81 protein-coding genes are annotated in these 80,863 nt (G+C 70.5%); 17 read left to right on the top strand and 64 right to left on the bottom strand.

What is annotated here, in order from left to right; all coding sequences use genetic code 11:
• Nucleotides 1–274 precede the first annotated feature (274 nt).
• Entirely contained in the window at nt 275–1,069 is a 795-nt protein-coding gene (locus ABZZ74_RS07550; protein ID WP_356762367.1) for a polysaccharide deacetylase family protein, read from the bottom strand.
• Nucleotides 1,066–1,995, bottom strand: coding sequence for a polysaccharide deacetylase family protein (locus tag ABZZ74_RS07545; RefSeq protein ID WP_356762366.1), 930 nt, complete (start codon nt 1,993–1,995; stop codon nt 1,066–1,068). Before ABZZ74_RS07545 ends, ABZZ74_RS07550 begins: the two co-directional genes overlap by 4 nt.
• 90 nt (nt 1,996–2,085) lie before the next feature.
• Here ABZZ74_RS07545 and ABZZ74_RS07540 point away from each other — a divergent pair, with 90 nt between their 5' ends.
• Nucleotides 2,086–3,249, top strand: a complete 1,164-nt coding sequence (locus tag ABZZ74_RS07540) for a methyltransferase domain-containing protein (protein WP_356762365.1) — start codon at nt 2,086–2,088, stop codon at nt 3,247–3,249.
• Here ABZZ74_RS07540 and ABZZ74_RS07535 read toward each other — a convergent pair whose 3' ends face one another.
• The 4 genes from ABZZ74_RS07535 to ABZZ74_RS07520 form a co-directional block, all read right to left on the bottom strand.
• Nucleotides 3,250–4,503, bottom strand: a complete 1,254-nt coding sequence (locus ABZZ74_RS07535; RefSeq protein ID WP_356762364.1) for an RNA polymerase sigma factor — start codon at nt 4,501–4,503, stop codon at nt 3,250–3,252. It lies immediately after the preceding gene.
• A 45-nt stretch (nt 4,504–4,548) separates the two neighbouring features.
• A complete protein-coding gene (locus tag ABZZ74_RS07530; protein WP_356762363.1) occupies nt 4,549–4,905 on the bottom strand; it encodes a YciI family protein in 357 nt (118 codons plus the stop codon).
• Nucleotides 4,906–5,035: 130 nt separating this feature from the next.
• Nucleotides 5,036–6,025, bottom strand: coding sequence for an LCP family protein (locus tag ABZZ74_RS07525; protein WP_356762501.1), 990 nt, complete (start codon nt 6,023–6,025; stop codon nt 5,036–5,038).
• A 332-nt stretch (nt 6,026–6,357) separates the two neighbouring features.
• Nucleotides 6,358–7,425: a LacI family DNA-binding transcriptional regulator gene (locus ABZZ74_RS07520; protein ID WP_356762362.1), complete on the bottom strand. Its 1,068-nt coding sequence runs from the start codon at nt 7,423–7,425 to the stop codon at nt 6,358–6,360.
• Nucleotides 7,426–7,555: 130 nt separating this feature from the next.
• Between ABZZ74_RS07520 and ABZZ74_RS07515 the strand changes: the two genes are divergently transcribed.
• The gene (locus ABZZ74_RS07515; protein ID WP_356762361.1) at nt 7,556–9,859 is read left to right on the top strand and encodes a glycoside hydrolase family 3 N-terminal domain-containing protein; all 2,304 of its coding nucleotides are present in this window, start codon (nt 7,556–7,558) and stop codon (nt 9,857–9,859) included.
• 28 nt (nt 9,860–9,887) lie between these two features.
• The gene (locus tag ABZZ74_RS07510; RefSeq protein WP_356762360.1) at nt 9,888–10,409 is read left to right on the top strand and encodes a hypothetical protein; all 522 of its coding nucleotides are present in this window, start codon (nt 9,888–9,890) and stop codon (nt 10,407–10,409) included.
• Here ABZZ74_RS07510 and ABZZ74_RS07505 read toward each other — a convergent pair.
• From ABZZ74_RS07505 to tsaB, 4 genes are read right to left on the bottom strand one after another with little or no spacing between them, the layout of a single operon-like run.
• Nucleotides 10,360–10,617, bottom strand: a complete 258-nt coding sequence (locus ABZZ74_RS07505) for a hypothetical protein (protein ID WP_356762359.1) — start codon at nt 10,615–10,617, stop codon at nt 10,360–10,362. The genes ABZZ74_RS07510 and ABZZ74_RS07505 overlap by 50 nt on opposite strands.
• Nucleotides 10,614–11,699: a tRNA (adenosine(37)-N6)-threonylcarbamoyltransferase complex transferase subunit TsaD gene (gene tsaD, locus ABZZ74_RS07500; protein ID WP_356762358.1), complete on the bottom strand. Its 1,086-nt coding sequence runs from the start codon at nt 11,697–11,699 to the stop codon at nt 10,614–10,616. The genes ABZZ74_RS07505 and tsaD overlap by 4 nt, the downstream gene beginning before the upstream one ends.
• A complete protein-coding gene (gene rimI / locus ABZZ74_RS07495; protein WP_356762357.1) occupies nt 11,692–12,198 on the bottom strand; it encodes a ribosomal protein S18-alanine N-acetyltransferase in 507 nt (168 codons plus the stop codon). The genes tsaD and rimI overlap by 8 nt, the downstream gene beginning before the upstream one ends.
• Nucleotides 12,195–12,851 carry a tRNA (adenosine(37)-N6)-threonylcarbamoyltransferase complex dimerization subunit type 1 TsaB gene (tsaB, locus tag ABZZ74_RS07490; protein ID WP_356762356.1) on the bottom strand — a complete coding sequence of 219 codons (657 nt, stop codon included), beginning with the start codon at nt 12,849–12,851 and terminating at the stop codon, nt 12,195–12,197. Before tsaB ends, rimI begins: the two co-directional genes overlap by 4 nt.
• A 113-nt stretch (nt 12,852–12,964) precedes the next feature.
• On the opposite strand from tsaB, the gene ABZZ74_RS07485 reads away from it, so the two are divergent.
• Nucleotides 12,965–13,519 carry a hypothetical protein gene (locus ABZZ74_RS07485; RefSeq protein WP_356762355.1) on the top strand — a complete coding sequence of 185 codons (555 nt, stop codon included), beginning with the start codon at nt 12,965–12,967 and terminating at the stop codon, nt 13,517–13,519.
• Between the two features lie 465 nt (nt 13,520–13,984).
• Here ABZZ74_RS07485 and ABZZ74_RS07480 read toward each other — a convergent pair whose 3' ends face one another.
• Entirely contained in the window at nt 13,985–14,839 is an 855-nt protein-coding gene (locus ABZZ74_RS07480; RefSeq protein ID WP_356762354.1) for an AAC(3) family N-acetyltransferase, read from the bottom strand.
• Nucleotides 14,836–15,921, bottom strand: coding sequence for a hypothetical protein (locus tag ABZZ74_RS07475; RefSeq protein ID WP_356762353.1), 1,086 nt, complete (start codon nt 15,919–15,921; stop codon nt 14,836–14,838). The genes ABZZ74_RS07480 and ABZZ74_RS07475 overlap by 4 nt, the downstream gene beginning before the upstream one ends.
• A gap of 127 nt (nt 15,922–16,048) precedes the next feature.
• Here ABZZ74_RS07475 and ABZZ74_RS07470 point away from each other — a divergent pair, with 127 nt between their 5' ends.
• The 5 genes from ABZZ74_RS07470 to ABZZ74_RS07450 all read left to right on the top strand — a co-directional run bounded on the left by ABZZ74_RS07470 (nt 16,049) and on the right by ABZZ74_RS07450 (nt 24,647).
• A complete protein-coding gene (locus ABZZ74_RS07470) occupies nt 16,049–18,376 on the top strand; it encodes a large ATP-binding protein (RefSeq protein ID WP_356762352.1) in 2,328 nt (775 codons plus the stop codon).
• A 215-nt stretch (nt 18,377–18,591) separates the two neighbouring features.
• Nucleotides 18,592–19,494 (top strand): MoxR family ATPase, encoded by a 903-nt coding sequence (locus ABZZ74_RS07465; RefSeq protein ID WP_356762351.1) that lies wholly within the window; start codon nt 18,592–18,594, stop codon nt 19,492–19,494.
• Nucleotides 19,491–20,696: a hypothetical protein gene (locus ABZZ74_RS07460; protein WP_356762350.1), complete on the top strand. Its 1,206-nt coding sequence runs from the start codon at nt 19,491–19,493 to the stop codon at nt 20,694–20,696. Before ABZZ74_RS07465 ends, ABZZ74_RS07460 begins: the two co-directional genes overlap by 4 nt.
• Nucleotides 20,693–23,401, top strand: a complete 2,709-nt coding sequence (locus tag ABZZ74_RS07455) for a hypothetical protein (protein ID WP_356762349.1) — start codon at nt 20,693–20,695, stop codon at nt 23,399–23,401. The genes ABZZ74_RS07460 and ABZZ74_RS07455 overlap by 4 nt, the downstream gene beginning before the upstream one ends.
• A gap of 28 nt (nt 23,402–23,429) precedes the next feature.
• On the top strand, nt 23,430–24,647 hold the full coding sequence (locus tag ABZZ74_RS07450; protein WP_356762348.1) for a toll/interleukin-1 receptor domain-containing protein: 1,218 nt from the start codon (nt 23,430–23,432) through the stop codon (nt 24,645–24,647).
• A 44-nt stretch (nt 24,648–24,691) separates the two neighbouring features.
• Here ABZZ74_RS07450 and fxsT read toward each other — a convergent pair whose 3' ends face one another.
• From fxsT to ABZZ74_RS07425, 5 genes are all read right to left on the bottom strand, one after another.
• A complete protein-coding gene (fxsT, locus tag ABZZ74_RS07445) occupies nt 24,692–28,684 on the bottom strand; it encodes an FxSxx-COOH system tetratricopeptide repeat protein (RefSeq protein WP_356762347.1) in 3,993 nt (1,330 codons plus the stop codon).
• Nucleotides 28,681–29,859 carry an FxsC protein gene (fsxC, locus tag ABZZ74_RS07440; RefSeq protein ID WP_356762346.1) on the bottom strand — a complete coding sequence of 393 codons (1,179 nt, stop codon included), beginning with the start codon at nt 29,857–29,859 and terminating at the stop codon, nt 28,681–28,683. Before fsxC ends, fxsT begins: the two co-directional genes overlap by 4 nt.
• A 183-nt stretch (nt 29,860–30,042) precedes the next feature.
• Nucleotides 30,043–31,479: an HEXXH motif-containing putative peptide modification protein gene (locus ABZZ74_RS07435; protein WP_356762345.1), complete on the bottom strand. Its 1,437-nt coding sequence runs from the start codon at nt 31,477–31,479 to the stop codon at nt 30,043–30,045.
• Nucleotides 31,476–32,624, bottom strand: coding sequence for an FxsB family cyclophane-forming radical SAM/SPASM peptide maturase (locus tag ABZZ74_RS07430; protein ID WP_356762344.1), 1,149 nt, complete (start codon nt 32,622–32,624; stop codon nt 31,476–31,478). The genes ABZZ74_RS07435 and ABZZ74_RS07430 overlap by 4 nt, the downstream gene beginning before the upstream one ends.
• Before the next feature lie 47 nt (nt 32,625–32,671).
• Complete coding sequence (locus ABZZ74_RS07425; protein ID WP_356762343.1) at nt 32,672–32,791, bottom strand: FXSXX-COOH protein; 120 nt, start codon at nt 32,789–32,791, stop codon at nt 32,672–32,674.
• A gap of 430 nt (nt 32,792–33,221) precedes the next feature.
• Here ABZZ74_RS07425 and ABZZ74_RS07420 point away from each other — a divergent pair, with 430 nt between their 5' ends.
• Nucleotides 33,222–34,115, top strand: coding sequence for a DUF4231 domain-containing protein (locus tag ABZZ74_RS07420; protein ID WP_356762500.1), 894 nt, complete (start codon nt 33,222–33,224; stop codon nt 34,113–34,115).
• Nucleotides 34,116–34,388: 273 nt separating this feature from the next.
• On the opposite strand, the gene ABZZ74_RS07415 is transcribed toward ABZZ74_RS07420, so the two are convergent.
• From ABZZ74_RS07415 to ABZZ74_RS07390, 6 genes are all read right to left on the bottom strand, one after another.
• Nucleotides 34,389–34,565: a hypothetical protein gene (locus ABZZ74_RS07415; protein WP_356762342.1), complete on the bottom strand. Its 177-nt coding sequence runs from the start codon at nt 34,563–34,565 to the stop codon at nt 34,389–34,391.
• A 140-nt stretch (nt 34,566–34,705) separates the two neighbouring features.
• Nucleotides 34,706–35,266, bottom strand: coding sequence for a tRNA (adenosine(37)-N6)-threonylcarbamoyltransferase complex ATPase subunit type 1 TsaE (gene tsaE, locus ABZZ74_RS07410; protein WP_356762341.1), 561 nt, complete (start codon nt 35,264–35,266; stop codon nt 34,706–34,708).
• On the bottom strand, nt 35,232–36,473 hold the full coding sequence (locus ABZZ74_RS07405; protein ID WP_356762340.1) for an alpha/beta hydrolase: 1,242 nt from the start codon (nt 36,471–36,473) through the stop codon (nt 35,232–35,234). The genes tsaE and ABZZ74_RS07405 overlap by 35 nt, the downstream gene beginning before the upstream one ends.
• A gap of 126 nt (nt 36,474–36,599) precedes the next feature.
• Nucleotides 36,600–37,769, bottom strand: coding sequence for an alanine racemase (gene alr, locus ABZZ74_RS07400; protein WP_356762339.1), 1,170 nt, complete (start codon nt 37,767–37,769; stop codon nt 36,600–36,602).
• 81 nt (nt 37,770–37,850) lie between these two features.
• Nucleotides 37,851–38,768, bottom strand: a complete 918-nt coding sequence (locus ABZZ74_RS07395; protein ID WP_356762338.1) for a L,D-transpeptidase family protein — start codon at nt 38,766–38,768, stop codon at nt 37,851–37,853.
• A gap of 338 nt (nt 38,769–39,106) precedes the next feature.
• The gene (locus tag ABZZ74_RS07390; RefSeq protein ID WP_356762337.1) at nt 39,107–40,654 is read right to left on the bottom strand and encodes an NAD(P)H-hydrate dehydratase; all 1,548 of its coding nucleotides are present in this window, start codon (nt 40,652–40,654) and stop codon (nt 39,107–39,109) included.
• A 94-nt stretch (nt 40,655–40,748) separates the two neighbouring features.
• Between ABZZ74_RS07390 and ABZZ74_RS07385 the strand changes: the two genes are divergently transcribed.
• The gene (locus tag ABZZ74_RS07385) at nt 40,749–41,198 is read left to right on the top strand and encodes a hypothetical protein (protein ID WP_356762336.1); all 450 of its coding nucleotides are present in this window, start codon (nt 40,749–40,751) and stop codon (nt 41,196–41,198) included.
• A gap of 120 nt (nt 41,199–41,318) precedes the next feature.
• Here the strand turns inward: ABZZ74_RS07385 and ABZZ74_RS07380 are convergent, their stop codons facing one another.
• The 3 genes from ABZZ74_RS07380 to ABZZ74_RS07370 all read right to left on the bottom strand — a co-directional run bounded on the left by ABZZ74_RS07380 (nt 41,319) and on the right by ABZZ74_RS07370 (nt 43,741).
• Entirely contained in the window at nt 41,319–42,281 is a 963-nt protein-coding gene (locus ABZZ74_RS07380) for a nitronate monooxygenase (protein ID WP_356762335.1), read from the bottom strand.
• A gap of 26 nt (nt 42,282–42,307) precedes the next feature.
• On the bottom strand, nt 42,308–42,679 hold the full coding sequence (locus ABZZ74_RS07375) for a holo-ACP synthase (RefSeq protein ID WP_356762334.1): 372 nt from the start codon (nt 42,677–42,679) through the stop codon (nt 42,308–42,310).
• A gap of 513 nt (nt 42,680–43,192) precedes the next feature.
• Nucleotides 43,193–43,741 (bottom strand): DUF1062 domain-containing protein, encoded by a 549-nt coding sequence (locus tag ABZZ74_RS07370; protein ID WP_356762333.1) that lies wholly within the window; start codon nt 43,739–43,741, stop codon nt 43,193–43,195.
• A 316-nt stretch (nt 43,742–44,057) separates the two neighbouring features.
• On the opposite strand from ABZZ74_RS07370, the gene ABZZ74_RS07365 reads away from it, so the two are divergent.
• Nucleotides 44,058–44,408 (top strand): hypothetical protein, encoded by a 351-nt coding sequence (locus ABZZ74_RS07365; protein ID WP_356762332.1) that lies wholly within the window; start codon nt 44,058–44,060, stop codon nt 44,406–44,408.
• A gap of 106 nt (nt 44,409–44,514) precedes the next feature.
• On the opposite strand, the gene glmS is transcribed toward ABZZ74_RS07365, so the two are convergent.
• The gene (gene glmS / locus ABZZ74_RS07360; protein WP_356762331.1) at nt 44,515–46,362 is read right to left on the bottom strand and encodes a glutamine--fructose-6-phosphate transaminase (isomerizing); all 1,848 of its coding nucleotides are present in this window, start codon (nt 46,360–46,362) and stop codon (nt 44,515–44,517) included.
• Nucleotides 46,363–46,505: 143 nt separating this feature from the next.
• Between glmS and coaA the strand changes: the two genes are divergently transcribed.
• Complete coding sequence (coaA, locus tag ABZZ74_RS07355; RefSeq protein WP_133043269.1) at nt 46,506–47,495, top strand: type I pantothenate kinase; 990 nt, start codon at nt 46,506–46,508, stop codon at nt 47,493–47,495.
• A 16-nt stretch (nt 47,496–47,511) separates the two neighbouring features.
• Nucleotides 47,512–48,450, top strand: a complete 939-nt coding sequence (locus ABZZ74_RS07350) for a DUF389 domain-containing protein (protein WP_356762330.1) — start codon at nt 47,512–47,514, stop codon at nt 48,448–48,450.
• 41 nt (nt 48,451–48,491) lie between these two features.
• Here the strand turns inward: ABZZ74_RS07350 and glmM are convergent, their stop codons facing one another.
• The 3 genes from glmM to rplM all read right to left on the bottom strand — a co-directional run bounded on the left by glmM (nt 48,492) and on the right by rplM (nt 51,026).
• A complete protein-coding gene (gene glmM / locus ABZZ74_RS07345; RefSeq protein WP_356762329.1) occupies nt 48,492–49,850 on the bottom strand; it encodes a phosphoglucosamine mutase in 1,359 nt (452 codons plus the stop codon).
• A gap of 177 nt (nt 49,851–50,027) precedes the next feature.
• Entirely contained in the window at nt 50,028–50,540 is a 513-nt protein-coding gene (rpsI, locus tag ABZZ74_RS07340) for a 30S ribosomal protein S9 (RefSeq protein WP_123974782.1), read from the bottom strand.
• A gap of 42 nt (nt 50,541–50,582) precedes the next feature.
• Nucleotides 50,583–51,026, bottom strand: a complete 444-nt coding sequence (gene rplM / locus ABZZ74_RS07335) for a 50S ribosomal protein L13 (protein WP_015658443.1) — start codon at nt 51,024–51,026, stop codon at nt 50,583–50,585.
• Nucleotides 51,027–51,292: 266 nt separating this feature from the next.
• On the opposite strand from rplM, the gene ABZZ74_RS07330 reads away from it, so the two are divergent.
• Complete coding sequence (locus tag ABZZ74_RS07330) at nt 51,293–52,174, top strand: hypothetical protein (protein WP_356762328.1); 882 nt, start codon at nt 51,293–51,295, stop codon at nt 52,172–52,174.
• A gap of 30 nt (nt 52,175–52,204) precedes the next feature.
• Here the strand turns inward: ABZZ74_RS07330 and ABZZ74_RS07325 are convergent, their stop codons facing one another.
• The 6 genes from ABZZ74_RS07325 to ABZZ74_RS07300 are packed head-to-tail and all read right to left on the bottom strand — an operon-like array spanning nt 52,205 to nt 59,094.
• On the bottom strand, nt 52,205–52,714 hold the full coding sequence (locus tag ABZZ74_RS07325; RefSeq protein ID WP_356762327.1) for a GtrA family protein: 510 nt from the start codon (nt 52,712–52,714) through the stop codon (nt 52,205–52,207).
• An 8-nt stretch (nt 52,715–52,722) separates the two neighbouring features.
• Nucleotides 52,723–53,481 carry a polyprenol monophosphomannose synthase gene (locus ABZZ74_RS07320; protein WP_356762326.1) on the bottom strand — a complete coding sequence of 253 codons (759 nt, stop codon included), beginning with the start codon at nt 53,479–53,481 and terminating at the stop codon, nt 52,723–52,725.
• An 18-nt stretch (nt 53,482–53,499) separates the two neighbouring features.
• The gene (locus tag ABZZ74_RS07315) at nt 53,500–54,819 is read right to left on the bottom strand and encodes a UDP-glucose/GDP-mannose dehydrogenase family protein (RefSeq protein ID WP_356762325.1); all 1,320 of its coding nucleotides are present in this window, start codon (nt 54,817–54,819) and stop codon (nt 53,500–53,502) included.
• 32 nt (nt 54,820–54,851) lie between these two features.
• Nucleotides 54,852–56,663, bottom strand: coding sequence for a glycosyltransferase family 39 protein (locus tag ABZZ74_RS07310; RefSeq protein ID WP_356762324.1), 1,812 nt, complete (start codon nt 56,661–56,663; stop codon nt 54,852–54,854).
• A complete protein-coding gene (locus ABZZ74_RS07305; RefSeq protein ID WP_356762323.1) occupies nt 56,663–57,679 on the bottom strand; it encodes a glycosyl hydrolase in 1,017 nt (338 codons plus the stop codon). Before ABZZ74_RS07305 ends, ABZZ74_RS07310 begins: the two co-directional genes overlap by 1 nt.
• Nucleotides 57,679–59,094, bottom strand: a complete 1,416-nt coding sequence (locus ABZZ74_RS07300) for a glycosyltransferase family 2 protein (protein WP_133043527.1) — start codon at nt 59,092–59,094, stop codon at nt 57,679–57,681. The genes ABZZ74_RS07305 and ABZZ74_RS07300 overlap by 1 nt, the downstream gene beginning before the upstream one ends.
• Before the next feature lie 488 nt (nt 59,095–59,582).
• Here ABZZ74_RS07300 and ABZZ74_RS07295 point away from each other — a divergent pair, with 488 nt between their 5' ends.
• Nucleotides 59,583–60,668 (top strand): glycosyl hydrolase family 28-related protein, encoded by a 1,086-nt coding sequence (locus ABZZ74_RS07295; RefSeq protein WP_356762322.1) that lies wholly within the window; start codon nt 59,583–59,585, stop codon nt 60,666–60,668.
• Between the two features lie 220 nt (nt 60,669–60,888).
• Nucleotides 60,889–65,223 carry a choice-of-anchor D domain-containing protein gene (locus tag ABZZ74_RS07290; RefSeq protein WP_356762321.1) on the top strand — a complete coding sequence of 1,445 codons (4,335 nt, stop codon included), beginning with the start codon at nt 60,889–60,891 and terminating at the stop codon, nt 65,221–65,223.
• 45 nt (nt 65,224–65,268) lie between these two features.
• On the opposite strand, the gene truA is transcribed toward ABZZ74_RS07290, so the two are convergent.
• From truA to rplW, 28 genes are all read right to left on the bottom strand, one after another.
• Entirely contained in the window at nt 65,269–66,126 is an 858-nt protein-coding gene (truA, locus tag ABZZ74_RS07285; RefSeq protein WP_356762320.1) for a tRNA pseudouridine(38-40) synthase TruA, read from the bottom strand.
• Nucleotides 66,127–66,269: 143 nt separating this feature from the next.
• The gene (rplQ, locus tag ABZZ74_RS07280; protein WP_356762319.1) at nt 66,270–66,779 is read right to left on the bottom strand and encodes a 50S ribosomal protein L17; all 510 of its coding nucleotides are present in this window, start codon (nt 66,777–66,779) and stop codon (nt 66,270–66,272) included.
• Between the two features lie 96 nt (nt 66,780–66,875).
• Nucleotides 66,876–67,898: a DNA-directed RNA polymerase subunit alpha gene (locus tag ABZZ74_RS07275; protein ID WP_003966937.1), complete on the bottom strand. Its 1,023-nt coding sequence runs from the start codon at nt 67,896–67,898 to the stop codon at nt 66,876–66,878.
• Between the two features lie 147 nt (nt 67,899–68,045).
• Entirely contained in the window at nt 68,046–68,450 is a 405-nt protein-coding gene (gene rpsK / locus ABZZ74_RS07270; RefSeq protein ID WP_003956432.1) for a 30S ribosomal protein S11, read from the bottom strand.
• Nucleotides 68,451–68,510: 60 nt separating this feature from the next.
• On the bottom strand, nt 68,511–68,891 hold the full coding sequence (gene rpsM / locus ABZZ74_RS07265; protein WP_020135802.1) for a 30S ribosomal protein S13: 381 nt from the start codon (nt 68,889–68,891) through the stop codon (nt 68,511–68,513).
• Nucleotides 68,892–69,083: 192 nt separating this feature from the next.
• Nucleotides 69,084–69,197, bottom strand: coding sequence for a 50S ribosomal protein L36 (gene rpmJ / locus ABZZ74_RS07260; protein ID WP_003998809.1), 114 nt, complete (start codon nt 69,195–69,197; stop codon nt 69,084–69,086).
• A 29-nt stretch (nt 69,198–69,226) separates the two neighbouring features.
• Nucleotides 69,227–69,448 carry a translation initiation factor IF-1 gene (infA, locus tag ABZZ74_RS07255; RefSeq protein WP_003948620.1) on the bottom strand — a complete coding sequence of 74 codons (222 nt, stop codon included), beginning with the start codon at nt 69,446–69,448 and terminating at the stop codon, nt 69,227–69,229.
• A 208-nt stretch (nt 69,449–69,656) separates the two neighbouring features.
• Entirely contained in the window at nt 69,657–70,493 is an 837-nt protein-coding gene (gene map / locus ABZZ74_RS07250) for a type I methionyl aminopeptidase (protein ID WP_356762318.1), read from the bottom strand.
• A gap of 115 nt (nt 70,494–70,608) precedes the next feature.
• Nucleotides 70,609–71,271 carry an adenylate kinase gene (locus ABZZ74_RS07245; protein WP_356762317.1) on the bottom strand — a complete coding sequence of 221 codons (663 nt, stop codon included), beginning with the start codon at nt 71,269–71,271 and terminating at the stop codon, nt 70,609–70,611.
• Nucleotides 71,271–72,584 carry a preprotein translocase subunit SecY gene (gene secY, locus ABZZ74_RS07240; RefSeq protein ID WP_356762316.1) on the bottom strand — a complete coding sequence of 438 codons (1,314 nt, stop codon included), beginning with the start codon at nt 72,582–72,584 and terminating at the stop codon, nt 71,271–71,273. The genes ABZZ74_RS07245 and secY overlap by 1 nt, the downstream gene beginning before the upstream one ends.
• Nucleotides 72,585–72,776: 192 nt before the next feature.
• Nucleotides 72,777–73,232, bottom strand: a complete 456-nt coding sequence (gene rplO / locus ABZZ74_RS07235; protein ID WP_133043286.1) for a 50S ribosomal protein L15 — start codon at nt 73,230–73,232, stop codon at nt 72,777–72,779.
• Nucleotides 73,233–73,234: 2 nt separating this feature from the next.
• Nucleotides 73,235–73,417, bottom strand: a complete 183-nt coding sequence (gene rpmD / locus ABZZ74_RS07230) for a 50S ribosomal protein L30 (RefSeq protein ID WP_003998814.1) — start codon at nt 73,415–73,417, stop codon at nt 73,235–73,237.
• A 2-nt stretch (nt 73,418–73,419) separates the two neighbouring features.
• On the bottom strand, nt 73,420–74,025 hold the full coding sequence (rpsE, locus tag ABZZ74_RS07225; RefSeq protein WP_324936594.1) for a 30S ribosomal protein S5: 606 nt from the start codon (nt 74,023–74,025) through the stop codon (nt 73,420–73,422).
• 36 nt (nt 74,026–74,061) lie between these two features.
• Nucleotides 74,062–74,445, bottom strand: a complete 384-nt coding sequence (rplR, locus tag ABZZ74_RS07220) for a 50S ribosomal protein L18 (protein ID WP_208777378.1) — start codon at nt 74,443–74,445, stop codon at nt 74,062–74,064.
• A gap of 3 nt (nt 74,446–74,448) precedes the next feature.
• Nucleotides 74,449–74,988: a 50S ribosomal protein L6 gene (rplF, locus tag ABZZ74_RS07215; RefSeq protein WP_208777379.1), complete on the bottom strand. Its 540-nt coding sequence runs from the start codon at nt 74,986–74,988 to the stop codon at nt 74,449–74,451.
• A gap of 24 nt (nt 74,989–75,012) precedes the next feature.
• Nucleotides 75,013–75,411, bottom strand: a complete 399-nt coding sequence (gene rpsH / locus ABZZ74_RS07210) for a 30S ribosomal protein S8 (RefSeq protein ID WP_007494756.1) — start codon at nt 75,409–75,411, stop codon at nt 75,013–75,015.
• A gap of 210 nt (nt 75,412–75,621) precedes the next feature.
• Nucleotides 75,622–75,807: a type Z 30S ribosomal protein S14 gene (locus ABZZ74_RS07205; protein ID WP_003948630.1), complete on the bottom strand. Its 186-nt coding sequence runs from the start codon at nt 75,805–75,807 to the stop codon at nt 75,622–75,624.
• Nucleotides 75,808–75,812: 5 nt separating this feature from the next.
• Entirely contained in the window at nt 75,813–76,370 is a 558-nt protein-coding gene (rplE, locus tag ABZZ74_RS07200; protein WP_020135807.1) for a 50S ribosomal protein L5, read from the bottom strand.
• Nucleotides 76,370–76,693 carry a 50S ribosomal protein L24 gene (rplX, locus tag ABZZ74_RS07195; protein WP_133043289.1) on the bottom strand — a complete coding sequence of 108 codons (324 nt, stop codon included), beginning with the start codon at nt 76,691–76,693 and terminating at the stop codon, nt 76,370–76,372. The genes rplE and rplX overlap by 1 nt, the downstream gene beginning before the upstream one ends.
• Nucleotides 76,694–76,695: 2 nt before the next feature.
• Complete coding sequence (gene rplN / locus ABZZ74_RS07190; RefSeq protein ID WP_003998823.1) at nt 76,696–77,064, bottom strand: 50S ribosomal protein L14; 369 nt, start codon at nt 77,062–77,064, stop codon at nt 76,696–76,698.
• Between the two features lie 206 nt (nt 77,065–77,270).
• Nucleotides 77,271–77,558 (bottom strand): 30S ribosomal protein S17, encoded by a 288-nt coding sequence (gene rpsQ, locus ABZZ74_RS07185; protein ID WP_007384073.1) that lies wholly within the window; start codon nt 77,556–77,558, stop codon nt 77,271–77,273.
• Nucleotides 77,558–77,782, bottom strand: coding sequence for a 50S ribosomal protein L29 (gene rpmC / locus ABZZ74_RS07180; protein ID WP_007494763.1), 225 nt, complete (start codon nt 77,780–77,782; stop codon nt 77,558–77,560). Before rpmC ends, rpsQ begins: the two co-directional genes overlap by 1 nt.
• Nucleotides 77,782–78,201: a 50S ribosomal protein L16 gene (rplP, locus tag ABZZ74_RS07175; protein ID WP_007494765.1), complete on the bottom strand. Its 420-nt coding sequence runs from the start codon at nt 78,199–78,201 to the stop codon at nt 77,782–77,784. Before rplP ends, rpmC begins: the two co-directional genes overlap by 1 nt.
• Nucleotides 78,202–78,206: 5 nt before the next feature.
• The gene (rpsC, locus tag ABZZ74_RS07170) at nt 78,207–79,031 is read right to left on the bottom strand and encodes a 30S ribosomal protein S3 (RefSeq protein ID WP_062023386.1); all 825 of its coding nucleotides are present in this window, start codon (nt 79,029–79,031) and stop codon (nt 78,207–78,209) included.
• A complete protein-coding gene (rplV, locus tag ABZZ74_RS07165; protein ID WP_003974262.1) occupies nt 79,031–79,378 on the bottom strand; it encodes a 50S ribosomal protein L22 in 348 nt (115 codons plus the stop codon). The genes rpsC and rplV overlap by 1 nt, the downstream gene beginning before the upstream one ends.
• Before the next feature lie 43 nt (nt 79,379–79,421).
• Nucleotides 79,422–79,703, bottom strand: a complete 282-nt coding sequence (rpsS, locus tag ABZZ74_RS07160) for a 30S ribosomal protein S19 (RefSeq protein WP_007384069.1) — start codon at nt 79,701–79,703, stop codon at nt 79,422–79,424.
• Between the two features lie 12 nt (nt 79,704–79,715).
• Nucleotides 79,716–80,552: a 50S ribosomal protein L2 gene (gene rplB, locus ABZZ74_RS07155; protein ID WP_058923763.1), complete on the bottom strand. Its 837-nt coding sequence runs from the start codon at nt 80,550–80,552 to the stop codon at nt 79,716–79,718.
• Nucleotides 80,553–80,590: 38 nt separating this feature from the next.
• A partial coding sequence (gene rplW / locus ABZZ74_RS07150; protein ID WP_356762315.1) for a 50S ribosomal protein L23 occupies nt 80,591–80,863 on the bottom strand: 273 nt, incomplete at its 5' end.

Below are 80,863 nucleotides of genomic sequence, written 5' to 3'. Positions count from 1 at the left end.
GCGTCGCGAGAGGGTCCCGTCCGCGGCAGTGCACGCGTACCGTCGCCCCATGCCCTCCCGGTCCCTGGCGCGCTCGCGGTCCTGCTTCCGGCCGAATGCGCCATCGGCCTGGTGTCCGCGGCCGCCCGGGCACGGGTGGGGCGCTGCGGTGTGGCTGGGCGGGCTGGCGACGGCGGCTCTGGCGTCCGCCCGTTTTCTTCTTCCGGGACGGGTTCGCCGTGACCGGTGGCGGGCAGATGCCGGCGGCCCTGCTCCTCCTCGTGACGGCGCTCGGCTACAGATAGTCCTCCAGACGCCCCACCGTCAGCCCCCGTTCCTCCAGCCGCGCGAGGAGGCGGGACGTGCGTCGGGTGAGGGGTGGGCCCGTTCCGTCGTCGGGGGCCACGGAGACGATGTCGCCGGGGGTCAGGTGGCGGGCGGTGCGGGTGTAGGTCAGCCGGCCGGTGGCATTCATCGACGCGCGCCACAGCACCAGCGCCGTGACCCCGCAGTCACCGGCCGCGCGCAGGGTGGTGCCGTCGTACGCGCCGTGGGGCGGCCGGAACAGACGGGGCCGGGGCCGGTCGGGCCGGCCGCAGATCTCGGCGCGCTGGCCGGCGTAGGACAGACCGCGCAGGGTGGTGCGGACGAGGCGTGGGCCGTGGGTGCCCGCGTCGGCCGGCCGTGGACGCGCGAGGTGGCCGTGGACCGGGGCGGCCGTGCCGTCGGCGGTGAACACGCTGACGGGCAGCCGGAGTTCGCGGACCATGTCGGCGAAGCGCGGGTCCCGCGCGGCGCCGTCGTCGTAGGTGAGGAAGACGACCCGGTCGTGAGTGGGGACGTGGGAGACGATCAGGGGGCGGGCCGGGCCCGCCGGGCGGAAGGCCGGGGCGCGGGCGGGTCGCGGGGCACGGGGCAGCGGGGCCTGGAGGCCCCAGCGGCGGTACGGCCGCACGGGCCGGGCGTGTCCGTGCGGCCGTACCTCCTGCGCCGCCTTCCTGCCGAGCCGTTCGATGGGGTCGACGGACTGGGCGCAGCCGGTGAGGAGGGCGAGCGCCAGAACTCCGGCGGCCAGGCCCCGGAGCCTCACAGGTAGTCCTCCAGGCGGGCCACCGCGTACCCCTCGGCCGTGACCTTGTTCAGGAAGCGCCGCATGTCGTCGACCATGGTGCCCTTCCACTCGTTGCGGCCCCGGAAGTGGGTGAGCACGATGTCGCCGGGGTGCAGGTCCTGGTCGTCCTCGCGGTACTCCCAGTGGTCGACGAAGACCTCCTCGTCCCAGATCGGCGCGTACCGGATGCCGCAGGACTTCGCGGCGCGCAGGGTGTCCTGGTTGTAGTTGCCGAAGGGCGGCCGGAAGACGGTCGGGGCCCGGCCGAACTGCTTCTTCATGACCGCCTGCATTCCGCAGATCTCGTGCCGCTGCCGCTCATAGGAGAGCCCCGGCAGATAGGGGTGGGTGAGGGTGTGGTTGTTGAGGGTGACGCCCCCGGACTGCATCCGGCGGAAGTACCCGTAGTCGTCCCTGACCAGGAAGTCGCTGAGGAAGGCGGAGTACGGGATCTTCAGCTCGCTCATCATCCGCAGGAACGCCGGGTCCTTCTCGGCGCCGTCGTCGATGGTGAGGAAGACGACCCTCTGCCGGGTGGGGACCGTGGTGAAGACGGGCGGGAGGTCCAGTTCCTCCTGGTCGTCCACCTCGAAGCCCCTGCGGGCGGTGATCCGTGGCTTGTGCACCGGTGGCGGCGGAGCGGTCAGGGGCACCTGCCGCAGCCCCCAGCGCCGCGCGGCGGCGGCCCGCGCGGTGAGGGCCGCGCGCAGCTTCAGGGCGTACGAGTCCAGGGCGCGGGCCTCGGGTGCCTTCAGGGGCTGCTGGCCGGAGGCCGGGCGCACCTCCTGGCCGTCGCCCGTCGCACAGCCGGAGGCGATGGCGGCGACGGCGAGCACGGCGATCCCGCCACGGACTCGCCGCTTCCGGGACGCCCCGTTTTTATCGTTTTGTACGACTGCTCGCATGGTGCCGGATCCTCGCAGGCCGGGCCCGCGAACCCGGCCCGACACCGCGTCCACGGGCACACCATCCACCGACTGGCCCACAATGAGCCGGTGAACGACCTCGCCCTCCTCCTCACCCCCGAAGGCCGCGCCCTCCTCGACGCGGTCCGCGACACGGCCCCGGCCGACGAACTCGCCGTGGCGACCCGGCTGCGCCGCGAGCACCCCGCCGACCTGGTGTCGGCGGCCCTCGGGCAGGCGCGGCTGCGGCAGCGGGCTGCGGCGAAATTCGGGGCGGCGGACGCCGGGCGGATGTTCTTCACGCCCAACGGGGTGGAGCAGTCGACGCGGGCGAGCGTGGCGGCGTACCGGGCGGAGTGCTTCCGCGCCATGGGGGTACGGTCTGTCGCCGACCTGTGCTGTGGGATCGGCGGGGACGCGATCGCGTTCGCCCGGGCGGGGATCCGGGTGCTGGCCGTGGACCGGGACCCGGTGACGGCCGACGTGGCGCGGGCGAACGCCGAGGCGCTCGGGCTGGCGGACCTGATCGAGGTGCGGGAGGCCGACGTCACGGAGGTCGACACGGCGGGGTACGACGCCGTGTTCGTCGACCCGGCCCGGCGCGGCGGACGTGGGCGGATCTTCGACCCCGAGGCCTACTCACCACCCCTGTCCTGGGCGGTCGGCGCGGCCCGCAAGGCGTCCCGGGCCGCCGCGCTGAAGGTCGCCCCGGGCGTCCCGCACGAGGCCGTGCCCGAGGACGCCGAGGCCGAGTGGATCTCGGACGGCGGGGACGTGAAGGAGGCGGTGCTGTGGTTCGGGACGACGCCCGGGGCGATCCGCGCCACGCTGCTCCCCAGCCCCCGCACCCTGCTCGGAAGAGGACTCCCCGATCCCCGGGTCCGCCCGGTGGGCCGCTACCTGTACGAGCCGGACGGCGCCGTCATCCGCGCCCACCTCGTCGCCGAGGTGGCCGAGGACCTGGACGCCGGCCTGATCGACCCCACCATCGCGTACGTCACCTCCGACGCCCTCCTCCCCACCCCGTACGCCACCGCCTACGAGATCACCGACCAACTGCCTTTCAACGTGAAGAAGTTGAAGGCCCTGCTGCGGGAGCGGGAGGTCGGGACGCTGACCGTGAAGAAGCGGGGGTCGGCGGTGGAGCCCGAGGAACTCAGGAAGAAGGTCAAGCCGGCCGGCCCCAACTCGGCGACCGTGTTCCTGACCCGGGTAACGGGGGCGCCGACCATGCTCGTCGGACACCCCGCCTGATCACCCCGCTCCGGCCGCCCGCCGCCGCAGCAGCTCCCGTTCCCGTTCGTTGCGCGCGAGTTCCGCCGCCCGGGCGAACTCGGCGCGTGCCTCGGCCGTACGCCCCAGGCGCTCCAGCAGGTCGCCGCGGACGCTGGGGAGCAGGTGGTAGTCGCGCAGGGCGGGTTCCGCGGCGAGGGTGTCCACGATCGCGAGCCCCGCTTCCGGTCCCTCCGCCATCGACACGGCGACGGCGCGGTTGAGTTGGACGACCGGGGAGGGGGCGCGGGCGGCGAGCAGGCCGTAGAGGGTGGCGATGCTCGCCCAGTCGGTCTCCTCGTAGGTGTACGCGTGCGCGTGGCAGGCGGCGATCGTGGCCTGGAGGGTGTACGGGCCCGGGGCGCCGGTGGCGGTGGCCTCGGCGCGGTGCAGGGCCGTGATGCCACGGGCGATGAGCATGCGGTTCCAGCGGCGGCGGTTCTGGTCCTTGAGCAGGACGGGTTCGCCGCCGGGGCCGGTGCGGGCCGCGGCGCGGGAGGCCTGGAACTCCAGGAGGGCGGCCAGGGCGTGCACCTCGGGTTCCTTCGGCATCAGCGACGACAGCACGCGGGCCAGCCGCAGCGCGTCCTCGCACAGCGCCGGGCGCAGCCAGTCGTCGCCGGCCGTGGCGGCGTACCCCTCGTTGAAGATCAGGTAGATGACGTCCAGGACGGAGCCGAGACGGGCCTCGCGGTCCGGGCCGTAGGGCACCTCGAAGGCGACGTTCTTCGTGGCGAGGGTGCGTTTGGCGCGGACGATGCGCTGGGCGACCGTCGGCTCGGGGACGAGGAAGGCGCGGGCGATCTCGGTGGTGGTCAGGCCGCCCAGCAGCCGGAGGGTGAGGGCGGTGCGGGCCTCGGCGGACAGGACGGGGTGACAGGTGGTGAAGACCAACCGGAGCAGGTCGTCGTCGATGTCCTCGGGGTCGGCGGGCTCCTCCGGCGGCGCGGTCGTCTCCAGGCTGCGGCCGATCTCCGCCAGCTTGCGGGCGTAGTTCTCCCGGCGCCGGACCAGGTCGACGGCGCGGTGCCGGGCGGTGGCCGTCAGCCAGGCGCCCGGGTTGTCCGGCACACCGTCCCGGGGCCACTGCTCCAGCGCGGCGACCAGGGCGTCCTGGGCGAGCTCCTCGGCGATGCCGACGTCACGGACGATCCGGGTGACGCCGGCGACGATGCGCGGGAACTCGAGGCGGAATACGGTGTCGACGGCACGGGTGGCGGTGGGCTGCTGTTCCACAGCCCACCATGCAACACCCCCGACGGGCCTCGGGCCAAGCGGCCCTCAGCCCTCCGCGATCTCCCTGACCTCGCAGGTCACTGTCCAGTGCTCCTCGTGCACCTTCAGGAACCGCTTGGTCCACTCCAGCGCCTCGGCCTTGTCCTTGCACTGCATGATCGCGTAACCGCCGACGACCTCCTTGGACTCGGTGAAGGGCCCGTCGGTCACGGAGATCTCACCGCCCTGCCAGTGAACCCGCGTGCCCTGCGCGGACGGCGTCAGCCCGGCGGTGTCCAGCATCACGCCGGCCTTGGTGATCTCCTCGATCAGCTCCCCCATTCGCTGCATCAGCTCGGGGCTGGGCCCCTCGGCGGGGGCGGTCTTCTCGTCGATCTGCACGAGAGAGAGGTAGCGGGGCATGGTGACTCCTCGGTCGGTCCGGGGCCGGTCGCTGTCCGGCCTTTCACCAGTGCGTCGATCGAGGAGCCCGGGGATCGACAGGCACGCCGGAATTCCCCGAAGTTTTTTCCGCCGCCCTTCTTTGCGCTGCTCAGCGCAGCGATTCCCACCGATCGCTCGCCGCCGGTTCCTTCGCCACCACGCGGTTGGGGTCGGACGGGGCCGTGACCACCGGCATCATCACCGTCTTGAGGTGTTGCGCGGTCAGGCCCTTCAGGCTGCGCCCGAACCCGACCAGCTCGCTGATGGAGTCCAGGCCCGTGTCGGTGGTGAGGCTGTCCGTCAGGGCGTCGGCGACGGAGTAGAGCCGGGCGGGGTCGGTGAGGAGGTTCGTCGAGGAGATCTGTTCCAGCAGGGCCTTCACCAGCTTCTGCTGGAGGCCTATGCGGCCCAGGTCGCTGCCGTCGCCTATGCCGTGCCGGGTGCGGGCGAGGGCGAGGGCCTGCTTGCCGTCGAGATGGTGGGTGCCGGCCGCGAGGTGCAGATGGCTGTCGTCGTCGTCGATGTCCTGGTCCGTGGTGACGGTGACCCCGCCCAGGGCGTTCACCAGCTTCGCGAAGCCCGAGAAGTCAATCTCGATGTAGTGGTCCATGCGGACGCCGGTGATGGACTCGACCGTCTTCACCGCGCACACCGGGCCGCCCACGGAGTAGGCGCTGTTGAACATGGCGTTGTAGGCCACGGCCGTGGAGCCGCCCGACTTCAGCGGACAGGACGGGCGGGTGACGAGCGTGTCGCGCGGGATGCTGACGATGGTCGCGTCCTTCCGGCCCGCGGCGATGTGCACCACCATCGCGGTGTCCGACCGGGCGCCGGAGCTGCTGCCCCCGCCGAGCGCCTTGTTCTCCTTGCCGCTGCGGGAGTCGGACCCGAGGACGAGGATGTTCAGGGAGCCGGTGGGCAGCGGGGACTCGGAGGCCCCGGGGGACGGTGTCGTCACCGCCTTCGCCGGACGGTCGTCGCCGAGCGCCTGGTTGATGTCGACGCTTTTGATGTTGCTGTCGAGGTGCCAGTACACCCATCCCGCCGCCCCCGCGCCCAGCACCAGCAGTCCCGCCACGGTGAGGCCGGCGATCCTCAGTACGGTCGACCGCCGGCCCCTGGATCTGCCCCCGCCGCCGCTCTCCGCCTGTCCCGCCTCAAGTCCCGTCACAGACAGGAACGTAAGTCCGAATTATTAGGAGGTTGTTAGCGGCGGCCTCGTGAAGCGGATTTCTACGGAAAATCTCACGCTTCTCAGATGGCCGTCACCCCAGCCCGACCGTCGGCACCGCTGCCCCGGGCCGAAGGTCGGTTCACCTCCGGGGACTTCGAAAGTTTCGGGCAGGTAACCGATTGGCTTCGGTGGAGCGTGGGCGTGGGCGCACCGCCCGTCAATACCGCCACTTCCGGCCAACCTGTACCAGTGCCCTGTCAGACACCGCTCGGCGGCGGTGCCGTGCTGCTGCGCACCACCAGGCTCGTGGCCAGCTCGACCCGGGTGGCCGCCGGCGCCTGGTCCTCCCGTCCCAGGTCCAGCACCAGCTTGGCCGCCGCCTCGGCCATCTCCGTCAGCGGCTGCCGTACGGTCGTCAGCGGCGGCCCCACCCAGCGGGCGACCGGCAGATCGTCGAAGCCGACCACGCTCAGGTCCTCCGGAACCCGCAGGCCCAGCTCCCGGGCGGCCTCGTACAGACCCAGCGCCTGCAGGTCGTTGAGGGCGAAGACCGCGGTCGGGCGGTCGGGGCGGCGCAGCAGCTCCAGGCCCTGGCGGTAGCCGGTCTCGTGGTGGAAGTCGCCGGACGCGACGAGCGAGGGGTCCACCGGGAGCCCGGCGGTCTCCAGGGCGGCCCGATAGCCGTCGACCCGGGCGCGGCTGCACATCATGCGGGAGGGGCCCGTGATGGCACCGATGCGGGTGTGGCCGAGTTCGACGAGGTGGCGGGTGGCGGCGAGACCGCCCTGCCAGTTGGTCGCGCCGATGGAGGGCACGTCCACGCCCGGGTCACCGGCCGGGTCCATCACCACGAAGGGGATGGAACGGCTGGTCAGCAGGGCCCGCTGGGACTCGTCGAGGCCCGAGAGCACCAGGATCACCCCGTGCGGTCTGCGGGCGGCGACCTGGTCCGCCCAGGTCCGCCCCGGTGTCAGCCGCCCCGCGCTCTCGCTCAGCACCACGCTCAGCCCGGTGTCCCGGGCCACGTTCTCCACGCCCCGGATGACCTCCATCGCCCACGCGCTCTCCAGCTCGTGGAAGACCAGGTCGATGAGCGGGGAGCGGCTCGCCTCGGCCCTGCGGCGCCGGTAGCCGTACGCGCGCAGCAGCTCCTCCACCCGGTTGCGGGTGGCCGGCGCCACGTCGGCGCGGCCGTTGAGGACCTTCGAAACTGTCGGCGCGGACACGCCGGCCTCGCGGGCGATCTCGGCGAGCGTCGCGGTCTGCTGGGACCGGCCTGTCGTCGGGGTTGTCGTCCGCGTTTCAACGGGCTCCGGAGGCGTCATGGCGGCGATCGTATCCCTGCACCCCCTCTTGACGAACCCTTGCGACCGGCCTAGGTTCCCGGAACATTCGAGATGAAAAGCGAAACATTCGTGAGAGGGCCCGTCCCGACTCGACCAGAGCAGGAGTTTCATGACCACCGCGCCTTGGCGTGACCCCGCCCTGCCCGCCGCCTCCCGCGTCGACGACCTCCTCTCCCGGATGACCGTGGAGGAGAAGACCGCCCAGCTCTACGGCGTGTGGGTGGGCGCCGACACCGACGGCGACGGAGTCGCCCCGCTGCAACGCGAGATGAGCGCCGACTACGACTGGGACGAACTGATCACCCACGGCCTCGGCCAGCTCACCCGTCCCTTCGGCACCGCCCCCGTGGACCCGGCGCTGGGCGCGCAGGCGCTGGCCCGCGCCCAGCGCCGTATCGCTGAGGCGGGCCGCTTCGGCATCCCCGCCCTCGCGCACGAGGAGTGCCTGGCCGGCTTCACCACCTGGCGGGCCACCGCCTACCCGGTGCCGCTCGCCTGGGGCGCGAGCTTCGACCCCGCCCTCGTCGAGGAGATGGCCGCCGCCATCGGCCGCGACCTGCGCTCGGTGGGCGTCCACCAGGGGCTCGCCCCGGTCCTGGACGTCGTACGGGATCCGCGCTGGGGCCGCGTCGAGGAGACCATCGGCGAGGATCCGTACCTGGTCGGCACCATCGGCACCGCGTACGTGCGGGGGCTGGAGTCGGCCGGGATCGTCTCCACGCTCAAGCACTTCGCCGGGTACGCCTCCTCGGCCGGCGCCCGCAACCTCGCGCCCGTGCGGGCGGGCGTGCGGGAGTTCGCGGACATCACGCTGCCGCCCTTCGAGATGGCGCTGCGGGAGGCCGGGGCGCGGTCGGTGATGGCCGCGTACAACGACACGGACGGCATCCCGGCCTCGGCGGACCCGGGTCTGCTGACCGAGCTGCTGCGCGAGCGGTGGGGCTTCACCGGCACGGTGGTCGCCGACTACTTCGGCGTCGGCTTCCTGCAGACCCAGCACCGGGTCGCGGGCTCCGAGGCGGAGGCGGCCCACGCGGCGCTCGCGGCGGGCCTTGACGTCGAGCTGCCCACCCTGAAGTGCTACGGCACACCGCTCGTCGAGGCGGTACGGGCGGGCGAGGTCCCCGAGTCCCTGATCGACCGGGCGGCCCGCCGGGTCCTGCTGCAGAAGTGCGAGCTGGGCCTGCTGGACGAGGACTGGAACCCGGAGCCGGCCGAACGCATCGACCTGGACTCGACGTCGAACCGGGCGCTCGCCCGCCGGCTGGCCGAGGAGTCGGTGGTCCTCCTGGACAACCCCGACGGGCTCCTCCCGCTGGCCCCCGACACCCGTATCGCGGTGGTCGGCCCGCGCGCCGCGGACGCCCTCGCCATGCTGGGCTGCTACTCCTTCCCCTCGCACGTCCTCACGCACCACCCCGAGGTGCCGATGGGCATCGAGATCCCCACGGTCCTCCAGGCGCTGCGCGCCGAACTCCCCGACGCCAAGGTCACGTTCGCCGAGGGCTGTGGCGTCGACGCCCCCGACACGGGCGGCTTCGAGGAGGCGGTGGCCCGGACGGCCGAGGCGGACGTGTGCGTGGCGGTCCTCGGCGACCGGGCGGGCCTGTTCGGGCGGGGCACCTCGGGTGAGGGCTGCGACGTGACCGACCTGCGACTGCCCGGGGTGCAGGGCGACTTGCTGGACGCCCTGGTGTCGACGGGCGTCCCCGTCGTCCTCGTCCTCCTGACCGGCCGCCCGTATGCGCTGGGCCGCTGGCACGGACGCCTGGGCGCGGTCGTCCAGGCGTTCTTCCCGGGGGAGGAGGGCGGCCCGGCGGTGGCGGGCGTGCTGTCGGGCCGCGTCAACCCCTCGGGCCGCCTTCCGGTGAGCGTCCCCCGGGTGCCCGGCGGCCAGCCCTGGACCTACCTCCAGCCCCCGCTGGGCCTGGCCGGCGAGGTCAGCAACCTCGACCCCACCCCGCTGTACCCCTTCGGCCACGGCCGCTCGTACACGACGTTCGCCTGGGAGCCGGACGCCACGGGCGCCGAGATCACGACGGACGGCTCCCACGACGTCTCGGTCACCGTCCGCAACACCGGCGACCGGGCCGGCGCGGAGGTCGTGCAGCTGTATCTGCACGACCCGGTGGCGAGCGTGACCCGCCCGGACGTACGGCTGATCGGTTACCGGCGGCTGGAGCTGGAGCCGGGCGAGGCGGCCCGGGTCACCTTCCGCTTCCACGCGGACCTGTCCGCCTTCACCGACCGTTCCGGCGCCAGGGTGGTCGAACCGGGCGCGCTGGAACTACGGTTGGCGGCATCGAGCACGGACCTGCGCCACACGGCACACCTGCACCTCACGGGCCCGGTGAGAACGCTCGACGTCGACCGGCGGCTGCGGTGCGAGACGGAGGTGGCGGGGGCGGGGTGACCCTGCGCCGCGGACACGGGGGGACGCGATGGTCAGGTACGTGCACCAGGAGTTGGGGACAGCGCTGGCGCTGCTGGCCGCCACGGCCGTCGGGGTGGTGGTGGCCGTCGCTGTGCACGGAAGTCCACCGGTGCGGGCGGACCGGGTGTGGCTGGTCGCCGTCCTCGCGCTCGGCTACCTGCTGCTGGTGACGCTGCTGCGGGGGTCGCGGCTCAGGTGGGTGGGCGAAGTGCGGCGCTTCGAGGCGGCGGTGCCGATGACGGGCCGGGAACTGGGCCGTCACCGCGGCCGGTTCCCGCTCCCGATCTTCGTGGCGTTCGTGGTGACGACCTCGGTCTTCGCCCTCGTCGGGGGTCCGCTGATCCCTCTGCTGCCGCTGCTGCCGACGCTGGACTGGCTGGCCAAGGCCGCCGTAGGCGCGCACTGGGAGCGCGGGCACGGCCGGCTGCTGTGGCGGGAGCGCGACCGGCACGGGCCACAGGGCCTCTCCTACACTCCGATCACCGCTCCGGCACCGACTCGAACTGCCACCGATGCACCGCTCGGCTGACCAACTCGCTGTCCGGCTCGGGGAGTTCGGGCAGCTCGGCGTCGTAGGGCGCGTCCCACCACGTGATGACGAGGACGCGGTCGCCGGGTGCACGGAAGGTCTCCCGACGCACGGGCCGGACGGGCAGCTCCTGCGCCCGCGCCCAGGCCAGGAGCTCCTCGCCGCGGCCCTCGGCCGCCCGGGCCTCCCACATCAGGGCGACGGTCACGAGTAGAGGTTCTCCTTGCTGACCTCGTGGACGTGGTCGTGCCCCGGGACGTGCGGGTCCGTGACCGGCAGGGAGGAGTCCGCCGACAGGTCCCAGCCGGAGGCCGCCCGCCCCCGCGCGACCAGCTCGGCGCCCAGCGCCGCCACCATCGCCCCGTTGTCCGTGCACAGCTTCGGTCGCGGCACCCGCAGCCGGATCCCGGCCGCCTCGCACCGCTCCTGCGCCAGCGCCCGCAGCCTCGAGTTCGCGGCCACGCCACCGCCGATCATCAGATGATCGACACCCTCGTCCTTGCAGGCCCGTACCGCCTTGCGGGTCAGCACGTCGACGACCGCCTCCTGGAAGGAGGCCGCCACGTCACGCACCGGCACCTCCTCCCCCGCCGCCCGCTTCGCCTCGATCCAACGGGCGACCGCCGTCTTCAGACCCGAGAAGGAGAAGTCGTACGCCGGGTCACGTGGCCCGGTCAGGCCGCGCGGGAACGCGATCGCCTCCGGGTCGCCCTCGCGTGCGTACCGGTCGATGACCGGACCGCCCGGGAACCCGAGGTCCAGCACCCGGGCGATCTTGTCGAAGGCCTCGCCGGCCGCGTCGTCGATGGTCGCGCCCAGCGGCCGTACGTCCGAGGTGATGTCGCTCGACAGCAACAGCGAGCTGTGGCCGCCGGACACCAGCAGCGCCATGGTCGGCTCGGGCAGCGCGCCGTGCTCCAGCTGGTCCACGCAGATGTGCGAGGCGAGGTGGTTGACGCCGTAGAGGGGCTTGCCGAGCGCGTAGGCGTACGCCTTCGCCGCCGAGACGCCGACCAGCAGGGCGCCCGCGAGGCCGGGACCGGCGGTGACCGCGATGCCGTCCAGGTCGCTCGCGCTCACCCCCGCGTCCTTCAGCGCGCGGTTGATCGTCGGCACCATCGCCTCGAGGTGCGCGCGCGAGGCGACCTCCGGGACGACACCGCCGAAGCGGGCGTGCTCGTCGACGCTGGAGGCGACCGCGTCGGCCAGCAGGGTGGTGCCGCGGACGATGCCGACGCCGGTCTCGTCGCAGGAGGTCTCGATACCGAGGACGAGGGGTTCGTCAGCCATGGATCTCGGTTCCTTGTACGGAGGTTGATGGGTCTGTGAGCCGCATGACCAGGGCGTCCACGTTGCCCGGCTGGTAGTAGCCGCGCCGGAAGCCGATGGCCTCGAAGCCGAAGCGCTCGTACAGCTTCTGGGCGCGGATGTTGTCGATCCGGCACTCCAGCATCACCTCACCGCACTCGAAGGCGGTGGCGGCGCGGAGCAGCTCGGCGAGCAGGCGGCCGCCGAGGCCCGTGCCCCAGTGGTCGCGGGCGACGGCGATGGTCTGGACGTCGGCAAGGTCCCCGGATGCGGCGAGGCCCGCGTAGCCGACGATCCGGTCACCGGTCTCGGCGACCACGTAGCGCCGCGTCGCCTCGGCGCCGCGGGCGTGGGCGAGCTCGGACCAGAACATGCCCCGGGACCAGGTGTCCTCGGGGAACAGCTCCTTCTCCAGCTCCAGCACGGGATCGATGTCCCACCAGCGCATCTCGCGCAGTCGAGGAGTCACAGCGTCGGTCACTTGGGGGTGACCACCTTGTAGTTCTTGGGCACCTGGGCGTCCGGCCGGCGCAGATACAGCGGCCGGGGCGCCGGCAGCTCCTCCCCCTTGGCCAGCCGCTCGGCGGCCAGCGCGGCCAGTGCCGCCGCCGACACGTGCTCCGGTGCGTGCACGTCGGGGAAGGTGTCCGGGTACAGCAGCGCGCCCGCGCCGACGGCCGGCAGCCCGGCCACCTGGTCGGCGATGTCGGCGGGCCGGTCCACGGCCGGGTCGGTCAGCCGGGTCCGGGAGTCCGCGTACCGCGCCCAGTAGACCTCCTTGCGGCGGGCGTCGGTCGCCACGACGAAGGGGCCGCTCTCGATGTCGGCCGCGTACGCCAGCCCGTCGAGCGTGCACACACCGTGCACCGTCACGCCGAGGGCGAGCCCGAAGGTGTCCGCGGTCATGAGGCCGACGCGCAGCCCGGTGTACGGGCCGGGTCCGGTCCCCACGACGACACCGGTCACGGCGTCGAGCCGGAGCCCGGCCTCGGCGAGCACCCGGTCGACGGAGGGCAGCAGCAGCTCCCCGTGCCGGCGCGCGTCGACCTGACTGGACGAGGCGATGACATCCGTCCCGTCGTGCAGCGCGACGGTCACGGCGGGAGTGGCGGTATCCAGAGCGAGCAAGAGCACGCAAACAGCGTACGGCGGTTTGGGGCTCGGCATCGCCGCCCGGGTGGAGCGGGCCGTGGCTGCTACGGTCGCCGCAAGTACGGCGGGCGAGACGATCGGACAGGTGGGTGACGGTGGCAAAGGGCAGCTCCGGATTCGTGTTCGGGCTCACCGCGGCGGCCCTGGCGACGGTCTCCTTCCTCGCCTACCAGGCCTCCGCGACCGTCCCGGCGAGCTTCAGCAAGCCGCAGGCCACGGCCTCGGCGACCGCGTCCGCCTCCCAGGCGCCCCGCGTCGACCCGAACCCGGCCGCCCTGCCCGCCGGGACCGGTACGGGTGAACGGGTGGTGTACTCGGTGGACGCCGGCCGGGTGTGGCTCGTCGGCGCGCGCGAGCGGGTGCTCCGTACGTTCACGGTGACCCCGGGCAGCCTCGCCCCGTTTCCCGGCACCTACCCGGTCACCTCCCGCTCCAACTCGATCACCGGCACCGACGGCACCCCCATCGAGCACGTCGTCCGCTTCACCGCCGTGGACGGCGTGGTCATCGGCTTCAGCGCGGCGGTCGGGGTGCCGAGATCGGGGGCCGACACGGACGTACGCACGGGGGGCATCCGCGAGTCCCGCACGGACGGCGACGCGATGTGGCAGTTCGCGACGATCGGCGTCCCGGTGGTCGTGATCCGCTGACCGCTTGGACTCCGGCGGGCGTGATCCGGTACCGCGTGGCCCCCTTGTAGGCGTGATCCGGTCACTGCGTGGACCCCGGTGGGCGTGATCCGGTGACCATGTCACCCCGGTGGGCGTGATCCGCTGGCGCGGTCACCCCAGGGCCCGGGATCCACTGAGCGTTCACCACCAGCATCCGTGCTCCGTGCCCGCGCCGACCCGGTGGGCATGATCCGGTGCCCGCCCCGACCCAGGTGATCGCAGTCCGCCAACGCCGTCACCCCAGGACCCGGGATCCACTGAGCGTTCACCGCCGGCGGCCGTGCTCCGCGCCCCCGCGCCGCCCCAATGGCCATGATCCGCTGCCCACGCCGACCCACTGGGCGCGACCCGGTGCCCGCATCGCCCCCAGTCATCGCGGTCGCCCGACAGGTGTCATCCCTGCGCCCATGGTGCACTGACCCACCCGCGAGGCACTGACCGCGTTCACCCCATCGGGTAGCTCTCGTCCGGTGTGCCCGCTCGTCGGGCGGTCAGCCACTTTGCCGCGTATGCCACCGCGGGGGCCAGGGTGAGCAGGCGGCAGTCGGCGCCGCCCACGCGGCCCCGGGTCACCGGCCGCTCCGGCAACGCCTCGTAGGAGTCGCCCAGGTCCGGGAAGACCGAGGCGTCGAAGTCCAGGTCCCGGTACTGGTGCCAGCGGCGGCCTCCCGGACCGTCGGCCACCGCGCAGCCGTAGTCGCGCGTGGTCTGGCCCGGCACGCGGTACTCCGCCAGGTGGAAGGCCGTGCAGACGGAGTAGTCCACCCCCACCAGCAGGATCCGCGCCTCCAGCTCCTCCAGCCGGGCCAGCGGGGAGTCCTCGCCGAGGTGGCAGTCCAGCGCGTGCCCGGCGGTGATCCGCGCGGCGGCGGGTCCGAGCGCGGCGAACGAACTCTGGGGATGGCCGCTGCGCAGCGCCCCGGGGCGGGTGCGCACCTCCTCGGGCAGGACGCCGACCCCGAAGCTCGGGGTCCGGGCCGGGTCGAAGGCGGGCAGGGAGGCACGCAGCCGCGGCCACTCACTGGCCGGCACGGCATAGCCGCGGGTGACGGGCCAGCGGGACGGGTCGGTGTTGTCGGGGGTCTGCGTGTAGACGACGAGGGTGCCGTCCGCCCCCAGCACGTCCAGCAGGGAGTCGGCGACGGCCCCCGCTCCCCCGCGCACCGGCCCGAGAGCGCGCAGGGAGGCGTGCACCAGCAGGGTGTCACCGGGGCGGATTCCCAACTCACGCCAGTGGACGACCATTTCCGCACGGCCGAGGGGAGAGGGCGAGGGAGAGGGAGAGGGAGAGTGCGTCATCGCAGGGCTTCCTGCCGGACGTCGACGACTCGGCGCAGGTCGCTCGGCAGCAACTCGTCCCACAGCAGGTCCAGATCGCGGCGGGCGGCCTCGGCCGGCGGTTCGCACGGCGAGCCGCCGTCCAGGAACTCCCGCAGTCCTACGTCCCCGCCCCGCGCCATGGTGTACGGCGGCACGGCGTGCCGGGACAGCACCAGCGCCCCGGGCTGCGCCGCCCCGGATGCGAACAGGCGTCGTACGTCGTGGAAGTGGCGCTCCTGGAGGCCGCCGACGTCGATCACCCTGGCGTCGGTCGGGACGGGAGTGCCCCGCTCCAGCACCAGCGGGACGGCGGCGCGGTCGTGCACCAGGACGTGGGCGGCCGCGTACAGCAGGGTCTGCTCCTCCTCCGTCGCGCCGCCCTTGCCGCCGAGCCGCTCCAGGACACGCGCCCGCTTCTCCGGAGTGAGGGTGCGCACCAGGTCGTCCAGCGCGGCCAGGACATCGGCCGGGGTCTGTGTGCCGTAGATCCCGTAGCGGTGCGGGATCAGCAGGGTCAGGAGCCGGTCGAGGCACCGGGCGAGCAGGCCGGTCTCCTCGGCCACCGCGGAGGCGGTGAGGCCGTTGATGGGGCAGCCGAGGGAAGCGGCGAGCACGACCTGGAGATGGAGGGCCCGGTGCCCGGCCGCGGCCAGCCGCGCCGCCATCCGGACGGCCGGCAGCACATAGCTCAGCGCCCGCAGCGGAACCTCGGTACTGGCGCCGTACACCACCCGCAGGACCAGCGGGGCGCGCACGGCCTCCCCGACGGTCCGCAGCAGCGGCTCCAGGCCGTGGCTGGGCAACCCTCTGAGATAGCACGCCTGCCGGGTCCGGGCCCCGATGACCGCGTCCAGCAGGCGGGGGCGCAGCCGGTTGAGCTCGCCCGTCTGCGACACGTCGGTGCCCGCGGGAAGGGTGTCCAGCGCGCCGCGGATGTCCCCGTCGGTCAGGGCGTGGAAGTCCTTGCCGCGTCCCAGGACAGGCACCCCCCGCATGATGGCAGTGAGCAGGTTCGCCTGCTTCTTTCCCAGGGACTGCTCCCCGACCGGCACGTTGGGCATGTTACCTGACAATTCGCCAATAAAGCCTGAATGGTTACGAGTTGATGGCGGGGATTCTGCCACGGCCGGTCCCCCGGGCTCGTGAGAAACTGGATTCAGGTACGCAAACCACATACCGGGGGATGAGATGGTGCCCGTGTACCGCTATGCCGTCAGCTACGTGCGCGGCAGGGACGAGGCCTGGGTCGCGAGATTCCTGGACGAGCTGAGACGGCGTCTGGACGCCACGGACGGACCGGTCTTCGACCGCCTCGTCCCACCGCCCGCCTCCCCGGCCGAGCAGAGCAGGACGTACGGCGTCGAGAGCGCGGACGTCGTGCTGGCGCTGTGCAGCCCGGCGTACTTCAACGAGGGCCCGGCCCATCACGACTGGGCGGTGCTGGCGCTGCGGCGCAATCTGGGACAGGCGAGGACGGGAACCGCGCCGCAGCCTGCGCTGCCCCTGGTCTGGGAGCCGGTCGAGCGCCGGCTGCCGGGGCCGGTCGCCACGGCCGACACCTTCTCCGCGGGCCAGCCGCCCGAGTACCGCTCGCTGGGGCTTGCCCTGATGACCATGCAGGCCCCGCGCTACCGCGCGGCGCTGGACCGCGTCCTGGACGGGATCGTGGCCCGTATGACGGCGATGGCCGCGAGCTCGGCCCCGGCGCCCGTGCTGGACGACCGCTCCGCCGGGAACGCGCCCGACGCCCTGGCGTCCGACGACGGGTCCTTCACCGAGCAGTTCCGCAAGGAGGTGGCACCGGCCCTGCCCGCGATGCCGGTGGCCCGCACCCTCGGCGTCCGCGCCGGCCGGGGCGCGCCGGAGCCGGACCGTGACGTCCCCGCGGAGCTGCTGCCGGAGCTGGGGCGGCGCATCCTGCTCGTCGGTCCCACGGGGGCCGGCCACAGCACCGAGCTGGCGCGGCTCGCCGCACAGGCGCTGGACGACCCGGGACGGGGACCGGCGGGTGCAGGCCGGGCGCCCTGGGGCTGCCGGACGCCGCTCGTGCTGTCGGCGCGCTCGGGGGCGCTGCCCCGGCTGGACGGCATGGTGCCCACGCTCGCCCCGCTGGCCGCCCCGCAGGAACCGGCGGGCTGGGTGGCCCGGCAACTGCGGTCCGGGCGGGCCTTCCTGGCCGTGGACGACCTGGACGCGGTGCCCGAGGGCAACCGCGCCGCCGTGTGGGACCACCTGCTGCGCCTGCTCGACGCCCACCCCCAGGCGCCGTGTGTCATCGCCACGAACGGCACCGGGGTGCCCTGGGCCCGCCTCGGGGACGCCTTCCGGGTCGTCGGGCTGCGGCCCCTGTCCCCCGACGGCGTCCACACCCTGCTCGCCTCCCTCACGACGGCGACTCCCGAGGACCGGCAGGCCCGGGCGCTCCTCACCGACCGGTTCGCCACCGATCCGCTGCTCGTCGGCGTCGCCCGCCGCCCGGCCGCCGTCCCGGCGCTGCTGCGGGCGGTGCGCCGGCCCGGGCGGCCGATGCCGGTCGCCCGGCACCGGCTGCTGCGGGCCGGTGTCTCGGCGGCCTGGCGGCGGGCCTCGGAGGAACCGGCCGGCTCGTCCGACCCGGCCGTGCCCGGCCTCGCCGCGCGCCAGGTGCCGGACAGTGTCCTGCGGGCGGCCTCCGGCAGACTGGCCGTCGCCACGCTCGGCGTGGACGCCTCGCGGGTGCCGCTGCGGACCGCGCTGAGCGCGCTGCGCGACCCCGGCGCCTCCGACGCGGCCTCGCCCGAGCGGCTGCTGGCCGCGCTCGCGGACCGGGCGGGCGTGGTGTTCCGCCCCGGCCCGGACACCGTGGCCTTCCCGGGCCCCGAGGTCAGGACCTTCCTGGCCGCCCACCACCTGGCCCACGCGCCGGGCACGAGTCGCGACGAACTGCTCGGTAGCCACCCCTCCCCCGAACTCCACGAACTCCTGGACGAGTTGCGGGCCGCCGAGTCGGACCAGGGCACCGCCCGCAGTGTGCTGGCGCAGCCGGGACGGCCGCCCCGGCGGCTCTCGGCCCTCGGCCCCCGTCCCCGGCCTGCGGAGCGGCGGGTGCGCGTCCGGTCGTCCGCTCAGGTGCGCGCGCTGCTGCGGGCCGGCACCCCCGTGCCCGAACTGTGCTGCTCGGGCCGGGTCGACGGACTGGCCGAGGTGCTGCCGCGGCTGCCCGGGCTGCGCTCACTGGTCCTCACCGACGACCCGGAGCTCGTCGCCCTGCCCGCACTGACCGGGTGCCGGTCGCTGCGGTCGGTTCGGATACTGCGCTGCCCGAACCTGCTGGATCTGACCGCGCTCGAGTCCTCGCCGGTCATGTTCCTCGACATCGATCCGTGGCCGGACCTGCCGTTGCCGGAGGGCCTGCACCGGGCGCCCTGGCTGAGCCGGGTGGACGTGACGACGGGGGTCCGGCGCGTGCTCGCGCCCGAGCCGACGGCGCCCACCGGCTTCCCGGAGGTGCGGATACGGCGCCGGTCAGTGAGCTGATGCTTCGTCACCCACCCGCGAGGCCGGACAGATTGGTCGTCTGAGTACTGGCCGCGCGTGCCATGGGGAAGAGAGCAACGGGGTAGGCCGGAGATCCGCGCCGACATGTGATCCGAGAAGTGCTCCGCCATGTGTCCGGCAGGTGATCCAACACGTGATTCGACGTCTGGGCGACATCTGGTCCGACGTCTGGTCCGACAAGGGGGACAGTAGGCTTGATCAAGCTTTTCGACCCGGCCGGGGAGTCGGAGCGGCCCGCGGAGGTCATCCGCGTACCACCGCGCGACACGGCCCGCCTCGACGACCAGGTGTACCTCTTCGACGACCGGACCGTCCTGGCCGTCAACGTCGCCCTGGCGTCCGGCCGTCCATTGCTGGTGCTCGGCCCGCCCGGCTCGGGCAAGTCGACCCTGGCGCCGAACGTGGCACGGCTGATGCGTCTGCGCTACTACGCCGAAGTGGTCACCGCTCGCACCGAACCGCACGACCTGCTCTGGCGCGAGGAGGCGTTTCGCCAGCTCAACGACGCCACGCTGGGCCGGCTCAAGGGCGCCGGTTCACGGTCCTACGTCCGGCCGGGCCCGCTGTGGAAGGCGCTCGACCCGGCCATGGACGAACACTGCCCGCCGACCTTGCGCGACCGGCCCGCGGTGGTCCTGATCGACGAGATCGACAAGGCCGACCCCGATGTCCCGGACGCCCTGCTCGATCCGCTCAACAACCTCCGGTTCATGGGCCCGGACCGGCGGATGGTGACGGCGGCCGAGAGCGCGGGGGCGCCACTGGTGGTGATCACGAGCAACGAGGAGCGGGAGCTGTCCGCCGCTTTCCTGCGCCGCTGCATCCTGCTGAAGCTGGAGTCGCCGGACCGCGAACACCTTTTGAAGGTCGCCCGGTTGCACATGGGGGACGACTACGACGAGGCGCTCACCCTGGAGTTGGCCGAGATGTTCGAGAGCGAGTCGGTGGCGGCGCGGCCGGCGGCGAGCACCGCCGAGTTCCTGGACACGCTGCGGGCCTGCCACCAGATGGCCCTGACGGCCGACTCCCCGGAGTGGCGGGCCGTCGCGGACCTCGCCATGGTGAAGGGCACGCCCGACACCTCCGCCCACGCATGAGCCCGGGCCCGGCCCATCTGGGGGATCTGCTGCGCGCGGCCCGCGTCCTGGGGGTGTCCGATCCGGCCGGCATGACCACGCTGGCCAGGGCCATGGGCCTCGCGCTGCCCTCCGCGAGCCGTGCCCCGTCCGCGCCCACGGGAGAAGCGCCCACGCGAGCCGCGCCCATGGCAGAGGCGCCCGCCGACCGGGGCCGAGCCGCGGCGCCACCACCACGGCCACCGCGCGGCGGCGACGGCACGACGGCCCGCAGCAGCGACCCGCCGGGCCGGACGGGCAAGCCCGATGCGACGGCAGGCACCGCGCCCTCGCGGCCCGGTCCCGGGCGGGGTTCCGCAGCCGACCCCCCGACGGCGCCGGGACGGCTGCCCGAACCGGACCCCCGCCCGCACACGGGCGGTTCGCTGCTCCTGGTGCGCGCCGCACGGCCGGCACCGGACGCGGAGGCGGGCCGAGAGCTGTGGCGCGAGGGCGTCGCACCCGACCCCGGGGACGACGACGCCGAGACGCTGCTCGGCCACACCGAGGCGTTCGACGTGCCCTGGGCCACGGCCCCACCGCTGCCCGCCTCGCCGTGGAACCCGCAGACCGAGCGGGCGATCTTCCTCGCGGTGGCCAGCACCTACCGGACGGGACGGGCCGTCGACCACGTCCGGCTCGTGGACCTCGTCGTACGGGGTCTCGCGGGCGGCCGGGTCGCCCGGCAGCGGGTGCCCTACCGGCGCCGGCCCACGACCCGGGGCGGGGCGCTGCTGCTGATCGACCGCGGTGAGTCGATGCGCCCCTTCCGGCACGACCAGGAATGGGCGGCCCGGCTCGCGGCCCGGATCCTGCCACCGGGCGGGCTGCGCGTGCTGGACCTGCGCATCACCCGGGGCGTCAGCCGTGACCGGGGCCGTACCTGGGACCCCCACCCGGTGCCGCCGCACGGGCAGCCGGTGATCCTGCTGTCCGACCTCGGGCATCTGCAGCCGCCGCTGCCCGGCCGGCACCACTCCTCGCCGGCCGGCTGGCTGCCGTATCTGCGGCGGCTGCGCGAGGCGGGCACCTCCGTCGTCTGTCTCACCCCCTACCCGGCGGAGGAGTACCCGGCCGCCGTGCGACGGACGGTCGCTCTGATCCCGCTGGACCGCCGGGTGTCCGTACGGTTCGCCCAGACGGCGGCCCGCCAGGATCCGCGCCGGGCGGGACGGCCCCGATGACGGCGGCGCCCGAACGCAGTGGCGCGTTCCGGCTGATCGCGGAGCAGCGCCGGCATCAGCCCGACGTGGTGCGGCTGGCCCGCTCGCTGTGCCTGGCCGCGCAGGCGGAGCCGTACTTCCTGCGCGGCGCCCGGCTCCGGTTCGCCCCGGACAGCGCTACCGGTCTGGAGGCCAGGCTCTCCTTCTCGCCGCTGGTGGAGGCCGCCGACAGCCGTGCCCTGGTGCTGTACCCGGAGGTGAGCACGGCGCTGCGGCAGGAGCTGTACGTCCACGACCCCCATCTGCTCGGCTCGGTCCGCGACTTCACCCTCTCGGCGCATCGCTGCGCACCACCCCTCGTACGCGGTTTCGAGGAACTGCTGTGGACGGCGACCATCGGCCCGCCGCCCGCCGAGGCCGAGGTCGAACGCACCCTCACCCCCCTCTTCCGGCAGGTGCTCGCTGAGGGCACCGCCGCCGCCGAGGCCAGTCGCTGGATCCTGCACTTCCTGCCCCGGCTGCCGGAGGCCGTACGGGAGTCGCTGCCGGCCTGGCGGCTGCGGGTGATGGCGGCGGAGCGGCTGGGCATGGAGCCGCCACCGGGCCTGGTGAGCCGGGCCGACGCCGAGGAGATACGGACGGTACGGACGCTGGTCCACACCGAGGTGGACATCGGCGTCCGGGCCGAGCCGGACGGCCTGACCCTGAGCCGCCCCCCGGAGCGCGACGCCCTGGTCCTCGGCGCGAGCGGGGCGGGCCGGGTGCGGCTGCGGCTGCGCGGCGCGCTGCCGGGGGCCGCCTGGCACGACCTGGACCTGTACGACGGCGAGCACACCACCCTCGGCGTGGGCGTGGCCGCCGAGGCCCGCGCGGACGGAACCGTGCTGGCCGCACAGGCGGAGCTGGGCGGCACGCTGCTGTGTGCCCGGGCCGGCCACCGGGCCGCCCTCGCGACGACCGCGGACGGCCGTACCGTGCTCCGTCTCGACGACGGCGAGTCCGTCCTCTCGGTCGATCTGCCCGCCGAGCCGCAGCTGCTCGCCGTCGCGGACGCGGGGCCTCCTGCCACGGCGGTGGTCGGCGACAAGGGGCTGCACGTGGTGACGACGGCGGTCGACGGGACCGCCGACGCCGTCCTGCATCCGCTGGCGGTGCGGCCGGCGGCGGTGGGCTGGTCCCGGACGGCCGATCGGGGCGTGCTGTGCCTGGCCAGGGGGAACGAGGTGCTCCTCGTCGACGACGGGGACCCCGGCCGGATCCTGGGCACGCTGTCGCATCCGGCGCCGGTGCTGCGGCTGTGGTGCTCGGTGTGGGCCGGCCTGGTCGCCGCGGCGGACGCCGAGGGCGGCGTGACGGTCCACCATCTGACCGCGCCCCCGGAGGCGAGGACCGTGCGGTGGCTGCCGGGCCCGGAGGTCACCGCGCTGGGCGGAGACCCCCGGTCCGGGGCGGTGGTGTGGGCCACGGCGGACGGGCGGGTGCACGGGACGGCGGAGGGCGGCCCGGCGGCTGCCGTCACCGTGCTGGGCAGGCTGCCGGCGCCCGCCGTCTCCCTGGCATTGCTCGCGGAGGCGGGGCTGGTCGTCGCCGCGGACGGCGGTGACCGGCTGCTGCGCCTGGACTGGCCCGGGGGCGGCCCGGTCACGGCGGTGCCCGTGCCCTTCCGGGTACGGGAGGTCCATCCGGCGACCGGCGAACTGCTCCTGCTGTCGGGGCACGGCGGCGAGGTGGAGATCCGCGCGGAGAACGGGCGGACCCATCTGCTCACCCCGGGACCGATGCCGCCGCCACCCGACCCGGCTGCCCCCGACTGGCTCCGGGACAGCCTCGGAGTGGTCCTGCCCGCGCGCACCCCAGCCATCCCGCCCGGGATCCGCCGCTGGGGCATCGGGCACGTCTGCCTGCCCGCCTCCCTCCCGCCCGGCTCGGAGGATTTCACCGCGCTGCTGACCCGGGCCCGGCAGGAGGGGCTGCGCGTGCTGGCCGAACTGGCGCCTGCGCACGGGGACTCCGCCCACGGCGAGCTGCTCAGGCGGGCCTACGACCTACTGGAGGAGCCGGTCGACGGACTCAGGCTCCGCGAAGCCGACCGCTGGCCGGCCTCCCTCCTCACCCGTTTCCGCCATCTCCTGGACGCCTACCCGGAGTCGGCGCTCGTCACGGACGGCACCCCCGACCCCGCACTGGGCACCGCGCACCTCACCCTCGGCCCGCCCCCGACCACGCCGCCCACCTCATACGGCACCTGGACCCTCCCGGACGCCCCGCCGAGCCCCCGGACCTGTCTCCTCCTGGCCCTCCCGGGCTGCCACGAGGTCCCGGCCTCGTCCCTGACCTCCCCCGGGTTACGTCCGCTCCTCGCGGCCCGCGCCGCCCAACTCGCCCTGCGCCACGGCACGGTCGAGTCCGTGCCCACCGGCGCCGAGGCGGTGACCGCCGTCCGCCGCGACCACGCCGGGCAGAGCGTCCTGTGCCTGACCAACACGGCCGACGAACCGGTCACCGCCCGGATCTCGCTGCCGGACACCACCGAACGGACCGAGCTGACCGAGATCGCCCGGGACGTCCCCGATCCCCCACCCGACGGACCGGCGGTCCTGCGGCCGTCCGCCGACGGCGCGTTCACCGTCGGCCTGGGCCCCGGCCGCACCCGCTGGTTCCGCGTCCGCAAGGACGCCCATCCACCCCCGGAGGACACGGACCCCTTCGCCCCGCCCGCCCGCTGACCCGACCCGGTCCCTTACGAGGAGTCCCATGCCCGCCCCTCACGTCTTCCTCAGCCGCAGCGAACCCCTGGACTGCACCTGCAGTTGCTGGCCGGCCCGTCGCGCCATGGAGGAACTGCTGTACCAGGAGGGCTGCGAACCCATCGTGGTGGACCGGGAGTCCCTGGTGCCGGGACAGGACTGGATGGAGGCCATATCCGACGGCATGGGCAGCGCGCACGGCATGCTGCTGATCGTCTCCAGCCACGCCCTGCGATCCGAGCACGTGCAGAACGAACTGGCCATGGCGGAACTGCGCAACCGGCACGACGGCTTCCCGGTGATCCTGTTGATGCTGCCGGAGGTGACCCTCGAAGCGCTGGAGAGGAGCGGCCTCGGATCCCTCAATCCGAACAGGCGCCAGCTGGTGGAGTGGCCGGGCGGCGACGACCTCGATTCCGTACGCCGTGTCATACGCCCCCAACTTGAGCTGATGCGGGCCGAGTTGAGCGGGGCCAAGGTGCACCACCGGGTCGTGCACCATCTGCGCGAGGTGGACGCGGAGAGCCTGAGCCGGGCCGGCGCGCTGTTGGGGGTCCCGGTCGAGATGCTGTCCCTGCTGATGCGTCACCGGCTCGCCTCGGGCCTGCTGACGGAACGGCCGAGCGAGCCGCAGGCCGACCCGCTGCGCGCCGCCCTCACCGAACTGCTGCCCCTGTCCGGTCCGGACGCCTCACGCGAACTGATCCAGCTGAGCGTGACCCACGCCCGGGTGCCGGCGATGGAGGCGGACCGCATCCGCGGAGTGGCCGGCGACGGCTCCCCGCGGGTCGCGGTATTGCCCGCGCGGTCCACGGAGACGGCACGCCGGTACGTCCACCGGGCCAGCGAACAGCCGCTGCCCTGGGACCACCTGGTCGTCACACTCAGCGCGGGCGCCGGGGTGCTGGGGGACCTGGTGGAGCACATCGGGGAGGAGCTGCTCAGGGAGTTCGACATCGAGGACGAGGAGATGCTCCGCGAGCACGAGCAGGACTTCGGCCCGCTGGTCGTGATCGTCCCGCACGCCCCGGACCCGGACCTGGTCAGAGCGCTCGACTCGGCGTACCCGGTGGGCCTGCTCTTCCTCTTCGTGGTGGACGGCGAACTCCTCGGCGCGACCGGTGCGCACACCCGGCTGGACGGCCTGCCCGCCTGGCGCGAGGAGGAGATGAACCGCACGGTGCGGCGGTTCGTCCGCAAGTACGGCACGTCCCTGAGCAACTGACCGCCCCGGCACGGGACCGGGGCGGCTGCCGCATCGGCGTCGGATCAGGTAGGAGGCATCTCCAGGTCGAAGTCGATGCGCTTGCGCGCGTTCATCATCCGCACCGTGGGGTGCTCCGGCCCGAACTCCCGCTCGGCGGCCTGGGTCGCCCTGCCGAGTTCCCCTGGGCCCTCGTCGTCGCCGATCAGGGTGCGGTCGAGGGCGACGTTGTAGTCCGCGCACAACACCCTGGGGTGGTGGTTGCGGTAGAGGGCGCGGTAGGCGTCGCGGGCCACCTCGTCCTCGCCCAGCGCCTCCACGTGCCGGCCCAGCGCGGACAGCACGCCGGCCCGGTTGGCCCGGCAGGCGACGGTGGCGGGGTGGGTGGCGCCGAGGCGCTCGACGAGGAGCGGAAGGGTCTTGTCGGCGAGTTCCCTCGCGCGTTCGGTGTCCTCCCTGCTCCTGAGGATGGCGATCAGGTTGGACGCGGCCGCCAGGGTGAAGGGGTGCTCCTGGCCGAGGCGCTCACGGTAACGCTCGAAGTTCTGCTTCCCGAGGTCGACGGCCTCCGAGCCGCGGACCGGGTCCAGATAGGACAGGGCGAGCAGGTCGCAGGCGAGGTTGGCCGTGCACGACATGGTGTCGGGGTGCCCCTCGCCGTACCGCTGCCGGTAGACGTTCAGGGTGGACCGCGTCAGGGCCTCGGCCTCGGCGTAGTTGCCCATGCGGCGCTGCGTCACCGCGAGGGAGGCGTCCGTGCGCAGCACGTCGTCCGCCTGCTCGTCCTTGAGGAGTTTGACGAGCCGCTTGCGGATCTCGAAGAGCAGGTCGAGGGAGCCCTGGTAGTCTCCGGTCTCCCTGCGGTCCAGTGCCACGTTGGTCGCGAACGGGGTCCAGGTGAGCTTGTGCGACAGCCCGAGCGCCTGCCGGGACCGCTGATAGGTCTCGGTCGCGCGCTCCAATGCCTGGGAGGGGTTGCCGGACAGAACGAGCGAGACACCGAGACCGTTCGCGGCGCGCAGCGTGTCCTCGTGGTCGGGGCCGAAGTGCGGACTGTTCAGGTAGAGCTCGTGCGTCCGGCTGTCCTCGTCGTACGCCTCCTGGTAGCGGCCGAGGCTGCGCAGGTCGGCGCCGTAATTGCGGGCCGTCATCAGCGTGTAGCCGTCGTCCTCGCCCAGTTGCTCGCGCTGGCGCCTCAGGGTGTCGGCGTCCAGTGCGTGGGCTTCCTCGTAGCGGCCCAGGTAGCGCAGGGGGTTCGCCACCTGGGCGGCCAGGCGCAGGGTGAGGTGATGGTCCGCGCCCAGGGACTCGTTCCAGATCTCGAGTGCCTTCTGCCCGAGCGCGGCGGCGGCCCGGTGGTCGCCGATCCGCCCCTGGTTGCGTACCTGACGGATGACCCACTCACACACACGCGCGTCGGTGTTGTGGAGCGCCCCGGAGGGTTCCAGGTGGGGCAGCAGCTCTGCGAACCTCTGCTGGACCGTCGGATGGTCCTCCGGGGAGGCCGCCGAGGGCAGTGCTCCTGCCAGCACGAGCTGCGCCTGGCGCCGTGTCTCCTTCTCCCGCTCGGGGTCCAGCCATTCGCGGACCGCGGCCTGGACCAGCCGGTGGACCTGGATGGAGCTGCTCGGCTGGTCGACCGTGGCCAGCGCCCACCGTCCGAGGGTCCGGATCACCTGCCCCATCACCATGGGGTCGAGCACCGATTCGTCACCGGTCTCCTCGGCGAGACGGTTGCGCATGGTGTCGCTGTAGAGCAGGGACTGGGCGATGGGCTCGGGGGAGAAGAAGGAGCACAGTTCGAGGAGCCGGACCGCTGCGGGCCGCTCGTTGCCGAGCCGGTCGACGGTCAGCCGCCAGACTGCGAGAAGGGACCCCTGCTGGCTGTCCCCGCTGCTCTCCGACCCACTGAGCGCCGCACTGACCTGCGTCCTGACCCGTTCGAGGTACGTGTCCAGGGGCATGGCCGTCTGGCTCAGCCAGGCCGCGGCGATCTCCATGGCCATCGGGAAGTCTCCGAGGGTCTCGGCGATCCGGTCGGCGTCCTCGACCGACAGCCCGTCCACCCTGCGTCGCAACAGGGCGATGCTCTCGGGCCTGCTGAAGGCGTCGACTTCCAGCGCGGGTTGATTCTCCTCATGGGGGGAGCGCCTGGCGGTGAGGATGACGTGTCCCGGCCCCTCGGCGGGAAGGTACCGTTCCACCGTCGCGTCTCCCTGGTTCCTGTGCTGACTCATGCCGTCCGTGTCCTGGCCGTCGGTCACGTTGTCGAAGACCAGTAGCCAGCGACCATGATCGCCGTTTTTCAGCGCCGCCATCGTCGCTCGGGCACGTTCGTCGACCGTGTCGCCCGGAATTTCCAGCTGGAGGCCGAGTTCCGCGAGGAGCTGCGGGATCCGGTTCGGCTGTTCGGCCGGGATCCAGTGCACGAGGTCGTACTGGGAACCGTACCGGTGCACATACTCCTGCGCGATCTGGGTCTTGCCGATGCCACCGAGGCCGTAGAGGAAGACCTTGCCGACCGGGGTGTCCCGACGCAACGACTCCGTGCTCAACTCGGACCGCAGACGGTCCAGTTGTACGTCACGGCCGGTGAAGCCGTTGTTCCGGTGCGGCACGTTGAAGATCCGCGGGGCCTGACCCGGATAGGTGATGCCCTCGCTCAGCGCGGAGCCGGGTGCCTCGAGTTCCAGCAGGGCGAACACCTTGGCGAGAACCTGCTCGGCCGACGTGTCCACCAGCGTGAATCCCGGGAGTCCCCGCAGCACCGGCTCGGGTTGGTGCTCGCGGGTCCGCAGCCCGATGATCTTCGGTCCTTCGGGGGCCGCCACCAGGGCGCGCACCTCGTCGGCGACCGGCGTGGTGGCGAAGTCGGGTGACAACAGGGCGATGACCACGTCGGCCCCGTCGGCGGAACCGCCGGCCGGGGGCATGGATGGGCTGCTTCCGCGCAGCGTCACGGCGATTCCGGCGGACTGCAGCTGAGCCGCGATCCACTCCGCCCAGGCGCCGTCGCGCAGCGCGAAGTCGACCCTCACCCGGGGCACGAGACGCCCGCCGGGTACCGGCACCCGCTGGAAGCGGGCCAGCATCTGCCGGCGCACCGACTCCCTCACCGGCTGCAGCGCTGCGATCTGCCCGTCTGTGATCACCGAGGTGAGGCGTTCGTAGGCACCGAGCAGGGAGGCGGGCTGGCGCGGCGTGTCCGCGACGGTGGCCAGGACCTCCTCGTAGGCGAAGAACGGCTTGTACGGGATCTCCACCGCTCCCCAGTAGGCATCGGGGTCGGCCGCCCGCGGCGTGTCCTTGAGGAACTCCTGGAAGCGCCGGCGCGCATGGCCCCGGCTCACCGCGAGCTTCTCCTGCTCGGCGTCCTCCACCCGCATGGGCACGGGGAGAATCCGCACGTGCGGGGCGGCCCGCCGGACGTCCGCGGCCACGCTGGCGCTGCCGTCCACCGACTGGGTGTTGAGCGTGAAGCAGTTGATGAGGACGTCCGGCATCAGCACCGTGGTGATGCCCGAGGTGTCGCTCCAGCCCGTGCGGCTGTCGATCAGGGCGTAGTCGTAGTTGCGCCGCATGTCCTCGCGCAGGGCGCGCAGGAAGGCCGCGCCGTCACGCTGCTCGTAGAAGCCCTTCCAGTCGTAGGTGTTGATCATCTCGGAGTACTCGGGGGTCTTGCGTCCCGGGGAGATGAAGTCGACGTAGCCACCGCTGTCGAAGCTCAGGGCCAGGGTCGAGGCGAACCGCTCCACCCGCGCCTGCTGGCTGTAGTCGCCGCCGGCCGGCCGGGGCCTGGCCATGTCGAAGCCGCGGATGAGGTCGATGACACCGGGGGTGGAGTCGAGCTCCGGGTCGCCGAGGAAAGGCGCGAAGTAGCGGTGCAGGCCCGGCGCCTCCAGGTCCCAGTCCATGGCGAGCACCCGCTTGCCGTTGCTGGCCAGGATCCACGCCACGTTCGCCAGTGCCATGGTGCGGCCCGTCCCACCCTTGAAGGAGTAGAACGTGACGATGGTGCCGGACTCGCGGGTGCCGGCGTCACCCGAGTCGAACGTCATGACGAGTACCTTCCGAGCAGGGGAAACGTAAGAGGACCGTCGGCCGACGTCGCCGGCGGCGGGACGGCTTCCACCGATGACTTGAGCGCCTCGTTCTGCAGGCGGACGAGCACCTTGCGCAGGGAGGAGGTGAAGCTCTCCGCGTCCGGCAGCCCCCAGCGCTCGTACTCGCTGTGCCGGCCGCGCATCAGGGGCAGCGTGCGGTCCAGCAGTTCGTCGAGGGTGACCGCCCGTTCGGCCGACTCGGTGTCGTCGCGGGCCCTTGGCTCGAGCGCCGTGGTCGCCTCGGGATTGCGTTCGTCGACGGCGGCGAGGAGCCGGTGCTTCTCCCCCAGCATGGCCACCCAGGCGTCCACCAGCAGCACCACGAGCTGTTCGGGGTCCCGCTCCCGGCTGATCCGGTCGACGGTCTCCTCGTCCAGCGGCAGCACGGTCGCGCTGAAGTCCAGCGCGGTGGCGGTGTTCTTCACCAGGGAGACCAGCGCCTCGTGTTCCCCCGGGGCGTAGGGGGACCACTGCAGGGCAGTCTTCCCGTAGTACTGACGTGAGTGCCGCTCATCGGGGGCGTCCTGCTCGCCCATGGCGGCCATGACGAAGCTGACGGTCTGACCGCCGGCCGGGGCGGACGCGCCGACGGGCGCGTGAGTGCCGGCCGCGTCGAACCCGTGCACCTCGGGAAGGAGTTCCGCGGCCGCGACGATCCGGTCGGCGACCGCCTTCAGCACCTCCTCGTACGCCGGCCCGTAACGCGCCTTCAGCCGCAGCAGATGCAGCAGTCCGTCGCGCTTGTAGGCCTCCGACCGGACGCGCAGGGGTGGGTAAGGGGCGATGGCGTCCAGCGGGTGCGCGGGGTCGGGCTCCCACATGACCGGGATGACCGCGTCGGCGCTGCGGCCGGTCCTGGACCGGTGCACGTTGAGGCGCCGCTGGAAGTAGGACCACTCGGCGAGGCAGTACGACTGGCTGAAGTAGCGGGGCGAGAGCAGCGCGACCAGAACCGTGGACCGGCCGAGCAGATCCACCGAGACATCGGGCGACTGCGGCTCCCCGCGGACACCCACGGCCTCCGCGGGGCGGCCGGTGCGCTCACCGACGACCAGGCACAGGTCGTGGAAGAACGACGCGACCCACTCCTCGTCGACGGTGCGGACGTGGCTCAGATAGAAATGGCTCACGATGGCTCCCGGGGCGCGTCACCAGGGGTGGCACCGTGTCGTTGTTTGTTTCGGACATGACGAAAATCTGCTGGTGGGCCCGGGCGGACGCGACAGAGGGCTCCGTGCCTTCCCGCCATCCGTCGTGCGTGCGCCGTACCCGGCCGCGCCGCCGCGTCCCCGCCGTGCCACCGCACCCTCATATCAGCCCGCCCCCGGTGTCGTGTCGTCGGACGTCTTCCCGCCGCGCCCGGCGGTGCGGCATGCCAGATCCGCGGCCGCCTGTGCAGCGGTGGGTGCCGCGTGCCTGCGGACACGGTGCTGTCCCGCCCGGGATGCCACTCGAACGTGTGACGTCGCAGTGGGACGAGTGGCGGGCAGCGGACGTACGGGGAAATCGCAGCGTGCCGCCTCTTCCGCCATGATCCCCACGAAACGCGCACCGATGGGCGTCAGTGCCGGATGGACCTGGAGGAGCTGCAGAGCGGCGGCCACGTGACGGCCGTAGTGGTCCAGCCGGGCACTCGCGCGGCGGGCCTGCTCGCCGGTCAGTTCCCGACGGCGGCGGCGCCAGAACTCCAGCAGCGAGAGATGGGCGTGTGTGCCCGTGAGGACGGAGGCGACCGGGCGGGCGTCCTCCCGCCAGCCGACCCTGTGCAGGGTGCGGTCGTCCGGGTCCGTGAGATCCGTAAGGTCGGCCAGAGCCCCGTAAGCGATGTGGGAGGTCTCGTGCACCACGGTCTCCGCCAGTCGCACCGGGTCGGCGGTGAAGGAGGCGGCGATCGCCCCGTACGCCTCTCGTGCCGAGGAACTCACGCCCAGACCGGCCCACGAGGGCCGCAGGGGCACCAGCGCCGTCCACAACTCCGCGCAGGCGGACGAGCGTTCGGGGACCAGACGGGTCACGACGTCCCAGGCCGACGCCACCGACTCCTGCCACGAGCGCAGTTGCCCGGTCGTCTGCCGGCCGTCCACCGGATGACCGTGCGCGTCCCGGTAGGGATCGCTGTCCTCCAGCACCACCGACAACGTCGGGGCGCCGCCGAGGGGCCGTGCCGTCAGACGCCGCGGTACGCACCACGCGTCGCCGTGGGCGGCTGCTTCCCCCCGCTCCGGCACGGCGACCGGGGACCCGCCGTCCCACTCGATGACATCGCCTCGCAGCCGCGCCTGTGTCCGTCCCGGTGAGAGCGGGACGTCCCCCAGGGTGGGCAGCCAGAGCAGCGCACCGGGTGCGGGGAGGGCAAGGTGCGGGCGCAGTCCGGCACGTAACGCGGCGGCCGCAGCCAGGCCCCCCATGCGGGCGAAGTCGGTGCCCGCGCCGAGGGCCGGGCGCGGACCGCTCAGAGCCCGCAGGCAGCGGCCCAGCCAGACGCCGACGTGAGGGTGGAGCAGTACGTCCTCGAAGGCCAGGACGTCCGCTCTGCGGGCGCGGGTGCACAGTTCCCAGGCGGCCGCCCCGTGGGAGGCCCAGAACTCCGGCGCACCGTCGCGGACCGCGTCGGCGACGCACTTCAGCAGCAACAGGCGTCTGGAGACCTGCCCGTCCCGCAGCACTCGCAGCGCCGCCGGAGAGGGCTGACAGGCGGCCAGGCTCGCGAAGTCCTCGGCCGACATCCGCAGCGCGGCCGGGGCCGTCATGACACGCTCCTGAGCAGGGCGACGTCGGCGAGGACGCGATCCCGGATCGTGGTGGTGAGCAGGCGCAGATCGGCGCAGTAGACGCTGGGGTTGGCGAAGCCGCTGTCCGGGTGGAAGCGGTGGGCGCGCAGTCCGCCGCCGCACAGACGGACGACATCACAGCCACGGCACTCCTCGGCGAGGGACGACAGGCCGCCGCGCCGGGCGTCGGCCACCACGGGATGCCGGGCGGCGGTGTCGAAGTCGTGGGCGAAGATGTCCAGCCCGGTCGCGGCGCCGCCGTCCCGCGTGGCCTTCAACGAGTCGGATAACTCGATGGACCCGTCGCTCTCGACGACAAGGAAGTCCGTATCGGCCAGTCCCACGCTCTCCGACCGGACGTCACCGCCGAGAGCGAGGTCCATGATGTTCTCGAAGAGGCGGATCCGGGTCTCCTGACGCGGTGCCGTGTACCACCGTTCGAACACGGCGAGGAGCCAGTTCGCATACGGCGTTCGATCCGGGTCGTGCCCCGGTGGCGGGTGCTCCCAAGTGGCATGTGGCAACAGGAAGTTGACCACGGGCGGCTCATGCGCGAGCAGCGCCTCGAAGACCTGCACCGGCGGACTTGCGATGTCGACCGTGCACAACAGGCCCGCGAACAGCGCCTCGTTCTCGGGCCTCCGCAAGAGTTCCAACCCCCTCCGGACAGCGTCGTAGCTGCTCCGTCCGTTCTTCGCACGCCTGTGACGATCGTTGGCCTCACGACCGCCATCAAGAGACACGCCTACCGACACCCCGTGTCGGCGGAACAGTTCCATCCAATGAGGGTTCAGAAGAGTCGCATTGCTCTGCACCGAAATATCACAGTCGGCCGTGCCGCGCAGCTCCTGTCTCAAAACTGACAGGAGGCGTTCTATTCGGGTGCGTCCGGCGAGCAACGGCTCGCCCCCGTGCAGAGTCACCCGGACCCGGCGCAAGGCGTGGTGCCGGGCATGTTCGGCTATGCGCCCGGCCAGTCGGTCGGCCGTCGTGGGGGCCATCACGGACGGTTTGTGCCGCCAGGTCGCATCGCGCAGCTCATACACGTAGCAGTGGTCGCACGCCAGGTTGCACGGCTGAGCCACTTTGACGACCCACTCGACGAAAGGGTCCGCGTCGCGCACGTGCCACCTCCCTGCCCCCGGTCCATCGCCGGCTGTCCACGCGCCCCTCAGAGCGACGAGTCGAACATGGGCACCTTCTGCGTGCGGCAGTCCAGGGTGTCCCGCAGCACTCTCGCCAACGCCTGCTCCACAGCCTTCTCAGGCAGTTTGTCCAGTTCTACGGCCATGCGACCGCTCAGGTTCAACACATCGGACTTCAGGTCACTCGACGACGTCTCCATGGACCCCCCGTGCTCGCTCGAACCGCGGAGGTCCGGGCGTGGCCCCGGACTCACGGATGTGGACCTGCGTCAGGACACAACTCAGCACTCCGTATGCCAAGTTGCGGACGGAGTGGTGCTGTTCGGTTCTCGTCCCAGGGAAGCACATAGATCAAAGCAGGGCCAGCATGCGTGGAACCCCTGGCGCCCGTGTGCGGTTCGATCTGGTCAGCACTGCCAAGCCCTCCTGCGCGACGCGGTGTTGGCACCCGTGCGGCCCCAAGTCACCATGAGTCTTCCCCTCTTCTTGGCGAGGTGACGCATGGCGGCCACAACCACTCCCGGACAGAACGTTCCGGGGCCGGGCGCGAGGATAGGAGACGACGATCTGCCACCGTTGTTCCGCTCCAACGACCGCTGGGCGCTGAACCGTCAGAGCGAATCGTTCCGCGCGACCAGGACCGAGCTGGCACTGCTGCTCGTGGCCACCGGCTGCGCCACCCTGGCCGACCGCTTCAACAGCCACGCCCTCACCGCCCTGTCCGCCCTGCTGTACGGCCTCACGGTGATCGCCGGCGTCGTCATCCGCCGGCGTCGCGCACGGGCCCACTGGCAGGCACACCGCGACGCCGCCGAGACCGTGAAGTCGCTGGCCTGGCAGTACATGGTCCACGGCGGACCGTTTCACTCCGCCGTCCCCGACCCCGAAGGACTGTTCCACCAGCAGCTGGAGGAGCGGCTGCGCCCCTTACGTCGTGTCGGCTGGCAGGAACCCTCCCACGATCCCGGCATCCCCTGGGTCCCGCCGAGCGGTCAGCAGCCGCACGATCCGCGCCATCCGCAGATCACCCGCGCCATGCGGGCGGTACGCGCCCAGCCGTTCGCGGCCCGCAAGGACATCTACCTGCGCGACCGCGTCCTCGACCAGCTCGGCTGGTACGGCGGCCGGGCGGGCCAGGCGCACCGCTCGGCCACCGCCTGGTCCACGCTCACCGCGTCACTGACCCTGCTGGCCCTCGCGGCCGCGGTGGCCAGAAGCACCGGCATAGCGGCGAACTGGGACCTGAGCGGACTGCTGGCCGCCGCCGCGGCGGCCGGCGTCGCCTGGCTGGAGACCCGTCGGCACCATCCGCTGTCGTACGCGCACGAACTGGTGCGCGAGGGGCTGGAGACACAGCGGGCCGCGCTGACCATGAGCGTGCCCGAGGACCAGTGGCCCCAGGCCGTGGCCGAGACCGAGCACCTGATGTCCCCCCAGCACACCGACTGGCTCGCCCGCTTCGGCGGATGAGCCGGCGCCGTGGGCAAAGGCGAGTGGACCCTTCACACGGGAGGCGAGACCATCCTCGGCACGACACGGCCGGGCCCTTGCGTGAGAAGGCGCCCCCTCGGCACGACACGGCCGGGCCCTTGCGTGAGAAGACCCGCCCCTCGGCGCGACGCGCTTCAGCCCTCGTGAGACCTACCAGCCCCAGCGAGACCACCAGCCTCCCCGGGCTTCTCGCCCGATCCGGTCGGCCAAGCAGACCCGCGCCGTTCGGTCGGGCGGCCCCGGGCCGTCGGCTCAGGCCGCCTCGGGGCGTTCCGTGAGTTCCGGGTCGGGCATGCGTGGGGGCGTGGAGATCACCGTCGCGGCCGCGCAGGACGCCAGCAGGTCCCGCATGGACACCCCGGACGCTCCGGGCACCGTGCGCGGCAGCGTCTCCGCCCGTTCCGACAGAGATCGTTCCGTGGCCGACATGGACGCCTCCTGAGGAGCGGGGGGCGGGCGTAGTTAGGTAGACCTAACCACGAACTGGATACCATGTGACCACGCACAAGACGCCGAATGCAATATCTTGCCGACGTCTTGTCGGAACGTTCACGCGAAACGACCGGTGTTCAGGCGGAGAGCACGCTCAGATCGACGGTCCCCCACCGCTCGCCGAGCCCGGCGACCGTGACATGCCGCACCTCGTCCGCCGTGTCGCCGACGGCGCGGTGGATGACGACGTTCAGCCGGTCGTCGGTGAGCTCCTCCACCTTGCCCTCGCCCCACTCCACGACGATCACGGAGTCGGACAGCGAGACGTCGAGGTCGAGGTCCTCCATCTCGTCGAGTCCGCCGCCCAGCCGGTAGGCGTCGACGTGCACGAGGGGCGGCCCGTCACCCAGGGACGGGTGCACACGGGCGATCACGAAGGTCGGGGAGGTCACGGCCCCGCGCACGCCCAGGCCCTCGCCCAGCCCGCGGGTGAGCGTCGTCTTGCCGGCGCCGAGTTCCCCGTTCAGCATCACGAGATCACCGGCGCGCAGCAGCTTGGCCAACCGGCGGCCGAGGTCCCGCATCTGTTCGGCGGACGTGACGGTGATCTCCACAGAGGACACGGACGGCACGGAGGACACGGACGGCACGGAGGACTCGGTCTCAGCCGGGTTGTGCGGTGCTGCTGGTGCTTCCATAGCCCCCCACGGTAGCCCCTGCGGGTACGGCCCCCGCGCGGGTGAAGAGGTCGGCGAGCCGGTCGGTGACCACTTCCGGGTGTTCCAGCATCACCAGGTGCCCGGCGTCCGGCACGAGCACCAGTTCGGCCTCCGGCAGCAGATCGGCGATCGCCTCGCTGTGCTCGCTGGGCGTGACCATGTCCTGCACCCCCGCCAGCACCAGCACCGGCATGTCCGTGAAGAGGGCCAGGGCCTCGGTCTTGTCGTGGTTGTCGAATGCCGGGTAGTACTCGGCGACCACGTCGATCGGCGTGCCTTCGATCATCCGTTCGGCGAACCGTACGACGGCCGGGTCGACGTCCTTCGAGGCGAACGAGTACCGCTTGATGATCCCGGCGAACAGATCTGCGGTCGCCCGCCGCCCCTTCTCCACCAGCGCCGCCTGCTGCCCGAGCGCCTTCAGCACTCCGGGGAGTATCCGGCGCACCGCGTTGACGCCGGCGACCGGCAGCCCGAAGTTGACCTCGCCGAGCCGCCCCGACGACGTACCGACGAAGGCGGCGGCGACGACCCGGTCCCGGATCAGCTCGGGGAACTGGTCGGCGAAGGCCATCACGGTCATCCCGCCCATGGAGTGCCCGACCAGCACGATCGGCCCCTCGGGCACGGTCGCGTCGATGACGGCCTTCAGGTCCCGCCCCAGCTGCTCGATGTCGACCGGCACCCCGTCCTGCACCTGCCGCACCCCGCGCCCGGACCGCCCGTGGCTGCGCTGGTCCCAGTGCACGGTCCGTACGACGCCCCTGAGGGCCGCGCGCTGGAAGTGCCAGGAGTCCTGGCTGAGGCAGTAGCCGTGGCAGAAGACGACGGTGACGGGCGCGGGCGCCTTGCGGCCGAACAGCCGCCGCCGGCGCGGGCCGAGCGCGGGCACGGCGGCGGGGTCGACGTCGTCGACCTCGTAGTACAGCTCGGTGCCGTCGTCGGCGTACGCCTTGCCGGGTGTGCCGCGCAGCGAGCCGTACGGACCGGTCGCGTCGAGGGCGAGCCGGGCCTTTCTGCGCATGCCGCGTCCGACGGTGAGCCGCTCTATGGCGACGCCCGCCGCGGCGCCCGCGGCGACCACGCCTATCGCGGCGCCCGCGATGCCGGTCGCCCTGCGCCAGTTGGCGGCCGCCCCCGCGGCGGAGGCTACGGCTGCGACGGCCTCCGCACTGCTCTCGCTCACGTACCGCTCCTCTTCGCCGGACTGATCTTCGCTGGGTCGGGTGGTGCTGGTGTTACGAAAGGGACTGCTGGTGTTACTGCACGGACTGCTGGTGTTGCTGACCTTGGCGGGGCGCCCCCAGTGCGGTTACCCCGGTTGTTCCTCATTCACATAGACGCGAGGAACACGGGTTCCGATGCGCGTGACGATCTCGTACGCGATGGTGCCCGCGGCCTGCGCCCAGTCCTCGGCGGTGGGCTCGCCGCGGTCGCCGGGTCCGAACAGCACCGCCTCCGTGCCGACCGGGGGTTCGTCGCCCCCGAGGTCGACGACGAACTGGTCCATCGCCACCCGCCCCGCGACCGTCCGCCACTTGCCGTCGACCAGGACGGGCCCGGTGCCGGATGCGTGCCGCGGGATGCCGTCGGCGTACCCGACCGGCACGAGTCCGAGGGTCGTGGCGCCCGGGGTGATGTAGTGATGCCCGTAACTGACGCCGTGACCCCCCGGAACGCGCTTCACGAGGGCGATGTTCGCCGCGAGCGTCATCACCGGCCGCAGTCCGAAGTCGGCGGGCGTGCCGACCTCGGGGCTCGGCGAGATGCCGTACAGGGCGATACCGGTCCGTACGAGGTCGAAGTGGGACTCGGGGAGTGTGAGGGTGGCCGGGGAGTTGGCGATGTGCCGCACCTCCGGGCGGACGCCCTGCTGCTCGGCGTACGCGAGCATCTCGCGGAAGAGGGTCAACTGGGCGGCGACGGAGGGATGTCCGGGTTCGTCGGCGCAGGCGAAGTGGGACCACAGCCCGGTGATCCGGACGAACCCGTCGGCCTCGGCGCGCAGCGCGCTCGCGACCAGTTCCGCCCAGTCCTCCCCCGGCTGGCAGCCGTTCCTGCCGAGCCCGGTGTCGGCCTTGAGCTGCACGCGCGCGGGGATGCCCGCCTCCCGTGCCGCCGCGGTGACCTCTTCCAGGGCCCACATGCCGCTCAGCGACACGTCGATGCCGGCCTCGATCGCCTCGCGCCAGGGCCCGCCCGGCGTCCACAGCCAGCACATGAGCCGGCCGTCGAGCCCCGCCTTCCGCAGCGCGAGGGCCTCCTCGGGTGTGGCGGTCCCCAGCCAGGCGGCTCCCGCCTCGACGGCCGCGCGGGCGCACGGCACCGCGCCATGGCCGTACGCGTCCGACTTGACCACGGCCATGAGCTGCGCTCCCCGCGCGCGGGCACGCAAGGCCCGCACATTGGCGCGCAGGGCGGCCAGATCGATCTCGGCGCGGGCCCGCAGGGGCGCGGTCGGGGCAGTGGCTGTCTCAGTCATGGCGCCCCCAGTGTCTCAGAGGGGTCGGACAACCCCTGCGGACGGCTGTGCCGGAAGGGATCCGAGGCCTCGGCCGGACGACTACGCGCCGAGCCGCCGTCCCCACACGTACACGCGGTCCCCGGTCTTCAGCACACCCCAGAGCTTCCGCGCGTCCGCGAGCTGCAGATTCACGCAGCCCCATGATCCGACGGTCGTGTAGATGCTCCCGTAGACGGCGTGGAAGGCCTGCCCGCCGCTGAAGAACTGGGCATAGGGCATGGGCGAGTTGTAGAGGGTGGACCAGTGGTTCTTGTGCTTCCAGTAGATCTTGAACGACCCGGTCCTCGTCCGGTGCCCGGCCCGCCCGCTCCGCATCGGCACGGGCCCGTAGACGACCTTCTTCCCCTTCTGCACCCAGGTGAACTGCCGGTCGAGATCGACACAGGCGACGCGGTAGCTGTGCACGGGACACTTCCCGGCGGCATTGGGGTTCTTCTGCGCCCCGATGAGCTGCATGGTGGCCCAGGTGACGGGCCCGGCGAACCCGATGGCCGGCTTGATCCCGTACGTGGTCTGGAACGCCCGGATGGCCCGGCAGTCGGCGGCCGACTGTTTCCCGTCCACCTTCAGCTTCAGCCACCGCTCGACGCCCCGCTGGTAGGGCCCGGTCCGCTTGCTGCAGGCGACCTTCTGGACGGCGTCCGCGAGCGGCACGTACTCGACGAGGTCGTACGTCCCCGGGGCGGCGTCCCGCGGCTCGACGGCGTCCTCCCCCGGGCTCGGCGTGTACACCCTGGGCGCGAGCACCTGGTCGGGCGTGTCGATCTGCCAGGGCTGGGCGGGGCCCGGCGCAACACCGGGGACGAGCTCGACCTCCGGCCCCGAAGCGTGGACCGGCGGCGCGGGGGCGGCGACGGCGGGGGCGACGAGGGCGGTGGTGCCGACGGGCAGGACGGTGACGGCGGCGAGCACGACGGCGAGGCCGCGGCACGCGATACGCCTTCTGATTCTGATCATCCCATCAGAAGAACGCGCGGAAACGGCGGGACCGGGGTGCCGCGCGGCGGGGTCACCCTTTCCGCCGAGCCCCGCCGCGGGTGACAACGAGCGGACCGAGAGTTTCCGTGCCGCGTCACCGCATCGGCCCGCACGCCGAGCGAGCACGTCATTCCCGCAAGCCGAACGAGGCCGTCAGTCCCACACGTCGAGCTTTACGCGCCGTTCGTCGCACAGGCCATGCCGGCCCGTCACTCCTGTAAGCCGGGCCAGGCCGGCCCGGCAGCCCCGCACGCCACCTCAGCCCGCCAGTCCCGCAGCCGAGCGGGGCCGTCAGTCCCATACCTCGCGCCGGGCCGTCAGTCCCGTACGTCGCGCCAGGCCGCCGGGATCGCCTCCGCCACGTCGTGGGCGCCGGCCGGTGCCCCGTGCGCGGCGAACCGTCCGGCCAGGCCGTGCAGGTAGGCCGCGACGCTCCCCGCGTCCAGTGCGCTGAGGCCGGACGCCAGCAGCGACCCCGCGAGCCCCGACAGCACGTCCCCGCTGCCGGCCGTCGCCAACCAGGCCGTCCCCGTCGCGTTGACCCGTACGGCCCCGCCACCGGAGTCGGCGACCAGCGTCGTCGAGCCCTTGAGCAGGACGGTGGCGCCGTAACGCGCGGCGAGTTCGCGCGCGGAGGCGAGCCGCGCCCCCTCGACCTCCTCCCGCGCCACGCCGAGCAGCGCGGCGGCCTCCCCGGCGTGCGGGGTCATCAACGTCGGCGCCGTACGCCCCCGTACGGCATCGCGCTCCGCCAGCCGCAACCCGTCCGCGTCGACGAGCACGGGTACGTCCGTCTCCAGCACCTCGGCGACGGTCGCCGCGTCGTCCCCGGCGCCCGGTCCCACGACCCACGCCTGCACGCGCCCCGCCTTGTGCGGCCCCTGGTCCGACACCAGCGTCTCGGGGAACCGGGCGAGGACGGCGTCCCCGGCCGGCCCGACGTACCGTACGGCCCCGGCGCCACCCCGCAGCGCCCCCGACACGGCGAGCACGGCCGCGCCCGGATACCGCACGGACCCGGCGGCGATCCCGACGACCCCGCGCCGGTACTTGTCACTCTCGGCGCCGGGAACGGGCAGCAGCGCGGCGACGTCGGCGTGCTGCAGGGCCTCGAGTTCGGGTTCGAGGGGCAGCACGTCCGACAGCCCGATGTCGACGAGCCTGACCGACCCGGCGTACTCGCGCGCGGGATCGATCAGCAGCCCCGGTTTGTGCGTGCCGAAGGTGACGGTGAGGTCGGCCCGCATCGCCTCTCCCCGCACCTCACCGCTGTCCGCGTCGACCCCGCTGGGCAGATCGACGGCGACGACGGGAACGCGGGCGTCCGCGGCAAGGGCGGCCAACTGCGCGGCCTCGGGCCGGAGTCCACCCTTGCCGCCGATACCGACGATGCCGTCGACGACGAGATCGGCACGGAGAACCGCCTCTTCGACCACGTCGAACCCGGCGGCGGCTGCGGAGTTGGCGGTGGGCCGGACGGCGTGGCCCCCGGACGCGGGCTCGGTCCCGGTCTCGGCCTCGGTCCCGGGCGTACGAGCGTGAGCATCCCCCGCGGCGACGATCCGCCCCCCGGCCCGCCGCAACGCCGCGAGCCCCCCGGCGTGCGCCCGTTCGGGGGTGAGCAGCAGCGCCGTGACTCCCGCGCCCCGCCGGGCGAGCCGCGCGCCGGCGTACAGGGCGTCGCCCCCGTTGTCGCCGCTCCCGACGAGCAGCACGACGCGGCTGCCGTAGACCCGCCCGAGCATCTCGGCGCAGGCGGCGGCGAGCCCGGCCGCGGCCCGCTGCATCAACGCCCCCTCGGGAAGCCGCGCCATGAGCTCCCGCTCGGCGTTCCTGACCGTCTCCACGCTGTAGGCAGTACGCATGCGACCGAGTCTCCCCCGCCGACACCCCGCCCCGCACCCCAGGCCGTCCACCGCACGGGGTCGACTGTCAGTGGCGGCTGCCATGATCGGCCGTATGGGAGTCATCTACGGCTATTACGCCGCTGCGGACGACGGGGACGCCGCCGGAGCGATCGTGCGCGAGGACGAGGAGCCCTTCGGGGCGGGGTACGACGAGGTGGAGGTGAAGGGCATCGACCCGATGGTCGACCTGCTGCCCGCCGAGACGCTCATCACCGGCCTGTCGGCGGAGACGGTCAAGTCCGACCCCCGTCGCGGGGAGCTGATCGCCGCCGTCGCGGACGGAGAAGCGATCAGCCTCTCGCTCACGGACACCTTCCGCGACGCCCTCGCGGCCTTCGACAAGCAGCTGCTGGACGCCGTAGCCCAAGGCTGGGCGGCCTCGGGCGACTTCTACACCCCACCGGACCCGTCCGACCTGTCCGACTTCCTCCGCGAACTGTCCGGCTTGGCGGAACGGGCGGTGGGGCGAGGACAGAGGTTGTACTGCTGGATATGCCCGTAGCCGCTGTCCGATCCTGCTGTACGGCCCCGGTGTCCAGCCGCTCATTGCGATCTCGCCGTTCACCTGCCGTGGGCGCCAGGCGCCGGGTTGCCCCAACGCGGCCGCGCTCCCCTCCCCTTGTCATTCCCTCCCCGCCCGATCCAGTGCCTTCTCCGCCTGTTCGGCCAGTATGGCGACGAGGGTGGCCGCAGGCGGTAGGTCGGTGATGAGGTCGACCGCCTCGCTCGCCCACACGGGCAGCGGCGGCACCTCGCCGCGTGCCACGTCGGCCTGGTAGGCGAGTTGGGCCGCCTGTGGATCGGCGGCGAGTTCGGCTTCCCGTCCCCGCCACTGGTCCAGGTAGGGATGACCGAGAGTGCGGGCCGTGTAGGTGGACGGCCAGTCGGAGCCCCGGGCGATGTCAAGGATCCGGTTGCGTTCCGTTTCCTCCCCGCGCCCGTCGAGGATCGTCCTGACGACGGCTGGATCGACGGTGGCCTCGGCAGTGGCCTGGAACCGCGTGCCGATGAGCGCCCCGGCCGCGCCCAGCGCCAGCGCAGCGGCGATTCCCCGCCCATCCGCGATACCCCCGGCGGCCAGCACCGGCACGCCGCCCGCCAGATCCACGACCACCGGCACGAAGGTCAGGGTGGACCGCCCCTTCCTGGCCCCATGGCCACCGCTCTCCGTCCCCTGAGCCACGATGACGTCGGCGCCGAGATCCACTGCCTGCCGAGCCTCGTGGAGATCGGTGACCTGAATGACCACGGCGGCCCCCGCCGAACGGATCCGCTCGACGAAGGGACGCGGATCGCCGAAGGACAACATCACCGCACGGGGCCGGTACTCCAACGCCAGCTCAACGGCCCGAACCCCAATGGCCCAACTGAGAAACCCGACACCCCAGGGCTGCCCGGCCCCCGCCACGACCGGCAACTCGCGCTCCAGCCAGGCCGGATCACCGTACGCTCCACCGAGCAGTCCAAGCCCGCCCCCACGGGAAACGGCAGCCGCCAGCGCCCCACCGGCGGACCCGCCCATCGGCGCCGACGCGATGGGATACCGCACTCCGAACAACCTCGTGAACGCGGTAGCCAAGGCCATTACGGCGCACCCACCCCTCCGACAAGTCAGCCCTCGGCGACGACCACGGCCGAAGCCACGCCGGCATCATGGCTGAGCGACACATGCCAGGACCGCACGCCCAGTTGTTCCGCCCGGGCCGCCACCGTCCCCTTCACCCGCAACCGCGGTTGCCCACTGTCCTCGACATAGACCTCGGCATCGGTCCAGTGCAGCCCCGCCGGCGCCCCGAGCGCCTTGGCGAGGGCCTCCTTGGCGGCGAACCGCGCGGCAAGCGAGGCAACCCCCCGCCGCTCACCGCTCGGCAACAACAACTCGCGCTCCACGAACAGCCGCTCCGCCATCCCGGGCGTCCGCTTCAGCGACGCCTCGAACCGCGCGATCTCAGCCACGTCGATCCCGACGCCGATGATGCTCATGCGGGCACTCTATTCGCGACAGTATCCAGTGCACTCGCAGCTCCGAGTCCACGGTCAGGCCTTCAGGACTGCCCGTCCTGGCTCGAGCGTTCCCGTACGGTCGAGCAGGCGATGTCCATGCGGTCGAGTCGGTGCACGTCATGATCCGCTCGCGCACAGCGTCCGGAACGGGAATTCCGCGCACCTCCAGCACGGACAGGATCCCCTTGGCCTCACCTTCGGCCCTGCCCTCCAGGTAGGCCGTCTCACGGACCGTCGCAACGGCTCGCCGAGTTCGACTCCCGCCATGGCGGGAAGGCTGCCGGCCGGAATGCCGAGTGCGGTCGCGAGCTTCTACGGCCCGGTCGCGGGACGTGAGTTGTGCCCTTCCAGGAACATCGGCGTTGCGGTGCCACCGGCGGAGTGCCCGACATCGTCGAGCGGCGTTCGGTCACCGGCACGCCGGACAATGCCGGGCCACCCAGGGCCTGCCCGGAAGATCCTGCCGGACAGGCCCCATTTCAGAGGGAGAGCTCAGCGCTTCAGTGTGAAGGTGAAGTCGCCGGAGAGCTTGCCGCTCAGGCGGATCGCCGAAACGACCTTCCCCTCCGTGATCAGACGCTCGACCTCGGCTCGCGAAAGCCCGCAGCCCTCCGCGATCAGCCGCACCGGCCGGACCGGAATCCGCGCCGCGAAGTGGACCGAGACGTCGATCACCTCGCGGTCCAGATGATCGGTTCCGCCCGTGTCGAGGCGCCAGGCGCCGTCCCAGTCGAGGGCGACGCGATTACGCCGCCGTACGACCGGATCCTGGAGCAACTCGGCTGCCAGGCCGACATCGTTGGCGTGCAGCCGGTCCAGCAGCTCAGGTCGTACGGAACGCACGCTCATCCGCTCGAAAACCGTGAGCTTCGCGGTTTCCCCGCACGCCGTGCAGAGCACGAGCAGCCAGGCGTCGATGAGCTTGTGGTTCGCGTTGACGCGGAATTTACCGCTTGCCCGGAAACGCTCCGACCCGCACGTATGGCAGCGGCGCAGGACGAGCGGCAGGCAGGTGGGCATGACCACCCAGTTGGTGAGCACAGAAGTACACCGGTTTCAGTGAGAAGTCCGCAGCAAGAAGGAGCGCGGCGCACATGCGCGACGCGCGACGATTCAGCGCTCGGGAGGTCTCACACGGTGTACAACGGCACGTCCTTGCTCAGACAACTCGGTCGGCAGCACGGTAAGGGCCTAGGTCGACGCCCTTCCACTCGTTTTCCACGCCGCCGCCAACTCGCCGATCCGCGGAACCCAGCCGACCAGGGCCTCCAAGCTCTCGGCACCCCCAAGATCATCGGCGGCCCCTCCTCCCCGTAGCCTTTGCGGTGACCATCGCAAGTAACGGGAGGAAACAACCTTGAAGTTGAAGTCTCTGGGCACCGCGCTCGCCACCGCCGCCCTCATCGGTACGGCCCTCACCGGCACCGTCGCCACCGCCGAGACCGCCGCCGCGGCGACCCTGCCGACGGACTGCAGCAAGGCGCTCGTCAACGTCAAGCCCAAGGAGACCGTCAACGTCCGCACCTCGCCGAAGACCAGTGCCACGGCCGTCGGCATCTGGGCCAAGGGCGCGAAGGGCGCCGTCTGCAACGACGGGAAGTCCTACAAGGGCGGCTCGTACACGGCCTGCGGCAAGACGAGCAACCAGTGGCTCTACGGCGGCGACACCAAGAACGGCTGGGTGCCGAAGACCTGCTTCGCCATCTGACCGGCGTCTGACCGGGGTCTGATCGGGCCCGGATGACAGAGGGGCGTACGGCATGCCTTGCGGCCGTACGCCCCTTTCCGCGCCCGGAAGTTCTACCGCCGCCCGCTCACTCCACCGTCACCGACTTCGCCAGGTTCCGCGGCTGGTCCACCTCGTTGCCGCGGGCCGTCGCCAGTTCGCAGGCGAACACCTGCAACGGGACCGTGGCGACCAGGGGCTGGAGGAGGGTCGGGGTCGCCGGGATGCGGATCAGGTGGTCGGCGTACGGCACCACCGCCTCGTCCCCCTCCTCCGCGATCACGATGGTCCGCGCACCCCGCGCCCTGATCTCCTGGATGTTGGACACGATCTTGTCGTGGAGGACGGACCGGCCCCGGGGCGAGGGCACCACTACCACGACCGGCAGGTCCTCCTCGATCAGCGCGATCGGCCCGTGCTTGAGCTCGCCCGCCGCGAAGCCCTCGGCGTGCATGTAGGCGAGTTCCTTCAGCTTCAGCGCGCCTTCCAGGGCCACCGGGTAGCCGACATGCCGCCCGAGGAAGAGCACCGTGTTCTTGTCGGCGAGGGACCGCGCAAGCGCCCGTACCGGCTCCATCGTCTCCAGGACGCGGTCGACCTCGACCGAGATCCGTGCGAGGTCGCGGATCACGGCGCCGATCTCGTCGCCCCACTTGGTGCCGCGCACCTGGCCCAGGTAGAGGGCGACCAGGTAGCAGGCGACCAGCTGCGTCAGGAAGGCCTTCGTCGACGCGACCGCCACTTCCGGACCGGCGTGCGTGTAGAGCACCGCGTCCGACTCCCGGGGGATGGTCGAGCCGTTGGTGTTGCAGATGGCCAGGACCTTGGAGCCCTGCTCGCGGGCGTGCCGGAGGGCCATCAGCGTGTCCATCGTCTCGCCGGACTGGGAGATGGCGATCACGAGCGACCGCGCGCCCAGGATCGGGTCCCGGTAGCGGAACTCGCTCGCCAGCTCCACCTCGCACGGGATGCGCGTCCAGTGCTCGATGGCGTACTTGGCGATCAGCCCTGCGTGGAAGGCCGTACCGCAGGCGACGATGACGACCTTGTCGACCTCGCGCAGCTCCGAGGCGCTGATCCGCACCTCGTCCAGCGTCAGCGAGCCGCCGGCGTCGATACGGCCGAGCAGCGTGTCGGCGACCGCCTTGGGCTGCTCGGCGATCTCCTTGAGCATGAAGTAGTCATAGCCCCCCTTTTCCGCGGCGGAGGCGTCCCAGTCCACGTGATAGGACCGGACCTCCGCGGGCGCACCGTCGAAGCCCGTCACCGTCACGCCGTCGCGGCGCACCTCGACGACCTGGTCCTGGCCCAGCTCGATCGCCGACCGCGTGTGGGCGATGAACGCGGCGACGTCGGAGGCCAGGAACGCCTCACCCTCACCAACGCCCACCACCAGCGGGGAGTTCCGCCGCGCGCCCACGACCACATCGGGTTCGTCCGCGTGCACCGCCACGAGGGTGAACGCGCCTTCCAGCCGCCGGCACACCAGCCGCATGGCCTCGCCGAGATCGGCGCAGGACGAGAACTCCTCGGCGAGCAGGTGCGCGACGACCTCGGTGTCGGTCTCGGAGGCGAGATCGTGGCCCCGCTCCGTCAACTCCGCCCGCAGCACGGCGAAGTTCTCGATGATCCCGTTGTGGACGACCGCGACCCGCCCCGCGTTGTCGAGATGCGGATGCGCGTTCGCGTCGGTCGGTCCGCCGTGCGTGGCCCACCGCGTGTGCCCGATGCCGGTCGAACCCGTCGGCAACGGCCGGTCGACCAGCTCCTTCTCCAGGTTCACCAGCTTCCCGGCCTTCTTGGCCGCCGCCAGCCCTCCGTCCGCCAGCACGGCGACACCCGCCGAGTCGTACCCCCGGTACTCCAGCCGCTTCAGCCCGGCCATCACGACATCAAGCGCCGACTGCGCCCCCACGTATCCCACGATTCCGCACATGGCCCGCAGCCTACGGCCGAATCACCGTCGGAAAGGCAGCGATCGTGCCCGAAATCGGAAATTCCTGCGGCCATTTGAACCCGCGCGGACGAGCGTGACGCACCCCACCCCCCACCCCGTTCAAACTCCGTTAACAATGGACTGTGATCTCTCCGGTCTCCTCGATGCCCCGGAGCGCCCACCGGCAGAGGCCGGAGGCGACTCCCTACGTCGACCTCACCCGAACCGAGTGGAGCGCGCTGCGGGACAAGACGCCGTTGCCGCTGACCGCCGAGGAGGTCGAGAAGCTGCGCGGTCTCGGTGACGTCATCGACCTCGACGAGGTGCGGGACATCTACCTCCCGCTCTCCCGGCTCCTCAACCTCTACGTCGGCGCCACGGACGGGCTGAGAGGGGCCCTGAACACGTTCCTGGGCGAGCAGGGCTCCCAGTCCGGCACCCCCTTCGTCATCGGCGTCGCCGGTTCGGTGGCCGTCGGGAAGTCGACCGTCGCCCGTCTTCTCCAGGCGCTCCTGTCCCGCTGGCCGGAGCACCCCCGCGTCGAGCTCGTGACCACCGACGGCTTCCTGCTGCCCACCCGGGAGCTCCAGGCCCGCGGCCTGATGTCGCGCAAGGGCTTCCCGGAGTCGTACGACCGCCGTGCCCTCACCCGTTTCGTCGCCGACATCAAGGCCGGCAAGGACGAGGTCACCGCCCCCGTCTACTCCCACCTGATCTACGACATCGTGCCGGACCAGCGGCTCACGGTCCGCCGCCCGGACATCCTCATCGTCGAGGGCCTCAACGTCCTCCAGCCCGCCCTCCCCGGCAAGGACGGCCGCACCCGCGTCGGTCTCGCCGACTACTTCGACTTCAGTGTGTACGTCGACGCGAGCGGCGAGGACATCGAGCGCTGGTACCTCAGCCGGTTCAAGAAGCTGCGCCAGACCGCCTTCCAGAACCCGGACTCGTACTTCAGGAAGTACACCCAGGTCTCCGAGGAGGAGGCCCTCGACTACGCCCGCACCCTGTGGCGCACGATCAACAAGCCGAACCTGGTCGAGAACATCGCCCCCACCCGCGGCCGCGCCACCCTCATCGTCCGCAAGGGCCCCGACCACAAGGTCCAGCGCCTGAGCCTGCGCAAGTTGTGACCGTTAGTCTGCGCCCATGCTGCACCTGCGCCTGATCACCCCGGCCGGCAGGACCGACGACGTGGTCCGCCTGATCGAGAAGACGGTCGGGACGACTCATCTCGTCGTCCTGCCCGGCGCCGCCCGCAACCCCGCCGGGGACGTGGTGATGTGCGATGTCGCCCGTGAGGCCGGCGACGAACTGATCGGCGCGCTGCGGGACCTGGGACTGGACCGGACCGGTTCCATCGCCGTCGAGAACATCGACCTGTCGCTGTCCAAGCGGGCCGACAAGGCGGAGGAGGAGGCGCCGGGCGAGGGCGCCGACGCGGTGCTCTGGGAGCAGCTGACCGACGCGACCCACGAGGAGTCGACGCTCTCGGTCACCTACGTCGCCTTCATCACCCTCGCCACCATGATCGCGGCCTGCGGTGTCGTCCTCGACAACGCCATCCTGATCGTGGGCGCGATGGCGGTGGGCCCGGAGTTCGGCCCGCTCGCCGGCATCTGCACCTCGGTGGTCCAGCGCCATCCGCGCCTGGCCCTGCGCTCGCTGATCGCGCTGCTCGTCGGCTTCGCGGTGGCCATGCTGATCACCGTCGGCTTCACCTACGTCATGGACAGCATCAACCTGTTCACCAAGGTGCGGCTGGCGGCCGAGCGGCCCAACACCAACTTCATCTACCGCCCCGACGCCTTCTCGTTCGTCGTGGCGGTCCTGGCCGGCATCGCCGGCACCCTCTCGCTGACCTCGGCGAAGTCGGGCCTCCTGGTGGGCGTGGCCATCTCGGTCACCACGGTCCCGGCCGCCGCCAACGCGGCCGTCGCCTTCGCCTACACCGAGTACCGACAGGCCTGGGGATCGACGGAACAACTGCTCCTGAACCTCATGGGCATCGTCCTGGCCGGCACAGCGACACTCCTGACCCAGAAATGGCTGTGGACATTGCAACGCCGGAAGATCAGCGCCCCGTAAGGGGCGCCAGAGATCCCCCCATCCCGGACCCGGCTCAGCCCTTACCCCAACGCCGACTTCACCGCGTCGGCCAGCCGCCCCGCCACCGACCGAGCCTGATCGATGTCGGCCGCCTCGACCATGACCCGAACCAACGGCTCCGTCCCGGAAGGCCTCAGCAACACCCGCCCGGTGGACCCGAGTTCCCGCTCGGCCTCGGAAACGGCCGCCGTCAGCTCCGCGGACGTCCTCACCCGGGACTTGTCGACGTCCGGCACATTGATCAGCACCTGCGGCAGCCGCTCCATCACACCCGCGAGGTCCCGCAGCGACCGGCCCGTCTCCGCGACCCGCGCCGCCAGCATGAGTCCGGTCAGCGTGCCGTCTCCGGTCGTCGCGTGGTCCAGGATGATCACGTGCCCGGACTGCTCGCCGCCGAGCGCGTAGCCGTGCTGCTTCATCTCCTCCAGCACATACCGGTCCCCGACCGCGGTCTGGACGAGCGTCAGCCCCTCCCGCTCCAGCGCCAGCTTGAACCCGAGGTTGGACATCACGGTCGCGACCACGGTGTCGGCCCGCAGCACGGACCGCTCCCGCATGGCCAGCGCGAGTACGGCGAGGATCTGGTCGCCGTCGACCTCAGCGCCGGTGTGGTCCACGGCCAGGCACCGGTCCGCGTCACCGTCGTGCGCGATACCGAGCGCCGCCCCGTGCTCGACGACCGCGGCCTTCAGCTTGTCGAGGTGGGTCGAGCCGCAGCCGTCGTTGATGTTGAGCCCGTCCGGTGAGGCGCCGATGGTGACGACCTCGGCCCCGGCCCGGGAGAACGCCTCCGGCGACACCCACGCCGCCGCGCCGTGCGCCTCGTCGAGGACGATCTTCAGCCCGTCCAGCCGGTTCGGGAGTACGGCGATCAGATGGGCGACGTACTTGTCGAAGCCCTCCTCGTAGTCCCGCACCCGTCCGACGCCCGCCCCGGTGGGCCGCTCCCAGGGCTCACCGTGCCGGTGGGAGTCGTACACCGCCTCGATCCGGTCCTCCAGCTCGTCGGCCAGCTTGTGGCCGCCGCGGGCGAAGAACTTGACGCCGTTGTCGGGCATGGCGTTGTGGCTGGCGGAGAGCATGACGCCCAGGTCGGCGCCGAGCGCGCCGGTGAGGTACGCCACCGCGGGCGTCGGCAGCACACCGACGCGCAGCACGTCCACGCCGGCGCTCGCGAGGCCGGCGACGACCGCGGCCTCCAGGAACTCCCCGGACGCACGGGGGTCCCGTCCGACGACCGCCGTTGGCCGGTGGCCCTCGAACGTTCCCGCCTCGGCCAGCACGTGCGCCGCCGCGACCGACAGACCGAGCGCCATCTCGGCCGTCAGGTCCGCGTTGGCGACGCCCCGTACGCCGTCCGTGCCGAAGAGTCGTCCCACTTGTCCTCCTGAGGAAACGTCAGTTACGGGCGGCGTACACCCATCGGATAGCGGCATCCGATCACACAAGCCGTTGAGCGTCTTGTGCCGTTATACGCCCCCGACGGTGATAAACGAACGCCCCGACAGCACTGTGGCGTGCCGCCGGGGCGTTCGCGGAAGAGCAGGCAGCGAAGCTTAGCGCTTGCTGTACTGCGGGGCCTTGCGGGCCTTCTTCAGACCGGCCTTCTTGCGCTCGACCGCACGGTCGTCGCGGCGGAGGAAGCCGGCCTTCTTGAGCGGGCCGCGGTTGTTGTCGACGTCGGCCTCGTTCAGCGCGCGGGCGACACCGAGACGGAGCGCACCGGCCTGACCGGAGACACCGCCACCGGCGATGCGGGCGATGACGTCGTAGCGGCCCTCGAGCTCGAGCACCTTGAAGGGCTCGTTGACTTCCTGCTGGTGCACCTTGTTCGGGAAGTAGTCCTCGAGAGTGCGACCGTTGATCTTCCACTTGCCGGTGCCCGGGACGATCCGGACGCGGGCGATGGCGTTCTTGCGGCGGCCCAGGCCGGCGGCCGGCTGGGGGTCGCCGAAGCGGGACGCGAGGGACTCGGAGGTGTACTCGCCCTCGACGGGGACGTCCGACTCCGTGGTGTAGCTGTCGATGTCAAGCTCTTCGAGCGGCTGCTCGGCAGTGGTCTCGGCCACGATGCTCCTCAGATTCTCTTCAGTCTTAGGGGGTGGCCGGACTTACTGCGCGACCTGGGTGATCTCGAACGGCACCGGCTGCTGGGCAGCGTGCGGGTGCTGGTCGCCCGAGTAGACCTTCAGCTTGGTGAGCATCTGACGGCCCAGGGTGTTCTTGGGGAGCATGCCCTTGACGGCCTTCTCGATGGCCTTCTCGGGGTTCTTCGCCAGCAGCTCGTCGTAGCGGACGGAGCGCAGACCACCCGGGTAGCCGGAGTGGCGGTACGCCATCTTCTGGGTCCGCTTGTTGCCGGACAGGTGCACCTTGTCGGCGTTGATGATGATGACGAAGTCACCGGTGTCGACGTGAGGGGCGTAGATCGGCTTGTGCTTGCCCCGGAGAAGGGACGCGGCGGTCGTGGCGAGACGGCCCAGGACAACGTCCTGAGCGTCGATGACGTGCCACTGGCGCGTCACATCGCCGGGCTTGGGGCTGTACGTACGCACGGTTCGTAGCCTTCGCTTCGAGTGAATGGTCCTGAACAGGTCACCGAAACGATCACGACAGCCTGGACCACTGCGGCGACGCATACCGCGTACGTGGGGTTGCTGGTCATCGGCCCGGTGGACCGGTGTAAGGGCCCGTCCCGTGAGAATGAGCAAGCCAATACACAACGAACAAGCAGAATACCGGGGTCATCCGGGTGGGTCAAAACGAGCCCGTTGTCCACAGGCCCACCGGCACCACGAGCACCCCCACTAAGATGCGCCCCATGAGCTTTGGGCAGCAGGGGGGACCTCAGTCCCAGTGGGATCCCTGGAAACCGCAATCCCAGCAGCCGTGGAACAGCGGCGGCGACAGCCGGACGCCGGACTGGGCGGCGCTCGCCGAGGCGTCCGAGACCCGCAACAGAAGGCGCCGGCTGCTGTTCATAGGCGGCGCCGCGGTGGCCACCATCGCGATAGGCACCGCCGTCGCCATGGCCGTCGTGTCGGCCAACGGCGACAACAACGCCTCCGGGAGCCCGTCCAACCTGCCCGCGAGCGCCTCGATCCCCAGCAGCAGCGCCTCGGCCCCGTCCTTCGCGCCGACCAGTGCGCCGCCCCCGCTGGACCCGAAGGAGTTCATCTCCAGCAAGGCCAAGGACACGGCCCCGCTCAGCGTGGAGACCCTCTTCCCGGGCTCCCAGCTGACCATGGGCTCGGCGGTCTACAAGAAGGGCGCCACAGCCGACACGAAGAACTGCGCGTCGGCCGCCAAGGGCACCCTCCCGGCCATCCTCACCGGCAACGACTGCACCCGTCTGCTGCGCGTCACCTACAGCAAGGACGGCGTCGCGGTGACGGTCGGCGTGGCCGTCTTCGACACCCAGGCCCAGGCGGCCAAGGCCAGGACCCAGTCGGACAAGAAGGGCTTCGTCACGTCCCTGCCCGGCAAGGGCGTGAAGGACTTCTGCAACGCCGCCACCTGCCTCACCACGGCCAACTCCTACGGCCGCTACGCCTACTTCACGACCGTCGGCTTCACCAACGGCAAGGACGTGACGAAGAACTCCACCAACGTCTTCGCCGCCGGCAACGACCTGCAACTGTTCACGTTCCGCCAGATCAACCGGCGGGGCGAGGCACAGGCCTCGGCCGCCGCGAACGGCTGACCGGCCCGCCGTCGAGGCGCGCCGGTCCGGTCAGCTCCGCTCCCAGGCCCCGCTGAGCACGGGCTCCGGGTAGGACGGCACCGGGTCGTCGGCCGGCGGGGCGGCCGTCCGGAAGACCCACGTCCGGTAGGACCAGAAGCGGAACAGGGTCGCGATGCCGATGCCGACGAACTTGCTGGCGTTGTTGGCGATCGTGCCGTCGAAGCCCAGCCCGTAGGTGGCCGCGTAGAGGACCCCGTTCTCGATGACCAGGCCGACCGCGCTGAAGAAGAGGAAGAGAGACATCTCCCTCCGCTTGCTGCCGCGGTCCTCCTGGGTCCGCTCGCGGTACGTGAAGTACCGCAGGCCGAGATAGTTGGTCAGGATCGCGACGGCGGTCGCCACGACGCTCGCCCGGACCGTCTGCCACTGCGTGAAGGTCCTGATGGCGTTGAAGACCGCGAGGTTCACCACGAACCCCGAGGCTCCCACCAGGCCGAACTTCGCGATCTCGCCGTACAGCTTCCCCGTCCGCGACGGAAGCGCATGCCGTCCGCTCACGGTGGCGCTCAGCCCCGCCGGTTGCGCAGCCGCAGCCGCACCGGCATCACGGCCGACTCGATCTGCGTCGACAGGTTCATCTTGGACACGCCCTCGGTGCGCTCCTCGAAGCGGATCGGGATCTCCACGGCGCTGTGCCCGGCCCGGACGGCCTTGAACTTCAGCTCGACCTGGAAGCTGTAGCCGGCGCTGTCCAGGGTCGCGAGGTCGATGTCCCGCAGCGTCGCGGCCGACCAGAGGTTGAAGCCGGCGGTGATGTCCCGGATCTTGGTGCCGAGCACGGTCCGGGCGTAGCGGTTGGCGAACCGGGACAGCAGGACGCGGTGCTTGCCCCACTCCTCGTCCAGCGAGCCGCCCTCGACGTACCGGCTGCCGACGACCAGGCCCACGCCGGACGCGATGGCCGTACCGAGCATCCGTGGGACCGCTTCCACGGGGTGGCTGCCGTCGGCGTCCATCTGCACGACGTACTCGGCGCCCTCGTCGAGCGCGGCGCTCATGCCCGCCACGTAGGCCCGCCCGAGCCCGTCCTTCTCGGTCCGGTGCAGCACGCTCATGCGGTAGCCGTCCCAGTTGTACTTCTCCGCAAGCTCCTCGGCGATCCGGCCGGTGCCGTCGGGGCTGTTGTCGTCGACGATCTTCAGATGCAGCCCGTCGATCCGCAGCCCGAGCACCAGCTCGGCCATCCGCGGCAGGTTCGCGGCCTCGTTGTAGGTGGGCATCACCACGGTGACGCGGACGCCCGGGTGTCTGTCGAGGCTCGTCATGTCCGTTCTCTTCCCTCCCTAGAGGCCCCGAAGGGACCTCTCCCCAGCGGGCGCGGGTCTGCCCAGCGCCCGGAAGTACCAGCCCGCCGCGGTCCAGCGGTCCGCGTCGAGCACCCCCCGGCCGTCAACGATCAGCGGACGGGACACGAGCCCGGCGGCATGCTCCGGGTCGATCTCCCGGAACTGCGGCCACTCGGTCAGATGCAGCACGAGGTCGGCTCCCCGCAGGGCCTCCTCGGCCGACAGCGCGTAACCGAGGAGCGGGAACGCCTTGCGGGCGTTGTCCAGCGCCTCGGGGTCGTAGACGGTGACGTCGCCGCCGTCGAGACGCAGCCGGGCGGCCACGTTCAGGGCGGGCGAGTCGCGGATGTCGTCGGAGTCGGGCTTGAAGGCCGCTCCGAGCACGGCGATCCGGGCCCCCAGGACCGAACCCCCGCACAGCTCGCGCGCCACGTCGACGACCTTGTCGCGGCGGCGCATGTTGATCGCGTCGACCTCCCGCAGGAAGTCCAGCGAGACCCCCAGTTCCCCGGCGCGGTGCGCGAAGGCCCGGATGTCCTTGGGCAGACAGCCGCCGCCGAAGCCGATGCCGGCGCGCAGGAACTTCCGGCCGATCCGGTCGTCGTGGCCGATCGCCTCGGCCAGGACGCCGACGTCGCCGCCCGCGGCCTCGCAGACCTCGGCCATCGCGTTGATGAAGGAGATCTTCGTGGCGAGGAAGGCGTTGGCGGCCGTCTTGACCAGCTCGGCGGTCGGGAAGTCGGCCGTGACCAGCGGTGTGCCCGCGTCGAGGACGGGGGCGTACACCGCGCGGAGGATCGCTTCCGCGCGCGAAGACCGTACCCCGAACACCAGCCGGTCCGGCCGCAGCGTGTCCTCGACGGCGAAGCCCTCGCGCAGGAACTCCGGGTTCCACGCGACCTCGGCGCCCTCGTGCAGCGCCGCCAGCCGCTCCGCCGTCCCCACCGGCACGGTCGACTTGCCGACCAGCAGGGCCCCGTCGGCCGCGTGCTCGGCGATGGCCGCGAAGGCCGCGTCGACGTAGGTCAGGTCGGCGCCCTCGGAACCCGAGCGCTGGGGAGTGCCGACGCACACGAAGTGCACCTCGCCGAAGGCCCCGGCCGCCGCGTAGTCGGTGGTGAACCGCAGCCGTCCGCTCGCGGTGTGCTTCGCGATCAGCTCCGGCAGCCCGGGCTCGTGGAATGGCACCCGCCCCGCCTGCAGTGCGGCGACCTTGTCGGGGTCCACGTCGACCCCGAGCACCTCGTGTCCCAGCTCCGCCATGCAGGCGGCGTGGGTGGCACCGAGATAGCCGGTGCCGATGACTGTGAGCCGCATGGGCACGGTGTTTCCTGCGATGGAGAGGGTGTTCATGAGGTCTTGAGCCAGATGCGGTATTCGCTGGTCCCGTTCGCGTTGCGGAACGGGATCTCGGCCAGCAGTCGGTAGTGCGCGTTGCCCTTCACGGCGGCGGCGACGATGTGGTCCACCCTCGGGTTGGTGAGCCCGTCGAGCACGATCAGGTCGAAGTCGCCGTCCTTGACGGCCTCCTTGTAGGCCTGATCGCCGCTGTAGTACTTGCCCTTCTTGTCCTTGTACTCCATGCCGAAGAGGCTGTTCCACTGCCGGTGCGTGGACTTCTCGCGCAGGTAGTAGACGGGTACCTCCGGCGTCGAGGCCAGGTAGGTGCCCTTGGAGTTCACATGGGACTGGATGGCACTGATCATCTTGCTGGAATTCGGCCAGATGTCGAAGCGCCAGTCCGCCTGCTGGATGCCCAGGCACAGCATCGCGGTCCAGAGCATGATGCCGAGCTGCGGGTAGCGGAAGTGCGCCCCCACCAGGCGGGTCACGCCGACACCGGCCATCGGCGCGGCGAACAGAAGGCCGAAGCCGACGTGCTTGAACAGCGAGACCACGGTCCCGAGGTGGACCTGGTACGCCGGTGCCAGCAGCGCCGTTCCGCACAGCACGATGCCGAGCAGGGCCCGCCACCGCCAGCCGGGTGCGCCGAGCCTGAGCGCCTGCGGAGACTCGTTCATGCGGCTGCGCCGGACATAGGAGACGGCGCCGCCGACGGCCGCGAGGAACATCAGCCCGCCCCACTTGGCGGACTGCGTCAGCAGGAACTCGGTGGTGTCGGTGCCGTGCACACGGTTGGTCGTGGTCTGCCGCACACCGTCCATCAAGTTGGTGGTGTACATGCCCGCCACCAGCAGACCGCCGATACCGGCGGCGAGCAGGACCATCCGCAGGAACGCCTTACGCCCCTTGTAGGGCCACCCGGTGAGCAGCGCCAGCACGACGATGGTCGGCAGGTACAGCGCGGACGCATACTTCACGCCGACCGCCAGGACGGCGACGGGTGCGGCCAGCAGCACCGTGATCACCGGGGCACGGGCCGTGCGCACGACGATCCAGGTGGTCAGGGCCAGCAGGAACACCGCGCACGCGTCGTAGGTGGCGAAGTAGCCCATCACCACGGTCGACTGGATCACCGCGAAGAGCGCCGCGCCCGCCAGCGCGGCCCGTTCGTTGAACAGCCGCCGGGAGAAGGAGTACAGCAGTCCGGTGGTGCAGAGCATGAAGAACAGGCTCAGCGTCCGCGCCCCCGCGAGCCCGAACTTCGAGTCCACGATCGCGGCGAGCACCGGGTAGAGCTGCGGCGAGCCGGAGAAGTACGCGGCGTAGTCGCGGGGCAGCGGGGTGCCGTGGAGCAGGTTGGCAAGCTCGGAGTGACCGGCCGCCAGATACAGCGCCTCATCCTGGAACGCGGTGTTGGAAAGCCGCAGCGACAGCGCCGCCTGGACGACCAGGATGCACAACAGCACCGCCCGGCTGACCCAGGCCCGTCGCCGACTCGCCTCCATCTCCCAGCCGGCCTCCGGCGTCTCGGGGATGTGGTACGCGGGCTCGTCGTCCGGGACCTGCTGGTACTGGACCGTGCGCAGGGCGTACGTCGGCTGGTCGTCATAACCGGCCTGCGGCTGCTCCGGGATGCCGGCGGCGTAGGGCTGGTACGGCTGGTACGGCTGCTGGTCCACGGACTGCCGGGTTTCGTACTCCTGCTGCTGGTACTGCCTCGGGGGCACACCGTTGGAGTTGAACCAGCCGCCGGCGTCGTCCTCGGCGTACGGATCGTAGGGCGGCTGGGGCGAGTAGTGATCGTTTTTGGAGGTCATCACGGCTTCCGTACGTCGAAGCCGAAACGGTCGTCAGCGGCGAGGCGCTTGAACTCCTTGAGTGCCAGCGGGCTCGCCTCCAACCGCCAGTCGGCACGCTTCTTTTGGTTGAACCAGATGAAGCCGAGCATGTTGTCGTCGGCCTCCACACCCGCGAACAGGTTGCGGATGTCGGCCCGTCGCCGCTCCCCCGCCATCGCCGCGGTCTCCAGGAGGAGCATCGGCTTCTTGGTGAAGGTACGGACCTCGTCGATGGTGGGTCCGAAGACACTGCTGAAGGCGTTGTCCTGGTCGATCGTCCAGTAGCCGACGAAGCCGACCCAGTCCACATAGGCGTCGCCCGGGTAGTACGGCTTGAGCTGTACGTTCTTGACCGGGTTGATGATGTTGGGCGCCCAGGCCCAGATCACGTTCGAGGCTCCGACGTCGGCGAACGTGTCGTGGATGTGCCGCCAGGCCGCCACGAACTGCTGGGGGGTGACGTACTTCGTACCCCACTTCTCCCAGTGCCCGTTGAACTCGTCGGCGAAGTCGATCACCACGGGCAGGTTCAGCTTGCGGACCGCGGTCGCGTACTTCTTGAGGTACGCGTCCGACTTGCCGGCCGCGATGTCGGCGAGGGTGGTGTCGAAGGGCTCCCAGGACATCAGCGTCAGGGCGCCTTCCTTCCAGGCCGCGCGCACTCCGCTGGCATCGAAGCCGTCACCCCAGGCCGCGTAGTACTCGAGGAGGTTCGGCTGCTTGCCGGTCATCCCGGTGTACGCCTCGACGGGCTTGAGGGAGTTCGGCGCTCCCGGGAGAGCCGCACCGTAGTACTTCTTCGCCGGCTTCAGCAGCGGTGTGACGTCGTAGGGGACGTCGTTGTTCCCGCTCCCCGACGGATCGGCTTCGGTCTTGGCGTGCCCGGCCGACGACGGCTTGCCCCCGTCGTCCCCGAGCAGCGAGCATCCGCTGAGGGTCAGCGCGGCCAGCACGACGGCCGTCAGGGCGGTACGGGTACGAGTGAGGAGGCGCATCAGGCTGCCGCCCTTTCCCGCGGCTGGACCAGCACGCGGCCCACGACGAGGGCGTAGAAGACTCCGGAGGACAGCACCAGGGCAAAGTTCGGGGCGTCCATCGTGAACGTCCGGTAGACCGCCGCCACGACCCAGATCAGCGCGGTGCCGCCGCTCCAGACCCACATGCCGATCCAGAAGCGGCGGGTCTTGTTCTTCTTGGCGCCGGAGGAGCCGGTGGGCTGCCAGCCCATCCGGTTCTTGCGCAGGATGTCCCAGATGGCGAAGACGTGCGCCCAGCCGTACATCATGCGGGCGGCCCATGCCTCCAGGCGGTAGGGCGCCTTGTGCCACATGGGGAAGACGATCGTGGTGTAGACGATGCTGGGCACCACCAGGAGCAGATGCTCGACCTTGAGCTTGTCCGGCATCATCACCAGCAGCACGATCGGGATGACCGGTGCGGCGAAGGTGAACAGCGCCGTGTGGATGTAGTAGAAGAACCCGGACATGTAGCACAGGCGGCTGGAGAGCTTGATCTTGCGCTCCCAGAACTTCCTGCTGCCGAGCAGACTCATCGAGCCGGAGCACCAGCGGTACTGCTGGTTGAAGAAGGCGCCGGCGGTGTCCGGGCACACTCCCGTGGAGACGGCGACGGGCACATAGCGCAGGTCCCAGCCGAGGCCGCGCAGGTCGAACCCGGTGTGCACGTCCTCCGAGTGCTCGATCAGGGTGGTGCCGCCGTTGGTCTCCAGCGCGGCCCGCCGGTACACGGCACAGGAGCCGACGCAGATCGCTCCGTCGCTGCCCTGCCGGGAGACCTGCACCGACCGGTAGAACAGCTCCTGCACGGCGCCCGCGCCGCGCTCGATCCAGTTCTGCGAGTCGAGCACGCGGAAGTACTGCGGGGACTGGACGATGCCGATGGACGGGTCGGACTCCATGTACGGCAGCAGCTCTTCGAGCAGGTCGGCGCGCGGGGTGAAGTCGGCGTCCAGGATCAGGATGTACTGACCGTCGGACTGCCCGAACCCGAAGTGCAGGTTGCCGGCCTTCTTGAACCAGCCGCGGTTCTCCCGGGTGCCGTACCGGAACCCGAAGTCGCGGGCCATCGCCTTCAGTTGCGGGTCAGCGCCGTCGTCCAGGACGAACGGGACACAGACACCGGGGTAGTGGTCGGCCATCTGCCGGACGTGCCGCCAGGTGTTGTGCAGGACCTCGATGGGCTCTCCGCACACCGGAAGGAACACGTCCACCGTGGGGTAGACCTCGGGTCGCCAGTTGTGCACGAGCTGCTTGTGGTGGGCGATGTCGAAGTCCCTGGTGAAACCGTTCACCCGCAGGGACACCAGGTAGTAGACCACCGTGAAGACCAGCAGCGGCGTGTAGATCCACAGGACCGGCGTGGACTGGGCCAGCTTGAACTGGCTCACCACCAGGCAGCAGAAGCTGATCAACGAGCAGATCGTCAGGATCCACAGGTTCCTTCGGGCGTAGGAGTACTTCTCCTTGTCCGTGGGCGGCAACGGCAGCAGCCCCAATGGAGCTTCGACACCTCGCCCGGCTTTCCTTCGCCCACTGCTCTGACGCGCGGCACGACGCCCCCCGGCCCGTACCGGGCCAACTGAACTCATGAAAAAACCACCCATGGGCCCCTACCGGCCCGTCGACCCCCACCGTTTTCGGCCACCCCTGTCGAACCTACGGCCGAGTTGCGAAAGATTATCCGAGTTATGTGAAAGGCGTAAGAGTTGGTTGGACACGTACGGGAAGTAGGTACCCCTATGTCCGTTATCTTCTGCGAAATGAGGGATAGCTAACAGGTTTCACATCCAGTGCCCCGGGCACACCGTTCTGCCCTCTGATGGGAGGTGCTGATCGACGATCTCCGACCACCCAGGGGGCACCACATGACGAGTGATGGGTGAACGTCAAGGACCACGGCGCCAAGGGCGACGGCACCACCGACGACACCGCGGCGATCCAGGCGGCACTGGACGCCTGCCGGCCGGGCAATGTCACCGTGCTCCCCGCAGGGGTGTACCGCACGAGCGCTCCGCTGCGCATCGGCCCGTATGTGACCCTCCAGGGTTCGCACGCCGGCGGTGAGTCCCAGCCGGGCGCCCAGAACCCGGTGGCCGGCCTGCGCCCCCTGCCCTCGTTCACGGGGCACGCCGTCGTCGAGATCCTGGACCAGCAGCTGGGGGGCTACTCGATGCAGGCCAACGCGCAGCGCGTCTTCTCGCTGTCCATCGACGGCTCCGACCTGCCGCGCGGTGGAGCGGAGATCGACGGCATCCGTGCCACGGGGCAGATCCAGCACCTGCAACTGCGCGACGTCCACGTCCGTGCGGTCACCGGCATCGGGATCAACACCTGGTACAACTTCGACGTCACTGGGGGCCCCCAGGCGCCGTTCTGCCTGCACTACGACCGCGTCTCCGTCCTGTGGACCGGCTCGCACGGCATCGTGCTGAACAACTCCACCGACTCCGTCTTCCACGACGTGTACGTCCTGGGGGTCGGCGGCTGCGGCTGGTGGATGTCGGGCGCGGGCAACTCCTCCTTCACCAGCTGCCGCGCGGAGTGGTCCTCGAAGCACGGGTTCGATATCGAGTCCGTGCCCGGAGTGATCAAGATGGTCGCCTGTTCCACCGACCGGAACGGCTGGCACGGCATGTACGTCCACGCGACGGACACCACCGGCGTCCTCCTGCTGTCCGCCGTGCAACTCACCCGGGACGGCAAGAACGCCGGGTCCGGTGGCGGCGGGTACGCGGGGCTGGGGGTGGCGAGTTCCCTGTGCAAGGTCATCGCCGACGGCCTGGTCGTCCTCACGGGCAAGGACGACGACGGAGCGGGAGCCGTGAGCCCCCAGTACGGCGTGCGCGCCGACAACTCGGCCTATGTCGTGGTGAACTCGGGCCACCTTCAGGGCGTCACGTCCCCGTGGCAGAGCGGCTCCGCCAACACGAAGTTCGTGAAGGGCACGCTCGTCGGCACGGGCTGAGAACACGCCATTCCCGCTGACGATGCCGAAGCGAAACGCGCCCCATAGTGCCCAAAAACCTCAACTGATGATAGGAACAACCACTTAGTCTTCACGTTTGTGCCGTGCCCGTGACCGTTCCGGGTGCGAACCCGAGGGGGGTCCCGATTTGCCCGGGTTTTCCATGCCCGCACGCGGTGGCCGTCATCGCAACCGGCGGCGTACGTGGTCGTTGTCCGTCGTGGCCGCGGCCATCGCCGCGCTGATCGGCACGATGATCAGCCTGGTGGCTTCGTCGGCCCAGGCCGACCAGAGCACGCAGGGTGTCGACAACCTGCGCACCAACTGGGACCGGGACGAATCCTCGCTCTCCCCGGCGGTCGTCCAGTCCTCCGCCTTCGGTCGGCTCTTCGCCACCCAGCTCGACGGTCAGATCTACGCCCAGCCGCTGGTCCTGGGCGACCAGGTGATCGCGGTCACCGAGAGCAACACCCTGTACGGCCTCGACCGCACCACCGGTGCGATCAAGTGGAGCAAGAACTACGGACCGTCCTGGCCTGCCTCGGCGATCGGCTGCGGTGACCTGGTGCCCAACATCGGGGCGACCGCGACCCCCGTCTACGACCCGTCCACCAACGCCCTCTACTTCACCACCAAGGTCGACGACGGCACATCCACGCACCGCCACCCGACCTGGCTGATGCACGCGGTGGACCCGGCCTCCGGCGCCGAGCGCCCGGGGTGGCCCGTCACCATCGCCGGAAGCCCCGTCAACGACCCGAGCACCCCCTTCGACGCCTACTACCAGCAGCAGCGCCCCGGCCTGCTGCTGATGGACGGCGTCGTCTACGCGGGCTTCGGCGCCCACTGCGACGCCTGGCCCTACCGCGGCTACGTCGTCGGGGTGAGTACCACCAAGCACAGCATCACCTCGATGTGGGCCACCACGACCGGGGCCGGCACCGGCGGCGCCGGCATCTGGCAGGCGGGCGGCGGACTGGTCTCGGACGGCTCCGGCCGGATCTTCTTCAGCACCGGCAACGGCATCAGCCCGGCGCCCGGCCCGGGCAAGACCGTCCAGGGAACCCTGGCCGAGTCCGTCGTACGCCTCCAGGTCGGCGCGGACAACAGCCTCAGCACGGCCGACTTCTTCAGCCCCAGCAACGCCGCCACCCTGGACCTCAACGACCAGGACATCTCCTCGGGCGCCCCGATGGCGCTGCCGGACGGCTTCGGCACCAGCGAGCACCCGCACCTGCTGGTCCAGCAGGGCAAGGACGGGCGGGTGTTCCTGCTCGACCGCGACAACCTCGGCGGCATGGGCCAGGGACCCCAGGGCGGCGACGCCGCGGTGAGCGTCTCCGGCCCCTACCAGGGCATGTGGGGACACCCGGCGTTCTGGGGCGGCGACGGCGGCTACGTCTACGTCGTCGGCAACCAGGGGCCGCTGCGCGCCCTCAAGTACGGCGTGCGCAACGGCGGTACGCCCACGCTCACCCTCACCGGCCAGAGCCAGGACACCTTCGGCTACACCAGCGGCTCTCCCCTGGTCACGTCCAACGGCACCGACGAGTCCAGCGCGCTGGTGTGGATGACGTCCGCGAGCAACGCCTCCGGCGCCAACGGCACCCTGCGCGCCTACAGTCCCACCCCCGACGGCAACGGACTGCTCCAGCTGCTGTGGTCCGCGCCGATCGGCACCGCGACGAAGTTCAGCACGCCGACCGCCGAGGGCGGCAAGGTCTACGTCGGCACCCGGGACGGTGTGCTCTACGGCTTCGGCAGCCCGGCCAGGACCGCGCTGACCGCGACCTCGCTGGACTTCGGTCAGGTCGGTGTGGGCGCCACCGGTTCGGGCCGGATGACGCTGACGGCCACGCAGGACGTCAGCGTCACCGGCCTCACCGCCTCCAGCGGGTTCTCGGTGGACCCGTCCGTCGTCCCGACCCCCGCGCAGCCCACGGCACTGGCGGCCAACGCCACCCTGGACGTGCCGATCAGCTTCGCCCCCACCACCACCGGCGGCATCAACGGCACGCTGACCGCGAACCTCTCGGACGGCCAGAAGCTGGTCTTCGCGCTCCACGGCGTCGGCACCAGGCCCGGCCTGGGAGCGGCACCCGCCGCCCTGGACTTCGGGGACGTGCCCACCGGCAGCACCTCGACGCTGAACCTCCAGGTGACCAACACCGGCACCGAACCGGAGACCATCAACGCGGTCGACTCCCCCGGCGGCGCCTTCTCCACCTCCGGACTGCCGAGCGCGGGGACGGTCGTACCGGCCGGTGGGTCCTTCGTGCTCTCCGTCACCTATACGCCAGTCGGTGAGCAGAACGACAGCGACGCGCTCGTGGTCAGCAGCAGCAGCGGCGGCGCCCCGCACACGCTGAGCGTGCCGGTCAGCGGGACGGCCATCACGGGACAGGGACACCTCGAGTTCTCCACGAGCTCGCTGGACTTCGGCAAGGTCCCGATCGGCAGCTCGAAGTCGCTGTCGTTCACCATCACCAACACCGGCAACATCCCGGTGACGGTGACCAAGGCCAAGGCGCCGACGGGCGACTTCAACAGCCCGGTACAGCTCTCGGAGGGCCTGGTCATCGGTCCTGAGCAGACCGCGGTGCAGAGCGTGACGTTCACTCCGCGGTCGGCCGCGGATCTGAGCGCCTCCTACGAGGTCACCGGCACCGGGACCGACGCCAACGGCAACAGCCAGGGCGCCATGTACGTGCAGATCAAGGGCACCGGTACCGGCACGGCGACGACCACCTCGACCGCCGACGGGCAGTGGCAGACCAACGGCTCGGCGGTGCAGGCCGACGGCGGCGGTGTCCAGCTGACCCCGGCGACGAGCAACCTGGCGGGCACGGCGGTGTACACCAAGCCGTTGCGCACCGACGGTCTGCGGGCCACCTTCACCACGAAGTTCGGCCCCGGCACCGGCGGGAAGGGCATGACGCTCGCTCTGCTGGACCCGGCCCAGAACTCCGCCTCGGCGCTCGGCGGCGCCGGCGACAGCCTCGGCGTCGCTGGACGACCGGGTACGGTGGTCGCGCTCGCCACCGCCTGGAACGACACGCTCAAGGCCCAGAACTTCGTCGGCGTCGGCCGCAGTTCGGCCGGCTCCTCGACGATCGACTACCAGTCGCTGGTCCGCCTCAGCACCTCACTGCGCCAGGGCACGCACCAGGTCGACGTCCAGGTGGCCGCCGGTCATCTGTACGTCTGGGTCGACGGGACACAGGTGTCGGACACGACGCCGACGCTGACGTCCACCGCGCTCCTCGCCTTCTCGGGCGCCACGGCCGCCAGTGCCGACGTGCAGACGGTGAGCGGTCCGGTCATCGCCCAGGGGCCGGCAGCGGCCACCTCGCTCCACCTCACCACCCCGAGCACGGCCGTCCCCGGCCGACCGCTGACCGTCACCGGCACCCTGGCCTCGACCGCGGCGCTCCCCGCAGGTCAGCCGGTGCACATCACCCGGAACGGGACAGCGCTCCCCGACGTGACGACGAAGGCGGACGGCTCCCTCAGCTTCACCGACACCCCGCCGGCCGAGGGAACCTACACCTACGCCGCGAGCTACGCCGGGGACGCGACCCACGACCCGGCGAGCACGACGAGCCTCGTCCAGGCGTCGAAGCTGGCCACCACGGTCACCATGACGGCCCCGGCCACGTCCACCCGCGCGCAGAAGCTGACCGTGTCCGGCACGGTCTCCGGCGCGCCCTTCGCCGCCGGCGGGGTCGTCAAGGTCACGAAGACCGACCTCGGCCACACCTCCGGCACCGCACTCGCCGACGCCAAGGTCGCCGCGGACGGTTCGTTCACCTTCTCGGACACCCCGCAGATCGGCGGCGCCAACACCTACAAGGTGACCTACGGCGGCGACGTCTCGCACCAGGCAGGCAGCACCAGCGCCACCGTCCAGGTCTCCCGGACCGCGGCGTCCCTGACCATCGCGACCGACCACGCGACGTACGCGTACGGCCAGACCGCGAAGATCACCGCTCACCTCGGTACGACGTACAACAAGCGGACGGTGGCGATCTACGCCCAGCCGTTCGGCGGCACGTCGGTCCTGGTGAAGTCGGGGACGGTGGACAGCAACGGCAACCTGGCCGGGTCCTACAAGCTCACTCGCAACACCACGTTCAGCGCGGTGTTCGCCGGCGACTACCGGTACGCCCCGAAGACCGTCGCCCGAACCGCGCAGACCCAGGTACGGGTCTCGGAGACGCTCTCCGGCTACTACACGAGCACGCACTACGGCAGCACCCTCTACCGGGTGTACCACCACACCGCCAAGGAGCAGCTGGACGTCACCGTCACACCCAACAAGGCCGGCCAGTGCATCCTCTTCCGTGTGCAGCGCTACTACAGCGGCGCCTGGCACACGCAGACCACCACTCCGTGCGCGGCCCTGAGTTCCACCAGCACCGGCCGTCACCAGATGTCCCTGACGAACTCCGTGGGAAGCAAATTCCGCATCGCAGCGGAGTACGTCCACAGCAGCACGGACACCACCAACCCCAGCACGTGGGGCGCCTGGCAGTACTTCACCGTCAAGCAGTGAGCACGAGCTCCGCCCCCGGCCACCGGCCGGGGGCGGAGCTCCCTCTCAGCACCCGCCGCACCCCGGCAACGACCGCTTGTTGCGCGCCTCCTTGCTGCGCGCGGCCAGCAACTCGTCCGCCGGATACCCGACTTCCTCCAGCGTCAGCCCGTGCGGCCGTACGACGTGCACGGCCGAGTCCCGTACGCCGGCCGCCAGCACCTTGGCCGGCCAGTCCGGCCCGCGGTGCCCGTCCCCGACGAACAGCAGCGCCCCGATCAGCGAGCGCACCATGTTGTGGCAGAAGGCGTCGGCCCGCACGGTGGCCGTGATGATCCCGTCCGCCCCCCGCTCCAGGCTCAGCTCCTGCAGCGTACGGATGGTGGTGGCCCCCTCCCGCCGCTTGCAGTAGGCGGCGAAGTCGTGCTCACCCAGCAGCCCTCGGGCCGCCTCGTTCATGGCGTCGACGTCGAGCGCCCAGTCGTGCCACAGCACATGGTTGCGCAGCAGCGGGTCCACTCCCCCGGGGTTGTCCGTCACCCGGTACGCATAGCGCCGCCAGACGGCCGAGAAACGGGCGTTGAAGCCCTGGGGCGCCTCCCTGAGCGCCCACACCCGGACATCCCGCGGCAGCCGCCCGGCGAGCCGCTTCAGCAGCTTCTCGTGATGCTCACGCCAGACCGCCTCCGGCAGATCCACATGCGCCACCTGCCCCCGCGCATGCACCCCGGCGTCCGTCCGCCCGGCCACGGTCAGCTCGTACGACACGTCCCCCGACCGCGTGACGGTCCGCAGAGCATCCTCGATCTCCCCCTGTACGGTCCGCCGCCCCCCGGCCTGCTTGGCCCACCCGGAGAACTCGCTCCCGTCATACGACAGGTCAAGACGAACGCGGACATGACCGGGCTCTACCTCATCACTCACCCAGAGATCCTCTCAAAACACAAAAGCGGGCCCGCCCCTGGAAAGGAACGGACCCGCTGACGCGCCCCCTCAGGGGCGCGGGGAACTGCGCGATCAGCCACCACGAACCCGCAGCCGCCAACCGAACAGCACCCCGCAGACGCTTACGCGTCCTTGGTCTCCTCGGCGGAGCCCTCGGCGTCCTTGGTCACATCGACCTTGGTCTCCTCGGCAACCGGAGCGGCAGCGGACTCGGCGTCCTTCGCGGCACGCTTCGTCGCGGCCTCCGCCTCACCCGTGGCCTGCTGCGCAACCGTCAGCGCCTCGACCAGCTCGATGACAGCCATGGGCGCGTTGTCGCCACGGCGGTTACCGATCTTGGTGATGCGGGTGTAGCCACCCGGACGGTTCTCGTAGCGCGGGCCGATCTCGGTGAAGAGCGTGTGGACGACGCTCTTGTCCGTGATGACCTGCAGCACCTGGCGGCGGTTGTGAAGGTCGCCCTTCTTCGCCTTGGTGACCAGACGCTCGGCGTACGGGCGCAGGCGGCGGGCCTTCGCCTCGGTGGTGGTGATACGGCCGTGCTCGAACAGCGACTTCGCGAGGTTCGCGAGGAGCAGCTTCTCGTGCGCGGCGCTGCCGCCCAGACGGGCACCCTTGGTGGGCTTCGGCATTGTTCTTCTCCTGTGTGTCTGCCCCGGCCGTATCAGGTACCGGGGTCAGGAACCCGATGAGCGGACGCTCACCGGCATCAACCGATCAGGTACTGCTCAGTACTGCTCGGTCTCCACGAAACCCGCGTCCGCGTCGTCGTCGGCGCCGAAGGCGTCGGCAGCGGCCGTGGGGTCGAATCCGGGCGGGCTGTCCTTCAGGGCCAGGCCCATGCCGGCCAGCTTCGCCTTGACCTCGTCGATGGACTTCGCACCGAAGTTGCGGATGTCCAGGAGGTCGGCCTCGGAACGCGCAACGAGCTCACCCACGGAGTGGATGCCCTCGCGCTTGAGGCAGTTGTAGGAGCGGACGGTCAGCTCGAGCTCCTCGATCGGAAGCGCGAGGTCGGCCGCCAGCGCCGCGTCCGTCGGGGACGGGCCCATGTCGATGCCCTCGGCGTCGATGTTCAGCTCGCGGGCGAGACCGAACAGCTCGACCAGGGTCTTACCGGCGGAGGCCATGGCGTCACGGGGACGCATCGCCTGCTTGGTCTCGACGTCGACGATCAGCTTGTCGAAGTCGGTGCGCTGCTCGACACGCGTGGCCTCGACCTTGTACGTGACCTTCAGAACCGGCGAGTAGATGGAGTCGACCGGGATACGGCCGATCTCCTGGCCCACCTGCTTGTTCTGCACGGCGGAGACGTAACCGCGGCCACGCTCGACCGTGAGCTCCATCTCCAGCTTGCCCTTGCCGTTGAGCGTGGCGAGGACCAGGTCGGGGTTGTGCACCTCGACACCGGCCGGGGGCGCGATGTCGGCGGCGGTGACCAGACCCGGGCCCTGCTTGCGCAGGTACATCACGACCGGCTCGTCGTGCTCCGAGGAGACGACCAGCTGCTTGATGTTGAGGATCAGGTCGGTGACGTCCTCCTTGACGCCCGGCACGGTGGTGAACTCGTGCAGGACGCCGTCGATGCGGATGCTGGTGACAGCGGCACCGGGGATCGACGACAGGAGGGTGCGGCGGAGGGAGTTGCCGAGGGTGTAGCCGAAGCCCGGCTCCAGCGGCTCGATCACGAACCGGGAGCGGAACTCGTCGACGACCTCTTCGGTCAACGAGGGACGCTGAGCGATCAGCATGTGTGGATCAGATCCTTCTTTCGTGGACGCCCGCTATTTGACGCCCGACGGAAACCGCGCCCATGAAAGACGCGGGTACTGCAAGGGTACGGGCGGTACGGCCTCGTACGAGAGCCATACCGCCCGAAAGCCCGAAAAGCGACCGCGTCAGACGCGACGACGCTTAGGCGGACGGCAGCCGTTGTGCGGGGTCGGGGTGACGTCCTGGATGGAGCCGACCTCGAGGCCCGTGGCCTGCAGGGAGCGGATGGCGGTCTCACGACCGGAACCCGGGCCCTTGACGAACACGTCGACCTTGCGCATGCCGTGCTCCTGGGCGCGGCGGGCAGCCGACTCGGCGGCCATCTGCGCGGCGAACGGCGTGGACTTCCGGGAGCCCTTGAAACCGACGTGGCCGGCGGAGGCCCAGGAGATCACGTTGCCGGACGGGTCCGTGATGGAGACGATCGTGTTGTTGAACGTGCTCTTGATGTGCGCGTGGCCGTGAGCGACGTTCTTCTTTTCCTTGCGGCGCACCTTCTTGGCAGCGCCCTGACGACCCTTGGGGGGCATGTAGAAATCTCCTACGGGAGGTGGTCGGTCCTACGGCAGCTGGTGGGACCGCTGCGAGGACTACTTCTTGCCCGGCTTCTTCTTGCCGGCGATGGCGCGACGCGGGCCCTTGCGGGTGCGGGCGTTGGTGCTGGTGCGCTGACCGCGGACGGGCAGACCACGACGGTGACGGAGACCCTGGTAGCAGCCGATCTCGACCTTGCGGCGGATGTCGGCCTGGATCTCGCGACGGAGGTCACCCTCGGTCTTGATGTTGTTGTCCACGTACTCGCGGATCGCGACGAGCTGCTCTTCGCTCAGGTCACGAACACGGGTGTTCGGGTCGATGCCCGTCTCTGCCAGCGTCTGCTGAGAGAGCGTCCGGCCGATGCCGAACACGTAGGTGAGGGCGACCTCCACGCGCTTTTCGCGCGGGATGTCAACACCGGAAACGCGTGCCATTCAATGGCTCCTGGTGGTCTTCGGAGGTCTTCCACAGAATCGGTTCCCGGCCGCCGTATCAGGTACGAACCGGGTCCCCGGCCTCCGAACCGGGGGTGTCAGCCGGGCTGCCGCCCGTCTGGATCCTGCGTATGAACATATTCAGCTCGCGTCGCGCGAAGCCCTGCGAAACCGCAGAGGGAGGTCGTTACGTCAGCCCTGGCGCTGCTTGTGGCGCGGGTTCTCGCAGATGACCATGACCCGGCCGTGACGGCGGATCACCCTGCACTTGTCGCAGATCTTCTTGACGCTCGGCTTGACCTTCATGGGATCGAGGTTCTCCGAGTCAGAGGGATCTACTTGTAGCGGTAGACGATCCGGCCACGCGTCAGGTCGTACGGAGACAGCTCCACCACGACCCGGTCGTCAGGGAGGATGCGGATGTAGTGCATACGCATCTTGCCGCTGATGTGTGCCAGGACCTGGTGGCCGTTCTGGAGCTCGACCTTGAACATGGCGTTCGGAAGAGACTCGACGACAGTGCCCTCGATCTCGATGGCACCTTGCTTCTTGGCCACGCTTCGCCCTTCGAATCGACTACCTTGATCGACTCTCCCGCTGTGCCCCTGCGGGCGCATGCGGACATGCGGATGCACGAGAGCCGACGAGTCAGTCTACGTCAGCGCATCCCGAAAGACGAATTCACTGTGGGTCCACGGCCTTCTCATGACGATGCCCCACCCGTCGGCATGGTATGCACGGCGGGCGGGGCGGGCTCGGGCCGGCTCAGCCCAGCGGGTCCGGCGCAGCCGTGACCCCGTGTTCCGCCAGCTTGGCCCTGCCGCCGTCCGGGGACGTGAGGACCAGGGGGCCCTGCTCGGTCAGGGCGACCGAGTGTTCCCAGTGCGAGGACCAGGTGCCGTCCGTGGTGATGACCGTCCAGTCGTCGGAGAGGACCTCGGTCTTCGGGGTGCCCAGGGAGACCATCGGCTCGATGGCGAGGCAGAAGCCCGGGACCAGCTTGGGACCCTTGCCGCGGCGGCGGTCGACGTAGTTCAGCAGGTGCGGGTCCATGTGCATCTCGGTCCCGATGCCGTGGCCGCCGTAGTCCTCGATGATCCCGTACTTGCCGCCACCCGGCTTCGGCTGGCGGCGGATGTACGTCTCGATCGCCCGGGAGACGTCGACCAGCCGGTTGCCCAGCTTCATGGCCGCGATGCCGGCCCACATCGACTCCTCGGTCACCCGGGAGAGCTCGATCAGTTCGGGAGCGTGGCCCGAGCCCACGAAGGCGGTGTAGGCCGCGTCCCCGTGCCAGCCGTCCACGATCGCGCCGCAGTCGATGGAGATGATGTCGCCGTCCTTGAGGACCACGTCCTCGGACGGGATGCCGTGGACGACGACCTCGTTGACGGAGGTGCAGATCGTCGCCGGGAAGCCGCCGTACCCGAGGAAGTTGGGCTTGGCGTTGTGCTCGGCGAGCACCTTGCGCGCGACCTCGTCCAGATCCTTGGTGCTGGCTCCGGGCACCGCCGCCTCACGGGTGGCCGCGTGGATGGCGGCGACGACCAGCCCCGCCTCCCGCATCTTGGCGATCTGCTCGGGGCTCTTGATCTGCACCATGGGGGCCTGCGCTCTCCGTCTACTTCCGCTACTGCTCAACTGCGTCAACCGGTTACCAACACAACAGTACGGCCGTGACGCCCTCTCGGGTGCCACGGCCGTGACTGGCTGACGGCTACTTGCCGTCGTCCTCGCGCTTGAGGGCCTCCAGGGCCCGCTTCGTGACCTCGTCCACCGGGCCGAGGGACGAGATCGTGACGACCAGGCCCTGCGACTTGTAGTAGTCGATGATCGGCTCGGTCTGCGTGTGGTAGACCTCGAGCCGGGTGCGGACCGTCTCCTCGGAGTCGTCGTCCCGCTGGTACAGCTCACCGCCGCAGACGTCGCAGACGCCTTCCTTCTTCGGCGGGCTGTACGTCACGTGGAAGACGTGCGAGGAGTCGTTGCGGCAGATACGGCGGCCGGCGATCCGCTTGACGACCTCTTCCTCGGGGACTTCGAGGTCGAGTACCGCGTCCAGCTTGATGGCCTCGGTCTTCAGCAGCTCGTCCAGCGCCTCGGCCTGCGAGACATTGCGCGGGAAACCGTCGAGCAGGAAGCCGCCCTCGGCGTCCGGCTGCTCCATGCGGTCCTTCGCCATCGCGATGGTGACCTCGTCGGGGACGAGATTGCCGGCGTCCATGTAGGACTTCGCGAGTTTCCCGAGCTCCGTCTGCTGGCTGATGTTGGCCCGGAACAGGTCGCCCGTGGAGATGTGCGGGACGCGCAGTTTCTCGGCAAGGCGAACGGCTTGCGTTCCCTTGCCGGCTCCCGGCGGCCCGACGAGGACGATTCGCATCAGCGGAGGAACCCTTCGTAATTGCGCTGCTGGAGCTGGCTCTCGATCTGCTTCACCGTCTCGAGACCCACACCCACGATGATCAGGATGCTCGTCCCGCCGAAGGGGAAGTTACCGGATGCCCCGAACCCGACCAACGCCATCGTTGGAACGAGAGCGATCAGACCCAGATACAGCGAACCCGGCCAGGTGATCCGGTTGAGCACGTAACTCAGGTACTCAGCGGTCGGTCGGCCAGCCCGGATGCCCGGGATGAAGCCACCATACTTCTTCATGTTGTCGGCGACTTCCTCGGGGTTGAAGGAGATCGCCACATAGAAGAACGCGAAGAAAACGATCAGCAAGAAGTAGCTGACCAGGTAGATCGGGTGGTCACCCTTGGTCAGGTTGTCGTTGATCCAGACCTTCCAGCTGGAGTTCCCGCCGGAGAACTGCGCGACCAGCGCCGGGATGTAGAGCAGCGACGACGCGAAGATGACGGGGATCACACCCGCCTGGTTGACCTTCAGCGGAATGTAGGTCGACGTACCACCGTAGGAACGGCGGCCGATCATGCGCTTCGCGTACTGCACCGGGATCCGGCGCTGGGCCTGCTCGACGAAGACGACCAGCCCGACCATGACCAAGCCCACGAGGATGACGGTGCTGAACTCGATCCAGCCGCCGGCCAGCGTGCCCTGCTTCTTGATGGCCCACAGCGCGGACGGGAAGGTCGCCGCGATCGAGATGAACATCAGGATCGACATGCCGTTGCCGATGCCGCGGTCGGTGATGAGCTCACCGAGCCACATGACGACGGCGGTGCCGGCCGTCATGCAGATGACCATCGTGATGGTGGTGAAGATCGAGCGGTCCGGCACGATCTGGCTGCCGACCGAGCACTGGCCGAAGAGCGCGCCGCTGCGGGCGGTGGCCACCAGGCCGGTGCCCTGCAGGATGGCGAGGGCCACCGTCAGGTAACGGGTGTACTGCGTGATCTTCGCGGTACCCGCCTGGCCCTCCTTCTTCAGGGCTTCCAGGCGTGGGATCACCACGGTCAGCAGCTGCAGGATGATGCTCGCCGTGATGTACGGCATGATGCCGAGCGCGAAGATCGTGATCTGCAGCAGCGCGCCACCGCTGAACATGTTGATCATGCCGAAGAGCCCCTGGTTGCCAGAGGCCTCCTTTACGCACTGCTGAACAGACGTGTAGTCGACGCCAGGGATCGGGATGTGGGTACCGACCCGGTAGACCACGATGATGCCCAGCGTGAAGAGCAGCTTCTTGCGCAGGTCGGGCGTTTTGAACGCCCGGGCGAACGCGGTGAGCACGGTGCCTCCTGCGACCCCCGCGCAACTGCGTCAAGGGTGACGGTCTTGAGGTTCGACGGATACGAATAACGAACGGTGCAGGCTACCTTACCGGCGGCACAGCTCCCCGTGGAACGACCAACCGGGGATACCCCTTTGTGGGATATCCCCGGTCGGGATCGTTCATGTCATCGAGCGATCGCCTGAGTGGTGTCAGACGAGCTCGGTGACGGTGCCGCCGGCGGCGGTGATCTTCTCCTTGGCGGAGCCGGAGACGGCGTCGACCGTCACTTGCAGCGCCACGGAGATCTCGCCCTGGCCGAGGACCTTGACGAGCGCGTTCTTGCGAACGGCGCCCTTGGCCACCAGACCCTCGACGGTGACCTCGCCACCCTCGGGGTAGAGCGAGGCCAGCTTGTCGAGGTTCACGACCTGGTACTCGGTCTTGAACGGGTTCTTGAAGCCCTTCAGCTTCGGAAGACGCATGTGGAGGGGCATCTGCCCACCCTCGAAGCGCTCCGGAACCTGGTAGCGGGCCTTGGTGCCCTTGGTACCACGACCGGCCGTCTTACCCTTCGACGCCTCACCACGACCGACACGGGTCTTGGCGGTCTTGGCGCCCGGGGCGGGACGGAGGTTGTGGATCTTGAGCGGGTTGTTCTCCGCCATGATCAGTCGACCTCCTCGACCGTCACGAGGTGGCGGACGGTGTGCACCATGCCGCGGAACTCGGGGCGGTCCTCCTTGACGACCACGGTGTTGATCCCCTTGAGACCAAGCGACCGCAGGGTGTCACGGTGGTTCTGCTTGCTGCCGATGTAGGACTTGACCTGCGTAATCTTGAGCTGCGCCATGATTACGCACCCGCCCCGGCACGCGCACGGAGAAGAGCCGCGGGGGCGACGTCCTCGAGCGGCAGACCACGGCGGGCCGCGATCTCCTCGGGACGCTGCAGACCCTTCAGGGCCGCCACGGTCGCGTGCACGATGTTGATCGCGTTGTCGGAGCCGAGCGACTTCGACAGCACGTCGTGGATACCGGCGCACTCGAGCACGGCACGCACCGGACCACCGGCGATAACACCGGTACCGGGGGACGCGGGCTTGAGCAGCACGACGCCGGCAGCCTTCTCACCCTGGATGGGGTGCGGGATGGTGCCCTGGATACGGGGGACCTTGAAGAAGTGCTTCTTGGCCTCCTCAACGCCCTTGGCGATGGCGGCCGGCACCTCCTTGGCCTTGCCGTAACCGACACCCACGGTGCCGTCACCGTCGCCCACCACGACCAGCGCGGTGAAGCTGAAGCGACGACCACCCTTCACAACCTTGGCGACGCGGTTGATCGCGACGACGCGCTCAACGTACGCGGTCTTCTCGGCGGCAGCAGCGCCGCCGTCACGGCCCTTCCGGTCCCGCCGCTCGCCGCCACCGGCACCGCTTCCGCGGCGCTGGGGTCCAGCCATTGGATTACCTCTCTCTTTCCGCTAGCTACAAGCGGCTCAGAACTTGAGCCCGGCCTCGCGGGCGGCGTCCGCCAGGGCGGCGATGCGCCCGGCGTACTGGTTGCCACCACGGTCGAACACGACGGCCTCGACACCGGCGGCCTTGGCACGCTCGGCGACCAGGGCGCCGACCTGCTTGGCCTGCGCGGACTTGTCGCCCTCGCCACCGCGGATCGACGTGTCCAGTGTGGACGCCGAAGCCAGGGTGTGGCCCTTGAGGTCGTCGATCACCTGCGCCACGATGTGGCGGTTCGAGCGGGTCACGACCAGACGGGGACGCTCCGCCGTACCGGACACCTTCTTGCGGATCCGGATGTGGCGGCGCTTGATCGCGGCGCGCTTGTAGGCGTCGCCCTTGAGGATCTTCTGCCCGTATGCCATGGCTTACTTACCCGCCTTTCCGACCTTGCGGCGGATGACTTCGCCCTCGTACTTGACGCCCTTGGCCTTGTACGGGTCGGGCTTGCGCAGCTTGCGGATGTTGGCCGCAACCTCGCCGACCTTCTGCTTGTCGATGCCCTCGACCGAGAAGCGGGTCGGGGTCTCCACCTTGAAGGTGATGCCCTCGGGCGCCTCGACGGTGATCGGGTGGCTGTAGCCGAGCGCGAACTCGAGGTTCGAACCCTTGGCCGTAACGCGGTAACCGACACCGCTGATCTCGAGCTTCTTCACGTAACCCTGGGTCACGCCGGTGATCATGTTCGCCACCAGCGTGCGGGACAGGCCGTGCAGGGCCTTGTTCTGACGCTCGTCGTTGGGGCGGGTGACGTTGAGCACGCCGTCCTCACCCTTGGCGATGTCGATCGGCGATGCGACGGTGTGGGTCAGCGAGCCCTTGGGGCCCTTGACCGAGACCGTACGGCCGTCGATGGTGACGTCCACGCCGGCGGGAACCGCGATGGGGAGCTTGCCGATGCGCGACATAGCTGTTTCCTCCGTTCCCTTCCGCTACCAGACGTAGGCGAGGACTTCCCCACCCACGCCCTTCTTGCCGGCCTGCTTGTCGGTCAGGAGACCGTGCGACGTGGAGATGATCGCCACGCCGAGGCCACCGAGGACCTTGGGCAGGTTGGTGGACTTCGCGTACACCCGGAGACCGGGCTTGGAGATCCGCTTGATGCCCGCGATGGAGCGCTCACGGTTCGGGCCGAACTTCAGCTCGAGGACGAGGTTCTTGCCGACCTCGGCGTCCTCGATCTTCCAGCCCGTGATGAAGCCCTCCTGCTGGAGGATCTCCGCGATGTGAGACTTGATCTTGGACGCCGGCATCGTCACGGAGTCGTGGTACGCCGAGTTCGCGTTCCGCAGACGCGTCAGCATGTCTGCGATCGGATCAGTCATGGTCATGAATTGGCCTTCGGCCTCTCTCGCCGGGGTTTCCAGGTGCCCATCCCTCTCCTCGATCCGAGACGAGGCGGGTGCGGTGCGGTGGACCTACGGCGTAGTAAGTCGTACGGGCGTCAAGGCGCCCAACCCTCCCAGCCTAAGCCATGGAGGGATGGGCCCCTGACCAAACCCTTTGCTTACCGAGAGCTTCAGGTATCCCCAAGTAGGGGATTACCAGGAGCTCTTGGTCACGCCCGGCAGCTCGCCACGGTGAGCCATCTCACGAAGGCACACGCGGCACAGGCCGAACTTGCGGTACACGGAGTGCGGACGGCCGCAGCGCTGGCAGCGGGTGTAGCCACGCACACCGAACTTGGGCTTGCGAGCAGCCTTGGCAATCAGAGCCTTCTTCGCCATCTCGCTCACGCCTCCTTGAACGGGAAGCCGAGGTGACGAAGGAGCGCGCGGCCCTCAGCGTCGTTGGTCGCCGTGGTGACCACGGTGATGTCCATGCCCCGGGTACGGTCGATCTTGTCCTGGTCGATCTCGTGGAACATGACCTGCTCCGTGAGACCGAAGGTGTAGTTGCCACGGCCGTCGAACTGCTTGGGGGACAGACCGCGGAAGTCGCGGATGCGCGGGAGCGCGAGCGACAGGGTGCGGTCCAGGAACTCCCACATGCGGTCGCCACGGAGCGTGACGTGGGCACCGATCGGCTGACCCTCGCGCAGCTTGAACTGCGCGATGGACTTGCGGGCCTTGGTGACGGCCGGCTTCTGACCGGTGATGGTGGTCAGGTCGCGGATCGCGCCCTCGATCAGCTTCGAGTCACGGGCGGCGTCGCCGACACCCATGTTGACCACGATCTTCACGAGGCCGGGGATCTGCATGACGTTCTCGTACTTGAACTCGTCACGCAGCTTGCCCGCGATCTCCTCGCGGTACTTCGTCTTGAGACGCGGAGTGGTGGTGGTAGCCATCAGATGTCCTCACCCGTCCGCTTGGCAACGCGGATCTTGTTGCCCTCGTCGTCGAAGCGGTAACCGACACGCGTGACGACCTTCTGACCGTCCTTCTCAACGACCAGCTGGACGTTGGAGACGTGGATCGGCGCCTCGGTCGTGACGATGCCGCCGGCCTGCGAACCGCTGGCGGTCGGACCGGCCTTGGTGTGCTTCTTGACCCGGTTGACACCCTCGACCAGGACGCGCTCGTCGCGCGGGTAAGCGGCAATGACCTTGCCCTGCTTGCCCTTGTCCTTGCCGGTGATGACCTGGACCAGGTCGCCCTTCTTGATCTTCATGCTTACAGCACCTCCGGAGCCAGCGAGATGATCTTCATGAACTTCTTCTCGCGCAGCTCACGCCCGACCGGGCCGAAGATGCGGGTGCCGCGAGGGTCGCCGTCGTTCTTCAGAATGACGGCGGCGTTCTCGTCGAAGCGGATGTACGAGCCGTCCGGACGGCGGCGCTCCTTGACGGTGCGAACGATGACCGCCTTGACGACGTCACCCTTCTTCACGTTGCCACCGGGGATCGCGTCCTTGACGGTGGCGACGATGACGTCACCGATGCCCGCGTAGCGGCGACCGGAGCCACCGAGCACACGGATGCAAAGGATCTCCTTCGCACCAGTGTTGTCGGCGACACGCAGTCGCGACTCCTGCTGGATCACGTCTATCTCCTGTTTGTCTGCCGGTTCCCGCAGCGGCCTTTCGGGCCGAACCTGCGAGCCTGGCGGAACCGTCCTGCGAAGGTTGCCCCGCAGGAATTACTTACGCCTCTGAAAGGGAAGAACCCGTCCGCCGGGGACCTCGGCCCCCGGCGGGGTGCCCGGGCCGGAGCCCTGGCGGGGGTCAGCGGGGGCGAACCCCCGCTTGATTACTTCGCCTTCTCGAGGATCTCGACGACGCGCCAGCGCTTCGTCGCGGACAGCGGCCGGGTCTCCGCGAGGAGGACACGGTCGCCGACACCCGCGGCGTTCTGCTCGTCGTGTGCCTTGAGCTTGTTCGTACGGCGGATGACCTTGCCGTACAGCGCGTGCTTCACGCGGTCCTCGACGGCGACGACGACGGTCTTGTCCATCTTGTCGCTGACGACCAGACCCTCACGGGTCTTGCGGAAGCCGCGGGCCTCTGCAGTCTGCTCAGTCACGTTGCTCTCACTCATCAGGCGTTCTCCACCGTTTCGATGCCCAGCTCACGCTCGCGCATCAGGGTGTAGATCCGCGCGATGTCCTTGCGGACCGCCTTCAGACGGCCATGGTTCTCGAGCTGACCGGTCGCCGCCTGGAAGCGGAGGTTGAACAGCTCTTCCTTGGCCTCGCGGAGCTTCGCCAGAAGCTCCTCGTTGCCCAGCTCGCGCAGCTCGGACGCCTTGGTACCGGCCGACATCACGCTTCACCTGCCTCGCGCTTGACGATCCGGCACTTCATCGGCAGCTTGTGGGCCGCACGGGTCAGCGCCTCACGGGCGATCTTCTCGTTGGGGTACGACAGCTCGAACATCACGCGTCCGGGCTTGACGTTGGCGATCCACCACTCAGGAGAACCCTTACCGGAACCCATGCGGGTCTCGGCGGGCTTCTTGGTGAGCGGACGGTCCGGGTAGATGTTGATCCAGACCTTGCCACCACGCTTGATGTGACGCGTCATGGCGATACGAGCGGCCTCGATCTGACGGTTCGTCACATACGCCGGGGTGAGCGCCTGGATGCCGTACTCGCCGAACGCAACCGTGGTGCCACCCTTGGCAGCGCCGCTGCGTCCCGGGTGGTGCTGCTTGCGGTGCTTGACCCTACGGGGGATCAGCATGACGGTCAGGCCTCCGTTCCGGTGCTCTCAGCCGGAGCGGCGGCGGGGGCCTCGGCCTTGGGGGCCTCGGCGCCGGCAGCCTGCTGCGGCTTGCGACCGCGCCGCTCGCCACCACGGCCACCACGGGCCGGGCGGTCGGCACCGCCACCGCGAGCCGGGCGGTTACCCGCACGGGCGGCAGCGTTCTCGGCGCGGACCTCGGCGATGTTCTTGACGTCGCCCTTGTAGATCCAGACCTTCACACCGATGCGGCCGAAGGTCGTCTTGGCCTCGAAGAAGCCGTAGTCCACGTTCGCGCGGAGCGTGTGCAGGGGCACGCGGCCCTCGCGGTAGAACTCCGAGCGGGACATCTCGGCGCCGCCGAGGCGGCCGCCGCACTGGATCTTGATGCCCTTGGCGCCGGCCTTCATGGCGGACTGCATGCTCTTGCGCATGGCCCGACGGAAGGAGACGCGGGAGGAGAGCTGCTCGGCGACGGCCTGCGCGACCAGCTGAGCGTCCGTCTCGGGGTTCTTGACCTCGAGGATGTTCAGCTGGACCTGCTTGCCCGTGAGCTTCTCGAGGTCACCGCGGATGCGGTCGGCCTCGGCGCCACGGCGGCCGATGACGATGCCCGGACGAGCGGTGTGGATGTCCACACGCACGCGGTCACGGGTGCGCTCGATCTCCACCTTGGAGATGCCGGCGCGCTCCATGCCGGACGTCATCATCCGACGGATGGCGACGTCTTCCTTGACGTAGTCCTTGTAGAGCTTGTCGGCGTACCAACGCGACTTGAAGTCGGTGGTGACACCGAGCCGGAACCCATGCGGGTTAACCTTCTGGCCCATTACCGGGTTCCTTCCTTGCTGCTGACGACCACGGTGATGTGGCTGGTCCGCTTGCGGATCCGGTAGGCACGGCCCTGGGCACGCGGACGGAACCGCTTCAGGGTCGGGCCCTCGTCGACGTACGCCTCGGAGATGAAGAGGCTGTCGGCGTCGGTGTGGTCGTAGTTGTGCGCGGCGTTGGCGATGGCGCTGTCGAGCACCTTGCCGACGGGCACGGAGGCTGCCTGCGGAGCGAATCGCAGAACAGCCTGAGCCTCCGTGGCGTCCATGCCACGGATAAGGTCCACCACGCGGCGGGCCTTCATGGGCGTAACGCGGATGTACCGCGCCTGGGCCCTGGCTTCCATGGTTGTCCCTCTCAGTTACTTACGTGTCTGAATGCGATCCGCTTTAGCGGCGCTTCGACTTCCGGTCGTCCTTGACGTGACCCCGGAAGGTGCGCGTCGGCGAGAACTCGCCGAGCTTGTGGCCGACCATCGACTCGGTGACGAACACCGGGATGTGGGTCTTGCCGTTGTGCACCGCGATCGTGTGGCCGAGCATGGCCGGGACGATCATCGAGCGACGGGACCAGGTCTTGATGACGTTCTTAGAGCCCGCTTCGTTCTGGGCGTCCACCTTCTTGATCAGGTGGTCGTCGACGAAGGGCCCCTTCTTGAGACTGCGCGGCATCTAAACCCGCTCCTAGCGCTTCTTGTTCGTCTTGCGGCGGCGGACGATGTACTTGTTCGAAGCCTTCTTCGGCGAACGAGTACGACCCTCCTTCTGACCCCAGGGGCTGACCGGGTGGCGACCACCGGAGGTCTTGCCCTCACCACCACCGTGGGGGTGGTCAACCGGGTTCATCGCCACACCGCGAACGGTCGGGCGGACGCCCAGCCAGCGCTTGCGGCCGGCCTTGCCCCAGTTGATGTTGCTCTGCTCGGCGTTGCCGACCTCGCCGACCGTGGCGCGGCAGCGCTGGTCGACCAGGCGGATCTCACCGGACGGCATACGAAGGTGGGCCATCGTGCCCTCCTTCGCGAGCAGCTGCACGGAGGCACCGGCGGAGCGGGCGAACTTGGCGCCGCCGCCCGGACGAAGCTCCACGGAGTGGATCGTCGTACCGACCGGGATGTTGCGCAGCGCCAGGTTGTTGCCGGGCTTGATGTCGGCGCCGGGACCGTTCTCGATCCGGTCGCCCTGCGTCAGGCCCTTCGGCGCCAGGATGTAGCGCTTCTCGCCGTCCGCGTAGTGGAGCAGCGCGATGCGCGCGGTGCGGTTGGGGTCGTACTCGATGTGCGCGACCTTCGCCGGCACGCCGTCCTTGTCGTGACGACGGAAGTCGATCACTCGGTAGGCGCGCTTGTGTCCGCCACCCTGGTGGCGAACGGTCACACGACCGGCGTTGTTACGGCCGCCCTTGCTGTGCAGCGGGCGGACCAGCGACTTCTCCGGCGTGGACCGCGTGACCTCGACGAAGTCGGCGACGCTGGAGCCACGACGGCCCGGCGTAGTCGGCTTGTACTTGCGGATTCCCATTTCTCAGTCCTCGTCCGATATCGGACGATCCGACCCGCTTACGCGGTCGGACCGCCGAAGATGTCGATACGGTCGCCCTCGGCGAGGGTCACGATCGCGCGCTTGGTCGCCGCACGCTGGCCGAAGCCGGTGCGGGTCCGCTTGCGCTTGCCGATGCGGTTGATCGTGTTGACCCCGGTGACCTTGACCGAGAAGACCGCCTGGACGGCCTGCTTGATCTGGGTCTTGTTGGCGTTCGGGTCGACGATGAACGTGTACTTGTTCTCGTCCAGGAGCGCGTAGCTCTTCTCCGACACGACCGGCTTGAGCAG

It is taken from the genome of Streptomyces sp. NPDC006476 (genome assembly GCF_040612015.1).
Taxonomy (GTDB): domain Bacteria; phylum Actinomycetota; class Actinomycetes; order Streptomycetales; family Streptomycetaceae; genus Streptomyces; species Streptomyces griseorubiginosus_B.
The sequence above is the reverse complement of the archived record's forward strand: the minus strand, read 5'-3'. Positions and strand labels throughout refer to the sequence as shown.

Excerpts from the sequence above, each read along its gene's own strand:
- rpmD (WP_003998814.1), bottom strand. The coding sequence starts at position 73,417 with ATGGCGCAGCTCAAGATTACGCAGGTCAAGTCCTACATCGGCAGCAAG.
- rpsM (WP_020135802.1), bottom strand. The coding sequence starts at position 68,891 with ATGGCACGCGTTTCCGGTGTTGACATCCCGCGCGAAAAGCGCGTGGAG.
- ABZZ74_RS07350 (WP_356762330.1), top strand. The coding sequence starts at position 47,512 with ATGCTGCACCTGCGCCTGATCACCCCGGCCGGCAGGACCGACGACGTG.
- ABZZ74_RS07245 (WP_356762317.1), bottom strand. The coding sequence starts at position 71,271 with ATGCGAATCGTCCTCGTCGGGCCGCCGGGAGCCGGCAAGGGAACGCAA.
- ABZZ74_RS07455 (WP_356762349.1), top strand. The coding sequence starts at position 20,693 with ATGACGGCGGCGCCCGAACGCAGTGGCGCGTTCCGGCTGATCGCGGAG.
- ABZZ74_RS07275 (WP_003966937.1), bottom strand. The coding sequence starts at position 67,898 with ATGCTGATCGCTCAGCGTCCCTCGTTGACCGAAGAGGTCGTCGACGAG.
- ABZZ74_RS07515 (WP_356762361.1), top strand. The coding sequence starts at position 7,556 with ATGACCACCGCGCCTTGGCGTGACCCCGCCCTGCCCGCCGCCTCCCGC.
- ABZZ74_RS07480 (WP_356762354.1), bottom strand. The coding sequence starts at position 14,839 with ATGACGCACTCTCCCTCTCCCTCTCCCTCGCCCTCTCCCCTCGGCCGT.
- ABZZ74_RS07375 (WP_356762334.1), bottom strand. The coding sequence starts at position 42,679 with ATGAGCATCATCGGCGTCGGGATCGACGTGGCTGAGATCGCGCGGTTC.
- rplF (WP_208777379.1), bottom strand. The coding sequence starts at position 74,988 with ATGTCGCGCATCGGCAAGCTCCCCATCGCGGTTCCCGCCGGCGTGGAC.
- ABZZ74_RS07510 (WP_356762360.1), top strand. The coding sequence starts at position 9,888 with ATGGTCAGGTACGTGCACCAGGAGTTGGGGACAGCGCTGGCGCTGCTG.
- rplQ (WP_356762319.1), bottom strand. The coding sequence starts at position 66,779 with ATGCCGAAGCCCACCAAGGGTGCCCGTCTGGGCGGCAGCGCCGCGCAC.
- rpmJ (WP_003998809.1), bottom strand. The coding sequence starts at position 69,197 with ATGAAGGTCAAGCCGAGCGTCAAGAAGATCTGCGACAAGTGCAGGGTG.
- rpsC (WP_062023386.1), bottom strand. The coding sequence starts at position 79,031 with ATGGGCCAGAAGGTTAACCCGCATGGGTTCCGGCTCGGTGTCACCACC.
- rplB (WP_058923763.1), bottom strand. The coding sequence starts at position 80,552 with ATGGGAATCCGCAAGTACAAGCCGACTACGCCGGGCCGTCGTGGCTCC.
- ABZZ74_RS07530 (WP_356762363.1), bottom strand. The coding sequence starts at position 4,905 with ATGCCCCGCTACCTCTCTCTCGTGCAGATCGACGAGAAGACCGCCCCC.
- ABZZ74_RS07475 (WP_356762353.1), bottom strand. The coding sequence starts at position 15,921 with ATGCCCAACGTGCCGGTCGGGGAGCAGTCCCTGGGAAAGAAGCAGGCG.
- ABZZ74_RS07520 (WP_356762362.1), bottom strand. The coding sequence starts at position 7,425 with ATGACGCCTCCGGAGCCCGTTGAAACGCGGACGACAACCCCGACGACA.
- ABZZ74_RS07310 (WP_356762324.1), bottom strand. The coding sequence starts at position 56,663 with ATGACCTCCAAAAACGATCACTACTCGCCCCAGCCGCCCTACGATCCG.
- ABZZ74_RS07395 (WP_356762338.1), bottom strand. The coding sequence starts at position 38,768 with ATGATCAGAATCAGAAGGCGTATCGCGTGCCGCGGCCTCGCCGTCGTG.
- rplP (WP_007494765.1), bottom strand. The coding sequence starts at position 78,201 with ATGCTGATCCCCCGTAGGGTCAAGCACCGCAAGCAGCACCACCCGGGA.
- ABZZ74_RS07305 (WP_356762323.1), bottom strand. The coding sequence starts at position 57,679 with ATGCGCCTCCTCACTCGTACCCGTACCGCCCTGACGGCCGTCGTGCTG.
- ABZZ74_RS07470 (WP_356762352.1), top strand. The coding sequence starts at position 16,049 with ATGGTGCCCGTGTACCGCTATGCCGTCAGCTACGTGCGCGGCAGGGAC.
- tsaE (WP_356762341.1), bottom strand. The coding sequence starts at position 35,266 with ATGGAAGCACCAGCAGCACCGCACAACCCGGCTGAGACCGAGTCCTCC.
- ABZZ74_RS07315 (WP_356762325.1), bottom strand. The coding sequence starts at position 54,819 with ATGCGGCTCACAGTCATCGGCACCGGCTATCTCGGTGCCACCCACGCC.
- rpmC (WP_007494763.1), bottom strand. The coding sequence starts at position 77,782 with ATGTCGGCCGGTACCAAGGCGTCCGAGCTGCGCGAGCTGGGCAACGAG.
- rplV (WP_003974262.1), bottom strand. The coding sequence starts at position 79,378 with ATGGAAGCCAGGGCCCAGGCGCGGTACATCCGCGTTACGCCCATGAAG.
- alr (WP_356762339.1), bottom strand. The coding sequence starts at position 37,769 with ATGACTGAGACAGCCACTGCCCCGACCGCGCCCCTGCGGGCCCGCGCC.
- ABZZ74_RS07460 (WP_356762350.1), top strand. The coding sequence starts at position 19,491 with ATGAGCCCGGGCCCGGCCCATCTGGGGGATCTGCTGCGCGCGGCCCGC.
- ABZZ74_RS07320 (WP_356762326.1), bottom strand. The coding sequence starts at position 53,481 with ATGACGAGCCTCGACAGACACCCGGGCGTCCGCGTCACCGTGGTGATG.
- rplO (WP_133043286.1), bottom strand. The coding sequence starts at position 73,232 with ATGGCGGAGAACAACCCGCTCAAGATCCACAACCTCCGTCCCGCCCCG.
- ABZZ74_RS07450 (WP_356762348.1), top strand. The coding sequence starts at position 23,430 with ATGCCCGCCCCTCACGTCTTCCTCAGCCGCAGCGAACCCCTGGACTGC.
- ABZZ74_RS07545 (WP_356762366.1), bottom strand. The coding sequence starts at position 1,995 with ATGCGAGCAGTCGTACAAAACGATAAAAACGGGGCGTCCCGGAAGCGG.
- rpsQ (WP_007384073.1), bottom strand. The coding sequence starts at position 77,558 with ATGAGTGAGAGCAACGTGACTGAGCAGACTGCAGAGGCCCGCGGCTTC.
- ABZZ74_RS07415 (WP_356762342.1), bottom strand. The coding sequence starts at position 34,565 with ATGTCGGCCACGGAACGATCTCTGTCGGAACGGGCGGAGACGCTGCCG.
- map (WP_356762318.1), bottom strand. The coding sequence starts at position 70,493 with ATGGTGCAGATCAAGAGCCCCGAGCAGATCGCCAAGATGCGGGAGGCG.
- rpsS (WP_007384069.1), bottom strand. The coding sequence starts at position 79,703 with ATGCCGCGCAGTCTCAAGAAGGGGCCCTTCGTCGACGACCACCTGATC.
- ABZZ74_RS07435 (WP_356762345.1), bottom strand. The coding sequence starts at position 31,479 with ATGACGGCCCCGGCCGCGCTGCGGATGTCGGCCGAGGACTTCGCGAGC.
- ABZZ74_RS07380 (WP_356762335.1), bottom strand. The coding sequence starts at position 42,281 with ATGGCCTTGGCTACCGCGTTCACGAGGTTGTTCGGAGTGCGGTATCCC.
- fxsT (WP_356762347.1), bottom strand. The coding sequence starts at position 28,684 with ATGACGTTCGACTCGGGTGACGCCGGCACCCGCGAGTCCGGCACCATC.
- rpsE (WP_324936594.1), bottom strand. The coding sequence starts at position 74,025 with ATGGCTGGACCCCAGCGCCGCGGAAGCGGTGCCGGTGGCGGCGAGCGG.
- ABZZ74_RS07385 (WP_356762336.1), top strand. The coding sequence starts at position 40,749 with ATGGGAGTCATCTACGGCTATTACGCCGCTGCGGACGACGGGGACGCC.
- rplX (WP_133043289.1), bottom strand. The coding sequence starts at position 76,693 with ATGAAGATCAAGAAGGGCGACCTGGTCCAGGTCATCACCGGCAAGGAC.
- ABZZ74_RS07390 (WP_356762337.1), bottom strand. The coding sequence starts at position 40,654 with ATGCGTACTGCCTACAGCGTGGAGACGGTCAGGAACGCCGAGCGGGAG.
- glmS (WP_356762331.1), bottom strand. The coding sequence starts at position 46,362 with ATGTGCGGAATCGTGGGATACGTGGGGGCGCAGTCGGCGCTTGATGTC.
- tsaD (WP_356762358.1), bottom strand. The coding sequence starts at position 11,699 with ATGGCTGACGAACCCCTCGTCCTCGGTATCGAGACCTCCTGCGACGAG.
- rpsH (WP_007494756.1), bottom strand. The coding sequence starts at position 75,411 with ATGACCATGACTGATCCGATCGCAGACATGCTGACGCGTCTGCGGAAC.
- ABZZ74_RS07330 (WP_356762328.1), top strand. The coding sequence starts at position 51,293 with ATGAGCTTTGGGCAGCAGGGGGGACCTCAGTCCCAGTGGGATCCCTGG.
- ABZZ74_RS07425 (WP_356762343.1), bottom strand. The coding sequence starts at position 32,791 with ATGGCCGTAGAACTGGACAAACTGCCTGAGAAGGCTGTGGAGCAGGCG.
- rplE (WP_020135807.1), bottom strand. The coding sequence starts at position 76,370 with ATGGCTACCACCACCACTCCGCGTCTCAAGACGAAGTACCGCGAGGAG.
- ABZZ74_RS07205 (WP_003948630.1), bottom strand. The coding sequence starts at position 75,807 with ATGGCGAAGAAGGCTCTGATTGCCAAGGCTGCTCGCAAGCCCAAGTTC.
- rpsK (WP_003956432.1), bottom strand. The coding sequence starts at position 68,450 with ATGCCCCCCAAGGGTCGTCAGGGCGCTGCCAAGAAGGTGCGCCGCAAG.
- rplR (WP_208777378.1), bottom strand. The coding sequence starts at position 74,445 with ATGGCATACGGGCAGAAGATCCTCAAGGGCGACGCCTACAAGCGCGCC.